This is a genomic window from Polaribacter marinivivus (assembly GCF_042651285.1).
Classification (GTDB): domain Bacteria; phylum Bacteroidota; class Bacteroidia; order Flavobacteriales; family Flavobacteriaceae; genus Polaribacter; species Polaribacter marinivivus.
In genome coordinates this window covers 57,672-173,014 of sequence record NZ_JBHSCY010000003.1, presented here as the reverse complement: position 1 = coordinate 173,014, position 115,343 = coordinate 57,672, and the positions used below count along the sequence as shown (strand labels likewise).

Here is a 115,343-nt window from a genome sequence, read left to right as displayed (position 1 = left end):
ATATCTATTTCTTCTAGGTTTGCAGTTGTATCACCTTCTATAGTAAGTCTATCAACAAACTCTATAACATCTGGAGTTGTTACTAAAGAAGCCATATGATCACCACCTAATTTATCTGGCATAATTACATTATCTGCACCTGCAATTTTTAACTTACTGTAAGAAGATTCATTAGAGGCTCTACTAATTATTTTAAAATTTCTATTGAGTTGTCTTGCTGTTAAAACAACAAATAAGTTATCTGCATCTTTAGGTAAGGCTGTAATTAAGTTTGATGCTTCTAAAATACCAGCACTCATTAAAGTTTCATCTAAAGTAGCATCCCCATTTATACATAAATATTCTTCAGACTCTAATTTTTGAACTACTTCTTTATTTCTCTCTACTATTACAAACTGCTTATTGTAATTTTTTAATTTTACAATAGCCTGTCTCCCATTTCTACCATAACCACAAACTATGGTATGACCTTTTAGTTTTGCTATTTTTTTTTCCACTCTTTTATGTTTAAAATAATCAAATAACCTACCACTAACTAAGTATTCAGAAAATGTAGATACAGCATACCCAAATAAAACAATACTCGTTAAAATTAAAAAAATTGTAAAAATTTTCTCTTCTGGTGTAAAAGGTTTTACTTCACCAAATCCAACAGTTGTAACAGTAATTACAGTCATGTAAATGGCGTCTACAAAAGAATATCCAGAAATTACCATATACCCTAAAGTACCAGTAGTAAGGGTAGATATTACTAGAATAACAATTTTATTAATCTTAGAGTCTAAAAAATTCATAACTATAAATCAAAAACTGAACTTCTTTTGGTATACACTAAATCTTTTAACTTCATTAAAAAGGCAAAAGTTAAGTAAAAACCAAAAGACAAACCTACTGTAAAAAAAGTAACATAAATAAAATAAATACGTACACTTTTAGCACGCATACCTAATCTATCTGCTAATCTTTGAAAAAAACCAAAACCATGTCTTTCAAAAAAATGTCTAGTAGTATGTATAAATTTCTTATTTATCATTCTTATTGCAATATAACACAATCTCTTTATTTGTTATTCACTTTTCAATTAAAAATGCTTAGGATTGATTAACTTTGCATTTTTGCAAAAATCACCTTTTTTGGACACTCAAGAATACATAGAAGTTTACGGAGCCAGAGCTCATAATTTAAAAAATATTGACGTTAAAATTCCTCGTGAAAAACTTGTTGTTATTACAGGTTTAAGCGGAAGTGGAAAGTCTTCTTTGGCTTTTGATACGATTTATGCTGAAGGACAAAGACGTTATATAGAAACATTTTCTGCGTATGCACGTCAATTTTTAGGAGGATTAGAAAGACCAGATGTTGATAAAATTGATGGACTTTCTCCTGTAATTTCTATAGAACAAAAAACCACTAATAAAAGTCCAAGATCTACTGTAGGTACAATTACAGAAATTTATGACTTTTTAAGACTTCTTTTTGCAAGAGCTGCAGATGCTTATTCTTACAATACAGGTGAGCAAATGGTAAGCTATTCTGATGAGCAAATTAAAGAGTTAATTTTAACTGATTTTGCAGATAAAAGAGTTGCTATTTTAGCACCATTAATCAAATCTAGAAAAGGACATTATAGAGAATTGTTTGAGCAAATTTCTAAACAAGGTTTTGTAAGAGTTCGAGTTGATGGAGAAATTAGAGAGATCGAAAAAGGTATGCGTTTAGATCGTTATAAAACACATGATATTGAGGTTGTTATTGACAGGTTAGTCATCAATAAAAAATCTGAAAAGCGATTAGAAGAAACTATTAAAACAGCCTTATATTCTGGTAATAACATCATGATGATAATTGATGTTGAAGACAACAATCCTCGTTATTTTAGTCGTGAATTAATGTGTCCTACAACAGGAATAGCATACCCAAATCCAGAACCAAACACTTTTTCTTTTAACTCACCAAAAGGAGCTTGCCAAACTTGTAATGGTTTAGGTATTACTCAAGAAATCAACTTAAATAAAGTAATTCCTGATGATACTATTTCAATAAAAAACGGAGGAATCATCCCTTTAGGAGAACAAAAAAATAGTTGGATTTTTAAACAAATTCAAAACATTGCAGAACGTTATAAATTTAAATTAACAGATGCCATAAAAGACATTCCAAAAGAGGCTTTAGAAATGATTTTGAATGGTGGAAATGAGTCTTTTGAAATTACTTCTAAAACTGTAGGAGTTACTAGAAATTATAAAATTGATTTTGAAGGTATTGTTGCTTTTATTACCAATCAATATAAAAATGCAGAAAGCACTTCTATAAAAAGATGGGCTAAAGGTTTTATGGATGAAATTTCTTGTAAAACTTGTGAAGGAAAACGTCTAAAAAAAGAAGCTCTTCATTTTAAAATTACTGATAAAAACATTAGTGATTTAGCTCAAATGGATATTACTGAATTAGCTTCTTTGTTTTCTACAATCGAAGAAAAACTTTCTGAAAAACAAATTACAATTGCATCAGAAATATTAAAAGAAATAAGAACTAGAATTCAGTTTTTATTAGATGTTGGTTTAGATTATTTAACTTTAGATAGAACTTCAAAATCACTTTCTGGTGGGGAAGCACAAAGAATTAGACTTGCTACACAAATTGGATCTCAATTGGTTGGTGTTTTATATATATTAGACGAACCTAGTATTGGTCTACATCAAAGAGATAATCAAAAATTAATAGATTCTTTAATCAAATTAAGAGATGTTGGTAATTCTGTTTTAGTGGTAGAACATGATGAAGACATGATTAAAAATGCTGATTATGTTTTAGATATTGGCCCAGGTGCAGGAAGACATGGAGGAGAAATTGTAAGCAAAGGATCTTTTGATGAAATTAAAAAAGACAAAACACTAACAGCTGATTACATTACAAAAAGAAAAGAAATTGCTGTTCCAAAAAAACGTCGTGAAGGAAATGGAAAAACAATAAAACTAAAAGGAGCTACAGGCAACAATTTAAAAAATGTTTCTGTTGAATTTCCTTTAGGAAAAATGATTTGTGTAACAGGTGTTTCTGGAAGTGGAAAATCAACTTTAATCAATGAAACCCTCTACCCTATTTTAAATGCACACATATACAGAGGCGTAAAAAAACCTATGCCTTACAAAAAAATAGAAGGTTTAGAACATGTAGATAAAGTAATTGATATAGACCAATCTCCTATAGGAAGAACACCAAGATCTAACCCAGCAACCTACACCAAAACATTTGATGAAATCAGAAGCTTATTTGCAAAAACCCCAGAAGCTTCTATTCGTGGTTATAAACCTGGGCGTTTTTCTTTTAATGTTAAAGGTGGGCGTTGTGAAACTTGTCAAGGTGGAGGAGTAAGAGTTATTGAAATGAATTTTTTACCTGATGTTCATGTAGAATGTGAAACTTGTCAAGGTAAGCGATTTAATAGAGAAACTTTAGAGATTCGTTACAAAGGAAAATCGATATCAGATATTTTAGAAATGACTATAGAAGAGGCTACAAACTTCTTTGAGAATATTCCTAAAATCTATAGAAAATTAAAAACGATTAAAGATGTTGGTTTGGGTTATATTACACTAGGTCAACAATCTACAACGCTTTCAGGTGGTGAAGCTCAACGTATAAAATTAGCCTCAGAATTATCTAAAAGAGATACAGGAAATACCTTCTATATTCTTGATGAACCTACAACTGGTTTACATTTTGAAGACATTAGAGTTTTAATGGAAGTATTAAACAAGCTTACCAATAAAGGAAATACTGTTTTAATTATTGAGCATAATTTAGATGTGATTAAATTAGCAGATTATATTATTGATGTAGGTATGGAAGGAGGAAAAAAAGGTGGTCAAATCATTACTAAAGGAACTCCAGAAGAAGTAGCTAAACATAAAAAAAGCTACACAGCTAAATTTCTAAAAAAAGAACTAAATTAGCATCCTTTTTGCTTTAAAAATAAGATAGATATGACAAATGATGATAGAAAAATAAGAGAAAAACTTCAACAGAAAACTTGGAACGAAATAAAAACAAACGATTCTTGGGCCATTTTTAAAATTATGGCTGAGTTTGTTGAAGGTTATGAACGTTTAAGTAAAATAGGCCCTTGTGTTTCTATTTTTGGAAGTGCACGTACTAAACCAGATCACGAATATTATAAACTAGCAGAAGAAGTTGCTTTTAAATTAACACAAGCAGGTTTTGGTGTAATTACAGGTGGTGGACCAGGAATTATGGAAGCTGGTAATAAAGGTGCTAATAGAGGAAAAGGAATTTCTGTTGGCTTAAACATAGAATTACCTTTCGAACAACATGATAATCCTTGGATAGATCAAGGTAAAAGCTTAGACTTCGATTATTTTTTTGTTAGAAAAGTAATGTTTGTAAAATATTCTCAAGGTTTTGTAGTAATGCCTGGTGGTTTTGGAACTTTAGATGAACTTTTTGAAGCAATTACGTTAATACAAACAAAAAAAATTGGACGTTTTCCAATTGTTTTAGTAGGTACAAAGTTTTGGGGCGGAATTATAGATTGGATTAAAAACACACTTTTAGAAGAAGGCAATATTAGTCCACAAGATTTAGATTTATTTAGGTTAGTAGATACTGCAGATGAAGCAGTAGAGCATTTTAATAAATTTTACGCTAAATATAAACTGAAACCAAACTTTTAAGAATGTTTCAAAAAAGAAATGTTCTATTTATTCTGCTATTTGTTGTTTCTCTTTTACAAGGGCAAACTAGAATTAAAACAATGTTTTATAACACATTAAACTATAATTCTAATGCAGAAAGTGTAGCTAGAACACCACATTTAAAAACAATATTAGACGAAGTTAAACCAGATTTATTTATGGTTTGCGAGCTCAAAAATGAAACTGCTTCTAATTATCTTTTTAATAATGCCATTGTAACCTCTAACCCAAGTTTTAAAAAAGCAGATTTTAATACGAGTAGATCTCCTGCAACAGATTTATTACAAATGGTTTATTATAATGCTGATAAACTTACTTTAGAATTTAATGAAGTAATTCCCACAGGTGTTAGAGATATTAACCATTATACACTAAAATTAAAGACAGCATCTGAAACTAGAATAGAAGTTTTTGTTACGCACTTAAAAGCCTCTAGAGGAATAGATAACAGACAAAAAAGAGAAGAATCTATAGAAATTTTTACAAGGCAATTAGATCGATTACCACAAGATGCTTATGTAATTTTTGCTGGTGATTTTAATTTTTACACTAGTAATGAAGAAGGTTTTTTAAAATTAATAGACGAAAATAATCCTATACAAATTATAGACCCAATAAATCGATTGTGCCCAAGTTTTCCTGATGATGGAAAAGATTATTATGATGTAGATTATGATAATACTTATTTTTGGAATAATAGCTCTTTTTCAGATGTGCACTCACAATCTACAAGAAGTTCTCAATTAAATGGAGATGGTGCTGGAGGGGGAATGGATGATCGTTTTGACTTTATTATGCTTTCTAAAAACCTTACAGAAAGTACAGAAATGAAATTTGTAAACAACAGCTACAAAACCATTGGTAACAATGGAAACTGCTATAATTCTTTTGTTAGTAATACTAGTTGTACAGGAGAATTTTCCCAGAATTTAAGAAATGCATTGTTTAATTTTAGCGACCATTTACCAATTGTATTAGAGTTAGAAAATCAACAAAATATTTTATCTAATTATACATATGTAAAAAAATTAAATTTTAGCATTAAGCATCAAGAATTAAAGTTAAAAATTGATAAGAATATAAAAGAAATAAAAATTTATAATACATTAGGCAAAGTTGTTTTTACATCTAAAAATATAAACTCAAATGAAACCGTTATTCATTTAAATATTCTAAACAATGGATTGTATTTTTTAAAAGTAGACGATTATAAAGTAGCGAAATTCTTAAAAATTTAATTTGAAAAAACATCTTTACATACTCCTTATATGTTGTTTTTCTTGTCAATTATTTTCTCAGAAAAATAAGATTGATATTAAAGCAATTTTACAGCCTAGTAAAGACGTTTTAAAGCTTCAGCAAAAAATTATATTTTTTAATAATTCAGATAGTATCTTAAATACAATTTACCTACATAATTGGCCAAACAGTTTTAAGAATAGAAAAACGCCTTTATCCAAAAGATTTGTAAAAGATTTTAAAAAGGAATTATACTTTGCAGAAGAATCTGAAAAAGGGGAATCTAATATTAAAAACTTAACAGTAAATAATGAGTCAGTTTCTTTTAATGAAGTAAAAGACCAAATAGATATATTAAAATTAAGTCTTAACAACTCTTTAAAACCTAATGATAGTTTAAAAATTGAGGTTACTTATGATATTAAAATTCCAGATGCAAAATTTACCAATTACGGAAAAACAACTGATGGTTATTCTTTAAGATATTGGTATTTAACCCCTGCAGTTTATGATAATGGTTGGCAATTAATGAGCAACCTAAATTTAGACGATTTATTAGAATCTTATACAAATTTTGTTATTGATATTGATGTGCCTAATAAGTTTGTTTTAGAGAGTAATTTAACTCAATTAGAAATTAATCAAGAAGACAAAACAAAATACATACTTACTAGTAAACATAATAAAGATGTAATACTATCTATCAGCAAAAAAAAGGAATTTAAAATATATAATGTAGATGGCATAAACATAAAAACCAATGTAGTAAGTGAAAATTTATCAGACTCTTTAGTTAAATCTTATTTTTCAAGAGAATTAAATTTTTTGCAAAAGTTTTTGGGTAAATTCCCTCAAAAAGAATTATTTCTTGATCAAGTAACAAGAAGTAAAAATCCAGTAATTGGTTTATCTAAGCTACCTAAAATCGTTCGTCCTTTTCAAGAAAATATGATTTGGGATATAGAGACCTTTAAAACAATTTCATTAAAATATTTATTAAATACAACTAATATAAATTTAAGAACAGATTATTGGTTTATAGATGGTTTACAAAATTATTTATTAATAGAATATATTAATACTTACTACCCTAATGAGAAACTGTTGGGCAAGTTTTCAAAATATTGGCCAATTAGAAGTTTTAATTTAGCAAAACTAAATATAAACGATAAATACCCTTTAGTTTATCAATATACTTCTAGAAGATTTTTAGACCAAGCACTAACCACTTCTGCAGATTCACTTTCTAATTTTAATAGAAAAATTGTAAACAAATACAAAGCTGGTTTAGGTTTTAGATATTTAAAAGGATATTTAGGAGAAAGTACTTTAAATGATGCCATTAAAGAATTTTATAAAAAAGAAAAAAACAAATTAACATCAAGTAAAAAATTTGAAGAAATATTAACCAGTACTACTTCTCAAGATGTTTCATGGTTTTTTAATGATTTTTTAAAAACTAGTAAAAAAATAGATTACACTATTAGTAATGTTGAAAAAGAAAAAGATAGCTTAAAAGTCACCATAAAAAATAACAGAAATATTACAACTCCAGTTTCTTTATATGGTGTAAAAAACAAACAAATAAAATTTAAAAAATGGGTTACTGGAATAGATAGCACAAAGACTATTAAAATTTTTAAAGGAGATTTTAATAAACTAGCTTTAAATTATGAGAATCTTTACCCAGAACATAACACTCTAGATAATTGGAAATCATTAGAGAAGAAAATATTTAATAAGCCTTTAAAGTTTTCTCTAATTAAAGATGTACAAGACCCTTACTATAATCAGTTATTCTATATGCCTAATGTCAGTTATAATTTTTATAACGGATTAATTTTAGGTGTTACAGTGCATAACAAACCATTAATTAAAAGAAATTTAGAATTTTCTTTGGCTCCTTCTTATGGTACAAAAAGTGGAACTTTAGCAGGGCGATTTTCAGTATTATATAATCAGTTTTACGAAAAAACAAGAATTTACAGAATTGGTTATGGTTTAGCAGGAGTTAATTTAGACTATGCTCCAGGTCTTTCTTACAGCTCTTTAACTCCCTATATAAATGTAGTCTTTAAAAGAAAGTCTTTAAGAGATACAGGTTTAGAGGCAATAAGAGCAAGATTAATTCATATTAATAAAGAAGTTGCTCCCAATCAAATACAAACAGACGAAGACAAATACAGCGTTTTTAGTTTACAATATGTAAACAATAAGTTAGATATGATTAACGAATTTGGCTATAGTTTTGGTACAGAGTTTTCAAAAGATTTCTCTAAAGGATTTGTAGATGTTAGATTTAGAGCATTAACAAGTAAAAACCGTCAATTAGATTTTAGGATTTATGCAGGTGCTTTTTTTAACAATAATACTACTAGTGATTACTTTAGTTTTGGTCTAGATAGAGCTAATGATTACCTTTTTCAACTAAACTATTTTGGTAGATCTGAAGATTCAGGTATTTTTAGTCAACAATTTATTATTGCAGAAGGTGGTTTTAAATCGGTATTACCTACAAGATTTGCAAATCAATGGATGCTTTCTTTTAATTCTAGTATTGGTTTATGGAGATGGGTTGAATTTTATAATGACGTTGCATTCTTAAAAAACAGAAATCAAAGTCTGTATTTTGCTTATAATAATGGTATACGTTTTAACTTTGTACATAGAATTTTAGAAGTATATTTTCCTTTATACTCAAATAATGGTTGGGAAATAGGACAACCAAATTATAACGAAAAAATTAGATTCACACTTACAGGTGATTTAAGGGCAATTTTTAATTTTGTGAGAAGAGGATTTCTATAAATTAAAACATTTGTGCTTTTTTTGTATAATTATCAACAAAAACACAATTTAACCACTTTTTTTTAACATATTCTTAACCAAATCAAATATTTTTAAATATCAATTAAAAAAACTATATTTGCAAACAAGCAAAATACTATAAATATGACTTTAAAAACTGCTACATCTTCATCACAAGAAATATCTTTTAATGAATTTAAAAAAGAAGTTTTAAACGATTATAAAATTGCAAAAATAAGCAGAGAATGTAGTCTTTTAGGAAGACGTGAAGTGCTTACTGGAAAAGCAAAGTTTGGTATTTTTGGTGATGGTAAAGAAGTGCCACAATTAGCTATGGCAAAGGCTTTCAAAAAAGGAGATTTTAGATCTGGTTACTACAGAGATCAAACTTTTATGATGGCAATTGGAGAATTATCTGCGCAACAATTTTTTGCTGGTTTGTATGCACATACAGATATAAAAGAAGATCCAATGTCTGCAGGTAGACAAATGGGTGGTCATTTTGCGACTCACAGTTTACATGAAGATGGTAGTTGGAAAAACTTAACAGAACAATACAATTCAAGTTCAGACATCTCTCCTACAGCTGGTCAAATGCCTCGTTTATTAGGTTTAGCGCAAGCTTCAAAAATTTACAGAAACGAAAAAAGCGTACAAAACAAAACCAATTTCTCTATAAATGGTAATGAAGTGGCTTGGGGTACAATAGGTAATGCAAGTACAAGTGAAGGTTTGTTTTTTGAAACCATAAATGCTGCTGGTGTTTTACAAGTACCAATGGTAATGAGTGTTTGGGATGATGAATATGGAATTTCTGTTCATGCTAAACACCAAACCACAAAAGAAAGTATCTCAGAAATTTTAAAAGGATTTCAAAGAGATGAAAAAAATAAAGGTTACGAAATTTTTGTAGTAAATGGTTGGGATTATGTTCAATTAATGAGCACCTATCAAGAAGCTGCAAAAATTGCAAGAGAAGAACATGTACCTGTTTTAATTCATGTTAAAGAATTAACACAACCACAAGGTCATTCTACTTCTGGTTCTCATGAAAGATATAAAACAAAAGATCGTCTTCAGTGGGAAAGAGATCACGATTGTATAGCTAAAATGCGTGAGTGGATTTTGGAATTCGAATTAGAAACAGAATCTGGTGATACTTTACGTTTTATTGATAGCGAAGAAGAATTAATTATTCTTGAAAAAGAAGCTAAAAAAGAAGTAACCAATGCAAAAAGAAATGCTTGGAATGCTTACTTAAACGAAATAAAAGCAGAAGGCACATTAGTTTCTCAGATTTTAGAAAGAGTTGCTAAAAAAAGTGCTAACGGAGCTTTTATTACAAAATATAAAAATGATTTAGTATCTAACTCAGAACCTACTAGAAAAGATGTTTTATCTGCTGCTAGAAAATGTTTATGGCATTTAAAAGATGAGTCTTTTCCTGAGAAAATTGAGCTTCAAAACTTTATTAAATCATCTTTAAAAAATGCTTACAGTAAATACTCTACTCATTTATTAAATGAATCTGAATCTAATGTGTTAGCAGTTGCAGAACAACTACCTACTTATGCTCAAGAAAAAAATTTAGTAGATGCAAGAGTTGTGATGAGAGATAATTTTGATGCCATATTAGAAAAGCATAATGATGTTGTTATTTTCGGAGAAGATGCTGGTTTTATTGGAGATGTTAATCAAGGTCTAGAAGGTCTGCAAGAAAAATTTGGAGAGATAAGAATTTCTGACACTGGTATTAGAGAAGCTACCATTATTGGACAAGGAATAGGCTTAGCAATGAGAGGTTTAAGACCTATTGCAGAAGTACAATATTTAGATTATTTATTGTATGCTTTACAAATAATGAGCGATGATTTAGCTACTTTACGTTACAGAAGTTTTGGTAAGCAAAAAGCTCCATTAATTATAAGAACTAGAGGTCATAGATTAGAAGGAATTTGGCATGCAGGTTCACCTATGGGTGGCATTATAAATAATGTAAGAGGTATGCATGTTTTAGTGCCAAGAAATATGACTAAAGCTGCTGGTTTTTATAATACTTTATTAGAAGGTGATGATCCTGCACTAGTTGTAGAATGTTTAAATGGATATCGTTTAAAAGAAAATTTACCAACTAATTTAGGAGAGTTTAAAACCAAAATTGGTGTTGTAGAAACTATTAAAGAAGGTAAAGACATGACTGTTGTTTCTTACGGGTCTACTTTACGTTTAGTAGAAGAAGCTGCAAAAGACTTACTACAAGTTGGTATTGATATAGAAATTATAGATGCACAATCTTTATTACCTTTTGATTTACATCATGATTGTGTAAAGAGTTTAGCTAAAACGAATAAATTGTTAGTTGTTGATGAAGATGTACCTGGAGGTGCTTCTGCTTATTTTTTACAAGAAATTTTAGAAAATCAAAATGGATATGAATATTTAGATAGTAAACCATCTACATTAACCTCAAAGCCACATAGACCTGCTTATGGTACAGATGGAGATTATTTTTCTAAACCATCTACAGAAGATATTTTCGAGAAAATTTATGCAATGATGCATGAATATAATCCGCAAAAATTTAAAAGTTTATACTAGAATAAAAAAATCCCAATCAAATTTGATTGGGATTTTTTTCTATATGTTTTAGAAAAAAAGAATTTAGTTTCTTTAATTGATATTAGTTTTTAAATATATTTTTTAATCGACTTTTTTATCAAACTTAACATTAAATAATTTAACATGATTTTTCTCAAGTAATTCTCTTAATTCATCTGTTATTTCTATAAATCCTATTGGTGTTTCTAATTGTTTATTATATTTCGATAGAGCAGATAAATAATTTAAATAACTTTCATATTTCAGATTATTATCAATAGTTAGAAATATAAAATCAATATTTTTAAACATCTTGTATTTTTTATCTAAATCACTTAATTTTAAATTAAAACCATTAATTTCTAGTGAATCTTTATTTTTCAAGTTAAAATGTAAAAATCTATTTTTATCCATAATAATTTTAGCTTCTTCAAATGCCAAGAAATAGAGCAAGTCAATCATTTTATAAATCTGACCTTTACTTATTTTTATTTCTTTATTGAATTCATTCAGAGCTCTTTCTTTTTCTAAGTTTCTTTCACTATTTATATTTTGTTTATTTAATCTACAAAATAATCCACTTTTAATATTATTGATATGTCCTGTCCTATAGTTAATTAAAAGTGAATTGGCTTTTGAGAATTGACTTTTCACTCTCTGAATAATACTATAGTCTAGTCTTTTATCTGCTAGTAAATGTGTTTGTAAAAAAACAACTTCTGTTTCTTTAATTTTATTTCTATATTTTAAAATTGTATCTGATAAAAATTCAATTGGTGTCCTTATATTTTCAAAATAAACCTCTTTATCTTTAGTAACATAAACACTAAAGAATCTGCTTATACTTTTATTACTGTATTTAACACTATCTCCTGTATTAGGAGGCAAAAGAACTTCCTTATTTTGAGCAATAATTAAATTCTGTGAAAGCAAAATGAATAATAATATCTTTTTCATTAACTATCTAATTTTTAAAAAAAACAAAGAAAATAATTTTATCGTTTACTTTAACACTAAATGACAACTAAGATGAATTTTCATTTTAACAATCTAGTTTTTTTATAAACCTATACTTTTCTTACTTTAGAGGCTCAAATAATTCAAATCAAACTTTTTATGAAAAAACTACTACTCTTTTCATTGATTTTAGCATTTTCAATTCCTCAACAAGCTAATGCTCAAAAGAAAAAATCTAAAAAAGATAAAAAGACTGCACAAGTTGCACCAAAACCAAAAAAAAGCAAACCATCTTACAAAACCTATGTAAATTCTAAAACAAAATCAGATGATGGTTTATTTCATGTACATAATAACAATGGTAAATTCATGTATGAAATTCCAAAATCACATTTTGAAAAAGAAATGTTATTAGTAACTAGAATTAAAGACATCCCTGCTGGTTTAGGTGGTGGTTATGTAAATGCTGGTTCAAAAATTAACACACAAGTTGTAGTTTGGGAGGAGTTTCAAAATAAAATTTTACTAAAAGTAAAATCATATAACGCAGTTGCAAATGATTCTCTACCCATTTATAAATCAGTAAAAGCAAACAACTTAGAACCTATTATTTATGCTTTTGATATAAAATCTCAAAACCCAGATTCTACAGCTGTTTTAGTTGATGTTACAAAATTCTTCTCTTCAGACATAAAAGCTATTTCTGCTTTACCTTCTTTTTACAGAGCTCGTTATAAAGTAAGAAGATTAGACCCAACTCGTAGTTTTATCAATAGCATAAAAAGTTACCCAAAAAATATAGAGGTTGTTCAAGACTTTACTTATGATGCAGCAGCTCCACCAAGTAATAGTAACACAAATACAATTACAATTAGAGTAAATCAATCTATGATATTACTTCCAGAAGATAAAATGATGCCAAGAATTTATGACAAAAGAGTGGGTTATTTTTCTATTGGAAATGTAGACTATAGTTCTGAAGCTTTAAAAGCAGATGCTAAAAGATATATAAGAAGATGGCGTTTAGAACCTAAAGATGTTAGCGCTTATAATAGAGGTGAATTAGTAGAACCTATTAAACCTATTGTGTATTATTTAGACCCTGCAACTCCAGAAAAATTAAGAAAATACATTAAGCAAGGTGTAGACGATTGGGCAAAAGTTTTTGAAACAGCAGGATTTAAAAATGCAATTATGGCAAAATATCCTCCTACAAAAGAAGAAGACCCAGAGTTTAGTATGGAAGATGTACGTTATTCTTCTATAAGATATGTAGCAAGCACTACAAGAAATGCAACAGGACCAAGTGTTTCTGACCCAAGAACTGGAGAAATTTTAGAGAGTGATATTATTTGGTATCACAACCACTTACGTTCTTACAGAAACAGATATTTATTAGAAACTGGTGCAGCAAACCCCTCTGCAAGAACATTAGATACTCCTGCAGAAGAAATAGGTGAAATGATGCGTATGGTAATTTCTCATGAGGTTGGTCATGCATTGGGTTTACCTCATAATATGGCTGCAAGTTTTGCATATCCTGTAGATTCTTTACGTTCTGGAAAGTTTACTCAAAAAATGGGAATTGCAGCAACCATAATGGATTATGCACGTTACAATTATATAGCGCAACCAGGTGATAAAAACATTCGTTTTATACGTCAATTAGGACCTTATGATCATTATGCAATTAACTGGGGATATCGCAAACTTTCTTGGGCAAAAACTCCTAAACAAGAAGTGGAAACTTTAGATAAATGGATTGAAGATAAAGCTGATAATCCTATTTATAGATTTGGAGGTCAACGTTTTGATCCATCAGCTCAGACAGAAGGTATTGGAAACGATCAAGTAAAAGCATCTACATATGGTGTAAAAAACTTAAAAATTGTAGCTAAAAACTTACCTGATTGGACGTCTAATCAAACCAATAATTACGAAGATTTATCTGAATTATATGGAGAATTATTAGGTGTTTGGAGCAGATATGTAGGTCATGTTTCTGGTAATATTGGTGGTGTTTACGAATACAATAAAAAACCAAGTCAAGATGGTTTTGTTTATCAACCAGTTTCAAAAGAAAAGCAAAAAGAGTCTATGTCTTGGTTACAAGAAAATGCCTTTAAAACACAAGATTGGTTGTTAGATAATAGCATTTTAGCAAATATAGATGAGAGTGGTTATACTAACAGAATGTTACGTTTACAAAACAGACAATTAGCTACTTTATTAAGTACATCTCGTTTAGAAAGAATGATAGATGCGTCTGTAATTGAACCAAATTCTTATGAGGTTATAGATATGGTTCGTGATTTAAGAAATGGTATATTTTCTGAAGCTAATTATACTAGAAATGTAGATGTATTTAGACGTAACTTACAAAAAGCTTTTATAGATAGAATGGCTTCTATTATGAATTCTAAAAGCCCTAAACATTCAGATATTAATTCTTTTGTTAGAGGTGAATTAGAGTCTTTAAATTTTCAATTAACTATTGCAAAAAATAGACGAGTTAATAGAATGACAAAATATCATTATAGAGATTGCTTGGCTAAAATCAAACAAATATTAGATCCAAAATAAGTAACTTATTTTCTAACTAAATAATTACCTATTGCACATTGTAAACAACGTTTCTTTGTGCAATAGTTGTTTTTAAGCTCTAATAAAGCTTGACTTTCCATAGCATTATTAGCTTCCAATTTTAAATCTTTAAATTTAGTAATGATGCTGTTTTTTTCTGATGAAACTTGCTGAATTAATTTTAAAATTTCTTCATTAAAATTTTCTCCTTTGTATTTTAAATACACAAATTTTAAAGGAATTATAGTATTTATTAAAACCAAGTCTACAAAAGCTTTAGAAATATTTTTAGAACTTGATTTTGATGCTTTATCAAAAGTGAAATGGTTTTTCCAAAAATCATCAATCTTAATTTTAAATAAGTCATAAAAATGGTCTTTTTTATTTATTTCCATAATAGATGAAAACAGATTTTGATACTTATAATATAAAGCACTCAATTGCGCAATTCGTATTGTAGGAAAATTATTAGGCCTCATTCTAAAAAACTGAAAAGTGTGTTTTGAAATTGGTCTTAATTTATATTTATAGGACAAATACTCGTATTCTTTTTGAAACTCATTATAATAGGGTTCTTCTATTGAATCTACTAAAAATCCTGCTTGCCCAAATAAAAGTGCGTTTAGTTGTTTTTTATCAAAACGAACTTTTCTTATTATTGAAAAATCTATTGAATTTGCCAATTGTAAAAAAGCATCTCCGTTTATTTTTAACCCAAAATTTTTAGCAAGTAATAGAAATAAAACCGCTTCAAAATCAAAGTTATTTTTCTTTAATAATTCAGTAATAAATTCTGATTTACTTTCTAATCTTTCAAAATACAAACGCTCTAACCAATTTAGAATTAAGAAATCATCTAAATCTGAAATTTGATTTTCACAAGGAATCCAGCTTTTATAATTTTTAGATATTTCTTGATAAGCTTTAAATACTTTTTTATCAACAATCTCTTTTAATTCTAAAGTAGGTAAAGGCTTATTATTCTTCATAAAAACGTCTGTGTCATGCTCCCAAACCACATGTAAAATAACAGCATCATAATTAACATCTGTTTCGTGTTTATGCAAATACCAATCAGAAGATTTTATATGCATTTCTACATTACCTGCCCAATGTTGATTATCTAAAAACAATTGAGCATTTAAGAAATCTGGACCGCTATTAACATTACGTTTTCCAACATCTTTAATAACTAAAGAATCTTGTTTTGAGGTTTTTAAAGCAGTTTTAGAAAATAATTTGTATTGCCATACATAATACAAAAAGTCTTCTTTCATAGTTTTTTGTTTTCAAGGTACAAAAAATTTATACTCATATAAATTTTACTAATCAGTTTTAAAAAAAAGTGCAATAGCATTCATTTATTTTTGTGTAAAATTTATAAAAACATGAATGTAATTGAAAGTTTAGAATGGAGATATGCTGTAAAGAAATTTGATGCTGATAAATCTCTAACTGAAAACCAGATAACAACTTTAAAAAAAGCGTTTAATTTAACAGCTACTTCATATGGTTTACAACCTTTAAAACTAGTAGTCATAAAAAATAAAGACATACAAAAAGAGCTAGTGGCACATTCTTGGAACCAGCCTCAAGTATTAGAAGCTTCTCACCTTTTAGTAATTTGCATACCAAAAACTTACGATAAAGAAGAAGTAACCAAATATTTTAATTTGGTTCAAAAAATTAGAAACACACCAGATGCCATTATAAATCCTTTTAAAAAGTTTTTAACTCAAGAAATTGAAAAGAAAACTCAAGAAGAATTATTAGCATGGAATAAAAATCAAGCTTATTTAGCTTTAGGAAACCTTTTAACTGTTTGTGCTTCTCTACAAATAGATGCTTGTCCTATGGAAGGTTTTATTCCAGAAAAATATGACGAAGTATTAGAACTAGATAAACTTAATCTCACATCTACTTTAGTTTTACCTATTGGATATAGAGCAAATGATGATTACATGAAAGATCTTAAAAAAGTGAGAAAAAATTTAGAAGAAGTTGTTTTAGAAATTAACTAATTATCTAATAAAAATAAATAGGCCTTCATTTTTTTGAAGGCTTTTTTTATGGATTTAAAAACCGTAATTTTACCTTAAAATTATAATAAAATATGAGTACTGATATCAGAAATATAGAGCCTAAAACTGTTTGGAATCATTTTGCAGATTTAAATGCTGTACCTCGTCCATCAAAAAAAGAAGATAGGGTAATAAAATTTATGGTTGATTTTGGCAAAAGCTTAAATTTAGAAACTTCAGTAGATAAAGTGGGTAATGTTATTATTAAGAAGCCAGCAACTTCTAGTATGGAAAAGAGAAAAAAAATTGTGTTGCAAGGCCATATAGATATGGTACATCAAAAAAATGCAGATACAGTTTTTGATTTTGACTCACAAGGAATTCAAATGTTTGTAGATGGTGATTGGGTAAAAGCAAAAGGCACAACTTTAGGTGCAGATAATGGTCTAGGTGTTGCTGCAATTATGGCTGTTTTATCTTCTACTGACATTCCTCACCCAGCTATAGAAGGTTTATTTACCATAGATGAAGAAACTGGCATGACAGGTGCAATGGGTTTAGAAGGCAATGTTTTAGAAGGTGAAATTTTGCTAAACTTAGACACAGAAGAAGATGATGAAATTGGTATTGGTTGTGCAGGTGGTGTAGATATTACTGCAACTGGTTCTTACAAAGAGGAAATAACTAGAGAAGATGATATTGCTTATCAAGTTTCTGTAAAAGGATTAAATGGAGGGCATTCTGGAATGGATATTATTAAAGGTTTAGGTAATGCCAATAAAATAATGAATAGACTACTTTATAGTGTTATTAATGCAATTGAAATTGCTGAAATTAATGGTGGTAGTTTACGTAATGCAATTCCAAGAGAGAGTTTTGCTACTATAGTTACAGATAGAAATAATGACAGATTTGTTGAGCTTAGACTTTTAGAAGAAATCAAAAAAATTAAAGCAGAATTTAAAACTTTAGAACCTAATTTAGAGATTGAATTCTCTACAACATCTACTCCAAAACAAAAGATGAATAAAGAGAATTCTGCCATTTTAATTAAAGCCATTTATGCAACTTTAAATGGAGTTTATAGAATGAGTTCTGATGTTGATGGTTTAGTTGAAACTTCAAATAATGTAGCAAGAGTAATTGTAAAAGAAGGGCAAATAAAAATTGGTTGTTTAACAAGGTCATCATCTGAAAGTAATAAATGGGATTTAGCAAATGCTATCAAATCTGCTTTTGAATTAGCAAATTATTCTGTCGAATTTTCTGGAGAATATCCTGGATGGTTACCAAATATGAATTCTTCAATTTTAAAAACAGTTGAATCTACTTATATTAAATTATTTAATGAACAACCTAATGTAGCTGCTTGTCATGCAGGATTAGAATGTGGAATTTTAGGGCAAAATTACCCAGATATGGAAATGATTTCTTTTGGTCCAAATATAAAAGGAGCGCATTCACCTGATGAAAAAGCTCAAATTTCATCAACTCAAAAATTTTGGAAGTTACTTAAAGAAGTATTAAAGAACATCCCAGAAAAATAAATAAGTAATTATAGAATATCATTTTAATTAAAGAGTTTAGTTAGCGCTTTTATTGTTTAAAAAAATCAAATTTTTAGTTGTAAATAATTATTTTTCAATTATTTACAATTTTATCTATTTGTTAACATCTTTAACTATTAAAAACCATAAAAAAATGTAATTTTACTTTTTAGTAAGCTAAATTTTTTATGGGAAAAATAATTGCAATTGCAAACCAAAAAGGTGGTGTTGGTAAGACTACAACTAGTGTAAATCTGGCTGCTTCTTTAGGTGTTTTAGAAAAAAAAGTTTTATTGATTGATGCTGACCCTCAAGCAAATGCGTCTTCTGGATTGGGAATTGATGTAGAAAATGTTGAGTATGGAACGTATCAAGTTTTAGAACATACTATTTCTGCTAAAGATGCCGTTGTTGAAACTACATCTCCTAACGTAAGCATAATTCCTGCTCATATTGATTTAGTAGCTATTGAAATAGAACTGGTAGACAAACCAGAAAGAGAATATATGTTAAGAAAATCGTTATCAGAAATTAAAAATGATTACGATTACATTTTAATTGATTGTGCTCCTTCTTTAGGATTAATCACCTTAAATTCTTTAGTGGCTGCAGATTCTGTAATGATACCTATTCAATGTGAATATTTTGCTTTAGAAGGATTAGGCAAACTTTTAAACACTATAAAAAGTGTACAAAAAATTCATAACTCAGAATTAGATATAGAAGGGTTATTATTAACAATGTTCGACTCAAGATTAAGGTTATCTAACCAAGTAGTAGATGAAGTAAGAAAGCACTTCTCTACTATGGTTTTTGACACAATTATTAGAAGAAATACTCGTTTAGGAGAAGCACCAAGTTATGGTGAAAGCATTATTGCTTATGATGCTACTAGTAAAGGCGCTGTAAATTACTTAAATTTGGCGCAAGAATTATTAAAGAAGAATTCGTAAAATGGCAAAAGCAACCAAGAAACAAGCTTTAGGTAGAGGATTATCTGCATTGTTAAAAGAAACCCCCAACATTAACTCTGCAACAGATAAAAATGCAGATAAATTGGTAGGCAACATCATTGAAATAGAATTAGATTTAATTGAAGTAAACCCTTATCAACCAAGAACATATTTTGATGAAGAAGCTTTAAGAGAGCTAGCAAGTTCTATTAAAGAGTTAGGAGTAATACAACCTATTACTGTTCGTAAATTAGAAGGCAATACATTTCAATTAGTTTCAGGTGAACGAAGATTTAGAGCCTCAAAATTAATAGGCAATAAAACAGTACCTGCATATATTAGAATTGCAAACGACCAAGAAATGCTAGAAATGGCATTGGTTGAAAACATACAACGTAAAAACTTAGATCCAATAGAGGTTGCGCTTTCTTATCAACGTTTAATTGATGAAATCAATTTAACTCAAGAAGAGTTAAGCACAAGAGTTGGTAAAAAAAGATCTACAGTTACTAATTATTTACGATTATTAAAATTAGATCCAATCTTACAAACAGGAATGCGTGATGGTTTTATTTCTATGGGCCATGGACGAGCAATGATTAATGTAGAAAATACAGAAGATCAACTCGCTATTTATGAGAAGATTTTACGAGAAAAACTATCTGTAAGACAAACAGAAGATTTAGTTAAAACCTTTAAAAATGGTTCAATAGCCAAACCAAAAAAGAAAGCACAACCTAGCTTTGTAAAAAATAACATTAAAGATTTTAGTAACTTCTTTGGACATAAAATAGAAATTACTTCTAATGCAAAAGGAAAAGGAAAAATTACAATTCCTTTTCATTCTGAAGAAGATTTTAATAGAATTAAAAACTTATTAAAATAAGTGTTTTTAAAAAACTTCATATTTGTTTTTTTTCTTGCATTATTTTCTGCAAGTATTTCTGCTCAAAACGATTCTATTATAAAACCAATAGAACTCTCTAAAAAAGAATTACGAAAACAAAAAAAGTTAAAAAAGCAAAGTATACAAGGTACTTACAGCCCTTTATCTCCCTCTAAAGCAGCGTTTTATTCTGCAATTTTTCCTGGAGCAGGGCAAATTTATAACAAGAAATACTGGAAAGCTCCTGTTGTTTGGGGGGCTTTAGCTATACCTGCTTATTACTATCAGATTAATAATAGTGATTATAAACGTTTTAGAAATGCTTATAGACTACGTAAAAATGGTTTGGTAGACGAGTTTACAGTAAATGGTGTTGAAGTAGTTTCTACAGAGACCTTAGAAACAGCACAAGAACAGTTAAGAGAAAACAGAGATTTTTCGCTGCTTTCTGGTATTATTCTATATATTTTACAAATTGTTGAAGCCAGTGTAAATGCGCATTTAATGCAGTTTAACACAGACGATAGTTTAACTATAAAACCTACAATTATTCAAGATCCAATTCGTGTAGATGCACCAGTTGTAGGCCTAAATTTTAAAATTAGATTTTAGATGAAAATAGCATTGTTAGGTTATGGAAGAATGGGGCAAGAAATTGAAAAAATTGCAACATCTAGAGGACATGAAATAGTAATAAGAAAAGATGCAGGAGATTCTATAGACATTACAAAAGCAGATGTTGCTATAGATTTTAGTATACCTACTTCAGCTTTTGAAAATATAAGTAATTGTATAGAAAAGAATGTTCCTGTAATTTCAGGAACAACTGGTTGGTTAGAAAAGTATACTGAAGCTGTTAACCTTTGTAAAGAAAAAAAGGGGGCTTTTATTTATGCATCAAACTTTAGTGTTGGCGTAAACATTTTTTTTGAACTAAATAAACAATTGGCTAAAATGATGAGTAATTTAAAAGATTACAATATTTCTATGGAAGAAATTCATCATACAAAAAAATTAGATGCACCAAGTGGAACAGCAATTACTTTAGCAGAAGGTATTATAGAAAATACCTCAAAAGAAAACTGGAAACTTGGAACAGAAATAAGTGAAACAAATATTCCGATTGAAGCCAAAAGAATTCCAGATGTTCCTGGCACTCATACTGTTTGGTACTCATCTGAAGTAGATACAATTGAAATTAAACACACAGCACACAATAGAAAAGGTTTTGCATTAGGTGCAGTAATTGCTGCAGAATGGATTATTGGAAAAACTGGAGTATTTACGATGAAAGATGTGTTAAACATCTCTTAAAAACTGTAACTTTTTTGCTATTTTGCGCCTTATAAAACATTACAATTCTGCTCTTTACTAAGAGTTTAAAAAATATATTATGACGTTTACACAATGGTTCATTTTCTTTTTAGTGGTTCAAATCATACACTTTTTAGGAACATGGAAATTATATGTTAAAGCAGGAAGAAAACCTTGGGAAGCTGCTGTACCAATTTATAATGGAGTAGTTTTAATGCAAATCATTAATCGTCCAAAATGGTGGATTATTCTGTTATTTATACCTGTAGTAAACTTATTGATGTTTCCTGTAATATGGATAGAAACCATAAGAACTTTTGGCTTTTACAAAAAGTTAGATTCGTTGTTAGTCATCATCACTTTAGGATTGTATATTTTTTATATTAATTATGCTACTGATGCACAATACAATAATGAACGAAGTTTAAAACCACGTTCTGAATTAGGTGAATGGGTAAGTTCTATAACCTTTGCAATTATTGCAGCAACGTTAGTGCATACTTATTTTATGCAACCATTTACAATACCAACATCATCTTTAGAGAAATCTTTGTTAGTAGGTGATTATCTTTTTGTAAGCAAATTTCATTATGGAGCTAGAGTGCCAAGTACAGTAGTTGCAGCACCAATGGTACATGATACAATTCCTGCAATTCCTGTGCCTTTTATGGGCTTTAATATTACACCATCATTTGTTTCTTATACTAAAAAACCTCAATTGCCTTATATGCGATTACCAGGTTTACAAAAGATTAAGAATAATGATATTGTTTGTTTTAATTGGCCTGCAGATTCTTTAGCTACAATGTGGGGTGATAATTCTGGGAAATTCACATACAAACCTGTTGATAAAAAGACCAACTATGTAAAACGTTGTGTTGGTATTGCTGGAGATACGTTAGAAATGAAAGATGGTTATTTTTACATTAATGGTAAAAAGAACGAATTACCTTACAGAGCTAAACTTCAGTTTTTTTATACCTATGAATCTAAAAAGCCTATAGATAGAAATACATTTCCTAAGTTTTTGTTAGAAAAAGAAAGGACTTATGTATATAAAATTCTTTCAGAATACTGGAATAACCCTAAAGTACAAGATGCTATTAAAAAGAATGGTAGTTTAACAAAAATAGGACAAGATTCTTTATATACTGAAGTTGCTGGAGGAATAAACCCTGATTTTGCTGCAAGATTAAAAATGGTTAATGTAGACAATAAAGTAAATATTAATTTAACTGATGAAGAAGTAGCAAGATTAAAAGAAAGTTCATTAACAGTGTCTGTGAAAAAGATAAATCATGATGCAGATGTTGCTATTTTTCCTCATGTAAAAGAGTTAGGTTGGAGCCAAGATAACTTTGGCCCAATTTATATACCTAAAGCTGGTACAACAGTAGATTTGAATGCTGAAACCATTCCTTTTTATGAGCAAATCATAAAAAATTATGAAAACAACGATTTGGTTATTAATGGTGATGACATCTTTATAAATGGCCAAAAAGCAAATTCTTATACTTTTAAACAAGATTATTTTTGGTTAGTTGGAGACAACAGACACAACTCTTTAGATGCTAGATATTGGGGCTATGTACCTTTTGACCATGTTTTAGGTAAACCTGTGATGATTTGGTTTAGTTGGGATGCAAATGCAACAGGTTTTGCTAATAAAATAAAATCTATTAGATGGGATAGAATGTTTACAACAGTTGGTGGAGATGGAGAACCTGTATCTTACAGATATTTTGTTTTTGCTTTAATAGCATTATATATTGGTTGGAGTTTCTTTAAAAAGAAAAAAGCTACAAAAAAATAAAAAGTGAGTTTATTTATTCCTACATATTTTTCACCAATTTCTCAATATTCAGAGATTTATAAAGCTGATAAAATAGTTTTTGAAACACAAGATAATTATCAAAAACAAAGCTATAGAAATAGATGCTACATTTATAATGGCAGTGGAAAACAGTTATTGAGTGTCCCTGTAAAACATAAAGTTACTACAGGTAGAAAAAAGACAATAGACACCTTAATAGAAAACGATTTTCCTTGGCAAGACCAGCATTTTAAATCACTACAAACTGCTTACAGAGTATCACCCTATTTTGAATTTTTTGAAGATGATATAGCTCCTATTTTTCATAAGAAATATAAATTTTTATTAGATTTAAATATTGATACTTTTCTTTTTGTTGCAGATGCATTACAGGTTTCTACAGAATTCTTAAAAACTGAAGAATATCATATAAATTCTACAGAAAAAGATTGTAGATTGTTGGCAGAAAGAAAACATCAACCAGAAAAATTAGTAGAAACCTACGTACAAATGTTTGATGAAAAACATGGATTTATTCCTAACCTATCTATTTTAGATTTACTTTTTATGGAAGGCCCTAATGCAATTAGCTATTTTTAATTTAAAAAAGCTGTATCTTTAAAAAAGTAAAACTATTTGACTTTTAATATTGAATATCCTCCAAAATTTTATTAAAAACATTGCTGATATAGATGATGTTTCTTCACAAAAACTTGTTGATCTAGCTACTATTGTCAATTTTAAAAAAAATGATGTTGTTGTTAGAGCTGGAGACTTACAAAGTAATTTTTACATACTTAGAAGTGGAATTATGAAATCTTATTATTTTGATAAAAATGGTAAAAGTCATATAAGAAATTTCTTTACAGCTATGTCAACAACTGGTGATATAGGAGCTCTGTTAACAAATAAACCAGCGAAATTATTTTACGATTGTTTTACAGATTGTGAACTTTATGCAATTAATTATAAGGAGTTTTTGGATATGGTTGATAAAGATCATGAATTCTGTAAAATGTTTTCTAAAGTGCTATCTAAAATTGTACTTATTTTTGAATCTAAGATTTATGATTTATCAGTTTTAAATGCAACTGAACGTTACTTAAAACTTAGGCAAGAACTACCAGATTTAGAAAAACTAGTTCCACAATATCATATCGCTTCTTATTTAAATATTACTCCAACACAACTTAGTAGAATACGTAAGGATATTGTTTTAAAGAATATATCATAAATTAAAATATTCTTAATTTTTCTATTTATTTACATATGTAAATGGACTTTACTTGAAATTATATTAATTTTAAAGTAAATAATGATATATTCCCCCAATTTCATTTATTCAAAAAAAGACTTATTTTTACGATAAGTCTTTTTTTATGCTCAAATTTAGTATACATTATTCCTTACATTTTATTTTTCCATTATTAATTTCTTTAGTTTTTTTGAATTCTAAATGGAAAAAAGTTTACTTAATTTTTTTATTATCAATGTTAGTAGATTTAGATCATTTATTGGCTAATCCTATTTTTCAAGAAAATAGATGTAGCATCAATTTTCATCCATTTCATTCTTATATAGCTATTGGTATTTACTTTGTAGGATTATTTTTTAGTAAAACTAGAATATTAGCTATAGCCTTACTTTTTCATATGCTTACAGACTTAATTGACTGTTATTTATAAAAACGTTGTGTAAGATTTTTTATTTCTGGTGATATATTAAGTTTTATTACCAAGAATAAATAAATAGGTATAATTAACAAACTCTTTAATGCTATATTAATAGCAGGGTGTATTGGAATTTTAAAAAAGTATACATCTGTAATTGGAAAATCCCAAAAATTAAATCCTAAATACAAACCCATAATGATGAGAAACATTTTTAATGTTTTATCTGTAAAAGGTGTTATTAAGAATTTTTTCTTCACAAAATATAATTTAAAAGTATTTGCAAAAAAGATAACTATTAGGGTTGCTAATGCAAGACCATCTGTTCCTAAATCTAATTCATAATAAAATAGTTTATTTAAAAAATAAACAGAAAAAGCCATAGTTAAACTTATAGGCAATGTTATTTTATAAAATCTAGAGTTATTAATTATAGCTCCATTATTTCCTAAAAAACCATTATACATTTTTAGAAAAGAAATCATAAAAACCACAAGCTCTCCACCTGCATAACTTTCTGGCAATAAATTAAATAATTGATGAACATTTGCATTTATCAAGACAAAAAAGAAACCACTAATCAATAATAAATTAATAGAACTTTTCTTATAAAGAGACCCAACTTCATGCAAGTTATCTTCATTTAAAGTCTTAGATGTTAAAGGTTGTAAAATGTTTAGCATAGCTCTACTTGGAGCTTCAATAAAAGAACCTATAAAGACAGCAACAGAATAATAAGCTGCTTTACTTATTTCTTCTTTACCAGGTATCATAAATTTATCTATATCTAAAATAATAGCACCTGCACTACCTGCTAAAATGATATAAAAAGAATATCTAATAATCTCATTAAAATTTTCTGGTAAAGAGAAGGTAAGCTTTGGAAAATACAAACGAAAAGCATAAATCATCATTACAAACATTCTTAAAAAATAGAATCCTGTTAGGTAATAAATAAATTCTGGTTTTGTAATCCATCCAAAATAAACTGCAAAAAGTAGTAACATAACTACTACTCTATTCCATAATTCTTTTAAAATATTACCAAAAACCGAGTGCAACTGTACTTTAGCCCAAGCATAAAAAACCTCAAAATAGGCACAAGTAAAAGCTACTAAATAGATAACAAATGTGTATTCTTTTATAATTGGGTTTTCTACAGACAAATAATTACTTAATTGTTCGTAAAATTCAACTCCTAAAAAACCTAATGGTATAGCAATTAATAGTGGCAAAAAAAGCACTGAAGACAAAAACTTATCTTGTTCTTTCTTTGTAAAATAGCTCGAAAAAAATTTAATAATTGTATGGTTTATGCCAAATGCTATTAAAGGCATTAATAAATTAGAGGTGGCTAATAAAAAAGTAACTAGACCATAATAGGTGTCTTCTAAAAATCGAGTATATAAAAACAATGTATTGATACCACCAACCAAAAAACCTAAATAGATAAATATGGTATTTTTAAAAGACTGCTTTAATACAATTCCCATATTACGAATTTAGACTTTTTAATAATTCTGATAACTGTTTCGTTAAATTTTTTCGATGATATTGATCTATGTTTTTAGCATCAACTTTTAAATTTCCTTTTTTATAATTGTTATATAAACGTAAAACTTCATTTGATAATAATAGTTCATCTGTATAACTAAAAACCTTACCTGTATTTGTATTATTTAAAATTTCTGATAAATCTCCTTTTGATGAACTCATTGCTAAAATGGGTCTATTGGCTGTTAAGTATTCAAATAATTTTCCTGTTAAAATACCTTCAGATTTTTCAATATTCGGAATTAACAATAGAAGTACTTGTGCTTTTTTCTGATATTCAATGGCTTTTTGATGAGACACATATCCTTCAAAAATCGTATTACTTTCTAAAGAAATAGATTTAATTTCTTTTTTTACTTCATCAGAAATATCACCAATAAATTTTAATTGTAAGTCATTTTTAAAGTCAGCATTTTTATTGCACAAATTTTTTAGTACTCTAAAAAACAAATTGGGATTACTTTGTTTTGGCAATAAGCCAATATAAGAAATCGTAAATTTTTTATCTAAAGTAATTTCTTCATTCTCTATTACTTCATTATCAAATCCGTTTGTTATGACTTCTACTCTACTTGCTTTTTTTTGAAATTCTTTTTGTAAAAATTTACTTACAGTTAAAATACAATCAGCATTTTTAAAAACAGTATTTTCTAATTTTAGATTCTTCTTTTTAGCAAAAGATAACTGTTTAAATTCTTTTTGATAATACAAATCTGACCATGGATCTCTAAAATCTGCAATCCATTTTATATTATATTTTATTTTAAGTTTTAGTGCAATTAAATGCATACTATGAGGAGGACCAGTACTAATAATTGCATCTATATTATTCTTTTTTAAATAGTTACTTAAGTAAGTGACAGAGTTTTTTACCCAAAAAATTTTTGGATCAGGAATAAAAAAATTACCTCTTATAAATGATAAAAAACCACTATTTGTACTATTAGAAATATCTTTTTTTTGTTTTGATTTACCTTTCCAAAACAGCAAATCAGTAGGCTCCCAAATAGGTTGTTTTAATACTTTTGTTCCTTCAGGAATTTCACTTAATAATGTTTTGTCTGTTTTTGGATAATTTGCATTATCAACAGTATAAACAATTGGTTCTATATTAAATTCTTGTAAATATTTTACAAATTTTAACCAACGTTGAACACCAGAACCACCTGCAGGAGGCCAATAATATGTTATAATTAATACTTTCAATCTAAAATTGTATCGTATAAATGTAACAGATTTTTAGAAGTCTGCTCCCAACAAAATGTATTTCTTACAAATTGTTTTCCATTTTCACCAAGTTGTTCTCTTAGATCTTCATCATGATATAATTTAAGAAGCTTTTCAGAAAAATCAATTACATTTCTATCTTCATGCACTAAACCTGAATTATTCTCTTCTATAAGCTCTTTCTGTGCAGTAGCATTGCTTACTAATAATGGCTTACCAAAACTCATGTACTGAAAAATTTTGTTTGCATAAGCAACATCATGTTGTAAATTTCTATGTAAAGGTGAAATACAAATATGACTAGCTAAAATATACGATTGAAATAAAGATACATCTTGCCAACCTTCGAAATCTACATAATGTTCAAGTGCTAAATCTTTAACTTGTTGTTTTAAAATAACGTCAGTAGTGTTTTTACCAACAATAACTAATTTAATATTAGATATTTCTTTTTTTAAATTATTGATACTTTCAATAGCAGTTTGTAAACCTCTTCTAATATGTGTATCACCTAAATATAAAATCACAAAATGATTAGCGTATTTGTTAATGATACTTTCATCTACTTTATAATCTTCAAAAAAAGATTTCCTTATGGTGTTAGGCACCAAAACAAAGTTTTCTTTTTGTTCAGGAATTCGATTTTGTAAATCTTTTATAAAATGAGGTGATACAGATATTATTTTATTTGACTTTAAAATAAATTCTTTTTCTTTCTCTTTCCATTTATTTGGAGAGATAATGTATTTCCCAGGAAATTTTTGAAGGTGAGGATACAACTTCATTACTTCTGGATAATTATCATGTAAATCTAAAACAATAGGTAAATTAAATTTTTTATTTGCTTTAAAAACAGCTTCAGCAATTTTAATATCATGAATATGAATAGCTTCTGGCTGTACTTTATTAAAAAAATGATGAATCTTTTGCTTCATCAAAATGGTATAAAAAGGTACAGTATAAGCTAAAGCTGATAGTTTATATTCTAGTTGATTAGATGGATATCTAACAATATGAATACCATTAATTATTTCTTCTTGTTTTTCTTTGGTATACGTTAAACTGAATAAGAAAACTTGATGACCAGCATTTACTAAAGTAACAGCTTCATTTTCTACTCTGGGATCAGGTGGAAATTTCGCATCAAGAATCATAGCAATTTTCATAATAAATAACAATGGTAGATTTATTGAATAACAAATTTAGAAAGAATTCTAGTAAGTATTACTATTAAATAAAGAAAGAGGCTTAAAGCCTCTTTCTCTTCTTTTATCACTACAATTATTTATATGGGGGGAAGTGCGTGACAATTTTTTCTAGAACTAAGGTAATTCTAATATTTCTTAGTTACTAAAAATTATACTTACTTTTTATAAAAAGCACGAACATATTTTAAAAATTAAAAAAGCTTTGTAATAAGTAATATAGTTTATAAATTGCTATCTATTATATTTATAATCCTTAAACAAAACATATATTGATACTATTAAATAAAAGGTTAATTTTTACAATAAGTGAAAAATATAAACTTAATAGGTACCCAATATTCTTAAATTATAAAGTAATCTTTTTAATTGTTTTACTTTTTTTCAGCAATTTTGATTTAATTGCACAAGAAAAAGAAAGTTTTTATTTAAAAAAAATTCAACAATTTACTAGTTCTAACAACGATAGTCTTCTTTATTATTCTAACAAACTTAAACGTTCAACAGATATTTGCAATAGAATTAAAGCCTTAAATTTTGAAGCTAAGGCTTATTACCAAATGAGTAATGTTAATAAAGCAGAATCTATTTTAAAAAATGTTTTAAAAGAGATAAATGATAATAATAGTGACTTAGTTTGTTTAAAAATGAATCATTTAAATACATTAAATAAACTTTTTTGGATTTATAAAAATAAGCGTTCTTACCAAAAAGCTTATGATGTAGCTATAGAAAGAAAAAAAATATCTGAATCTATAGAAAACAAAAACTATTATAATGCAATAAATAATTCTATAAATAACAATATTGCAATAATTAAAGATTTAATGGGTTTTCATGAAGAAGCTAGAAATATTTTGAAAAACAATTATAAAAGTCTTCCTGATATTTATAATAAACTAATTGAACAAAACTATTTTAAAGATGATATAAAAAAAGCTGGATATTATTTAACTTTAAACCAAACATCTACATTAAATTTAATTGGAGAAAGCTTTTTACAATCAAGTGATAATTATAAAAGTATATACTTAGATTCAGCAAGTTATTATTTTAAAGAATCTTTTAAAATTGCTAAAAATTTTGCCCCCCCACATAAAGATACTGAAACAGTATATCAATTAAGAGAAGCTGAAGTTTTAATAGCAAAACATCAATATAAAAAATCATTAGAATTAATAAATCAATATTCTAAAAATTCTAAAGAGTACAATACATATCAAAAAATTAATTCTTTAAAAGCTATTTGCTTTCAAAATCTAGAAGAAAAAGATTCAGCTGTAAAATACAGTAGAAAATTTTTAAATAATTTTAAAAAACAAAGAAATAATAAAGAAAGACTAATTGCTATTTATAATATTTTATCAAATTATTATTTTCAAACAGAACAAATAGATAGCGCACGTAAATATTCTGAATTAACAATCTCAGAATTAAATTTATTTAATAAAAATAAAACCTATGTAAATAAGGCTCATTATTTATATAATTACAATGATATTAATAAATTAAATGAAAAAATTCTAACAAATAAAAGAAATAAAAATTTATGGTTTTTAACTTTAGCTGTTTTTCTAATAGTGATTTTAAGTTATTTATTCTTTAACTATAAGAAAAAAATAAAAGAATCTTCTCTTAATAAAATTGAACAAGATATAATAAATGAAAAGAAAGATTATAACATAGATAAAATAACAGAAGACACTATTTTACAAGGTATTATTGAGTTTAAAAATTCAAAAGGATTTCTAGATAAAAACTTTACAATAAATGTGTTAGCTAAAAAACTAGGAACAAACACATCATATTTATCTTATATTTTTAATCAGAATTATAATCAATCTTTTAAACAGTTTATTACAAAATTAAGAATAGACTATTTAATTATAATTCTAAATGAAGACACTAAATACAAAAACTATACAATAAAAGCACTTGCAGAAGAAATAGGGTACACTAATGCTTCAGCATTTTCAAGAGCTTTTAAAAAATATATGGGAATAAATCCTTCAGATTATATTAAATCTTTAAACTAATTTTTTCTTCTTTTTTTCATCATACAATAACCAACCTGCAGAAACTAGAATAAGAATAATGTATGATATTAATGATATTAAACCTCCTTGTTGAATCACTTTTGGTTCAAACTTAAAAATTATGGTATGCTTTCCTTCAGGCACAATCATTCCTCTAAGTACATAATTTACTCTGTAATGAGGTACTAATTGTCCATCTATATAAGCATTCCAGCCATCTTTGTAAAATATTTCTGAAAATACAGCAAATTGCTTTTTAGTTGTTTTTGATTCGTAAGTAAGTTCTGTTACATCATATTTTTTTAGAGCTATAGTTGCTGTAGAATCTTTATCGAAAGTTAAATTTATTTTTTGATCTAACTGTCTATTATCTAAAACTGCTTCAAATTTTGTTTGTAAAGAATCTAAAGCCATCATTTCTTTATTTGCAGAATCTACCAATTTAATTTTACGAACAAACCAAGCATTACCATTTGCATATGGATTTAACTGTGCTTGTTTCTCGCCTTTATTATCAGCAACAATAAAGTATTTGGTATTTAGCATGTTTAAAACTTGCATGTTGTTTTTAGCAATTTGATACTCAAATAACTCACTATAACGTCCCATTTTTGCTGCATGATATCCTCCTATTGATTGGTGAAAGTAAGAAGTAGTACCATCTTGCATAGGGTTACCTACAAAATTACCAACTCTAAAATGAGTAGTATCTTGTAAAATTTGCTTGTCTACATTAGAAGCTACAAAAGGTTTATCTACTCTTCTAGAATTTGTAAAATCTTCTTGATTTACATATCTTTTATCTACAGAAATCAAATCGAATAAAACCAAAACCCCTAAACCTACTATTACTAGATTCTTTTTTAGTTTATCTTTTAGAAATAACCATAAAATTCCTCCAGTTAAAATTACAAGTACTAATGACCTAATTGTATCAGATAATAACATTGCTTTTCTATCAGCAATAACAGCATCAATTAAACCTACCAAATCTTTATAATTATTATCTCTTATACCTTCGAAAGTTGAAAAAACATGAGCAAGTACAAAACCTAAAACTATAACACCTCCAAAAGTAAACACAGCTTTTTCTAATGCTTTTCTTTTTTGAACATTATTTATTTCTTTAGAAAATAAATCTCTTAAAGCTAAAATTGCTAAAATTGGCACACAAAGTTCTGCGATAACTTGAATTGAAGATACTGCTCTAAACTTATTGTATAGAGGTATATAATCTATAAAAAAGTTAGTAATAACATCAAAATTTCTACCCCAACTTAATAAGATTGAAAATACTGTTGCAGCAACTAACCATTGCTTTAATTTTCCTTTTACTAAAAAAATACCAAGAAAAAAAAGAAAGAATATAACTGCACCTATATAAGCTGGTGCTTCAATTATGGTTTGATCTCCCCAATACGTAAGTACTTGTTTAGAATAATCATCTGCAACTTTTTTACCAGCTCTTTTTTCTATCAGTTTATAAAAATTAGAATCTTCACTCAACTCTTCAAAAGTTCCTCCTCCCATATATCTTGGGATAAAGAGATTAAACGTCTCTAATTTAGCATAGCTGTATTCTGTAATATAACTCTTATCTAAACCTGTAGTTTGTTTTTTTTCAGTTCTATCTGCGTTAATTGTTAATTCTGATTTACCTCTTGTACTAAAATCTGCATACTCTTTCATGGCCATTATTCTAGAAGAATTGGCTCCAATACCAAGAACAACAGCAGAAATTATGACTGCTGCTTTTTTTATAAATACAGTTAATTCATCATTTTTAATAGCATGTATAAGTTCAACTATACCTAATATTAATAAACAGAAACCTAAATAGTAAGTCATTTGAATATGGTTTACATAGATTTCTAAAGCCATTGCAAATCCTGTAACAATAAAGCCTAATACATATTTTTTTCTAAAAACCCATAAGACACCTGCTAAAACCAATGGCATATATGCTATAGCATGCGCTTTTGCATTGTGGCCTGGGATAAAAATGATAATCAAATACGTAGAAAAACCAAAAGCTAAAGAACCTAAAGTGGCTAACCTCCAATCTACTTTTAATGCCATCATTAAGACAAAAAAGCTTAAAAAATATAAAAAAGTATAATCTGCTGGTCTAGGTAAAAAGCGTAATGTTTTATCTATAACTCTTACAAAATCATTTGGGTAATATGCACTAATCTGATAAGCTGGCATTCCACTAAAAGAAGCGCCTGTCCAATATGGCTCTGCATTTTTATCTGCTCTATAATCATTAATTTCTTTAGCCATACCCTGAAATTGAGTAATATCTGACTGTGAAATTTTTTTACCTTTTAAAACTGGATGAAAGTATAAAAGCGATGCAAAAACAAATAGTACAGCAACCCCTAAGTATTTAAAAATATTTTCTTTTTTCATTATTTAATCAATTTCTTCATAATCTACATATTCACCAACAGAATTATTTGAGTTATTCTTATTTTTTGGTGCTTTATCTATTATAGTTTCTCCTTCTCTAACAGTGTGCTCTTGTTGGTAATTTCCAAACTGTTGCTCTGCTTTCTTTTTCATTGTATCTGCAACTTTATTAACTACATAAGGAGCGATTAATTTGGCAAGGAATTTAAAACCGTAATAAAAAAGTAATATAAAAAAGAGTGTTTTTAATAAACCCATGAAATAGTGTGTTAAAAAAATCAAGTAAAAGTAACAATTTGGCAACAATTGTAGCGTTAAGATTATATAAAACTTCAAAAGCTTTAAAAAAGTATAAGAAGCTTTTTAAAACAGCATTTTTATTATATGTTTGTTTATATATTTAAAAAACTAAATGCTTCTTTGGCAATGAAAAACATAATAGTTAAGCTTTTATTTTCTTTTTTTCTTTTAAGTTTTTCATCTGTTTTTTCTCAATATACAGAGGTTATAAATTCAAATAAACCAGGTTTTTCTGAAAGTCCTTATAGTGTAGGCTCTGGAGTTTATCAATTTGAAAGTAATTTATTTTTTAGAAATACTTCTATAGAACCTACATTTTCTAGACCTCAATCTTTTGGTTTAGATTTTTTATTTAGAACTAGTTTTTTATCTGAAAAACTAGAGCTAAATGCTCAATTGGCCTATCAAAGAGATAAAGTAGCTTTTAAAAATATTTTTACAAGTCATTATTTTAGCACTGGGCTAAGCAGATTTACAATTGGCGCTAAATACTTAATTTTTCAACAAGAATATGAAGATAAAAGTAAAGAAGTTAGAAGTTGGAAAAGAAGAATGGCATTTGATAAAAAAAGATTAATTCCTTCTGTTGCTATCTATGCTGGTTTAAACACAGATTTTTTAAGTGACATTCACAAAAAAGGAAGTATTTCTCCTAAAGTTGGTGTTTTATTACAAAACAATTTAAGCAACAATTTTAATATTATTACAAATGTTTATTATGACAATATTGGAACTGATTTTTCTGAATATTCTTTTATTGTAACTAGTACCTATAATTACAATGTAAGATGGTCATCATTTGTAGAAAATCAAACTATATTTCAACAAAACAAAACTATATCAAATTTTGGTGGAGGCTTAGCTTATTTATACAATAGAAATTTACAAATAAATTCTTCTTTACGTTTCTTATTAGAAGGGCAAGCACAAGGTTATTATTTATCTTTAGGAGTTTCTTACAGAATAGACAAACATATAGATAAGTTTACATTATTAGACGATAATGGTAATGAAATTAGAGACACACCTATCAATAAATTTAATAAAAAACAAAAAGGATTCTTTAATAGACTTTTTAGTATTTTTACGAAAAAAGGAAGCCAAAATAAATCTCGTAAAAGAGTAAAACGAAAAAGGAAAAATTAAATTCCGACAGAAGATGATAAACATTAAAGAAGCTAAAACAAAGAAAGAAATAAAAAAATTTGTTTTATTTCCTTTTTCACTTTATAAGAATAATAAATATTGGGTTCCTCCAATAATAAAAGACGAAATCAACAATTTTGATGCTAATAAAAACCCTGTCTTTAAACATTCTCAAGCTTGGTTTTTACTTGCATATAAAAATGATAAAATTGTAGGTAGAGTTTTGGCTATCATCAATTGGCATGAAGTTAATGAGCAAAAGATCAAAAAAATGCGTTTTGGTTGGTTTGATATGATTGACGATGTAGAAGTTTCTAAAGCACTTTTAGCAAAAGTAAACGAAATAGGCAAGCAACATAATTTAGAATACTTAGAAGGGCCAGTTGGTTTTAATAATTTAGATAAAACAGGAGTACTAATAGATGGTTTTGATCACCTTGGAACTATGATTACTTGGTACAACCACCCATATTATAAAGATCATTTAGAACAATTAGGCTTTGTTAAAGAAAAAGAATATTTAGAGAATAAGTTTAAGTTTAAAAATGTAGATACTGTATATTATTCAAGAGTATCTAATATTATAAAAAAACGTTTAAAGTTAAAGGCTTTAGATTTTAAAAAAACAAAAGACATCATGCCTTACGTAGATGATATGTTTACTGTTTTTGATAAATCGTATTCTACTCTTGCTACTTATGTACCCATTTCAGAAGAGCAAAAAGAGTATTTTAAAAAGAAGTATATCTCATTCATAAATCCTGAATATATTAAGTTTGTTATGAATGATGAAAACCAACTTATTGCATTTGCAATTGTAATGCCTTCTTTTTCTAATGCTTTGCAAAAAGCAAAAGGTAAACTATTTCCAACAGGAATTTTTTATCTTTTAAATGCTAAAAAACATGCAAAAGATGTTACTTTTTATTTAATTGGAATTGATCCAAAATATCAAAATAAGGGAGTTACAGCTATAATTTTTGATCAATATTCAAAAACATTTGCTAAAAAAGGTATTATAAATTGTATTAGAACACCAGAATTAGAAGAAAATGAAGCCATTAGAAAAATTTGGCAAGATTTTAATCCTGTAACACATAAAAGAAGAAGAACATACAGAAAAGCCATTCAATAACCTTCAAATAAATTAATATATAATACTTTCATATAGTGCAGCTTTTTTACAACAACTTACTTGATAAAAATTCAAAAGAAATTCTTTTTGATAAAATAGAAAGTAAACATATTGTTCGTGTATTACGTAAAAAAGAGAATGATATTTTAGACATTACAAATGGAAATGGCTTATTATTTAAAGCCAAAATTACGCTAGCAAATGACAAAAGATGTATTGCAGAAATTATACAGGTAGAAGAAAAAGATAAACTTTGGGATTATTACTTACACATTGCTATAGCACCCACAAAAAATAATGATAGATTAGAGTGGTTTTTAGAAAAAGCTACAGAAATTGGCATAGATGAAATTACCCCAATTATTTGTCAAAACTCAGAACGAAAGATTGTTAAACAAGAAAGGTTAGAAAAAATCATTCAATCTGCCATGAAACAATCTTTAAAATTTACATTACCAAAACTTAATGAGCCCATTAAATTTAATGATTTTATAGATCAAGATTTTAATGGTAAAACATGTATTGCTCATTGTGAAGATGATAATAAAACATTATTAAAAACAATTGTAAATACTAAAGAAAAAATTACAATTTTAATAGGCCCTGAAGGCGATTTTTCTACTCAAGAAATTAAAAAAGCTTTATCAAAAAAATTCACACCCATCTCTTTAGGAGAAAGTAGATTAAGAACAGAAACTGCAGGATTAGTTGCTGTGCAAACTGTTGCCATCATCAATCAATAATTTAGTATATTGCTATAAATTCTTATAGTGAAATATTTAAAAATTTGTTTTTTATTCGTTTTTATTTTTTTAAGCAAATTTTATGCTCAAGATGTAGCTATTTTAAAATATAATGGTGGTGGAGATTGGTATGCAAACCCAACAGCAGTACCTAATTTAATAAAATTTACAAACGATAAGATTAAAACTAATATTTCTAAAAATCCACAAAGTGTAGCTGCAAATAGTACCGATATTTTTAATTTCCCTATATTATTTATGACTGGCCATGGAAATGTGTATTTTACAGATGATGAAGCTAATAACATAAGAAATTATTTAATTTCTGGTGGCTTTTTACATATTTCTGACAATTATGGTTTAGATAAATTTATTAGAAAAGAAATTAAAAAAGTCTTCCCAAATTTAGAGTTTACAGAAATACCTAGCAATCACCCTATTTATAATCAGACTTTTAAATTCCCTAATGGAATTCCAAAAATTCATGAACATGATAAAAAAAATGCTCAAGGATTTGGACTTTTCTACGAAGGAAGGTTAATTGTTTTTTATGATTACGAAACAGATTTAAGTGATGGCTGGGAAGACCAAATAATACATAATAATCCAAAAGAAGTTAGAGAAAAAGCATTAAAAATGGGAGCTAATATAATTGAGTATGCTTTTAAAAATTAGTCAAGGAATTAATATTGATGATATTAAAATAAACTTCGATACTAGTGGTTTATGGGTACTTAATATAGCCATTGCTATTATAATGTTTGGGGTAGCTTTAGGTATTACTATTGATGATTTTAAAAGACTTTTTAAAAACCCAAAAATTGTGTTTGTAGGTGTTTTTTCGCAATTTATTTTATTACCAGCTGCCACTTTTTTGGCAATTATACTTATAGAGCCTCATCCTAGTTTTGCTTTAGGTATGATGATGATTGCAGCTTGTCCTGGAGGGAATGTCTCTAATTTTTTTAGTAAAATGGCTGGTGGAAACGCTGCTTTATCTGTAAGTTTAACTGCATTTGCTACATTGATTTGTATTTTTATGACTCCTTTTAATCTACAGTTTTGGGGTAGTCTTTATGAACCAACTAATATTATTTTAGAACAAGTTTCTTTAGATTGGAAAGATTTACTAAAATTAGTTTCATTAATATTAGGTATACCTTTATTCTTTGGGATGCTCATTAAACATTATCATTCTGAAATGGCTACAAAAATTGAAAAGGTTTTAAAACCATTGTCAATGTTAGTTTTTGTGGCTTTAATTTTTGTAGCATTTTCTCAAAACTTAGATGTATTTGTAAACTATATTCATCATGTAATATTCCTTGTTATTTTTCATAATATTTTTGCTTTTATTATTGGATTTTATACTGCTAAATCTTTTGGCTTAAATAAACAAGACACCAAAACTATTTCTATGGAAACTGGTATTCAGAATGGTGGTTTGGGTTTACTTTTAATATTTGGTTTTTTTGACGGTCTTGGAGGCATGGCTTTATTAGCTGCTTTTTGGGGTATATGGGATGTTTTTTCTGGTATGGCTTTAGCTACTTTTTGGGGCAGAAAAAAAGTAAAAACAACAATGTGATGTTAAAAAAAATTTGGTACAATAGTGTAAAGCTTTTTTTAAAAGTCTCTTTAAATTTTTATGCCAAAGAAATTAAAATTTCTGGGAGAGAAAATATTCCAAAAAAAGGTGCTGTTTTATTTGCCATAAACCATCCTAATGCACTAATGGATCCTTTATTTGTAACATCTTTTAATCCTAGAGAAAATCATTTTTTGGTAAGAGCAGATGTTTTTAAAAAACCCTTAATAAAAAAAGCTTTAGCTACATTAAACTTAATGCCAATTTACAGGATAAGAGATGGAAGAAAACAACTCTCTAATAATGAAGAAATTTTTAAAAAATGCTTTTCTATACTTAAAAAACAACAAACGCTAATTATTTTTCCACAAGGAGGCCATTGTAGAGACAGAACAATTCAACCTCTTAGTAAAGGGTTTACAAGAATAGTATTTGGTGCTTTAGAAGAAAATCCTGGTTTAGAAATTACAGTAATTCCTGTTGGTATTACTTATCAAAATTCTGGCAAATATCCTTGTAAAGTAGCAGTAAAATTTGGTTTCCCTATTATTTCTTCAGAGATATTAAATAATAATCCAAAACCAAAAGCTATACTTATATTGAAAGACAAAGTTAGCTCACAACTAAAAAAATTAACGGTTCATATACCTAATGATGAAAATTATAAAACAACTTTAGAACAACTAAATAAGGCAAACATAGATTTTACAGAAGTTGATACAATAAATAAAATGATTATTGAAAATGAACTTCCAAAAACTAATATTGCTAAGAAAAATAATCTAAATCTAATATTTTATTTAATAATTATAAATAGCTGTATTCCTTATTTATTTTGGAAAAGACAGAAGCAAAAAATAAAAGAAAAAGAGTTTATAGATACCATGCGTTTTGGTGTAAATACCATTTTATTTCCACTCTTTTATTTGTTACAAGCTATTATTATAAGTTGGTTTTTTAATTTCAAAATTGGAGTTTTATATTACTTTCTTTCAATAAGCATCGTATTTATATACACTAAACTTTCTCCAATACATACTGAAGATTAAAAGCTATTCTATAATTGCATCTTGAATAGTTTGTTGAATTTTAGTACGCATATTACTTCTTATCAACCCTCTATTTTCCATATTTGGATAGACTCTATTAGATAAGAAAACATAGACTATTTCACTTTTTGGATCTGCCCAAGTATAAGTCCCAGTAAAACCAGAATGACCAAAACTTTCTTCAGAAACACAACCACAAGTAGCTTTTACATTTGGATTTAGTTGTGGTTTATCAAAACCTAAACCTCTTCTAACTTTTTTATTTTCGTAATAACGAGTGTTAAATTTATCTACAGTTTCTGCATTCAAATACCTTCTACCTCCATAGAAACCTTTTTGTAAATACATCTGCATAATTTTTGCTACATCATTAGCATTTGCAAACAATCCTGCATGTCCTGCTACACCTCCCAGCATTGCTGCACCCATATCATGCACATAACCATGTATTAACTGGTTTCTATAATAATCATCTTTTTCTGTAGGCACTATTACTGATTTATGAAATTTTTGGAGTGGTAAATAAGTCATTCTATTTGCACCAAGTGGTTTATAAAAAGAATTTTCAGCTAATATATTTAATGGTTTATCATATTTTTCTTCTAGAACTTCTTTAAATAAATAATAACCTAAATCACTATACTTATAACCTTCTCTTTCTCTTTGATCTACTTCTCTAATATATTTGTAAATACTGTCTTTGTAAGATTTTTTTATGTATAAATTTTCAGCAACTTTTACATTAAATCTTCCAGTTCTTTTTCGTCTATAAAATTGCGAAGAATTTTGCCCTGTTAAACTATCTTTTGTTTTTGTGTAAAAAGGTATCCATGCTTTTAAACGTGCATAATGAGACAATATATCTACAACAGAAGCAGATGCTTTATTTGTATTTTTAAAACTTGGTAAAATATCTTTTAACTCTGCAGATAAAGGAATTTTCTCCTCTTCTTCTGCTTTCATTATTAAAGGCAAAGAAGCTAATATTTTTGTTAATGAAGCTAAATCGTAAATATCAGAATTTTTAACTAACAATTCTTTTTTATCTGTATGATAGCCATAACTTTTTTGAAAAACTACTTTCCCTTTTCTAGCAACTAAAACCTGAAAACCAGGTGCCATTTTTTCCTTAATAATAGTATCTGCAAATTGATCTATTTCTGCCAGTTTTTTTGAGGATAATTTTACATCTTCTGGTATTGAATATTCTAATCTGCTTAAACTATATGTTTTTAATCCTGTACCTTCTTTAAACTCTTCACCTATAGAAACAGGTAACTTTCCTGAAGTTGCAAATGCACCAAAAATTGCTTGTGCAGATAATTCTTGAGCTAATTTACTATTTTGGTATGAAACCATAATAGACTCTATATTGCTAAAAGATTTTAAGTCTAATAAACTATAAGGGCTAGTAAATACATCTAAAATTACAGTATGTTTTCTTGCTATTTCTTGCAACCAAACTAATTCTTCGTCTTTAAATTTATAACTTTTCCAAGGGTGATTATTCGATTTATGAAAACCTACTATTACCAAATTATAGTTTTTTAATTTTTTAAGTAAACCATCTAATTTAGTGTCAGAAACCTCATCAACTTTTGTATAGTTTTTAAGCATTTTTAAAAAGTCATCTCCATTATCATCTCCTAATTTTACATAAGCTATTTCTTTAAAATCTAAATTGGATAATGGAATATTCTGCTTTTCATCTTTAATTACTGTAAGAGAGTTCTTAACTAAATCTCTGTGTAAAAGCTCGTCCTCTACTGTATTTAAATCTTCTTGTAAATTTTCTAAAGCAACAGGTTTATAGTTGTTTAAACCCATCCAATACTTTGCTTTTAAAATTTTTCTAACAGAAAAATCTAACCTTTCTTCAGAAAGTGTTTTTAAAGTTAAAGCTTGTTTTAATAATCGAACACTTGCTGGAACATCTTGAGGAATTAACAACAAATCATTACCTGCTTTAATAGCTGAAAGATCTACTTCTGCAGATGTTGCGTAATCTGTAGCACCTCTCATATTTAAGCCATCTGTTATAATTAAACCATTAAAACCTAATTCTTTTTGCAACAAATCTGTTACCACATTTTTAGACAATGAGGTTGGTAAATTTGCATTAGACTCTAAACTTGGGATATTTAAATGTGCTGTCATTACACTTCCTACACCAGCATCAAAAAGTCGTTTATAAGGATATAGCTCTATGGAGTCTAATCTTGCTTTATCAAAATCTAAAAAAGGTAAAGTATGATGTGAGTCTGCTGCAGTGTCTCCATGACCAGGAAAGTGTTTTGCATTTGCCATTACTCCATATTTCTGCATTCCTTTTGTAAAAGCAATGGCTTTCTGAGTTACGTTTTCTTTACTTTCTCCAAAAGATCTATTACCAATTATTGGGTTTAAAGGATTGATATTTATATCTACAACTGGAGCAAAATTAACATGAATACCTAATCTTTTGCAATGTTTACCTAAATGCTCTCCAAACTTTCTTACTAAAGAATCGTTTTGAATTGCACCAAGTGTCATATTCCAAGGAAACTTATAAGTGTTTTTCAATCGCATATCTAAACCCCATTCCCCATCAAAACCAATCATTAATGGTAGTTTAGAAAGTGCCTGATATTTGTTATTTAAAACAGCCTGTTTTTCAGGTGTACCTTGCATAAAGATTAAACTTCCTACATGATATTTTGTAATCATTTCAGTTATAAAAGCTTCATGTTTTTCGTCTAAATTAGAATAAGCTTGCACCATAAAAAGCTGACCAATTTTTTCATCAATAGTCATAGTACTCATAATACTATCTACCCAAATCTCTTGTTTTTCTGCATCTACAGTTCTAAGAGGGTCAATAGTTTGTGAGAAAAATTTAGAGACACTCACTAGTAAAAAAAGTAGCAATATTCTTTTTTTCATATACCTTTTCTTGTTCAATTTTTATATCAAAAAACGTTTGTGCCAACTATCTTTTGCTGGTACTTCCCAACTATTTTCAAAGTCTTCTTTGGTTGCTACCATATTATTAAAGACAATTGTTTCTTGTGTAATTTTATGCTCTTTTGCAAATTTTTGAAAATCTGAAAGCCTCACCAAATTAATATGATTCCCATTTTTAAAAGTTACATTCAATTTATCCATAAGATTTAATTGTAACTCTTTTTCTAGAGCTTGTATAAAATGTACAGATGCATCTATAGAGCAACCAGAAACATTATTAAAACTCTCATCAACAGCCAATACTAAAAACTGATTATATTTTATTGTAAAAGAGCCTTTTAGATCGTCTCCATGTCTTGTCCAAGAATTAATAAACTCTTCTGCTTTTGTTGAAATGAACGCTATTTCTTTTTCTGTAAATTCTCTGTTTGACTGATAAATCCAAACTCGAGAATTATTAGGTAAATTTTTATATGGAGTATACATTTATATTATCTTAAATTAAATTTTTGTTGTAAAGCTTGCAACTTTTCTTCATCTGACATGGTTTCTTTTGGAGATGCCATTCGTTCTTTAATTTCTCTTAAAACCTTCTTAGTATACAATGGAAAATCAGCATTTTGTATCCAATTATTGTAACCTGGGTTTTCTTTCAACACTTCTTCAACTGTTCTTCCTTTATATTTCCCAAAAGAAAAGATTTCTTGCCCATCATCATTAATTAAAATAAAACCAGCAAAATCACCTCTTTTACCATGTGTAGAAAATTCACTTAAACTTTTTACATCATTTTCTAAATCATCATATTTTTCTATTTGAGCTAACAAAATTTCATAAGTAGCATTTGTATCTGCTTCAGCACCATGTGCGCCTTCTAACTCTTTACCACAATAAAATTGGTATCCAGCACTTAAAGTTCTTTGTTCTTTTTTATGAAAAATAGTTTGTACATCAACAGCTTTTCTATCATTCATATCAAAATCTATACCTGCTCTCATTAATTCTTCTGCTAATAAAGGAATATCGAATCTATTTGAATTAAAACCAGCTAAATCACACCCTTCTATCATTTTATTAACTTCTGGTGCTAGCTCTTTAAATGTAGGTTCTGTAACCACTTTTTCGTTAGTAATACCGTGTATTTCTGCTGCTTCTTTTGGTATTTCTACTTCTGGATTCACTAACCAAGTTTTACTTTCTTTATTACCATTAGGAAACACTTTTAATATTGATATTTCTACAATTCTATCTGTTGCAATATTAACTCCAGTGGTTTCTAAATCGAAAAATACAATTGGTTTTTCTAGTTTTAAATTCATCTATTGTTCGTTGTTTAATTGTGCTTTAAAATCGTCTAAATGAGCTAATAATTCTGGAGACAATTTAGGTTCTTTAAAATCGTATTTTTCTAATTCTTCTAATAAAATTTCTGCCAAACGAAGTCTTGCTGTTGGCTTATCATCTGCAGGGATAACAAACCAAGGTGCATTTTCTTTTGAAGTTCTATTGATTGCATCTTCATAACAAAACTGATATTCATCCCATAACTTGCGTTCTTTTAAATCTGCTGGTGAAAATTTCCAATTCTTTTCTTGAAGATTTAACCTTCTTAAAAGTCTGCTTTTCTGTTCTGATTTAGATAAGTTTAAAAAGAACTTTAGAACTATAGTTCCGTTTTTCACTAAGTGATTTTCAAATTGATTTATTCTCTCCATTCTATCATGATAGAAAGCATCATCTAAATCTTCGACTTTAGAAATATTTGGAATGTTTTCGTTTAAAATATAATTTGGATGAACTCTTGTTACCAAAACATTTTCGTAATGAGTTCTGTTAAAAATACCCATCTTTCCTTTTTCTGGAAGTACAATATAATGTCTCCATAAAAAATCATGATTTAACTCTAATTCTGTAGGTACTTTAAAACTGTGTACTTCTACACCTCTAGGATTTACGTCTTTAAAAACCTCTCTTACCAAACTATCTTTGCCAGAAGTATCCATTCCTTGCAAACAAATAAGTACAGCAAATTTACCTTCTGCATACATTGCATTTTGTAAATCACTTAATTTTTTTCGTAATTTTTTTAATTTCTTTTTAGCATCTTCTTCTACTTCTTTTGTAGATATTTTTTTTAGTGATATTGGTTTTGTAACTCTATATTTTTCTAAAGACATTCTTTTATTTAATTAAAGCTTAAAGATAAAAAAATATGTGGTTTTAGCATTGAATTTTGGTACTCAATTAGTAATAATAATGATAATTTTTTCATAAAAAATTCTTTACAAAACAGAATTTACTTAATAGCGTATTTCATTTGTTTCTGAATATAATTTCCAATAAATTAGCTAATTAGGTTTTCATCTTTACTAAAGAGAAGAAATTTATTTTTATGTCGAAAAAAGGAAAAGCAAAGAATACTTTAAATAAAGCAAAACATACTAAGTTGATGAATCAAAAAATTAACAAAGTAAAATTGCAAAAACAACAAAATAAAGAACGTTTAAAAGCCATTATTAAAAAAGCTAACGATCAAAAAAACCAAGAAATTTGAGTTTAAAATACTATTTAGGTGTCATAGTCTCTACTCCTCTATTACCAATTATGTTTTTTCAAGGTAAAAAAATTAGAGCTACTGTACCTAATTTACCTGAAGCTAAAAACCCTAAAGGATATATAAAAAAAGAAAGTGATAAAACTTTAAAAATTATATGTATTGGTGAGAGTACAATTGCTGGAGTTGGAGTAGATTTTCATAAAAATGGTTTTCCTGGAGCTTTAGCCAATGAAATTGCAACTAGTAACAATATTTCTGTATTATGGAATGTGTATGCTAAAAGTGGTTACACTGCAAAAATGGTTCGTAAAAAATTAGTTCCAATAATAGAAGAATCTAATGCAGATGCTATTATTATTGGTTTAGGAGGTAATGATGCTTTTACTTTAAATTCACCAGAAGTTTGGATGTTTCAAATTAATCAACTTATAAAAAAACTAAAAAGGAAATATCCAAAAACAACTATTTACTTTACAAATATGCCTCCTATTAAAGAATTTCCTGCCTTTACCAAAACTATAAAATTTGTAATTGGAAATTTAGTTGAAATTTTTGGTAAAAGATTACACAGAAGAGTCAGTAGAAAAAGGGATGTATATTACAATAGTGAAATTATTACACTAGAAAACTGGCAAAATAAATACAATATTCAAGGTGATGTTTCAATTTTTTTTAGTGATGGAGTTCATCCTTCTAAATTAACGTATCAAACTTGGGGAAAAGATATGGCAAATTTTATGATGAGTACAGAAAGTTTTAAAACATGGATGCAAAAGAAATAATAGTTTTTTTTGGTTTAAAATCTCATCCTGAAGGAGGGTATTTTAAAGAAATTTACAGAAGTAGTGGAATAATACCTAATGATCATTTACCTGAATTTATTAAAGGAGACAGAAATTATTGTACTAGTATTCATTTTTTATTGACTTCAGATAAGTTTTCTGCTTTTCACAAAATTAATCAAGATGAAACTTGGCATTTTTATAGTGGCACAACTTTAAAAATTCATATGATTTCGCCTAAAGGAGAATATTCTTTTGTTTTCATTGGAACCAATTATTCTGAAGGTGAGATACCTCAATTTACTGTACCTGCCCATTATTTTTTTGCTGCTGAAGTAATAGAAAAAGACTCGTTTTCTTTTGTAGGATGTACTGTTTCACCTGGTTTTGATTTTAGAGATTTCACTTTACCTTCTTGTAAAGAACTATCAAAAGAATTTCCAGAACATAAATCTAAAATTGAACGATTAACGCACCATTAAAAATCAAAAATCCCAAGTCTGCAAACTTGGGATTTTCTTTAATTCAAATTTATTAAATAACAATAGATTTTATTGGTCTATTGCACCTAATACACGTTTCATAAAAGCATTTAATGCTTCTTTTTTAGGAGTGCCTTCTTTGATCATTTTATGAACCTCTAGAGCACCATACATATTAGAAATTAACTCTCCTATTACATCTAATTCATCATCTTTTAAAGAAGGTACTTCAGTTAAAGACTCTAAAGTCTCTAAAGTCTCAATTAAATAATCTTCATCATTTTCTTCAATAAAAGAAGTTAAGTGTTTAATTATAGGTAACTTCATTATTATGCAATTTCTGTAACTAGCTCTTTTAAAACATCAAATTTATTAGTCTGAGCTTGGTTTTTCTTCTCTCCATTTATAAAAGTCGCAAAAGTAGGTAAGTTACTTACATCTGCTAATTGTCTACTATTTGGATTTTTCTCAGCATCAACCATTACAAACTTAACGTCTCCTAACTCAGAAGCTAACTTCTTAAATTTTGGTTTCATTATTCTACAGTTACCACACCAAGTTGCAGAGTATTGTACAACAACTTTATCATTTTCGCTTACAATAGATTGTAAATTATCTTCTGTTAATTCTTGAACCATAATTTTTGTTTTAAAATTAATTTTTAGTTTACTGCTAAATATTCTGCAGTTGCTTTTGCATTTGCTTGCATAGCTTGCTTACCTTCTTCCCAGTTTGCAGGACAAACTTCTCCGTTTTTTTGAACATGAGCATATGCATCTATTAAACGTAACATTTCATTTACATTTCTACCAACAGGCATATGGTTTATACCTTCATGAAAAACTGTACCTTCTTCATCAATTAAATAAGAAGCTCTATAAGTAACATTATCTCCTTCTACTTGTACTGTACCAGTTTCTTCGTCATAAACTTCGTTTGTAATATCTAAAATACCTAATACCGAAGATAAGTTTCTATTGCTATCAGCTAAAATTGGGTAAGTTACACCTTCTATACCTCCATTATCTTTTGAAGTATTTAACCATGCAAAATGAACTTCTGGTGTATCACATGAAGCACCAATTACTATTGTATTTCTTTTTTCGAACTCATCCATTGCATTTTGAAATGCATGTAACTCAGTTGGACAAACAAATGTAAAATCTTTTGGATACCAGAATAACAATACTTTTTTATTGTTTTTTACTGCTTCTTCTAATACATTTAATTTAAATGTATCTCCCATTTCATTCATTGCATCCACATTTAAATTTGGAAATTTTCTACCTACTAATGTTGCCATTATTTGTTTTCTTTTTTTAAGTTATTAATAATTATTATGGTACAAAATTAAGTCCACAAAAACTCATAAATAAGAAATAAAATAAGATAAATTTTATACTAGAATAACTTTTATCAATACCATAAAAATTAAAAAATAAATATTTTTATAAACAACATTAATATAAGATTAAATAGGTGCACAATAACCATAAACTATATTGATATAAGAATTATAGATAAAAATTATTTAAAAAAATATTGTAGCTTTGGGAAGCAACTAAATAAAATAATAAATCATGGACAAAAATCATTCAGACTCAAATTTTAAAGCATGGGATGTAAATAAATCAGAAGCAGTAGATAAATGCCCATTTATGAGTGGCTCAATTAAAAAAACTGCTGGTGGAGGAACTAGTAATAGAGACTGGTGGCCTAACGAATTAAAATTAAATATTCTTAGACAAAATGCCCCGAAATCAAATCCTATGGGAGAAGATTTTGATTACGCATCTGCATTTAATAGCATTGATTATAGTGAATTAAAAAAAGATGTAATTAATTTGATGACAGACTCTCAAGATTGGTGGCCTGCAGATTATGGTCATTATGGAGGTTTTATGATACGTATGGCTTGGCATAGTGCTGGAACTTATAGAGTTGGTGATGGACGTGGAGGAGCTGGTTCTGGAACTCACAGATTTGCACCTTTAAACAGTTGGCCTGATAATGGAAATTTAGACAAAGCTCGTTTATTACTTTGGCCAATTAAAAAGAAATATGGAAATAAAATTTCTTGGGCAGATTTAATGATTTTAGCAGGAAATTGTGCTTTAGAATCTATGGGATTCCCAACTTTTGGTTTTGCAGGTGGTAGAGAAGATGTTTGGGAACCAGAGCAAGATATCTATTGGGGTAGTGAAACAGGATGGTTAGATAATGATGAAAGATATGATACAAGTGATGGTGATTTAGAAGGCCATTTAGGTGCTGTACATATGGGGTTAATCTATGTAAACCCAGAAGGTCCTAATGGAGATCCAGATCCTTTAAAATCTGCACATGACATAAGAATTACTTTTGGTAGAATGGCTATGAATGATGAAGAAACTGTTGCTTTAGTTGCTGGCGGACATACTTTTGGTAAAGCTCATGGTGCTGCAGATCCAGATAAATATGTTGGTGTAGAACCTCATGGAGCTTCAATTGAAGAAATGAGTACTGGTTGGAAAAACACATTTCAATCTGGTGTTTTAGATGATACAATTACCAGTGGTTTAGAGGGTGCTTGGACACCATCTCCAACACAATGGAATGACGAATATTTTGATGTATTATTAAATTATGATTGGGAATTAACAAAAAGCCCTGCTGGTGCTCATCAATGGACACCAACTGCTGCTTCAAATGCAAAAAGAGCACCAAAAGCTGGAGGAAATGGAACACAAGCATTAATGATGTCTACTGCAGATATGGCTTTAAAAATAGATCCTGAATATAGAAAAATATCTGAGCGTTTCCATAAAGATCATAAAGCATTTGAAGATGCTTTTGCAAGAGCTTGGTATAAATTAACACATAGAGATATGGGACCAATAACACGTTATTTAGGTCCTGAAGTACCAAGTGAAGAATTAATTTGGCAAGATCCAATTCCAAAAGTAGATTATACTTTAAGTGATGCTGATATTAATACTTTAAAGAAAATGGTTTTAACTTCTGATTTATCTATTTCAGAATTAGTAAAAACTGCTTGGGCTTCTGCTTCAACATTTAGAGGTTCAGATAAAAGAGGTGGAGCAAATGGAGGAAGAATTCGTTTAGAACCGCAAAGAAGTTGGGAAGTAAATAATCCTAAAGAATTAAGTAAAGTACTTTCTGTTCTTGAAGGAATTCAGAAAGAATTTAATGGAACTATTTCTATGGCAGATTTAATTGTTTTAGCAGGAAATGCTGCTGTTGAAGAAGCTGCTAAAAAAGGTGGATATACTATTTCTGTTGACTTTACTCAAGGAAGAGGTGATGCTACACAAGAGCAAACAGATTTAGAATCTTTTGGTTATTTAGAGCCAATTGCTGATGGTTTTAGAAACTATATGAATCCTAAATTAGATGTTGCTGCTGAAGATTTATTAGTAGATAGAGCAAACTTATTAACTTTATCTATACCAGAAATGACTGCGTTAGTTGGAGGATTACGTGTTTTAGGAGCTAATTTTGACAATTCTAAACATGGTGTTTTTACTGACAAAGTTGGCACATTAAGTAATGATTTCTTTACAAATATATTAGACCTTTCTGTTACTTGGAAAGTTGCTAATGCAGACGAAAAAGAATTTATTGGTAGAGATAGAGTAACAGGAGCAATGAAATTCTCTGGTACAAGAGCCGATTTAATTTTTGGATCTAATACAGAATTAAGAGCTGTTTGTGAAGTTTATGGAGCAAATGATGGTGAAGAAAGATTTGTTAACGACTTTTCAAAAGCTTGGGCTAAAGTGATGAATTTAGATCGATTTGATTTATAATAATCTTATCAATTCAAATAAAAAAGAGCTACAAATAGTAGCTCTTTTTTTATTCTTAAAATTAAAGTTATTTACTGGCAAAAAGTTTTACATCATTTTCAGAAATTTGTTTTTCACCTAATATTATTAAACGTTCTACAACATTTCTTAACTCTCTAATATTACCTGTCCAGTCGTATTTTTGGAGTAACTGAACAGCTTCATCAGAAAATGTTTTTTTAGGATTACCTTGCTCTTCAGATATTTTTTTAGAAAAGAAATCTATTAATAATGGGATATCTTCTCTTCTATCATTTAAAGCAGGTACTTTAATAAGAATAACAGCTAGTCTATGATACAAATCTTCTCTAAACCTACCCTCTTCAATTTCTTTATTTAAATCTTTATTAGTTGCAGCTACAACTCTTACATTAACTTTAATGTCTTTATCTGAACCTACTCTAGAAATTTTATTTTCTTGTAAAGCACGTAAAACTTTAGCTTGAGCAGAAAGACTCATGTCTCCAATCTCATCAAGAAAAATAGTACCTCCATTTGCTGCTTCAAATTTACCAGCTCTATCTTTATTTGTGCCAGTAAATGATCCTTTTACATGACCAAATAATTCACTCTCAATTAATTCTGATGGTATTGCAGCACAATTTACTTCTATCATTTGTGCTTTGGATCTTTCTGATTTTTCATGAAGCCAATGTGCAACCAACTCTTTACCTGTTCCATTAGGTCCTGTAATTAAAACCCTTGCATCTGTAGCAGAAACTTTTTCTATGATATCTTTAATGTGAGAAATACTTTCGCTCTCACCAATCATTTCGTAATTTTTACTTACTTTCTTCTTTAATCGTTTGTTTTCTACAACTAAAACTTTTCTGTCTAAAGCATTTCTAACTGTGTTTAACAACCTATTTAAATCAGGTGGTTTTGATATATAGTCAAAAGCTCCTAAACGCATAGTATTTACTGCTGTATCTAAATCTCCATGACCAGAAATCATCACAATTGGTGTTTCTGGTTTTATCTTTTTTGCTTTTTCTAACACCTCAACACCATCCATCTTAGGCATTTTTATATCACACAAAACTAAATCGTAATCGTTGTTTTTTATAAGCTCAATGCCTTCTAATCCATCTTCTGCTTCTTCTACTTGATAAGTATCATTTTCTTCTGAAATTATTTTTTTTAAGACTCTTCTTATGGCAGCCTCATCTTCAACAATTAAAATTTTTGACATGTTTTTGTTTTATATATTTTTAATCAACTTTAAATAAGTTGTAAATCTTTTTATTTCTCTGGAAAAAGATGAACATCTCTTTGAGGAAAAGGGATAGTTACTTTCTTCTCTCTAAATACTCTATCTATTTCAAATCTTAAATCACTTTGAACAAACCTAGCTTCAAAACTATTATTTAACGAAAAAACAACTCGAAAATTGAGTGAACTATCTGCAAAATCTGTAAATAATACTCTAGGTTCTGGCACTTTTAAAATTTTCTTATGAGATTTTGCAACATTTAAAAGTATTTCTTTTACTAAATCAACATCACTACCATAAGCCACTCCAACATCTACAGACTCTCTAGTTTCTACTCCATTTTCTGTCCAATTAAACAATATGTTTGTTAGATATAAATGATTAGGAATTACTAATACTTTATTATCTATAGTTACTGCTCTAGTTGTTCGTAAACGAATATCTAAAACTCGACCAACTTTTCCTTCTAACTCTATAATATCTCCTACATGAACAGATTTATCTACTAAAATAAATATTCCAGAGATAATATCTTGAAACAAGGTTTGTAATGCTAAACCAACACCAATTAAAAGTGCTGCAGAAGCAGCAAATACTGCTGTTACATTTACACCTGCAGTATGCATACCCACCAAAAAGATAATTAAAAAAACAAACCATCTTATGTAACTAAAAAGTGTTATAAATTTTCGTTCATCTTGGTTAGATAGTTTTCTAGTGATAATTCTACGAACAAAATTTAGAATCAAAGAAGTTATAATTAATGCTATTGCAATAAAAATTAACCCTTTTACAGTAATGCTAATTTCTTCAGAAAAAACAAATTTATAATCTAAAATTGAATTTGCTTCTTCAACAATTGTTTCTTTAACTTGATCAATAGTATCTTGCATCTATCCTTTATATTTTAACCATTTATATAAATCTTTATAAGTAGGTTTTTTACCATACATTAAAATACCAACTCTATATATTTTTGCTGCTAACCATACCATAAACATAAAAGTTACTAATAATAAACTCATAGAAATGGCTAATTCTGTCCATGTAACTCCAAAAGGAACTCTCATTAACATTACAATTGGACTAGTTAAAGGTATGTGTGAAAAAGCTACTGAAATAGGCCCATGAGGATCATTAATTACTGTAGCAAAACCAACATAAACCCCTAATATTAAAGGCAACATAATTGGCAACATAAATTGTTGCGTGTCTGTTTCATTATCTACAGCTGCACCAACAGCAGCAAATAACGAACTATACAACATATATCCTCCTAAAAAGTAAAATATAAAAAGTACAAATAGTTTTAAAAGTGGTAATCGTAAAACTTCTTGTATTAATACTTGCATTTTATCTCCACCAGCTACATTTTTTGCAGCCTCTAATTGTTCTGCAGATAAATTAGCTGTTTGCATTTCTGCCATATTAATGCCTAAAAGAGATGTTGTAAGAGTACCTAAGATAAAAATAAGAATACCCCAAATAAAAAATTGTAATAATCCTGCTGAAGCATTTCCAATAATTTTACCTAACATTAACTGAAATGGTTTTACAGAAGATACAATAACCTCTATAATTCTACTTGTTTTTTCTTCGATAACACTTCTCATTACAGAAGTACCATAAATCATAACAAACATCATTAAAAAATAACCAGCTATTGCTCCTACTCCAATCTTTAATCCATTAATTAATTTTGATGATTCTTCTCCAGAAAAATTATACATTTTAATATCTGACTGAATTCTAGAAGCATTTATTTTATTTATATCAATCCCAAAATCATTTAGTTTTTGGTTTCTTATTTTAGTTTCAATTTTATTTTCTAAAGCATTCATTACAGACATCCCTGGAGAATCTTTAGAATAAAATTCAATAGATTTTGCTAATAACTCTAGGCTATCTTGTTTTGGAATTATAAGTGCACCATAATAATTACCTTGCTCTACTTTCTGTTTTGTATCTTCAATACCTTTTGATGTAAAATCTAAATAATGAACAGTTTTAGAATCTTTAAAGTCTTCTTTTGAAAACAAACCTGAATTGTCTATGTAAACAATTTCTTTGACCTTTTCGTTATTTTTTTTCATTAAAAAATAAACTAAAAAACCCATACCAACCATTATTAGAGGACTCAAAAAAGTCATCACTATAAACGATTTATTACGAACCTTTGCAATAAACTCTCTTTCTATAATTAGTTTTAACTTACTCATCTCTAATTGTTTTTATTAACAGCTTGTATAAAAATATCGTTTGCACTTGGAATTAATTCAACAAAATGTTGCACTTCTCCTCTATTCGTTAAAAAAGCCAATAAATCGTTTGCAGAATCTTGCCTACCTAACTTAACATTTAAAGTTAATTCGTTACCTAACAATTTAAAATCTGGAGGAAAAACTTCAAATTTTTCTTTTAATTGAGATTCTACTTCTTTTGCATTAGAAGTATGTAAACCTACCTGAAAAGTATTTGTTCTAAATTCTCTTTTAATGTCATCTAACTTACCATCTAAAATTTTGTTAGATTTATTAATCAAAGCTATTTCATCACACATTTCTTCTACAGACTCCATTCTATGTGTAGAAAAAATAATAGTAGCACCTTCATCTCTTAGTTTCAAGATTTCTTGAGCTATTAATTGTGCATTGATAGGATCAAAACCAGAAAAAGGCTCATCAAAAATTAATAGTTTTGGTTGATGCAATACAGTTACTATAAACTGAACCTTTTGAGCCATTCCTTTAGAAAGCTCTTCAATTTTTTTATTCCACCAAGCAGAAATATCAAATTTTTCAAACCAATATTTCAATCTTTTTTTTGCTTCAGACTTAGACAATCCTTTTAATTGAGCTAAATACAAGGCTTGTTCACCTACTTTCATAGATTTATATAAACCTCTTTCTTCAGGCAAGTAACCAATATCAGCTGTATGCTTAGGTGACAAAGGTTCACCATCTAAAAAAATGGTTCCTTTATCTGGCATTGTAATTTGATTAATAATTCTAATTAAAGAAGTTTTACCAGCACCATTTGGACCTAAAAGTCCATAAACACTCCCTTTTGGGATATGTATAGATACATTATTTAATGCTCTAAAATCACCATAATTTTTTACAACATTATTTATTTCTAATAAATTACTCATGTATTTTTTGGTTAGAAGTTTTTTCTGAAAATCGTATTCTCACAAATTTAGTTAATTATAACTATTTGTAGCTCAAAAATTAAAATGGTTACAAAAAATAAAATGTTAAAATTTATTATGCATGCATAACTTTTTTTTAATTTACTATGCATGCATAGTAAATTTTTATATCTTTGGTGCAATGGATAAAAATATTTCAATAGACCATCAGTTAAGAGCCACTTGGCAAGCAGTTGCTAAGATGTATAATGAGCAAGCTGCAAAGCATGATAGTACTATGGCTACTGCTTTTGTACTTTTAACTATTGATAAAGTAAAAGGAACACCATCTACCTCATTAGGCCCTTTAATGGGAATGGAACCTACAAGTCTTTCTAGAATTTTAAAATCTATGGAAGAAAAAGGTGCCATTTCAAGAGAAAAAAATCCAGATGATGGAAGAAGTGTTATCATTAAATTGACAGATTATGGAAAAGAAATGCGTAAAGTTTCTAAAGGTCATGTCTATCAATTTAACAATATTGTTCGTGAATATGTAACAGAAAAAGAACTAGATTCTTTTTTTAAAGTTATGAACGTAATTAACAATTTAATTGCAGAAAAGAAAATTTTTGAAGAAATAAACCAAGATAAATAAAACATAAACTAACAAATAATGACAAGAAGAATAAAAAAAGTTGCAATAATTGGCTCAGGTATAATGGGTTCAGGTATTGCATGTCACTTTGCTAATATTGGTGTAGAAGTTCTTTTGTTGGATATTGTTCCAAGAGAATTAACAGATAAAGAAAAAGCACAAGGTCTTACATTAGAAGATAAAGTAGTTCGTAATCGTTTAGTAAATGATGCCTTATCTAATTCTTTAAAATCTAAACCTTCACCTATTTATAATAAAAAATTTGCAAGTAGAATTACTACAGGTAACCTAGATGATGATTTACATTTAATTAAAGATGTAGACTGGGTAATGGAGGTTGTTGTAGAGCGTTTAGATATTAAAAAATCTGTTTTCGAAAAAGTAGAAAAATATAGAAAGCCAGGTACTTTAATCACATCTAATACATCTGGTATTCCTATTAAATTTATGAATGAAGGCAGAAGTGAAGATTTTCAGCAACATTTTGCTGTAACACACTTTTTTAACCCTCCTCGTTATTTAAAATTATTTGAAGTAGTACCAGGGCCAAATTGTAAACAAGAAGTAACAGACTTCTTAATGATGTATGGTGATAAGTTTTTAGGTAAAACTTCTGTATTAGCTAAAGATACTCCTGCATTTATTGGAAACAGAATAGGAATCTTTGGTATTATGAGTTTATTTCATGTTGTAAAAGAAATGGACTTAACCATAGAAGAAGTAGATAAACTAACAGGCCCAGTTATTGGACGTCCTAAATCTGCAACTTTTAGAACCATAGATGTAGTTGGTTTAGATACTTTAGTACATACTGCAAATGGAGTTAAAGATAATTGCCCAAATGATGAAGCTAGAGATCAGTTTGTAATTCCTGATTTTGTAAACCATATGATGGAAAACAAAATGTTAGGTAGCAAAACCAAACAAGGTTTTTACAAAATGACTAAAGATGCAAATGGTAAAAGAAATATATTATCATTAGATTTAAACACATTAGAATATAGAGAAAAGAAACGTGCAAAATTTGCAACTTTAGAACTTACGAAAACGATTGACAATGTAACAGATAGATTTAAAGTTTTAGTTGCTGGTAAAGACAAAGCAGGAGAATTCTATAGAAAATCATTTGCAGCAATGTTCGCATATGTACAAAATAGAATTCCAGAAATTTCTGATGAATTATATAGAATAGATGATGGTTTAAGAGCTGGTTTTGGTTGGGAACATGGACCTTTCCAAATTTGGGATGCTATTGGTGTAGCAAAAGGTGTAGAATTAATGAAAGCTGAAGGTCATAAACCTGCTACTTGGATAACAGAAATGTTAGAAAAAGGAGAAACCTCTTTTTACACTGTAAAAGAAGGCGCAACATATTATTATGATATACCTTCAAAAGCTCAAGTTAAAAAACCAGGTCAAGATGCATTTATCATTTTAGACAACATTAGAAAATCTAACGAAGTTTGGAAAAACTCTGGAGCTGTAATAGAAGATTTAGGTGATGGAATTTTAAACTTAGAGTTTCAATCTAAAATGAATACCATTGGTGGTGATGTTCTTACTGCTATCAATAAAGCTATTGATTTAGCTGAGAAAAATTATCAAGGATTAGTGGTTGGTAATCAAGCTGCAAACTTCTCTGTAGGCGCAAATATTGGTATGATATTTATGATGGCAGCAGAGCAAGAATATGATGAGTTAAATATGGCCATCAAGTATTTTCAAGATACAATGATGCGTATGAGATACTCAGCAATACCAACTGTAGCTGCTCCTCATGGAATGACTTTAGGTGGTGGATGTGAATTATCTATGCACGCAGATAAAGTTGTTGCAGCTGCAGAAACTTATATTGGTTTAGTAGAGTTTGGAGTTGGTGTAATTCCTGGTGGTGGTGGTTCTAAAGAAATGGCTTTAAGAGCACAAGATTTATTTCACCAAGGAGATGTACAATTAAATGTATTACAAGAACACTTCCTAGCTATTGGTATGGCTAAAGTAGCAACATCAGCTTATGAAGCCTTTGATATGAATGTACTTCAAAAAGGAAAAGATGTTGTTGTTGTTAATAAAGACAGACAAATTGCAGAAGCTAAAAAGCATGCCTTATTAATGGCAGAAGCTGGCTACACTCAAAAACCAATGAGAGACGATATTTTGGTATTAGGTAAACAAGCTTTAGGTACGTTTATGGTTGGTACAGATTCTATGCAAGCTTCTAGATATATTTCTGAACACGATCAAAAAATAGCAAACAAATTAGCATATGTAATGGCTGGTGGAGATTTATCTGAACCTACAAGAGTATCAGAACAATATTTATTAGACATAGAGCGTGAAGCATTCTTAAGTTTAACAACAGAACGTAAAACTTTAGAACGAATTCAACACATGTTAAAAACAGGTAAACCTTTAAGAAACTAAGAAAATGAAAACAGCATATATAGTAAAAGGATATAGAACAGCAGTCGCTAAATCAAAAAGAGGTGGCTTCAGATTTAAAAGAGCTGATGAACTTGCTGCAGAAACCATTCAATACATGATGGGTAAAATGCCAAGCTTCGATGTGAATAGAATAGATGATGTAATCGTAGGTAATGCAATGCCAGAAGGATCTCAAGGTCTTAACATGGCACGTATTATTTCTTTAATAGGATTAAATACAGTTGATGTACCAGGAGTTACTGTAAATCGTTTTTGTTCTTCGGGTTTAGAAACAATTGGTATGGCTGTGGCTAAAATTCAATCAGGAATGGCTGATTGTATTATAGCTGGTGGTACAGAAAGTATGACTTCAGTTCCTATGACAGGTTTTAAACCAGAACTAAACTACAACATTGTAAACCAAGGTAATGAAGATTACTATTGGGGAATGGGTAATACAGCTGAAGCTGTTGCAGAAAAATATAATGTATCTAGAGAAGACCAAGATGAGTTTGCATATAACTCTCATATGAAAGCGTTAAAAGCATTAGCTGAAGATCGTTTTCAAGACCAAATAGTACCTATAGAAGTAGAAGAAACTTATTTAGATGCTAATGGTAAAAAAGCAACAAAAAAATACACTGTTAATAAAGATGAAGGCCCTAGAAAAGGAACTAGTAAAGAAGCATTAGCCAAATTACGCCCAGTATTTGCAGCAAATGGTTCTGTAACTGCAGGTAATTCATCACAAACTAGTGATGGTGCTGCTTTTGTTTTAGTAATGAGTGAAGAAATGGTAAAAGAACTAAATCTTGAACCTATTGCAAGAATGGTAAGCTATGCAGCTGCTGGTGTACCACCAAGAATAATGGGAATTGGTCCTGTTGCAGCTATTCCAAAAGCATTAAAGCAAGGTGGATTAAAACAAAGTGACATTGAATTAATCGAATTAAACGAAGCTTTTGCTTCTCAATCTTTGGCAGTTATGAGAGAGTTAAACCTTAATCAAGATATTGTTAATGTAAATGGTGGAGCTATTGCTTTAGGGCATCCTTTAGGTTGTACAGGTGCTAAATTATCTGTGCAATTATTTGACGAAATGCGTAAACGCGAAATGAATAATAAATATGGTATGGTGACTATGTGCGTAGGTACAGGTCAAGGTGCTGCAGGAATATTCGAATTTTTAAAATAAAACATAAGTAAAAATATAAATCATGGAAACAGTAGAAAAAGATATTTTAAGAGGAGGACAATTCCTTGTAAAAGAATCAAAGTGTGAAGACATATTTACTCCAGAAGATTTTTCTGAAGAGCAAATAATGATGAAAGAAGCTGTAAAAGAATTTACAGATAGAGAAATTGTAGCTCATAGAGATAGGTTTGAAGCAAAAGACTATGCATTAACTGAAGAAGTTATGAAAAAAGCTGGTGAACTTGGCTTTTTAGGTGTTGCAGTTCCTGAAGAATATGGAGGAATGGGTATGGGATTTGTATCTACAATGATTACTTGTGAATATATTTCTAGTGGAAATGGTTCTTTAAGTACAGCATTTGGTGCTCATACAGGTATTGGAACAATGCCAATAACTTTATATGGTACAGAAGAGCAAAAGCAAAAATATGTTCCAAAATTAGCTTCTGGTGAATGGATGGGTGCTTACTGTTTAACAGAGCCAGGTGCAGGTTCTGATGCTAATTCAGGCAAAACAACTGCTGAATTAACAGAAGATGGAAAATCTTACAAGATTAATGGTCAAAAAATGTGGATTTCTAATGCTGGATTCTGTAATTTAATGATTGTTTTTGCAAGAATTGAAGATGATAAAAACATCACTGGCTTTATTGTTGAATATGATGCTGCAAATCCAAATGGAATTACTTTAGGTGAAGAAGAGCATAAATTAGGAATTCGTGCAAGTTCTACAAGACAAGTATTTTTTAATGATACAGTTGTTCCTGCAGAAAACATGTTATCTGTAAGAGGTGGTGGATTTAAAATTGCTGTAAACGCACTAAATGTTGGTCGTATTAAATTAGCGGCTGCATGTATAGATTCTCAAAGAAGAGTTTTAACAACGGCTTTACAATATGCAAACGAAAGAAAACAATTTAAAACACCTATTGCTGACTTTGGAGCTATTAAAGCTAAGTTAGCAGAAATGGCTACAAACACCTATGCAGGTGAATCTGCAAGTTATAGAGCTGCAAAAGATATTGAAGATAGAATTGCAATGAGAATGGCTGCTGGTAACTCTCATCAAGAAGCAGAATTAAAAGGTGTAGAAGAATATGCAATTGAATGTTCTATCTTAAAAGTTACTGTTTCTGAAGATGTACAAGCTTGTGCTGATGAAGGTATCCAAATTTTTGGAGGAATGGGATTCTCTGAAGAAACACCAATGGAAGCTGCTTGGAGAGATGCAAGAATTGCAAGAATTTACGAAGGGACAAACGAAATTAACAGAATGCTTTCAGTTGGGATGTTAATTAAAAAAGCAATGAAAGGTCACGTAGATTTATTAGGTCCTGCAACAGCAGTTGCTGATGAATTAATGGGCATTCCTTCTTTTGATACACCAGATTATTCAGAACTTTTTGCTGAAGAAAAGGAAATGATTGCAAAAATGAAAAAAGTATTTTTAATGGTAGCAGGTTCTGCTATTCAAAAATATGGTCCAGATTTAGAAAAACATCAGCAATTATTATTAGCAGCTGCTAATATTTTAAATGAAATATACATGGCTGAATCTACTTTATTAAGAGCAGAGAAAAATGCAAAACGTTTTGGAGAGGATGCACAAGAAGGACAAATAGCTATGGCTAAATTATACTTATATAATGCTGTAGAAATTGTTGCTAAAAATGGTAGAGAAGGTATAATTTCTTTTGCTGAAGGAGATGAACAACGTATGTTATTAATGGGATTAAAGCGTTTTACTAAATACGCTAACTATCCTAACGTTGTTGCCTTACGTAATACAATAGCAGAAAAATTAAAAGCAGAAAACAAATACTGTTTTTAACAATATTGAAAAATTTTTAAAACCTTAAAAAGTTTTAGAATTTAGTTGTTTGTTTAAAAAGACCATCGATTTTGATGGTCTTTTTTGTAAATTAAAGATTTAAATAAATTTTATCATGAAATTAAATATATTACTATTCTTTTTTATTAGTATTTTTTATTCTTGTTCAGAAAATAATCATAAACCTACTGATAAAGTAGTTAAAGAGAAATCTAAAATTTATGAAGTTAAAAAACATGAAAACTTTAACCAATATTGGTATGATGGAAATGCAGAAATAACCTCATATAAACTATCACAAGTTAGATATGGAGAAATTCATGAAGGAAGAGCAGTTACTATTTTTGTAACTGAAGATTTTCTTCCAGAAAAACAAGTTAAAGCAGATTATCAAAATGAAAAAAATATTCCTGTTTTAAAGTTAAATAGTACAAAAAAGTTTTTAACTGGTGTTTATCCTTATTCTTTAATGACAAGTACATTTTCACCAGTTGATAATGATATTCATCCTTTAAAAATTACTTTTTCTTCTCAAGAATGGTGTGGAAATACATTTATGCAACTTAACAATAGAAAAAATTTTGAAATTGATTTTTATTCTTACTTCGAGTCTAATTCTGACAAAAAATTATCTTTAGAAAAAAACATCTTGGAAAATAGTTTTTGGAATTTGGCTAGAATAAACCCTTATCAAATAAAAAAAGGTCGTTATAAAATAATTCCTTCTTTTGAATTCCTTGCATTAAATCATAAAAAAATTAAACCTTATAATGCTGAAGTAAATCTTTTAAAACAAGATAATTTATTAAATCTAACCATTTATTATCCAGAATTAAAAAGAAAGTTAATTCTAAATTTAACAGAAGACTTTCCTTTTACTATAGAGAGTTGGGAAGAACACATTGTAAGAGGTGAAAAGAAATTAGTAACAAAAGCTGAAAAAATTGAAAAAATAAAGATAAAATATTGGAATAAAAACAGTAATAAAGACAAGATAATTCGCGAAAAATTAAGAATTTAACATTTACTTTTTAAATCTAATAAAATTCTTTATTTTTTATATATTTGCACGACCCTCAGCTCACAAAAAAAAATCAACGTTAACATGAAAAACATTTTGTTTTTAATGCTTTGCTTCTTTGTTGTATTTGTTAGTTGCAAGGAACCTAAAGTAATCGAAATAAATAGCGAAGAATTATTACAAAACCTAAAAGAATTATCTGATGATTCTTATAGAGGTAGGCTATTTAGTAGTCCTGAAGGTGTCAAAGCAAGAAAATTTATAGTAGAAAAATTTAAAGATGCTGGTTTGCAACCTATAAATGGTGAATATGAACACGAATTTTCTGCGACTTTAAAAAAGAAACAAAGACAAGACCTTTTTCCTATTAAGAAAAAACCATTAGATGATTATTCTAATGTACCAGACACTACTATTGTTGGAGGTAATGCATTTGGAATTTTAAATGGTGAAACAAATAAAACGATTGTAATAACTGCACATTATGACCATTTAGGAGTTATTAATGAAAAAATATACAATGGTGCTGATGATAATGCTTCTGGTATTTCAGCACTTTTTACTATTGCTAAATATTTTAAAAATAAACCAACAAAACATAATTTAGTTTTTGCAGCAGTTGATGCTGAAGAAGTAGGTTCATTAGGTGCAGATTATTTCTTAAAAAACTTTAACAACAGAGAAAATATTGTTCTAAATGTTAATTTAGATATGATTGCTCATAGTGATTATGATCCAGAGTTATTTGGTTCTGGCTTATATCATTATCCTGATTTAAGAGATCCACTAGAAGATGTCCATACAGAAAAAATAATGTTTCTTTTTGGTCATGATGATCCAAATAATAGAGAACAAGCAGATTGGACGTTTTCTTCTGACCATAAAGTATTTTATAGAGCAAATATACCTCATATGTATTTTGGTGTACCAGATCATAAAGATTATCATAGATATACAGATACTTATGCAACAATCAATGAAGCATTTTTTATTGAGGCTGTAAAAGTTATTATACAATCTATAGAGAATTTAGATCAGCATTTATACGAAGAAGCTAATTAAAAAAAAGAGATTACAAATTGTAATCTCTTTTTTTTTGATTTTAATCGAATATGTTGAATTTAATTGGCTCTTATAATAACATCTCCATTAAAATTCTTAAATAAGACTTCTGATCCTCCACCATTTATAGATCCCATAATCCATTTTTCTACTTTTACTCTAAACGCATTTCCTTTACTATTTTCGCCTTTTGTTACTGTTGAAGAGTTAGGTTTTGTTTTTAAATCGAAATCTGTAAAAATTTCTCCTCTATCAGACTTCATCTTTAAATCTGCTTTAAAATTTTTAGGAAAAGTAATATCTATATCTCCATTCATACTACTAAAAGCCATTGGTGCATTTGGTGTAACTTTTATAAAATTAACAACAATGTCTTTATTTAATGCATCTGCACTTACAGAACCACTTATATCTTTTAGTGTTATTTTACCATTTATATTACTTACATCCATAGTACCATTTACATTTTCTACATAAATATCACCCTTGTTAATGGTAGAAATTTTTAAAGAAAAATTCTTAGGTACTTCTATTTCAAAGTCTGTAGTTCCATGTGGTGTGCTTCTTACATAAACTTCGTTATTATATTCTTCTGCACTAAATTCCAAAGAATTATTAGATATTCTTTTTAATCCACTTACATCATTTTTACTTGTTTTTCTTCCACTATAATAGCTTTTAGCTTTTTCAACCTTTGTGCCTTTTACGATTACTTCTTTAGTGTTTGATCCTTTAATAGTAATAGAGCCGTTGATTATTCCCATCTTTAAAAAACCTTCTTTATCTGGATTAGTTAATGGAATAGTTACTGTTTCTTGGGCTGAAAGTTTTATAACAAATAATAGTAATAAGCTTACTAAAGTTACTTTAATTTTTAAATTTTTCATGTCTATATCTTTTTTATAATGGCATCTCCATTTAGTTGATTAAAATGTAAATGGACTTTTCCACTACCTATTTTAAATTGTTTGTTAGAATTTATTTTAAATTTTGTTCCTTTCTTACTGTATTCTTTTGTTGACTTGAACTGTGGAGTAGTTTTACTCACATCAAAATTTGTATAAAACCCACCATTCATGGTTTTATAACTTATACTAGCATCTAAATTATCTTGAAATTTTACAGTAATATCACCATTTAAAGAATTATAAAAACTTTCTTCTTTTGGGTTTTCTGAATAGGTAATATTAATATCTTTATTAAGTGCATTTACATCAGTTGTTCCAGAAACATTTTTCATATCAATAGCGCCATTGATATTTCTTACGATTAATAATTTACCATGAACATCATTAATAGTAATATTTCCATTGTTTACAGCTTTAATATCTATACTAGTGTTTTTAGGAATTTTAATTTTAAAATCTAAGGTATATTTATACATTCTTTTAGTTCTATGTTTATAGCTTCTTCTATAATTATAACTAAATTCTCTATGATCAAATTCTCCAGTTGATAAATCAAAATGTGAATAGGGTGAATCTAAATACACATAAATTGCATCTTCTTTTTGGGCAGATTTTATGCCAATTTCTTCTTTACCCTTTTGTAAATCTTCTTTATTATCTGCAGAAATGATTTTGGTAACCTCTACTTTAATCGTGTTTCCTGAATAACCTTCAACATCAATAGAGCCATAGACATTATCTACAACTAAAATATTATCTAATGATGCTTTATTAAAAGTTAGTTCCTTTTTTATAATCTCTGTTTCTTTTAGTTTTTTGTCTTTTTGATATCGCTGAGCTTTTACATTTCCTGTTAAGCAAACAGCACTAATTAATAAAATTGTTTTTAAAATTTTCATTGTTTATAATTTTGATGAATGACTAATTTATCTTTCTGTAAAAAGCTTGCCTAGGATTTGCCAGTTACATCAAAATGGTATTTATTATTAAATAATACTTTGTATACTTTCTTTCATTTTTTCTTTTACGTTCGCGTTTACATCTTCTTCTTGAATTATTTTTTCAAAAGATTTTACAGCTTTCTTTTCTTGTAAAACCACCATTAAATCTGCTAACTCCATTTGTACTAGAGGCGAATTTTGATTTATAATAGATTTTATTAAACCTTCTCTAACTTCTGGAATGTCTGTATACTTTTTTAAAGCATCAACTGCAGATAAACGAACATTAACATTTTCGTCATTATTAAGTGTAGAAAATAATGCTTTTATAATAGTTTTTGTAACTTTATTCAACTTACCAACCTCATTTACAGCTTGTAACCTTTTATTAGCTGAAGGTTGGTCTAATAATGTAAGCACTAATTGAGATCGAACACTTTCTGTTTCTTTTTGTGCTATTTCTATTTTTTCTGCAGATGAATTAGAAATAGAACTAAAACCATTTCCTATTATGAAACCAACAATTAAAATAGCTAAAGTGTAAGAGAATTGTTGAACTATTTTCCTTGAAAAAAGATTTTTTAGCTTATCTAAAAATGAAACTTTATTTAATTTTTCTTCTTCATTTTTTAACATGCTATAAAAATTCATATCCATAGCAGTAGAAGGACTTATGTTATCTTCATCTATTTGATTCCAAAAGGTTTTTGAAAATTCAAATTCTTCTTGATAAACTTTATTTTCTTCTAAAAAAGTTTCAAATTCTATTCTTTTTTCTTCTGATAGATTGTCTGATAAATAATCTGTAATTGTTTCTTTAAATTCTGTATAATCCATCTCTATTCCTTTTCAATTGTTAAATAAATCTGCTTTAAACTATGTAAAGCTCTATGTACTTTAGTTCTTGCTGCACCTTCTGTACAACCAATAATTTCACCTACTTCTTTATATTTTAATTCTTTTAATTTGCTTAAAATAATAAGTTCTTTATTTGCTGGTGATAATTTATCAATTGCTTTTTTTAAAGTCTTTTTATCTTCTTCAATTTTAATTTCTGACTCAATATTTTTATCTGAATTTAAACGATAAGAAACTGTTTCTATATCCTCATAAAAGTCTTTTTTTTGTTTTTTAAAATCATCATACATTTCGTTTCTAGCAATTTGAAAAATCCATGTGATAAATTTACTTTCATCATGAAATGTGTGTTTGTATTTTAAAACTCTTATAAAAACATTTTGTACTAAATCTTCACTAACACTAACATTTTTATTCATTTGATAAAAAAATCCGAATAAACGTTTTTTGTATCGCTCATACAATAAGCCAAGTGTATGGATTTCTCCATTTTTAACTCTTAACATTAATGCATTATCTGATAATGTATTCAACTTCTTTTAGTTTGGTTGGTTTGTTTGAACAGATATACTGTTCTTTTTTAAAAGTGTTACAAAATAGTTTTAAAAATATATAAAATAAAAAAGACCTCATTACTGAGGTCTTTTAAATATCTTAAAATAAAAATATATTACTCTAATGATCCTAAATAACGTTCTGCATCTAATGCAGCCATACAACCTGTTCCTGCAGCAGTAACTGCTTGTCTATAATCTTTATCTTGAATATCACCAGCAGCAAAAACACCTGGTATATTTGTATGAGTTGTTTTTCCTTTGGTAATTAAATAACCTGTTTCATCCATATCTAAAACACCTTTAAATAAATCTGAATTTGGTGTATGTCCAATAGCAATAAATACTCCTGTTACAGGTATTTCAAAAGATTCTTTAGTTTGATTATTAACTGCTTTTACTCCAGTAACCACATTATCTCCAAGAACTTCCTCTATTTCTGTGTTATATAAAACCTCAATATTTTTAGTTTTATCAACTCTATGTTGCATCGCTTTAGAAGCTCTCATATAATCTTTACGAACAAGTAAACTTACTTTAGAACATATGTTAGCTAAATAAGTAGCTTCTTCTGCAGCTGTATCACCACCTCCAACTACAACAACATCCTGACCTTTATAGAAAAAACCATCACAAGTAGCACAAGCAGAAACACCTCCACCAATTAATCGTTGCTCGCTTTCTAAACCTAAATATTTTGCAGTAGCTCCTGTTGAGATAATAATCGTTTCAGTTTCTATCTCTTTAGACTCGTCAACAATAACTTTATGAATACCACCTACTTCTTTAGACAAATCTACTTTTGTAACTAATCCAAAACGAACATCTGTACCAAAACGTTCTGCTTGGTTTTTTAAGTCGTTCATCATAGCTGTACCATCTGTTCCATTAGGATATCCAGGAAAATTATCAACCTCTGTAGTTGTGGTTAATTGACCACCCATTTGCATTCCTGTATACATTACTGGTTTCATATCAGCTCTTGCAGCATAAATTGCTGCTGTATATCCTGCTGGTCCAGAACCAATTATTAAGCATTTTATCTTTTCAATATTTTCTGACATAATATTATTCTCTATTTTGGGTGGTAAAAATAACTGTTTTTACAACTTATAAAAACGATTGTTTATAAGTTTTAATAATGAAAAAATAGACGAAAAGAATTGATTTATTGTAAGATAATAATTTTATTGAGGAAGTAGTTTTATAATTCCTAAATTTTCTACACCAACATAAATATATCCATCTAAACCTTGTTCTACAGAGCGAACTCTTCCTAAACCTTCTAACATTTTTATTTCTTTAAAAACGTTATTTCCTTTTAGAATACATCTATTTAAATATTGAAATTTTAAAGAGCCAACCAATAAATTCCCTTTCCAATTCCCATATTTATCGCTATTGATAAAAGCCATTCCACTTGGGGCAATAGAAGGTGTCCAATAATGTATAGGTCTTTCCATTCCAGGTGCAGATGTTTTGTTAGTAAATTTTGTTCCATTATAATTAATCCCATAACTCACAACTGGCCAACCATAATTTTTACCTTTTTTTATGATATTGATTTCATCACCTCCTTGTGGACCATGCTCATGAGACCAAATTTCATTGGTAAAAGGATTGATCTCCATCCCTTGAGGATTTCTATGTCCATAACTATATATTGCTTTTTTAGCACCATTTTTACTTGTAAACGGATTGTCTTTTGGTATGGAACCATCATCATTTAATCTATAAATTTTCCCTCCATCTTTAGTAATATCTTGTGGGTTTACATCTCTATTCCCTCTATCTCCAATTGAAAAATAAACATGATTCTCTTTGTCAAATGCAATTCTAGATCCAAAATGTTGACCTCTTCTTGTATTTGGAGTTGCTTTATATAAAACTTGTTTATTTACTAATTGATTATTTTGCAATTTTGCTCGCATTAAAGACGTATTTCCACCTGTTCCATTTCCTTTGGCTGAGGCATAAGTAAAATAAATCCAACCATTCTCTTTATAATTTGGATGCAACTCAATATCCATAAAACCACCTTGCCCACGAACATAAATTTCTGGTAAGTTGTTAATTTCTGTCTTTCTATCATTTTTAAAATGAATTAACTTCCCTTCTTTTTCAGTAATTAACATTGAATTATCAGATAAAAAAGTAAATCCCCATGGATTAGTTAAATCACTAACAACAACTTCATATTCTTTGTTTTGCGAAACTGATTTTATAACAAAAAAAACTATTGTAACTACTAAAAATTGATATCTCATAGTTTAAAATTATTTTTAAAAATGCTAATACAATATATAAATATTATTCTATATTTGCAGTCCAAAATTGATAACCATTTTCGGGGTGTAGCGTAGCCCGGTTATCGCGCCGCGTTTGGGACGCGGAGGTCGCAGGTTCGAATCCTGCCACCCCGACTTTTAACCTTCAGGATTCTTCTGAAGGTTTTTTTATTTAACAAGATTAAACTTTAACGTAAATTTTTGTTTAACACAAATTAAAGTAGGTTAAACAATTTGTATCTTTGTTTAAACCTATTTTAATAAATGATGCATTTTTTTAACAATCAAGACATAAATCAACTTGATAAAATCTTTAGAATAAATTTAATTAATAGTTGTTCTGGTTTTAAATCAGCAAATTTATTAGGTACAATTTCTGAAAAAGGTATTACAAATGTTGCTGTATTTAGTTCTGTGACTCATTTAGGTTCAAATCCACCAACTTTAGGTTTTATTTTAAGACCAACAACTGTCCCTAGAAATACTCATAAAAACTTAAAAGATTTAGGATATTTTACCATTAACCATATTTGGGAGGCTATTTTTGAAGATGCACATCATACCTCTGCAAAATATCCAGATGATATTTCTGAATTTGATATGACCAACTTAGAACCAGAATTTAAAGGTAATTATAAAGCTCCTTTTGTAAAAAATGCTCCAGTACAAATGGCTATGAAGTTTGTAGAAGAAATATATGTTCCTTCTAATGATGTAATGTTAGTAGTTGCACAAATTGAAGAGTTATATGTAAAAGATGAATTATTACAAAAAGACGGTTTAATTAATTTATCTAAAGGAAATGTATTAACCATCAATGGGTTAGATACATATGCTGTACCCAAATTTAAAAAACAACTTTCTTATCAAAGACCAAAAGAAAATAAATAAATGAAAATTCTTGTTACAGGTGCAACTGGTTACATAGGTAAAAGACTTATTCCTTTATTATTAAATGATGGACATACTGTTGTTTGTCCTGTAAGAGATAAAAAAAGAGCAGAAGATTATTATAAAGACAAAAAAAATATTGAATTAATAGAAGCTGATTTTTTACATAGACACAGTTTAAACGCAATTCCAAAAGACGTAGAAGCAGCTTACTATTTAATTCATTCAATGTCAAATTCAGCTAAAGAGTTTCATATTCTTGAAGAAAAATGTGCAAATAATTTTAAACATTTTGCAGAGAAAACATCTTTAAAACAAGTTATTTATTTAAGCGGAATTACAAACGATACTAACTTATCAAAACACTTATTATCAAGAAAAAATGTAGAAAATACTTTAGATTCTGGAAACTATGCCTTAACAACTTTTAAAGCAGGAATTATTGTTGGATCTGGAAGTTCTTCATTTGAAATTATTAGAGATTTAGTAGAGAAATTACCTGTAATGGTTGCTCCTAAATGGCTAAATACTAAAACTCAACCATTAGCAATTAGAGATGTTTTGTCTTTTTTACATAAAGCTTTAGGTAAAAAAGAATTATATAATACTTCATATGACATTTTTGGTCCTGAAATCTTGACCTACAAAACCATGTTATTACAATTTGCAGAGGTTCGAAAATTAAAACGTTGGATCTTAACTGTGCCAGTAATGACTCCAAAATTATCCTCTTATTGGTTATATTTTGTTACCTCAACTTCTTACAAACTCGCAAGTTCTTTAGTAAACTCTATGGGAGTAGAAGTTATTGGTAATAAAAGTAACATCAATCAAATTTTAGATGTAAAACCAATGACTTATAAAGAAGCTGTGAAACTAGCTTTTAAGAAAATAGAACAAAATAGTATTATTTCTAGCTGGAAAGATTCTTACGTAAGTAGTGGTAAATTAAAGAATTATGTACATGAATTCATCAATGTACCAGAATATGGTTGTTTTAAAGACATTAAAAAAAGAAAAGTAAAAAATAAAGATAGTGCTCTAAATAAAATTTGGGCAATAGGTGGTGAAACTGGTTGGTATTATGGAACATTTTTATGGAAAATTAGAGGATTTATAGATCAGTTTTTTGGAGGTGCAGGATTACGAAGAGGAAGAAGACATCCACTAGAATTAAATGCAGGAGATGCCTTAGATTTTTGGAGAGTTATATATGCTGATAAAGAAAAAGGGAAACTTCTACTCTATGCAGAAATGATTTTACCAGGTGAAGCTTGGCTTGAATTTAAAATTAAAGACGACTCTCTATATCAAACAGCAACTTTTAGACCTCATGGTTTAGCTGGCAGATTATATTGGTATGCTGTTGTTCCTTTCCATTGGTTTATTTTTAATGGAATGATCAATAAAATTGTTAAAGTTTAATAGGTTGAAAAAACAACATCTTCCACAAAAATTTTGTCCTGTTTGTAATAGACCTTTTACTTGGCGTAAAAAATGGGAAAAGAATTGGGAAAACGTAAAATATTGTAGTAAAAAATGCAGCAGCAACAAGAAAATACTGGTTTAGTTTGGTTCAGAAATAACTTAAGAATTCAAGATAATGATTCTTTAAAAAAAGCGATTGATAACCATAACAAAGTAATTGCTGTTTATTTCTTTGATCCAAAATATTTTTCTGTTGATAAATTTGGCTTCAAAAAAACAGCAAAATTTAGAGCTCAATTTTTAATTGAAACTATACAAAATTTACAAGAAAGTTTAGATGAATTAAATATTACATTCCTCACCTATTTTGATGCTCCTGAAAATAAAATACATCAATTGTGTGATGCTTTTAATGTAGATACTATTTATACACAAAAAGAATGGACTCAAGAGGAACTTGACACGAATGGTAACATTAAAAAATCAATAGGAGATATTAATTTTATTGAAGATTATGATCAATTTTTATATCATCCAGATACAGTATCTAAGAACTTTAGCAATATCCCAAATGTATTTACAGCGTTTAGAAAAAAGTTAGAAAAGTACGTTGATATTTTACCAGAAGTTAGCGTTCAAAAATTAGGTACAGAGAATAAAATAGAAAACACAACTACAATACCAAGCTTAAAAGATTTAGGCTTTGATGATTTTAAAACACCTCACAAAACAGCTTTTCCTTTTAAAGGAGGAGAAACTGAAGCTTTAAAAAGATTAAACTATTACTTATTTGAAAGCAAAAAAGTTGGGTTTTATAAAAAAACAAGAAATGGTTTAGTTGGTAAAGATTACTCAACTAAATTTTCTCCTTGGTTAGCAAATGGAAGTTTATCTGCCAAAACAATTTATTACCAAGTAAAAAAATATGAACAAGTATTTGGCAAAAATCAATCTACCTATTGGGTAATTTTCGAATTGATTTGGAGAGACTACTTTAAATACATTTCATTAAAATATGGAAATGATATTTTTAAAATTGGAGGAATTTTACATAGAGATCACCAATGGAAATCCGATGAAGAAACCATCAAAAAATGGATAAATGGAGAAACCAAAGACGATTTTGTAAATGCTAATATGATAGAACTCAAAGAAACAGGTTGGATGAGTAACAGAGGAAGACAAAATGTAGCTTCCTATTTTGCTAAAGAATTGTTATTGGATTGGAGGATTGGTGCTGCGTATTTTGAATCTTTGTTGTTAGATTATGATGTGCATAGTAATTATGGAAATTGGATGTACGTTGCAGGTGTTGGTAATGACCCAAGAGATCGAAAATTCAATACACAACTGCAAGCAGAACGTTATGATAGCAATCATAAATTCAGAAATCTTTGGTTAGAAAAAACACTTTTTTAAATGGCTACTAAAGAAATACATATCATTTTTCCTCATCAATTATTTAAAACAACAACCATTTTAGATAAAGTTGATACAATTTATTTGGTAGAAGAATACCTATTTTTTAATCAATATAAATTTCATCAACAAAAAATTGCTTTTCATAGAGCAAGTATGAAGGCCTATGAAGATTTTTTAATCCAAAAAGATAAAAAGGTAAGGTATATAGAAGCTATAAACGAATCTAGTGATATAAGAAAGCTACTTCCAAAATTAGAAAAAAAGGGTATTTCTAAAATTCATTTGATAGACCCAACAGACAATTGGTTAACAAAACACATAAAAGAAAGTAAGGAAGATTTAGAAATTGTTTGGCATAACAACCCTCTATTTATTAATAACAAAGAAGATTTAAGTTCATTTTTTAAACCAACCAAAAAGAAATTTTTTCAGACATCATTCTACAAAAGTGAACGTAAAGAAAGAGATATTTTAATGGATGGTAAAAATCCTGCTGGAGGCAGCTGGACATATGATGGAGATAACCGAATGAAATATCCAAAAGGAAAAACACCACCTAATATTCAATTCCCAGAAACATCAAAATACCATAAAGAAGCAAAAGAATATGTATCAAAACATTTTTCAAATAATTATGGAAAGTTAAACGATTTTGTAGTTTATCCTATTGATTTTAAATCTGCTGAAGAATGGCTAAAACAGTTTTTTGAAATCCGTTTTCACGAGTTTGGTGCTTATGAAGATGCTATTGTTAGAGAAGAACATTTTCTGAATCACAGTTTATTATCACCTTTAATAAATGTAGGTTTATTAAACCCTTTAGAGGTCATAGAAAAAGCTATAGATTATGCAAACGAAAATGATATCCCAATAAATTCTACTGAAGGTTTTGTGCGTCAAATTTTAGGTTGGCGCGAATTTATTAGAGGCGTTTATGAAGCAGTTGGCACAAAAGAACGCACCAAAAACTTTTGGAAATTCAAGAGGAAAATTCCAAAATCATTTTACGATGGCACAACTGGTATTCAACCTATAGACGATGTTATCCATAAAGTCAACAAAACTGCATATGCACATCACATAGAACGTTTAATGATTTTAGGAAACTTTATGGTATTGTGCGAATTTGATCCTGATGAAGTGTACAAATGGTTTATGGAATTATTTATTGATGCTTATGATTGGGTTATGGTGCCAAATGTATATGGTATGAGCTTATTTGCTGATGGTGGAATGATGAGTACAAAACCGTACATAAGCAGCAGCAATTATATCATGAAAATGAGTAATTACAAAAAAGGAAAATGGCAAGAAACTTGGGATGGATTATTCTGGGCGTTTATGGATAAACATAGAGATTTCTTTTTAAGTAATCCAAGACTAGGAATGCTCATCAGAACTTTTGATAAAATGAATCAAGAGAAAAAAGAAATACATTTTAATAATGCACAACAATTTTTGAATCAATTAGATAATGACTGATAGAGAAGAAATAAATGTAGTTTGGTTTAAACGTGATTTACGTTTGCAAGATAATGAAGCAATATACAATGCTTTAGCATCTAATAAACCCACTCTTCTTCTTTATGTTTTTGAAAAATCTTTAATTGATGATCCTCATTATGATGAGCGCCATTGGAATTTTATAAAGCAATCTTTAGTCGACTTAAATCAGCAGTTAGAAAATTACAATACTAAAATATTAGCAGTTACTTCAGAAGTAATTACTGTATTTAATCAGCTACAAAATTATTATAAAATTGATACTGTTTATTCTCATCAAGAAACAGGATTATTAATTACCTATAATAGAGATAAAGAATTTGCAAGATATTGTAGAAATAACTCTATTAATTGGGTTGAAAATAATAATAATGGTGTTTTAAGAGGATTGTTAAATAGAGAAGATTGGTTTGATAAATGGGAGAATTATATGAACGATTCTCAATTCGAAATTAATTATACGAATAGTAAATTACTTTCTATTGAAAATATCAAAAATTTAGAAAAGTATTTTATTAAAACTGATTTAGAAACTCCTAATCATAAATATTTTCAAAAAGGAGGAGTTACCACAGCTTGGAAATATGCTACAAGCTTTTTCGAAGAAAGACATAAGGGTTATATGTATAATATTTCTAAACCAAACTTATCTAGAAAAAGTTGCAGTAGGTTATCTCCATATATTGCTTGGGGAAATTTATCAATTAGACAGGTATATCAAACAGCATTAGCATATAAAAACGAAGAAAATAAAAAACAATTAGGTGCTTTTGTTTCTAGATTACGTTGGCAAGCCCATTTTATTCAAAAATTTGAGATGGAGCATACTATGGAAACAGCCAGCATAAATAAAGGTTATCATAAATTAAAGAAAAGTATTTCTTTAGAATACCAACAAGCGTGGCAAAAAGGTAAAACAGGCTTTCCTTTAATAGATGCTTCTATGCGTTGTTTAATAGAAACAGGGTATTTAAATTTTAGAATGCGTTCTATGTTAGTTTCTTTTTTCACACATATTTTATGGCAACCTTGGCAGGCATCTTCTGAATATTTATCTCGTTTATTTTTAGATTTTGAACCTGGTATACATTTTCCGCAATTAAATATGCAAGCAGGAGAAACAGGTATCAATGACTTAAGGGTTTATAATCCCATAAAAAATAGTTTAGAACACGATGCTGATGCAACTTTTATAAAAAAATGGATTCCAGAATTAGCAAAACTTCCAAAAGCTTTTATACATGAACCTTATTTAATGACTCCTCTAGACCAGCAGTTTAATAATTTTGAATTAGGTATAGATTACCCAAAACCAATAGTTAATATCAAAACCAATAGAAAGAGAGCTTTAGATATTTTATGGAACATGAAAAATGATGAAGATGTTGTTAATGAAAGTAGAAGAATTCTTATAAAACATACACTTTCTGACAGAAGTAGAATGTTAAAAACTAACACTTAGCATAATATAATGTTTTGTTAAATTTTGTTTAACATTTAAATTCAATAGTTAAACATAATCATATTTTAACTATATTTGAAATGTGATATTTGAAACTACATACAAAAATAAAGATGCTACTGCTACAATAAATGACCTTGTAGGTAAGCCTTATAGTTTTATTGAATCTATAAAACTAAAAGGAACTGGTTCTAAAAGAATGATTGTAGATGATGTTAGTTTAGGTTTTAAATCTATTTTAAATACAGTATCAGATATTAATTATGGTAATATCGAGATTAGAAAGAAAGGGATTTTAATTCATATCACTAAAGGTTTAAAAAACTTTACATGGGCAATCCCATTTTATCAATTACACATTTACAATACTAAGACATTTAGCATCCATGCACAAGGAAACTATGTAAGGTTTGTTAAAAATAAAACGTATAAAGAAAATAAAAAATTTATAGACAAATTGTTAGACTTTAAAATAGAGAACGACAAAAAGTATGACGTCTATGAAATGATAAGTTAAATCTATTGATGAAAGAACTAAGTGGTATAGAAATTGACAGAATTATAGAGATGGCTTGGGAAGATAGAACCACATTTGAAGCAATTGAATTTCAATTTGGTTTAAAAGAACAAGAAGTCATCAATTTGATGAGAAGAGAAATGAAAGCGAGTAGCTTTAGAATGTGGAGAGAGAGGGTACAAGGAAGAAAAACAAAACATGAAAAATTAAGAACTTTTGAAAAGGGACGTTTTAAATGTTCAAGACAAAAGTCAATATCAAATAACTCTATAGCAAAAAGATAACTAACCGTGCTTTGCTTTTAAGATTAGAGTACTTAAAGACAGCACATTAAAAAGACTAAAGATGATTACAGAAGTAATACTAAAAGAAAAGCAACAAGAACAAAAACTAAATGGTTTTTCGTTCGAAGAGATTGGAGATGACCACCTTTTTACAGGTTTAGAGACACCAATGAAACCAGATGCTTTTAAGATCTCTGACAAAGAAAAGAAAGAAAAAATTTCTATTTTATTTGAAGAAATAATGAATGTAATGGGCTTAGACCTTACAGACGATTCATTAAAAGGAACTCCAAAAAGAGTTGCAAAAATGTATATTGATGAAATTTTCTCTGGATTAAATCCTGCTAATAAACCAAAAGTTGCATTATTTGATAATAAGTACCAATACAATCAAATGTTGGTAGAAAAAAACATTACTTTTTATTCAAATTGTGAACACCATTTTGTACCTATCATTGGTAAAGCTCACGTAGCCTATATTTCTTCTGGTAAGGTAATTGGTTTATCTAAATTAAATAGAATAGTACAATATTATGCAAAAAGACCTCAAGTTCAAGAAAGACTTACTAATCAAATAGCAGAAGAACTTAAAGGTATTTTAGAAACAGATGATGTTGCAGTAATCATAGATGCAAAACACTTATGTGTATCATCTAGAGGAGTTAAAGATGATACCTCATCAACTGTAACCTCTTACTTTGGTGGTAAGTTTAATACACAAGAAAAAATAGCTGAATTACAAAATACTTTAAATTACTAATTATGGAATTAATTAAAAAAGCAATTGAGTTCGAAAATAGAAAAATGAGATTTCCAACCACTAGTGATAGAATTCTAGCATCTAGAGAAGCAAAATCTTTAATCTTAAGTTTAAACGAAGTTTATAAACAAACTAAAGACAAAGAATTAATGGATTTAATGAAGCGTTTAACTGCAATTAAGCAGAGAATTGAAAAACGTTTAAAGGGTAAACCATTAACAGCTGCTTAATTCTTTTGATTTTTGGTTGATTATCTAACTAATATGTTTATATTCGTCAGTTAGAAAAATTACCAAAAACATCATGGAATTATTAGAAAGAGCCACTGAGTTTGAGAATAGAAAGTTCTCATTTAAAACTACTAGTGACCGAATTTTAGCTTCTAGAGAAGTAAAAGCACTTATTTTAGAATTAAACGAAGTTTACAAATTAGAAAAAGATCCTCAAATAATGGATCATATGAAGCGTTTAACAGTTGTAAAACAAAAAATTGAAAAACGCTTGAAAGGAAGACCTTAAAAAAGCAAATTATGAGAAATATTTTAGTAATTGGAGGAAGTAAAGGAATAGGAAAAGCAATAATTACTAATTTAGTTGAAGAAAATCATGTTTACAACGTAAGCAGAACATCCCCTGATTTTTCTCATAATAATTTAACTCATTTCTCTCTTGACATCTTAACAGATGAATTACCTGAAATAGATAAAATAGATACATTAATCTATTGTCCAGGTAGTATTAACTTAAAGCCTATTTCTAGATTAAAATTAGAAGAATTTAGAGACGATTTTGAAATTAATGTTATTGGAGCTGTAAAAACAATTCAAAAATATTTACCAAAATTAAAAGAAGGCAATTCTCCAAATATTCTTTTGTTTAGTACTGTTGCTTCCAAATTAGGAATGCCTTTTCATGCAAGTGTTGCTGCTGCAAAATCTGCTGTAGAAGGATTAACAAAATCTTTAGGTGCAGAATTAGCACCAACTATTAGAGTAAATGCAATTGCACCAACTGTTACAGATACAGACTTAGCATCTAAATTATTACGTAATGACAGAATGATAGAAAATATCACAGAACGTCATCCTCTAAAAAAATATTTACAACCAAAAGAAGTAGCAGATTTAGCAACTTTTTTAACTTCTGATAAAGCTAAATCAATATCTGGTCAAATTTTTGAATTAGACTGTGGTATTGTTAGTTTTAAAATTTAAATAATAAATCTTATGACATCAATATATGATATCAAAATCAATAGTTTACAAGGAAAACCAATAAACTTAAAAGATTTTGAAGGAAAACATATTTTATTTGTGAATGTAGCTTCTAAGTGTGGTTTTACTCCACAATACAAAGGATTAGAAGAACTACATCAAAAATACAAAGATAAATTAGTAGTTATTGGGGTACCTTGTAATCAGTTTGGTAGTCAAGAACCTGGTTCTTCAGAAGAAATACAAGAATTCTGTGAAGTTAATTATGGTGTTTCTTTTTTAATTACTGAAAAGATAGATGTTAAAGGCCAGAACCAACACCCTTTATATTCTTGGTTAACAAATAAAGATTTTAATTCTAAAAAAAGCTCTTCTATAAAGTGGAACTTTCAAAAATACCTAGTTGATAATAATGGTAAATTAATAGATTATTATTTTTCTATTACAAAACCAACTAGTTCAAAAATCACAAAACACATAAAATAGCTATGTTTGGTTTATTCAAAAAAAAATCTGAATTAGAAAAGCTTCAAGAAAAATATAAAAAATTAATGGAAGAAGGCTTTAAGCTTCAATCTATTAATAGAAGTGATAGTGATCAAAAGTATTTAGAAGCAGATGCTATTTTAAAACAAATAGAAGGATTGCAGAAATAATGAAGAATCAGCTAAAATTTACTATTTTATTTTTAATTATAAATTTTGGTGATTTAGCAATTGGTAATTGGTTTATGATTAATGGACCAATATCAGTATGGTATCTAAATCTTAATAAAGCTCCTTGGACACCTCCAGGTTGGGTATTTGGTGTAGCTTGGACAATTATTATGATTTGTTTTTCAGTGTATTTAGGTAAACTTTTTTTAGAGCAAGACAATTCAAAAAATAGAATTGTTTTTTTTATTCAGTTTCTTCTAAATGTTAGTTGGAATTACATTTTCTTCAACCAACAATGGGTATTATTTGGTTTACTTAATATCACATTGTTAACATCTTTAATCTTTATTTACTTCTTTAAACTAAGTGATAAAGTTAAAAATTACAAATATTTATTATTACCCTATATGATTTGGTTGTGTATCGCAACTTCATTAAACCTATATATTTTAATACATAACTAATTTAAAATTTATTAAAGTGACAAACATACAATATATTGAAAATGAGATTTTTGATTTAAGATATAAATTAAAAAATCATCCTCTTTTTAAAAATTTAAATTCTTTAGAGGACATTAAAGTATTTATGCAAAACCATGTCTTTGCTGTTTGGGATTTTATGTCACTCTTAAAAAGCTTACAAAATCATTTAACCAATGTTCAAGTTCCTTGGACACCTCCAAAACATCCTAAACTATCAAGATTTATTAATGAAATTGTTCATGGAGAAGAAAGTGATGTAAACGAAGCTGGCGAACCAAAAAGTCATTTTGAAATGTATTTAGATGCTATGAATCAATTAGGCGCAAATACAAATCAGATCAATCTTTTTATAACACTAATAAAAAAAGGAAACACTGTTGAGTTTGCTTTAAAAGAAATTGAGTTAAATAAAGATGTTGCAGAATTTGTTAGGTTTACATTTAGATTAATTGCTAGTAATCAACCTCATTTAATAGCCTCTGCTTTTACCTTCGGAAGAGAAGATATTATTCCTGATATGTTTTTAGAAATCCTAAAATATTCAGATTCTAATAATCAATTTTATTACAAATTAAAATATTATTTAGAAAGACATATAGAATTAGATGGTGATGAACATGGCCCTTTATCATTAAAAATGGTTTCAGAACTTTGTGGTGATGACGAAGAAAAGTGGCAAGAAACATTAACTATTGCGAAACAATCTTTAGAATATAGAATAAAACTATGGGATGCAGTAAACAATTTGATTCAAAGTCATAAATTAGTTTATTCTTAGAAATTCATTTTTAATGAAAATATATACACTACACAAAAAACAAAAACTTCCAATATCATTAGAAGAAGCTTGGAATTTTTTATCTAATCCAAAAAACTTAAAAATAATCACGCCAGATTATATGAGTTTTGATATGATTACAAAGACTGACAGACCCTTATATACAGGTCAAATATTACAGTATATCGTAACTCCACTTTTAGGAATAAAAACCAAATGGGTTTCAGAAATTACACATATAGAGGATAAAAAATATTTTGTAGACGAACAACTTTATGGCCCCTACTCTCTTTGGCACCATAAACACTTTATAAAAGAAATTGATGGTGGTGTAGAAATGGAAGATATAATAGATTACAAAATTCCTTTAGGCATACTTGGTCAGTTAGTTCATCCTTTTCTGGTAAAACCAAAACTTGAAGAGATATTTAGTTACAGACAAAAAAAATTAATTGAACTTTTTGGAGAATATAAATAATTATGAGTAAAAAAGTAAATATATTTTGGTTTCGTAGAGATTTAAGATTAGATGATAATGTTGGTTTTTATAATGCTTTGCAATCAAAAAATCCTGTTTTACCAATTTTTATTTTTGATTCAGAAATATTAAAAAAACTACCAAAAGATGATGCTAGAGTAAGTTTTATTTTTGAAACACTTCAAAAAATGAGAAGTGAATTACAAGATAATTTTGAAAGTTCAATAGCTATTTACCATGGAAAACCAAAAACTATATTCGAAGAAATTTTAAATGATTTTGAGGTTGAAGAAGTTTATACAAATCATGATTACGAACCTTATGCAAGAGAAAGAGATGAAGAAATTAAAGAATTTCTTTCAGATAAAAATGTTGCCTTTAATACTTTTAAAGATCAAGTAATTTTTGAAAAAAATGAAGTTGTAAAAAAAGACGGAGATCCTTATGTGGTTTATACTCCATATATGAGAACTTGGAAAGAAAAATTCAAAGAACATAACTTAACCATTTATTACACTAACAGCTATTTATCAAACTTAATAGAACACACAAGATTACCAAATTTAACTCTTTCTGATATTGGTTTTAAAAAATCAACTCAAGAAATTACACCATATACAGTGACTCCAACACTTATTCAAGAATACGAAGAAACGAGAAATTTTCCTGCTAAAGATGCAACTTCACGCTTAGGACCACATTTACGTTTTGGTACTGTTAGCGTTCGAAAAATGACAAAAAAAGCAATTGCCCAAAAGAATGAAATTTTTTGGCAAGAACTTATTTGGAGAGAATTTTTTATGCAAATACTTTGGCATTTTCCTGAAACTAAAGACAAAGCATTTAAAAGCAAATATGACAAAATAGAATGGAGAAATAATGAAAAAGAATTTGATGCTTGGTGTAAAGGAAAAACTGGTTACCCTTTAGTAGATGCTGGTATGAGACAATTAAATGAAACTGGTTTTATGCATAATAGAATAAGAATGTTAGTAGGTAGTTTTCTTTGCAAACATTTACTTATAGATTGGAGATGGGGTGAAGCTTATTTTGCAGAAAAATTGCATGATTACGAAATGGCAAGTAATGTTGGTAATTGGCAATGGGTTGCTGGTTCTGGTGTTGATGCATCTCCTTATTTTAGGATTTTTAATCCTACTACACAGATAAAAAAGTTTGATAAAGATTTAAAATACATCAAAAAGTGGGTGCCAAATTATCAAGAACTAACTTATCCTAAGGAAATTGTAGATCATAAAGAGGCAAGAGAGCGTTGTTTAAAAGTTTACAAAGAAGCTGTTAGCTAAAAAAAATAAAAAATTTATTGCTTCATTTTAATATTTGGTTTTTATTTGTGTTCTCAATTCAAAAAAGCCAATATAGCTCAGCTGGCTAGAGCAGCTGATTTGTAATCAGCAGGTCGTGGGTTCGAGTCCCTCTATTGGCTCATTTTCTCTTATTTTTTCGGGATGTAGCTTAGTCCGGTTAAAGTGCTGGTCTGGGGGACCAGAGATCGGAGGTTCGAATCCTCTCATCCCGACATTCAAATTAAATATTTTCTACAATTCTTTGTTAGATTTCAACTTTATAATCTGCTAAAAAATATTTATCTTGCAGAGATGGTGTTTAATTATCTAATGTAATTGAAACCAAAATAAAAATTGAAATTATGGGCAATTCTATGTTCAAAAATATATTACAGGATTCTTTAGATATTTCTGCAGAAAAAATATCTGGACAAGATGCAACTTTTCTTTATGCAGAATCGTCATCTAGTCCAATGCAAATTGCTACTTTAACGATTGTTGAAGGCTCTTTAGAGTTTGATGATTTTAAAGCTATAGTTGCATCAAAACTACATTTAATTCCTAAATTTAGAAAGAAACTTTTAAATGTTCCTTTTAATTTAGATTATCCATATTGGGTAGATGACCCAAATTTTGATATTGATTTGCATATCAATAGAGTAAAATTACCAGAACCTTCTAATTGGAGTACTTTAAGAGAAATGACAAGCTCAATTTTTAGTAGACCTTTAGACTTGAGAAGACCTTTATGGTCTATAAGTTTTATAGAAGGATTAGATGAAGTTTCTCAAGTTCCAAAAGGCTCTGTAGCCATTGTAGCTAAAGTACATCATGTAATGATAGATGGGAGTTCTGGTGTCGGAATTATGGGTATTTTATTTGATAAAAGTAAAGAAGATAAAAATAAAAAAATTCCAAAACCTAGACCTTTTGAACCAGAACCTCTTCCTGCTGAAATAGATTTACTTTTAAAAAGTTCTGCAGATTTCTTTAAAGACCCGCTTAAAATACCAAAGTTAATAAGCGAAACTGCCATTACTATGACTAAAGGTCAAATCAAAAATAAATTTAAAATAAAACCTACATTATTCAAAAATAAATACCCAACACCAAAAACAATTTTTAATAACTCTATCTCTGCAAAAAGAACATGGGGTACTGCAATTTTATCTTTCGATAGAATTAATGCTTTAAGAAAAATTATGGAAGTAAGTGTTAATGATTTAATTATTGCTATTTGCGCTGGTGGAATTAGAAAATACTTATCAGAAAAAGAAAAATTACCTGTACAACCTTTAGTAGCTAATGTACCTATTTCAATCCGAGTTAAAGGTGAAAAGCAAAAAATGAATAATCAGATATCAAATATGTTAGTTAGAATCGCTACTCATATTGCAGATCCTATTGAAAGAGTTGAATATATTCGTGAACAAACAAATCAAGGAAAATCTAGACATAAAGCTGTTGGCGCAAAAGCATTATCTAAAATGGCTGATGCTGTTCCTTTTGGCCTAGCTAATTTAGCTGCTGGTTTATACAGTAAATATAATATTAAAGAATTTCATAGACCTCCTTTTAATGTTACAATTACAAATGTACCTGGACCACAAAGTCCTTTATATTTAAGAGGACACGAAATTTTATCAATATTTGGCCTTACTCCTGTTTTAGATGGTTTTGGATTAATTATTGCTGCTTTTAGCTATAATGGTCTTGTATCTATAACTACAACTTCTGATGCTAAGACTATGCCAGATGCAGATCAGTTTTCTAGATATATAAGAGAATCTGCTAACGAACTAGAAGAGGTAATTTTAAATAGAAAAACAGATAATGAAAAAACTAAAGAAGAAAAGTTTTTAAGTAAACCTGTATTCTCTAACTTAAGAAAATATTTAAACGATCATAAATCGTTAAAAAAAACACATCAAGGTGTCTATGATTTTGAGTTGAATTTAGCCAAAACAAAAGTTGATTATTCTTTAACTATTAAAGATGGTAAAGTTTCTATAAGAAAAACAAAAACCACAAAACCAAATGTTAAAATAGAAATAGATGATGCAATCTTACATGCATTATATAAGAAGAAATTATTACTTGATGAAGTCATAATTCAAGGCAGACTTAAACTAACAGGGACAAAAAAGAATCAAGATAAATTTCTTAAACTAATGTCTAAATTTTTAGATGCTTAAAATGCCTGCAATTACAGATACATATAAAACAAAAGATGGTGAAACCATTTTTTATTATAAATGGAAAGCTAAAGAAGATATACCATATAAAGGTGTAGTTCAAATTGCTCATGGAGTTGGTGAACATGCAGGAAGGTATAAATCAATAGCAAAAGTGCTACGTAAATCTGGTTATGATGTTTATGCAAATGATCACAGAATTCATGGTAAATCAGCTAAAAATCAAGATTATTTAGGTTTTTATGATGGTCAAGATTATTTTTCTGATGCTGTAAATGATATGAGAGCATTTACTGAAATTATCAAAAAAGAACACCCAAATGAAAAAATAATTTTATTGGGTCATAGCATGGGCTCTTTACTTAGCAGAGAGTATGTTACTATATATGGAGAGGATTTAGAGGCACTAATTTTATCAGGCACAGCAAATTTTATGAAAGGCTTAGGTAATTTTGGATTATTTAGCGCTAAAGTAATGAGTAAATTAAATGGAAAACACAGAAGTAATGAGTTATTAAAAAACTTATTCTTTACTCATTTTAATAAAAAATTTAAACCTAACAGAACTAAAGTTGATTGGATTAGTAGTGATAAAAAACAGGTAGATTTATTTGAAGCTGACCCATTACGTATAGAAGACTTTTCTTTAAGTGTTTACTTAGATATTTTAAAGGGAAGTAAAAAAATTAATGACATTACTACTTTTGAAAAAACCCCAAAACATTTACCTATTTTAATTTTTTCAGGAGATAAAGATCCTGTAGGAGAAATGGGAAAAGGGGTTAAAAAAGTGGCAAGAAAATATAAGAAAGCAGGTTTACAAGATGTAACTTTAAAATTATATAAAGGTGGTAGACACGAAATGCTTAACGAAGTTAATAAAAAAGAAGTACAACAAGACGTATTAAATTGGCTAAATGAAAGAATTCAAGCCTCTAACTAACATATGGAAAACAATAAAATAGTATATCAATCATTTGTAAAATTAGCAGTTGCTATAGCTGTCTCTCAAGGAACAACAGAAGCTTCAGCGAAAAAAATTATTACAAAAAACTTTGAACAGCATCCTTTTCATAAACAACTTTCTAAGTTGATAAAAAAAGTTTCTCTTAAAAAAGAAAATCTAAATATTTTAGCAAACGAATGCATTTCTATATGTGAAGATTTTGGACCAGATAGAGATTATGTTACTTTAGTTTTACTTCTAGAAACCATCTATAAAAACGAAGAGTTTAAAGAGATAGAAAAAGATACTATTCTTAATATTATTCAAAGATTTAAATCAGAAATTGAAAGAATTAATGCTAAAATACCAGCACCACCATTATATAATGTAATTTTAGAAACTAGAGCTATTGCTGAGTGGTCATCTATGTTTTGGCTATATCCATTTATTCCAAAACATAAAACAAACACAACAAAACCAGTATTGTTAATGCCTCCATATTTAGGTAATGATAATTCTACAAGATTTGTAAGAAAATATTTAAAATCTGTTGGATTTAAAACCTATAAATGGGATTTAGGTGTTAATATGATTAATTCTAAATCGATACCCAAACTTGTTGAAAAACTAGATGAAATTTTTGAAAAACATCAAGAAAAAGTAAGTCTTGTTGGCTGGAGTGGAGGTGGAATTTTTGCAAAAATTATTGCAAATAGACATCCAGAAAAAGTAGAGCAATTAATTACTATTGGCTCACCTGTTTGGGGATTAAAAAACATGAAAGCTCCTGTTATTAAATCTTTAGAGTTTTTAAGAGGTCAAAAACTTCGTGAGAGAAACGAAAAATTCATTAAAGAATTAGAGGAGATACCTAATGTTCCCATAACTTGTGTATATACAAAAACAGATGGTTTAATTCCTTGGAAAAACTGCATGGAAGCAGAAACTTATAGAAAAGACATAAAAAACATAGAAGTATTTGGTAGTCATTGTGGAATGGGTGCAAACGCAACAATTCTACTTACAGTTGCAAATGCCCTAAGTGCAAATTTAGAAACCAAAAAAGATGAAACTATTATTGAAAAAGTAGAACAACTTTTTTATCCAAAATTTTGGCAACAAAAAGGACTTTCAAAATTTACAAACTTATTTTTTAGCTAATCATGGAAAATAAATTAGAGAATATTATAAAGCATCCTCAGTTTCAAGAGAAGCTTCAAGAAATAGCTATTTCAGAAAAAAAGGGAATTGCTGAAATTAAAAAAGAGGCAGAAAACTGTATCAAAGAATTGTATTCTCAACAACATCCTGTAGCTAATATTTTATCTATCAAAGGATTTCAATTCATGATGTCTAAAGCTTACAGCAATAAGATAGACATTAATCGTGAAGAAATAAAAAACTTAATGAACCTAATGAAGCAACATTCTGTTGCTTTTATTTTAACTCATAAAACTTATTTAGATACTGTAGTTTTAGTAAATACTTTAGCAAGATATGGTATGCCTATCCCTTACACATTTGGTGGCATAAATTTAGCATTCCCTGGCTTTAAACAATTAGGAAAAAACTCAGGTTTAATTTTTATTAGAAGAAGCTTTAAAGACAATCCAGTATATAAAGCTTCATTAAGACATTACATTTCTTGCTTAATAGAAAATGGTGATCATTTAACTTGGAATATAGAGGGTACTCGTTCTAGAACAGGCAAAATAGTGTACCCACAAATGGGGATATTAAAATACATCATGGAAGGTGAAAAAGACAGCTCTAGAAGTATTAAATACGTGCCTGTTTCTATTGTATATGACTTGATACCTGATGTTAAAACAATGACAGAAGAAGGCAAAGGAAAAGAAAAAAAATCTGAAAATGTTGCTGAGTTTGTCAAATACTTTAAAAGTCTTGGAAATCAATATGGAAAAGCAGCAATTAGATTTGGAAACCCTGTAGACGCAAGTGAACACCAAAATGCGATTATACCAGATATTGAAGAAGATAGTTATTCAGATAAAAACACCTTACCACGTTTTGCTTTTGAGTTAATTCATAAAGCAAATATGATTACTCCTGTAACCACAGTTTCTTTAGTTTGTAATGTTCTGCTAAATAACTTTGCACTTACTAAAAAAGAGCTTGAGTTTAATGTATTAAAGTTGATGAATTATATTGGTCAGCGAAAAGAGGATGTATTAATTGAGCGTGGCAAAAAAATTGGAGCTTCTGTTCAAAAAGCATTGAACCTTTTACAAGGTGCAGGTATAGTTCAAAAAAATAAAGCAGGTTATAAAACTCAATATAATTTAGCAGCTTCAGAATTTTTATCTGCAACATATTATGCAAACATGGCCTCTGCTCATTTATATCACAGAGCATTTATAGAAATGGCTTTAGTTAAAATTAAAGACGAGAAATCTAATAATAGAATTTTATTGTTTTGGGATGAAATAATGCGTTTAAGGAACTTATTTAAGTTTGAGTTTTTCTACACAAATAAACCTCAATTTAGTAGTGAAATAGAAGATGAATTGCAGCTTTTTGATACAAATTGGAGAAACATTATAAATGATCCTGAAGGAGATATAGAAAAACTACTTTCTAAACAAGAGTTGTTTGTCTCAAAAGCTTTATTACTAATTCATTTAGAAGCAAATAAAGTTGTTTGTAGCACATTATTCGATTGGGATTTAGAGGATGAATTTTCTGATAATGAGTTCATAGAAATGTGCTTATTTAAGGGTAAAGAATTGCATTGGCAAAATAGAATTATTAGACTAGACAGTGTCTCTAAACCTTTCTTAATAAGTGCTTTAAGATTAGCCAAAAACAGTAAACTAACTCCAATAGATAGAAAAGTTGATTATAAAAAACTTGAAAATTGGATGAGTTTATTAGATGACATGATGGGTCGTCTAGAATTCTTACAAAAACTAGAAATACAACAAATTAAAAAGAGCCCAAAAACTTCAAATGAAGAAGAAAAGATAGTTGTTCCTGGGTCACAATTAGAAAATATCTCTGATGATATAATTGAAGAAGAAGAAGGTCCTCATATTGCTGCATTTTTTGATTTAGATAGAACAATCATTAACGATTTTTCTGCCAAAAAATTTATACAATCAAGATTACTAAGTGGTAAATCTACTTCTAAAGAATTATTAGCACAATTTGCAACCATTCTTTTTTATGCAGCTGGTAATAGAGATTTTGAAATTTTAACAAGAATCTCTGCTTTTGGAATTAAAGGAATTAAAGAAAAATTATTTACTGAATTAGGTGAAGAAGTTTTTCATGACTATCTAGAATCAACCATATATCCAGAAGCTGTAGAGTTAATTAAATCTCATGTAGAAAAAGGACATAAAGTAGTAATTATATCTGCTGCAACACGTTATCAAATAAAACCTATTGCAGATAAATTAGGCATCTCTGATATTTTTGCTACAGAAATGGAAGTAAAAAAAGGGAAGTTTACAGGTATGATTTCAGAAATGTGCTGGGCAGAGGGTAAAGCAAGAGCTGGTCGTAAATTTGCAAAAGCCAATAATATCGATCTTTCTAAAAGTTTCTTTTATACAGATAGTTTTGATGATTTTCCTTTATTAGAAATTGTTGGTAAACCTATAGCTACTAATCCAGATAATAGATTATCTCAAGCTGCTTTTGAAAACGATTGGAAAATTCTTCGTTTTAAAGAAACTAAAAAAACTCCTATTGTAAATGGCTTAAGAACAGGTTTAGCTGCTGCAAGCTTATACCCATCAGCTTTAAAAGGTTTAGCAACAGGTTTATTAACCATGTCTCATCAAGAAGGTATAAATACTACCATTTCTAGTATTGGAGATTTAGGTACTAAATTAGCAGGATTAGACATCAATATTAAAGGCAAACAAAATTTAAAAGATTTTAGACCTGCTGTTTTTTGTTTTAATCACCAATCTTCTGCAGACTTTTTTATCATCGCTAAACTTTTGCGAAAAAATGTAACTGGTGTTGCAAAAAAAGAGTTAGAACTTACTCCATTTGGACCATTATTTAAAGCTATGGGTGCAATTTTTATTGATAGATCTAACAAGAAAAAAGCGTTAGAATCTATGAAAAATGCATCAAAAGTTCTAAAAAATGGTACTTCAGTAGCTATTGCTCCTGAAGGCACAAGAAGTGGAAGTAAAAAGTTAGGCACTTTTAAAAAGGGAGCTTTTCATTTAGCGATGTCTGCAGGTGTTCCTATAATTCCAATAGTTATTAAAAATGCATATTTAGCCATGCCAAAAGGAAGCAATATTTTTAAACCTACACATATAGAAGTTGTTGTTTTAGACCCTATTGATACTTCTGAATGGAAACCTAAATACATTGACAATTATATAGAACAAGTTAGAAATTTGTATATTAAAGAATTAGAACATTAAACTTAATATTATGAAACTAAAAGTTGGATTATTAGGTGGTGGTTCTTGGGGAACTACTGTAGCTTCATTAACAGCTAAAAATGCAGAAACAATAATTTGGGCTAGAGATGCAGAAACAGTAGAGGAAATTAATCAAAAACACACCAATGAAAAGTATTTGCCAAATGCTAAACTTACTCCTTCTTTAGTAGCTTCTAACTCAATTGAAGAAACTGTAAAAAACGCAGATGTTATTGTATTAGGTATACCATCACAAAGTATGCGTAAAGTTTTAGAAGAAGCAAAACCTCATATTAGACCATGGGTACCCATTATTAATCTTGCAAAAGGCTTAGAAATTTCTACAAAAAAGAGAATGACTCAAATAATTGAAGAAATTATGCCTGGTCATCCAGCAGGAGTATTAACAGGTCCTAATTTGGCTAAAGAAATTCATTTTGGCAATGCAGCTGCAGCTGTTATTGCTATGGTTGATAAAACTATAGCAGAAAAACTACAATCTATTTTTAGTTCTGGTTTATTTAGAGTGTACACAAATTCAGATGTTATTGGTTGTGAATTAGGTGGTGCGCTTAAAAATATAATTGCAATTGCTTCTGGTATGGGTGATGGAGCAAATGCAGGAGATAATACTAGAGCAGCAATAATAACTAGAGGTCTAGCAGAATTAACAAGACTTGGTGTAGCTATGGGTGGTAAAAAAGCTACCTTTTCTGGTTTAGCTGGTATGGGTGATTTAGTAGCTACTTGCTCAAGTTCCAAAAGTAGAAATCATCATGTAGGTTTTCAATTAGGTAGAGGCAAAAGTTTAGAACAAATTATTAATGAAATGAATGAAGTTGCAGAAGGTGTTAAAACTGCAAAAGTAGTTATGGAGTTAGCTAAAGAGTATAACGTAGACATGCCAATTTCTAAAGAAATATATAAAGTATTATATGAAGGAAACAGTGTTAATGATGCTTTTAAAGGTCTATTAAAACACGAAGTTGGTTCTGAAAAAGAACCAGGATAAAATGATGAATTATGAATAAAAAACAAGAACAAAATGCCTCTTTTATGGTGCGTTTTAATCAACAAATATTTGAAGAAAACGAAGAAGCTAAAATACAATGGAGAGGAAAAATTACACATGTTCAAGATGGAGAGGAAAAACGTTTTTCTGATTTTAATGACGCACTTGTTTTTATGCAAAATAAACTAGCAAGTTTAACAGAAGAAGCAACAAAACATGAATCTTCAGAAAAGCAAGAAAGTATTTTAGATAAAAGTCTTTCTATGTGGAAAACCATAAAAGATGTTGGCCCAAAAGTAATAAGAGATACCCTAAAAGATCCTAAAAAACAATTATCGCATTTACAAGACGAAATTCAAGATAAAATTACCATTATTGGTGACGAAATTTCTGAAAAAGTTCAAATAAATGAATGGAGAAACGCCTCTAGATCAGATTTCAATAAAATTCAAAATCAGATAGAAAGCCTTTCAACAGAAATTAAAAAACTTTCTAAAAAAATGGACACTTTAAATAAAAAATAGTTGTTCAATGTCTAACTTTCTTCAACAATTACAAGACTTAAATACCTTTTATGAAAATGCAACAATTCGCATAGAAACATTAGGAAATTTTGTAGTGTGGAGAAATCAACAAAAAATAGAACCCAAAGAATGGGGTCGTGATAAAACCATTCAATTACTACAATTTTTAGTTTCAAACAGACAAAGAAATGCCCTGCATAAAGAAAAAATTATGGATAATCTTTGGGATGATTGGAACGATCGTGATTTTAAAGTAGCTTTACATGGTATTAATAAAGTATTAGAACCAAACAGACCTACAAGAACAGAGCCTATATATATTGAAAGACAAGGAGTAAGTTATCAAATTAACTTAGACAAAGTTTGGATAGATGTAGAAGCTTTAGAACAATATATTATTATTGGTAATACGTGTTTAAGCACAGAACTACAAATCGCAAAACAAGCTTACCAAAAAGCTATAGCACTTTACAAAGGCACTTTTTTACCTAATAGAATTTATGAAGATTGGACTTCTGAAGAACGAGAAAAAACACAACTTTTAATTTTGGGCACCTATATTACTTTAGCTGAAATTTTATTAGATGAAAATCCTTTAGAAAGCATTCGTCTAGCTCAAAATGCATTAGCAATAGATGCAACTTGGGAAGATGCCTATAGGATTCAAATGAAAGGTTACATTAAAAAAGGAAACAGACCTCAAGCCATTAAAACTTACATGAAATGTGAGGTAATTTTAGAAGAAGAATATGGTATCTCTCCTCTTCCACAAACTAAAAACCTTTTAAAAGAAATAGAATCAATAGCTTAGTATTCGTATCATTAGCTATTTTGTAACTCATTTGCAACTCACACTTTATATGTTTGCATCAAAATTAGAAATTAAAACTATAATAAGATGAAAACTATATCTATTAATAAAATAAAAGAACAAGCATTACATTTAAATGATAAAGCTTTAAAGACTACTGAAAAAACAGTTTTAAACTCTTTTGAGAAAATTGAAAAAGCTCAAAACAAAACAGATGAGTTTATTAAAAAAGGATTTAAATTTTCAGAAAAACAACAAGACAAACTATTTAACAATCTAGAAAATGGTAAAGAAATGGTTTGGAAAAATTTAAACAAAGCATTAGATTTTTTTAGTAGAAACTAATCTGTAACTCATCTGTAACTCAGAGGATTTATATTTGTACTATTAAATTTAAAAAACAAAAAAAACATATATTATGGCAACAAAGAAAACAAAAAAAGACGATAAGTTAGGTAAAGCAAAAGCAATCGTAAAAAAAATAAATAGCGATTTAATAGATGCTTCTTTCAATGCTATCGAAACAACTGTAAAAACAGGAGAAAAGTGGCAAAAATTAACAGCTAAGTTAGTTAAAAAGGCAGAGCCTTTAACAAAACAACAAATTAACATGGTTGTAGAAACTGCAGAATCTATTAAAGGTCAATTAGAAACTAGTACAGAGCGTTTAAAAAATTTAGTTGGGTATGATGCTCAAGTTTTAGAAAATGCAAAAAAGAAAGTAGCTGAACATCCTTTAGTTGAAAAAGCTGAGGAGATGAAAGATAAGTTCGAAAAAGAAGTAGCTAATAACAAATATGTAAAGAAAGCTGAAAAGATGTCTGAGACATTAAAGAAAAATCTTTCTGAAACTATCGAAGATGTTAAAGGTAAAATCGAAACTTATACAGAAGAAGCTCTAAATACAGTTAATGAAAAACTAGACGATATTAAACCTGCTACTACTAAAAAGACAACTAAGAAGAAAGTAGTTAAAAAAGAAGTAGCTGTTGAAGAAAAAATAGTTGTTGAAAAAGTTGATCAAAAAGACGATTTAAAAGTTATAAAAGGTATAGGACCAGTATTAGAAAAGTCTTTAAATGAGTTAAATGTTACTGCATATAGCCAAATTGCTAAAATGACAATTAAAAACATGACTAAGTTATTAAATGATGCAGGTATTAATGCAAAAATTTATGATTTATCTGGTTGGAAAGCTCAAGCAAAATTAGCTTTAAAAGGCGATATGGAAGCTGTAAAAAACTGGGAAAGAAAATAAAATTTAAACCATTAAAATTTTAATTATGGCAACTAATAAAATAAACACTGCAAATTTTACTAAAAAAGTAGAAAATGCAATTAAAACTGTAAAATCTAAGGCAAATAAAGCTAATTATTACGCTTTAAATGCAACAGAAGAAGTAGTAACTGAAACAATTTCTATAGCTACTCAATGGCAACAGGTTACAGATAAAGCACTTAAAGGCGGAGTTAAATTATTAGATAATCAACAAAATTTAATTTTTGATACTTTAGAAAGCTATAAAAAACATTTTGTAAAAGGGTCTAAAAGATTACGTAAAGTATTTGCTTAATTTACCCCCTACTTTCATATTAAAACCAAGTTAAAATTTAACTTGGTTTTTTGTTTTTATAGCAATACATTTTCTTTTAACGGTAAAACGTTTCGTATTTTTGTAGTATAAAAGTTTTGTATGGGTAAAAAGAAAAATATTTCTAAACTAGATATACTAACATTATACATGGATTGGGTTTCAGAAAACCAAATAAAACCAAGTGATGTTGATTATTTTTGTGAAGAAGTTGCTATTGAGGTAGAAGATTTTTACAATCATTTTAAATCTTTAAAAAAGGTTGAAAAGACAATTTTTAATGAGCTTTTTAAAAATTCATTAGAAGTTTTAAATGAAAGTGAAGAATTTTTAACCTTCGATAACAAAAACAAATTACTAAGTTTATATTTTACATTTTTTGAGAATCTTAATCTAAATAGAACCTATGTAGAAGTAGCTCTAAAAGGATGTAAAAATCAACTTAAATCATACAAAACACTTTCTTCTTTACAAAAAAGCTTTATGGCTTTTGTAAATAGTTTATCATTAACAGAAAGTATATTACCTATTGATGGTTTAGAGAAACTACAATCTAATATCATCAATCATTCTGCTTGGATTCAGTTATTAATTACCATTAAATTTTGGTTAGAAGACACTTCTGAATCTTTTGAAAAAACAGATATTTTTATCGAGAAATCAATCAATACTAGCTTCGAACTTATAGAAAACAAGTTTCTTAAAAACGCATTCGATTTAGGAAAATTTGTGTATAAAGAAAAATTCCAAAAAAACACGGATTAAATGAAAAAAGCCAGTAAAATTCCGATTTCTAAAATTCAAAGAGCTTCTAAACTTGTAAAAACAGGTGCAAAAGTTGGCGTGAATTATTTAAAATATTATGGTAATAAGATCACAGACTCTGAAGAAAATGCTAGAGAACAGCTTAATAAAGACAATGCAGAAGATATTTACGACAGTTTAAAAGACTTAAAAGGGAGTCCTTTAAAAGTAGCTCAAATGTTAAGTATGGAAAAGAGTATTTTACCAAGAGCTTACGTAGAAAAATTCTCATTAGCTCAATTTTCTGTTCCACCATTATCTGAAGCCTTAGTTTTAAAGACTTTTAAAAAGAGTTTTGGTAAATTTCCATCAGAAATATTTGATAAATTTGATGTTAAAGCCTATAATGCTGCAAGTATTGGGCAAGTTCATAAAGCTGAAAAAGATGGTAAAAAACTGGCAGTTAAAATTCAATATCCAGGAGTTGCAGATAGTATAAAATCAGACTTAGCACTTTTAAAACCTTTTGTTATTAGAATGTTTAATATGAAAGGTAAAACTTCTGATGAGTATTTCTTTGAAGTACAAGATAAATTGTTAGAAGAAACAGATTACGAATTAGAAGTTAAACAAAGTAAAGAAATTGTAAATGCTTGTAAAAATATTAATCATCTTGCTTTCCCTAATTATTATTCGGATTTATCGTCAAAACAAATCATAACTATGGATTGGATGAATGGTATTCATCTATCTGAGTTTACAGATGCAAATACCAATCAAGAATTGGCAAATCAAATTGGTCAAGCATTATGGGATTTTTACATGTTTCAAATCCATAATTTAAAAAAGGTACATGCAGATCCACATCCAGGAAACTTTTTGGTTTCTAAAAAAGGAGAGTTAATTGCCTTAGATTTTGGGTGTATGAAAACTATTCCATTATCATTTTACAATCCTTATTTTGTTTTAGCTAAAAAAGGAACTTTAGAAGACGACACTCTTTTTGTAGAAAAAATGATGGAGTTAGATATTTTAAGAGAAGAAGATAGCAAAGAAGAATTTGCCTTTTTTAAAGCTATGTTTCATGAAATGTTATCTATTTTCACCCAACCTTTTCATGTAGAAGAATTCGATTTTTCTGATGAAGTGTTCTTTGGTAAAATTTCTGAATTTGGTGAACGCTATTCAAAAAATGTAGAATTACGTTCTTACAATGCTAGTAGAGGATCTAAGCATTTTATCTATATGAACAGAACGTTCTTTGGATTATATAATTTAATGTTCGATTTAAAAGCAAAAGATATTAAGATTAACAATTTTATAAATCTATAAAATCTTAGTACTTTTAAACTCTAAATAAAGCTGTTTTATATTAAGTTAAAAAACGGCTAAAATCAACTAAAAACCTATGTTAATACTTGGTATTGCTGGCGGAACTGGTAGTGGAAAAACTACTGTTGTAAATCAAATTGTAAAACAATTACCTACAGATGAAGTTTGTGTAATTTCTCAAGATTCATACTATAAAGCTACAGATAGTTTATCTTACGAAGAACGAACAAAAATAAATTTCGATCATCCAAGAGCTATAGATTTCGATTTATTAATAAAGCATTTAAAAGAGCTTAAAAAAGGAAAAACTATAAATCAACCTGTATACTCTTTTGTAACTCATAATAGAACTAAAGATGTTGTAAAAACGCATCCTAGAAAAGTAGTTATTGTAGAAGGTATTTTAATTTTTAACAATCAAGAATTAAGAGATTTATTTGATATCAAAATATTTGTTCATGCAGATACAGACGAACGTTTAATTAGAAGAGTTCGTAGAGATATTTCTGAAAGAGGAAGAGATATAGATGAAGTTTTAGATCGTTATCAAAATACCTTAAAACCAATGCATCAACAGTTTATAGAACCCACAAAAAACTTTGCTGATATGATTATACCAAATGACAGGTATAATACTGTAGCTATAGATATTATAAGAAGTGTGATAAACGAAAGACTATAAATGGGATTTTTTCAAAACTTAAAAAAGAATTTTTTCTTTAAAATTATCACTAATACTTTTGTGATGATTTTAGTTCCTTTTATCATATGGATGCTTTTTTTTGATGAAAACTCTTATTTAGTGCATCGTAAGTTTAACAAAGAAATAAACGATTTAGAAAGCACGATTTCTTTTTACAAAGAGAAAATAAAAAAAGATAAAGAAACCATAAAAAAACTTCAAGATTCTTTAGAGTTAGAACGATTTGCAAGAGAAAAATACTTAATGAAGAAAGAAAACGAAGACATTTATATAATTGAATTTGATACCATAAAAGACTAATGAGTACATTTTTATTTGACGATTTTGATCCTGTTTCAGCTACTGCTTGGAAACAAAAAATTCAAGTAGATTTAAAAGGAGCTGATTATAATGAAACTTTACTTTGGCATACAGATGAAGGCATTACAGTAAAACCTTTTTATACTAAAGAAGACAAGACCAATGCTCAAATAAATTTACCTAAAAAAGGCTTTAACATTTGTCAAACTATTTTTATAGATGACGAAAAAATAGCAAATAGTATAGCTGTAGATGCCCTAAAAAGAGGTGCAAATACAATTCAATTTAAAGCAGATAAAATTTTTGACCCTAAAACTTTATTGAGAGGTTTTCCAGGCCAAACTCCTTTATATTTTAAACTTAGTTTTCTAGATCTTGAGTTTCAAACTAAGCTTGCAGATTTTTGTGATGCAGATAACACTTTTATACAAACAGATATTATTGGAAACTTAGCAGAAACAGGTAATTGGTTTTATAATTTAAAAAAAGACCACGAAATTTTTGATAAAATAGTTTCTGTAACAAATAATAATATTTCAGTTTCTGGAGATTTATATCAAAATGCAGGTGCTAATATTACACAACAATTAGCCTACACTCTAGCTCATGCTAATGAGTATCTAAATCATTTTGGAGGCAAAGTTGCAAATCATATCACTTTTAATTTTGCTGTTGGAGGAAATTACTTCTTTGAAATTGCAAAGTTAAGAGCATTTAGAATATTGTGGGAATCACTATTAAGTCAATATGATATTAATAATATAGAGGCTCATATTTTTACAAAACCTAGTTTACGAAACAAAACCATTTTCGATTACAATACAAATATGTTACGTACAACTTCTGAATGCATGAGTGCTGTTTTAGGAGGTTCTAATACTGTTTGTAATGTGTCTTATGATAGCATTTATCATAAATCTAATGAATTTGGAGAACGTATTTCAAGAAATCAATTATTGATTTTACAGGAAGAAAGTTATTTATCTGAAGCACAGAATTTTGCTGATGGTGCTTATTATATAGAATCTTTAACACTTCAATTAGCAGAAAAAGCATTAGAAATTTTTAAACAAATAGAAAAAGGTGGTGGTTTTTTAAAACAACTTAAAGAAGGTATTATTCAAAAGAAAATTGCTGAAAGCGCAAGCAAAGAAGAAGAAAAGTTTAATACTCAAGAAATTGTGTTATTAGGTACAAATTTACAATCAAATGCTGCAGATAAAATGAAACATGATTTAGAATTGTATCCTTTTGTAAAACAAAGAAATATAAAAACATTAATCACTCCAATTGTTAGAAAACGACTTTCTGAAAACATTGAAAAAAACCGTTTAGAAAATGAGTAGAAAAGATGTTTCCAATATAAAATTAGCTAAAAGCAATCAGCCAAAAGCTAAAGCTTTTTCTCATGAAGATTTTGTTGCAGGTATTGCTCCAAATTTAAGAGGTCCATATTCAACCATGTATGTTCGTAGACCTTGGACAATTAGACAATATGCAGGTTTTTCAACTGCTGAAGAAAGTAATGCATTTTACAGAAGAAATTTAGCTGCTGGTCAAAAAGGATTATCTGTTGCTTTTGATTTAGCCACTCATAGAGGTTACGATTCAGATCATGAACGTGTACAAGGTGATGTTGGAAAAGCAGGAGTTGCCATAGATTCTGTTGAAGACATGAAGGTTTTATTTGACCAAATTCCTTTAGATAAAATGTCGGTCTCTATGACCATGAATGGTGCAGTTTTACCTATTTTGGCTTTCTACATTGTAGCTGCAGAAGAACAAGGAGTATCACCTGAATTATTATCTGGCACAATACAGAATGATATTTTAAAGGAGTTTATGGTTCGAAATACATATATCTACCCTCCTTCTCCATCTATGAAAATTATTGCTGATATTTTTGAATACACAAGCCATAAGATGCCAAAATTTAACTCAATTTCTATCTCTGGTTATCATATGCAAGAAGCAGGTGCAACTGCAGAAATTGAATTAGCTTATACATTAGCAGATGGTTTAGAATATATTAAAAAGGGTTTAGAAGCTGGTATGGATATAGATGCTTTTGCTCCTAGACTTTCTTTCTTTTGGGCAATTGGTATGGATCATTTTAGAGAAATTGCCAAAATGCGTGCTGCAAGAATGTTATGGGCTAAAATTGTGAAGCAATTCAATCCAAAAAACCCAAAATCGTTAGCATTAAGAACTCATTGCCAAACCAGTGGATGGTCTTTAACGGAACAAGATCCTTTTAATAATGTAGCCAGAACAACTATAGAAGCTATGGCTGCTGCTTTTGGTGGTACACAGAGTTTACATACCAATGCTTTAGATGAAGCCATTGCTTTACCTACAGATTTTTCTGCTAGAATTGCAAGAAATACTCAAATTTATTTACAGCAAGAAACCCATATTACAAAAACTGTAGACCCTTGGGCAGGTAGTTATCATGTTGAAAAATTAACTGAACAAATTGCCAACAAAGCTTGGGAGCTAATTCAAGAAGTAGAAGATTTAGGAGGAATGACCAAAGCCATAGAAAAAGGAATTCCTAAATTAAGAATTGAAGAAGCAGCTGCTAAAAAACAGGCTAAAATTGACAGTGGACAAGATGTAATTGTAGGTGTTAATAAATATCAATTAAAAGAAGAAGATCCATTACATATTTTAGAAGTAGATAATGAAGCCGTTAGAAATTCTCAGATAGAAAGATTAACACAACTTAAAGCAAACAGAAATACTAAAGAAGTTGAAAAATCTTTAGTAGCTTTGACTAATGCTGCAAAATCTGGAAAAGAAAATTTATTAGATTTAGCAGTAAAAGCAGCTAGAAATAGAGCAACTTTAGGTGAAATATCTGATGCTTTAGAAGCTGTTTTTGGTAGACATAAAGCTGTAACTAAAACCATATCTGGTGTGTATAGTAAAGAAATAAAAGACGATAAACTCTTTAAACAAGCTAGAAAATTAGCAGATAAATTTGCTGAATTAGAAGGCAGACGTCCACGAATTATGATTGCCAAATTAGGTCAAGATGGTCATGATAGAGGTGCAAAGGTTGTGGCTACAGGTTATGCTGATTTAGGCTTTGATGTAGATATTGGGCCTCTTTTTCAAACACCACAAGAAGCAACCAAACAAGCAGTAGAAAATGATGTACATATTTTAGGTATTTCTTCATTAGCTGCAGGTCATAAAACCTTAGTTCCACAAGTAATTTCAGCATTACAAAAATATGGACGTGAAGATATTATGGTCATTGTTGGTGGTGTAATACCAGCACAAGATTATCAATTCTTATTTGATGCTGGGGCTGTAGGAGTTTTTGGCCCAGGAACAAAAATAGCACAAGCTGCCATAGATTTACTTACTATATTAATTGACAGTGTTTCTGATGAATAATTAGATAAAAGAAAATAAAATCATGAATTCTTTTTCTTTAAACCATATTGCATTATCTGTTAAAGATGTAAATGAGTCAATTTTATTCTATCAAAAAGTCTTTAAATGTAAAGAAATACAAAACACAGCTTCTAATTCTAAAACAAGATGGTTAAGTTTTAGTGATAATAGACAATTACATCTTATTCCTCGTCCAAATTTTGAAATTAAAGTAAATAAAGCAGTGCACTTTGCTCTATCAACTAAAGATTTTGACGAATTCATAACACATTTAATCAATTTAAAAATCAATTTTTCTGATTGGAAAGACGAATCAAACAAAGTTTTTATTCGTCAAGATGGTATAAAACAAGTTTATTTTCAAGATCCAAATGGATATTGGATTGAAGTCAATAATGACGTTTAAAAAATCATAAAACAAATTCTTTTTATATTTAGTATCTTGTTTATCTAAATCACTAACTAAATATGAAAAGACTATTTACATCTTTAGTATTGCTTTTATTTATTAGCACTACTTTAATAGCACAATCCAAAAAACTTTCTAAAAATAAGAAAGCACTTGTAGCATCTGTTGAAAAACACAAACAGGCATTAATTAAAATTAGTGATGCTATTTGGGCTGCAGCAGAAACTGCTTTTGAAGAAAATAAATCATCAGAAATTTTAGCTTCATATGCAGAGCAACAAGGTTTTACTGTTGAAAGAGGAGTCGCAGATATTCCTACTGCTTTTGTGGCTACTTATGGTTCTGGAAAACCAGTAATTAGTGTTCTAGGTGAATTTGATGCATTGCCAGGAATTTCTCAAAAAGCAAAACCAACAAAAGATCCATTAGTACCAAATGGAAATGGTCATGGCTGTGGACACAATTTGTTTGGAGCAGGTAGTTTAGGTGCTGCAATTGCTATAAAAGAGTTAATTGAACAAGGAAAAATTAAAGGAACAGTTAAGTTTTTTGGCACACCAAGTGAAGAAAAATTCTTTGGTAAAATATGGATGGTTAAAGCTGGTCTTTGGAATGACGTAGATGTAAATATTAGTTGGCATCCTGCACCTGTAACAGAATCTGATGTACAAAGTTCTTTGGCTTTGGTCGATTTTAAAGTAGAGTTTTTTGGACAAGCAGCTCATGCAGCAGCAGACCCTTGGAATGGGCGTTCTGCATCAGATGCTCTTGAGTTATATGCTGCTGGTATTAACAGCTATAGAGAGCATGTTAAACCCAATGTAAGAATGCATTATCACATTCAAGATGGAGGTCAAGTAGTAAACGTAGTTCCAGATTATTCTAGAATTTGGGTAAGAGTTAGAGATACAAAACGAGAAGGAATGATGCCTGTTTACAAACGTGTTATGAAAATGGCTGAAGGTGCAGCTATTATGGCTGATGTAGATTATAAAGTTTCTTTAATATCTGGTATCTACGAAATTTTAGTAAATAGAGCTGGAGGAGAAATCATGCAAGAAAACTTAGAACTTTTAGGCCCAATTTCATATACAGATGATGAAATTACATTTGGCAAAAAAATACAAGAAGCCACTAAAAAACCACAAATTGGTATGGATAGTAAAATTAATCCTTTAAGAGTTACAGAAAAAAATCCTGGTGGAGGAAGTACAGATGTGGGTGATGTAAGTTGGAATGTACCTAACATAAACTTACGAGTTACTGTAGCTCCAAAAGATACTCCTTGGCATTCATGGGCTGTAGTAGCTTGTGGTGGTATGAGTATTGGACATAAAGGAATGATTTATTCTAGTAAAGCCATGTCAATGACTATGTTAGATTTATTTGAAAATCCAGATTTGGTAAATAAAGTAAAAGCAGAATACAAAGAACGTAAAGGCGATGTAGTTTATAAACCTATTATCCCTGAAGGACCACCACCAATTCCTAATAAAAAGTAAAGCTTAAGATGAAAAAAATAACCTATTATTTTTTAATGACTTTAGGTATACTTAGTGTACTTGTAGGTCTATTTTCTTTATTTAAAGGAGGAGATTTTAACGCTTACTTTTATGCTATTTTTATAGGTATTACTTTAATTGGCACTACCTACTATAATCAAAAACAGAAAAACAAAAAACTGTAACTTTAAAATCAAACGCGTTAAACAAAATATTTTATGCGTTAAAAAAAACTGTGTTTGCCATCGATCTTTGTAAGAAAATCAACATATGGCAATTTTAGGAAATATTATAAAAGGAGTAATTGGTATCACAGACACACTTAGTGCAGAACCCAATCATAAAGTAAATCAAGAAAAAGTACTTAAAAAATTATTAGAAACGGCTCAGCAAACTCAGTTTGGTGAACATTATAATTTTAATAGTATTTTAAAAAGTGATAACCTTAGCAAGTCTTTTGCAGAAAAGGTTCCTTATTTTGATTATCATCAAATGAATGAAAAATGGTGGCACAAACTTCATAAAGGTGAAACTGATGTTACTTGGCCAAACATTCCTTCTTATTTTGCACTTAGTTCTGGTACTACAGGAAAAAAAAGTAAAAGAATTCCTGTTACCAATGAAATGATAGAAGCTATTAGAAGCTCTGGAATTAAACAAGTTTTATCATTAAATAACTTTGATTTACCTGCAGATTTTTTTGAAAAAGAAATAATGATGTTAGGTAGTTCTACAGACTTACAAGAAAAAAACAATCATTTAGAAGGCGAAATTAGCGGAATTAGCGCTAGTAATATCCCTTTTTGGTTTAAAGGTTATTATAAACCTGGTGAAGAAATTGCGCAAATTGACGATTGGGATGAAAGAGTTGAGCATATAGCTAAAAATGCAAAAAACTGGGATATTGGTGCTTTAAGTGGTATACCAGCTTGGATAGAATTAATGATGCAAAAAGTAATTGAATATCACAACTTAAATAATATTCATGAAATATGGCCAAATCTTCAAGTATATACTTCTGGTGGTGTGGCTTTTGGTCCTTATGAAAAAAGTTTTAAAGCACTTTTAGGAAAACCTGTAACTGTAATAGATACGTATCTAGCCTCAGAAGGATACATTGCAACACAAACAAGACCAGAAACAGAAGCTATGCAACTAAACACTGAAAATGGTATTTACTTTGAATTTGTTCCTATGCATCCAGATTACATTAAAGAAGATGGTTCTCTTAAAAATAATGCACCTTCATTAACATTAAAAGAAGTAGAATTAGATAAAGACTATATTTTAGTTATTAGTACAGTTTCTGGTGCTTGGCGTTATTTAATTGGAGATACTATAAAATTTACTAATATTGAAAAAGCAGAAATAAAAATTACAGGGAGAACTAAGTTCTTTTTAAATACTGTAGGTTCTCAGCTTTCTGTTAATAAAATGGATGATGCTATAAAACATCTAGAAGAAAAATTTTCTACTCAAATTACAGAATATACCATTTGTGCAAAACGTTTTGAAGATGATGAATTTTACCATTCTTGGTATTTAGGAACTAAATTAAATGCTGATGAAAAAGAAATTGCAAATGCTTTAGATAAGTTTTTAAAAGATGCGAATAAAAACTATAAAGTTGCAAGAAATAAAGCTTTACATGGAGTTAAGGTTAAAATTATTCCTGTCGAAAAATTTCACGAATGGAATGATAAAAACAAGAAAAAAGGTGGTCAAGTTAAGATGGCTAGAGTTATGAAAGAAGATAAATTTGCTAAATGGGAAGAATTTGTAAATTAATATTTACAAACTTTTTTTATACTACATTCTCACTTATTAATTTATCTCTTTTTTCTATTAATTGCATAATTTCTTCTGGAGATAAGTAATATCTCTTGATTCTTTCTTTGTATTTTTTTGTAATATCTGCATGATTTAAAATAAAGTTTTTAGTCTTTAAAATATACTTTTCCATGTTATGCTCAACTGCAAATCTATCTGCAGCTCTTTCTGCTTCAACAATATGATTATCAGAAAATAAGTACTTTAATCCAAACCAAATTAAATTAAGTCTATTTCTGTGCTGATAATCCATAATATGTCCTAATTCATGACCTATCCAACCAATAAAAATATCATCAGGTATATCTAATGTAGAAAAATCTTTACCTGCAATTTTAAAATTCTTACTGATTAAAATTAAAAACTTTCTCTTTTTTTTAGATTTAAAAAAACTATCAAATGTAGGTCTAGCTTGCATTGTAGACTTCTTAATATTTTTCTTTAATTTAAACTCAATATTAATATTATCTAATTGCGGATAATAACTTAATGCTGTTTTTACTCTTTTTTCTATACTAGTGGGTATCTTGTGATGCTTACTCATTTCTTTACATGTTTTTTAACAATTAAATATAGCTTTAAGTCAAAGGTTTTCTGTGCTTTTATGCTTAAATTTGTAACTCTTTTAAAAAGCCTAAATTTTAGATGAAAAATTTTTTTAATTTCCTCTACTCTACACGTTTGATGGCAGTTTTATTTATCTTATTTGCGACAGCAATGGGAGTTGCCACTTTTATAGAAAATGATTTTGGAACACAAACTGCAAAAGCCTTAGTTTATAGTTCTTGGTGGTTTGAAGCTATCATGATCTTCTTTGTGATTAATTTTTTCGGTAATATTTTTAGATATCGATTATACAAAAAAGAAAAATGGGCAGTTTTAATGTTTCATTTGGCTTTTTTATTCATCATAATTGGAGCTGGAGTTACTAGATATATTGGTTATGAAGGCATAATGTTAATAGACGAAGGTGAAACTACAAACACATTTTTATCAGAAACCACCTACATAAATGCTATTGTTGATAATGGCAGCATGCAAAAACCTGATATTAATAAACCTATTTTACTTTCTGCTTGGGGTGATAATTCTTGGTCTTATCAAGATAGGTTTAACACTAAAGAAGAGCAAAAGGATTTTAAATTTACACTCGTAGATTATATTCCTTGGGCAGAAGAAAAGTTTGTAGAAGATGAAAATGGAGATGAATATTTATTTTTAGTAGAATCTTCTAGTGGAAATAGACATGAGCATTACATTAAGTCAGGAGAAATTCAAAATATTCATAATGTCTTAGTAGGCTATAATGCTAATGAAGAAAATGCAACTATTAATATTTTTAAAAGAAATGATAGCTTAAAAATAGCTGCAAAATTTGATGGTAATTATCAAGTTATGGCAACTATGAATAAAGGAACTGTTACTAAAGACAGTGTTCAAGCATTTAATTTAAGAGCCTTATACAATGTAGCTGATTTGCCATTTGTTGTTCCTCAATATCCTCAAAAAGGAAAAATGACAAAAACAAGTGGACCAAAAGATGATAAAAAATTAGATATCGTTGTTTTAGATGTTACATCTGGTGATGAAACAAAAAGAGTTGAATTATTAGGTGGTAAATTTAGTAATGACAATTTAGAAGAGTTTTCTGTAAACGGATTAAACTTTAGAATGTGGTATGGAGCAAAAATTTTAAAAACTCCTTTTTCTATTAAGTTAAATGATTTTCAATTAGAGAAATATCCAGGATCAGAAAGTGCTGCTTCTTATGCTAGTGAAGTAACTGTGATTGCACCAGAAGAAACTTTTGATTTCAGAATTTTTATGAATAATATTCTAAATTATAAAGGCTACAAATTCTTTCAGGCAAGTTATGATTTATCTGGAGGTAAAGAACAAACACACTTATCTGTAAACCACGATTGGTGGGGTACTTTTATAACCTATTTAGGTTATTCGTTATTATATACAGGTATGATTTGCATCTTCTTTGCAAAGAACACACGTTTTGATTCTTTAAAAAATTCACTTAGAAAAATTAGAAAAAAGAAAGCAACACTTTCTATAATTGGCGCTTTATTTTTATCGAGTTTTACATTTAGTCAACATACCAATCATGTAGTGTCTAATCAACAAATAGATTCTATTTTAAAAGCAAATTTAGTTTCTTTAGAACATGCAGAAGAGTTTAATAAATTAGTAATACAAGATGCTGGAGGTAGAATGAAACCAGCACACACTTTTGCATCAGAATTGGTAAGAAAAGTAAGTCAGACTGAGACTTTACACAATATGAAACCAAGTCAGGTTTTATTATCAATTATAGAAAACTCAAGATTATGGTATGAAGTACCTGCAGTTTATTTAGAGAAACAAAACTTAAAAATAAGAGAGCAATTAGGTTTAGCTGATACTGTTAAATATGCTAGATTATCTGATTTTTTTACAAACAGAGGTGAATATAAAATTAGAGAACAAGTTACTGAAGCTCAAAAGAAAAAGATTCAAAATAAATTTGAACAAGATTTAATAAAAATAGATAGAAGAGTTGGTTTGTTATATAGTGCTATTGGAGGTGGAATTTTAAAAATATTTCCAATACCTAATGATGAAAATAACAAATGGGTTTCTCAACCAGAAACATTTAGCACTAAAGGATTTAAAGCATCAGACACTGTTTTTGTTCGTAAATCACTACCTCTTTATGTTCAATTATTGCAAACAGCAAAAAAGACGAATGATTACTCTAAGGCTAACCAAGTTTTAGAGGGTATTAAAAAATACCAAAAAACATATGGTGCAGAAATATATCCATCAGATAATAAGATAGAATTAGAAATTGCTTACAATAGATACAACATCTTTAAAAAACTAATTCGTTATTATGGCTTAGCAAGTTTACTGTTAATCGTTTTTGTAATTGCACAAATCTTTAGTACTAAAAAATGGATTAGATATGTAGTAAAAGCATTAATTGGTTTTGTAATTCTGTTATTTTTAATGCATACTGCAGGGTTAATTGCTAGATGGTATATAAGTGGTAATGCACCTTGGAGTAATGCTTACGAATCTATAATTTATGTAGCATTTACAACCATGTTATTTGGTTTTTATCTTGGAAGAAAATCAGCATTAACTATTGCTGCAACTACATTTGTAACTTCAATAATTTTGTTTGTAGCTGGTATGAATTGGTTAGATCCAGAGATTGCCAACTTACAACCAGTATTAAATTCTTGGTGGTTATTAGTTCATGTTTCAATTATTGTAGCAAGTTATGGACCATTAACATTAGGTATGATTTTAGGAATATTTGCACTCTTTTTAATGTTGTTTACTACCAAAAACAATAAAAAGAAGATGGATGTAAATATCAAAGAAATTACCATTATTAATGAAATGGCTGTAACTGTTGGTGTTGTAATGCTTACTATTGGAAACTTTTTAGGAGGTATGTGGGCTAACGAAAGTTGGGGTCGTTATTGGGGTTGGGATCCAAAAGAAACTTGGGCCTTAATTTCTATTATGATTTATGCTTTTGTTTTGCATATGCGTTTAATACCAGGATTAAGAGGAAGATATACATTTAACCTATGGACAGTAATTGCTTACGCATCAATAATGATGACTTATTTTGGCGTTAATTTCTATTTATCTGGGTTACATTCTTATGCAAGTGGAGATAGAGTAATTACACCAACTTTTATATACTATTCTGTTGGTTTTGTTATCGTTTTAGGAATTTTATCTTGGTTTAAATACAAAAAACATTATAGCAAGTAGACTTCTCTATTTAAGAGAAAAATGTATTTTTGCTCACTTAAAAATCAAACAAAATGTTTAATAAAAATATAAAATTAATTATAGCAGGTTTAATTACAGTTTGGGCTGTATACGAATTTAGCCAAGTCAATATTATGAATGGTATTACTATTCTTTTATTAGCAGGTTTATTTGTATTGCTTTATTTTAAAAACGAATTTATTTTACTAGCCTTTTTACAATTAAGAAAGCAAAACTTTGATGGGGCTAGAAAATGGTTAGGTTATATAAAAAATCCTGAAGCTGCTTTAACCACAAAACAACAAGGATATTATAACTATTTGCATGGTATTATGTTAAGCCAAACTAATATTACACAAGCTGAAAAGTATTTAAGAAAAGCTGTAAAATTAGGTTTAGCTATGGACCATGATTTAGCGATGGCAAAATTACAATTAGCAGGAATTGCCATGACTAAAAGACGTAAACGTGAAGCAACTAATTTAATGGCAGAAGCTAAAAAGTTAGATAAGCATGGTATGCTTAAAGAGCAAATGCAAATGATGAAACAACAGATGAAAAAGATATAATCTTTTCAATGACAATAAAGAAAAATCCGCTTATTAGCGGATTTTTTTATTTATAAATTTTTAATAATAGAAATTATGCCTACAACAAATAAAATTAGAACCCCTAAATATAATTTTAACTTCCCAAAAGATTCACTTTCTACAACAACATCTTCCAAATCTGTTTTATAAATAAAATAGAAAGCAATAAGAGATAATAATATCAAAACTAACCCTGTTATCAATATTATTTAAGCCTTGTTAAAGTCAAATCTTGATTGTATTGTATGATAAACACCCCTTTGTTTTCTGGAACTCTATCACTATCTCTATAATCAAATTTTGTTTCTACTCTTTTAGAAAATCCTTCAGAAAAAGTATCTTCTAGTTTTTTGCCAGAAGCTAATCGCATTAAAATATCATAAGTAATATCAAAACCTTTTGTTGCATAATAAGAAGGTAAAGCTTTGTTCTTTTTAAGATATTGACCATTAAAACTAATAGCTTCAAAAGAAGAAGTATCAGAAAATTCATCACTTACATAAGTAAAGCCAATTTTTGCTAATTTGTTATTATCTATCTTTTCAAAGACGTTACTTTTATCAGTGGCAAAAACCTTTACAGTTGTTTCTTCAGGTAAACTTATTAAACTGTTTATAGCATCTGAAACTAACAATTGATCATTAGAAGTTAATATTACCCAGTTTTTAGTGTTAGATTGTAATAAATTAATAATTCTACTTTTCTCAATATAACCATCTTGAGGTGTAATGATATTAATTAATGCATTAGTACTAAATTGTAATGATGCTTGCATTGTGTTGCTGGCTTGTAAATTTTCGAAACTATTATCACTAACAATAACAATGTTTCCATCAACCATATTATCTTTAATATAACTTGTTAAGACATCTCTAAACATCTTTTTATCTGGAGATGTTTTAATAATATTTCGATTAGCAAAAGAAGATTGATTTTTAGAATATACAGGAAAAACAACTGGTATATTAACACTTGAGGCTATTGTTTGAGCTTCATCTGAATAAAAAGGACCAATGACAACATCATTATCATTAAGGTTTTTATCATATATGATGTCTCCCAAATTATTTGCCCCTCTTTCTCCAGTATCAAAAACACTTAAATCTATATTTACTCCTTTATTTCTTAAAGAGTCTACTGCTAATTCAGCTCCTAAATAGAAATCTGTAGCAATATTTAACAATGCTGCATCTTTAGCAAAAATTTGTTTTAATGTAAGTGTATCTACTTGATATTTATATGTCTTTAATGGTAATAATAAGGCTACTTTTAAATCTTTATTAAAATCAATATAATCTTCATATTCATCTTCATCAATGATCTCTGGAATTATCTCTTTAATTTTTAAAACCATGCCTAGCTTTAAACCTTCTTTTAACTCAGGATTTAAAACAAGTAATTCTTGTCTATTTACTCCAAATCTTTTTTCAATATTGTAAAAAGTATCTCCCTTTTTAATCTCATAAACCTCGAAGTTTTTAAATACATTTTCTATAACTGTACTATCTTTATCTATAATTACTTTATTAGAAATTGTATCTAATTTTTCTTCAATAACTTCTTTCTTTGTTGGCTTTTTTAAATTATTTAGTTTTTGTTCTGGGACAACTAGAAAAGTATTTGGTTTTGGTTCACCAACAACATCAGGATTTAAACGAAGCAATTTTTCTGTTTTCATATTTAACTTCTGAGCAATTTGGCTCATAGTTTCTCCTTTTTTAACTTTATACTGTATGTATCTTTTTTGCTGTCCGCAAGAAACTGTGAAAGTTAAAATACACAGAAAAATAAAAAACTTTAAATGCTTCATATATTTTATTCCCATTCTATAGTTGCAGGTGGTTTAGAGCTAATATCATATACTACTCTATTTACACCTTTTACTTGATTTATTATTTTGTTAGACGTTTTTTGTAAAAACTTATAAGGTAAATCTACCCAATCTGCAGTCATACCATCTGTACTTTCTACAGCTCTTAAAGCTACTACTTTTTCATAGGTTCTTTCATCACCCATCACTCCAACAGAGTTTACAGGCAACAACATAGCTCCTGCTTGCCAAACGCTATCATACAATCCATCTTCTTTTAATCCGTTTATAAAGATAGCATCTACTTCTTGTAAAATACGCACTTTTTCAGCGGTAATATCTCCAAGAATTCTGATTCCTAATCCAGGACCAGGAAATGGATGACGACCTAAAAGTGCAGCATCTATACCTAATGAAGCTCCTACTCTTCTTACCTCATCTTTAAATATCATTCGTAAAGGCTCTACAATTTTAAGTTTCATAAAATCTGGTAAGCCTCCTACATTATGATGACTTTTAATGGTTGCTGATGGACCTCCATTTACAGACACAGACTCAATAACATCAGGATAAATAGTACCTTGAGCTAACCATTTCACATCTTTTATTTTATGCGCTTCATCGTCAAAAACATCTATAAAGGTATTTCCAATTGCCTTACGTTTTCCTTCAGGATCTGTTATTCCTTCTAATTTTTTTAAGAATCGTTCTGATGCATCTACTCCTTTAACGTTTAAACCCATACCTTCGTATTGATTTAATACATTTTTGAACTCATTTTTTCTTAACAAACCATTATTTACAAAAATACAATACAGGTTTTTACCTATTGCTTTGTGTAATAAAACAGCTGCCACAGTTGAATCTACTCCTCCAGAAAGCCCTAAAACAACTTTATCATTACCTACTTTTTCTTTAATAGCATCAACTGTACTTTCTACAAATGAATCTGGTGTCCAAGTTTGTGCTACTTCTGCAATATCTACCAAAAAGTTTGCCAATAATTGTTTACCATCTTTAGAATGGTATACTTCTGGGTGAAACTGAATTCCGAAAGTTTGTTCTCCTTCAATTTTATAAGCTGCGTTTTCAACATCAGCAGTACTAGCTAATAAAATTCCGTTTTCTGGCAATTGCTTAATTGTATCTGAATGACTCATCCAAACTTGACTACCTTCAGAAATATTTTTAAAGAATTCTTCACCTGTTTTAATAAAAGACAAGTTAGCTCTACCATATTCTCTAGTGTTCGATTCTGCTACTTTTCCTCCAGAAAAGTGTGCTAAATACTGAGCACCATAACAAACTGCTAAAACAGGTTTTTTACCTCTAATTTTAGATAAATCTGGATGTAAAACTTGCTCACCTCTTACAGAGTTTGGGCTACCAGATAAAATAACAGCCTTAAAGCTATCTAAATTGTCTGGTATATGGTTAAAAGGATGAATTTCGCAGTAAATATTTAGTTCTCTTACTCTTCTTGCAATTAATTGCGTGTATTGAGAACCAAAGTCTAATATAAGTACATTGTGTTGTTGCATGCGCAAAAATAATATTTTGATATGATTTTTACGATATAAGGTTAGGAATTTTTAGAACAAATTAGAATTCGTGAAAAATCTTGAGAATTTAGCTTTAATAGATCAGTAAGTGTTTTCTAATATTTATATACAATAGCATTTATATTCATACCTGCACCCACTGAAGCTAAAATAATTACATCTCCTATATGTACTTCTTGATCTTTTATTTTACCTTTTAAAACTAAGTCTAACAAAGTAGGCACTGTTGCTACAGAACTATTACCTAATTTATGAATACTCATAGGCATTACTCCTTCAGGTATTGGTTTTTTATACAATCTATAAAAACGTTTAATGATGGCTTCATCCATCTTTTCATTGGCTTGATGAATAAATACTTTTTTTACATCATCTATATTTACGCCACTTTTATCTAAAGCTATTTTCATTGCTTTTGGCACATTTGTGATGGCAAACTCATAAATTTTTCGACCAAACATTTTTATATAACGAATGTTTTGATCTTCGCTTTTATTGTATGAACCTCCATAATGTAAAAAAAAGGCTTCATCTTTTGCAAAAGTCTGAGAAGCATGACTTAAAATACCAGAATCTTGGTCTTCAGTTTTTTCAATAATACAAGCACCTGCTCCATCACTATAAATCATAGAATCTCTATCGAACTTATCTACCACTCTAGATAATGTCTCTGCACCAATTACCAAACATTTTTTTGCAATACCAGCTTTAATAAAAGCTTGTGCTTGTATAACACCTTCTACCCAACCAGGACAACCAAATAAAACATCATAAGCCACACAGTTTGGATTTTCTATACCCAATTTATACTTAACTCTTGTAGCTAAACTTGGCAAAGTATCTCCTTGTATAGCTCCTTGCTTTAGGTCTCCAAAATTATGAGCAAAAATGATGTAGTCTAATTCTTCTTTATTAACTTTTGCATCTTCAATGGCTTTTTCTGAAGCAAAAAAGGCTAAGTCTGAAGTTTTGTATTTATCAACAGCATAACGTCTTTCTTCAATACCTGTTATGGCTTTAAACTTTTCTATAATTTCTTCATTAGGTGAAGCAAAATCTGAACCATCATTATTTAAAAAACGATCTTCTAAAAAATCTGTGTTTTCTTTTTTTAGTGAAGGAATAAAAGTACCTGTACCTGTTATTTTAGATGAAATCATTGAAGCAAAAGTTTAGACCTCAAAGTTATACATCGTTAACCTTTTTTTGAGTGATTATAAAAAAAGCACCCGAAACTCAATCTAACGAAATCGATTTCATTAAAATATGAAAAATCTCCTGAAGACTATATATACTTAAGCCTACTAAAACTTAACTAAACATATTATGTGTAAAAAAATACGATACCCAACCAAAAAACGAAGCTACTTAAAGACTGGAGCCATCAAAAGAAAAAGGCAACAAATCCACTAAAGAGTTTGTTTTAACAATCTCGCCTACTTCCCCCATAAAAAGAATTGGGAATGATTGATTTTGTTTCACTTCATATTCAAGTAAAGATTGTCTACAAGCTCCACAAGGCCCTACAGGTTTGTCTACTTTTTTTAGTTTTGAACTTGCTGTTATAGCTATTTTTTTAATTTTAATATCAGGATACTCACTTCCTGCTTTCCAAATAGCTACTCTTTCTGCACACATGCCTGAAGGATAAGCTGCATTTTCTTGATTACTCCCTAAAATAACTTTATTATTTTCTAATAAAATAGCTGCACCTACTGTAAATTTTGAATAAGGTGCATAAGATGAATTTTTAGCTTTTATAGCTGCATCCATCAACATTTTATCTTCAGAAGCAAGCTCTGAAATATCATCAAATAAGGTTATTGTAGTTGAAATGTTTACGTTTCTCATAACTAAAGGTGTCAAAAAAAGCAGTCTTTTATGACTGCTTTTTGATAGTATAAAGTTAATTAAATTTTTTACATTTTAATAATTGTCATAAATCTCTCCTAAATCAAAAGAAAGTGAAAAACGTAAAGAGTTTTCTAATGGATTATTAACATCTGATGAATTTATTAAATACGATAAATCTATATTTAAAGCATTAGTTTTAAAACCTCCACCAAGTGTAAAATATTGTCTATTCCCTTTATCTTGACTTTCATGAAAATAACCTAATCTAACTGCAAAAGCATTGTTGTATAAATATTCTGCACCTAAAGCATAAGTAAATTCTTGTAATTCTTCAGAAAAACCACCTGGAGCATCCCCAAATGATTGAAAAATACCTTGAACCCAACCTACATTATCATCTTTACCTTCTACAACATCACCATTTGAGTCTCTAACAGGTGGAGTTGGTACCAATAATTTAGTGAATTCAACATTTGTTGAGATAATATTATAATCATCAAGTATAAAATCGAAACCACCTCCAAACTTTAAGTTTGTGGGTATAAAGTCTTCTTGACCTGGCGTATATGAAACTTTTGGACCAATATTGGTAATATTAAAACCAAGTCTGTAGCGTCCATTAAAGCTTCCATAATTTTCTTCAAAAGATTGGAAATATCCAGAAACATCTACTGCAAAAGAATTTACAGGTTGTAATGTATTACCTGCAGTTCCATTAAAAGCTAAATTAGATCTTAAGTATTTTAATCCAACACCCATAGAAAAAGTTTCGCTTAATTTTAAAGCATAAGAACCTGTTACTACAAATTCATTTGGGTTTATACTTCCATTTGGGTTACCAGAATTATCTGTTAAATCAATCTGGCCAAGAGAAAAATACCTAAACTCAGCACCCCAAGCCGCATTTTCACTAAATCTATTTATATAAGAACCACTTCCTATAAAAATATCATCAGTTAAATTACGTAACCAAGGTGAATATGTAATTCCTGTTTTTATTTGACGGTCATTAAATGTCATTTTAGCTGGGTTATGAAAAATAGACCAAGCATCTGCAGATGTTGCTACACCCATATCACCCATACCACCTGCTCTAGCATCTGGCACAATTAATAAAAAAGGAGTTGCAGTTGTAATTCCCCCAGTTTGTGTTGTATTTGTTTGAGCGTTTACTTTTAAACTAACTAATGCACAAATTGCTATACAAATTCCAATTTTTTTCATTTTCTATTTTTAACGTTGGTTATTAATTTGATTATTGAAGAATTACTAATTTCTCGTATTTCTCTGAAACCAAATTACTAGTTGTTGATTTTACTTTTAATTTATAGACGTAAACGCCTTTTCCTATTTTGTTACCAAAATCGTCTAAACCATTCCAAACTATTTCTCTTGACAAATTACCTGTGGTTTGAATATTTTGATTGATTGTTTTTACCAATTTACCTGAAACTGTAAAAATCTGTACTTGAACTTCTAGGGGCTCATTAGGTTTATTGTGATTAAACCAAAATTCTGTGTAATTTACAAAAGGATTTGGATAATTCAACACATTTTCTAAATTTAAAATAGTGTCACTAACAACCACAAAGTTCAACGTAGTTTCTGATGAATTATTGTATGTGTCCCAAGCTTTAAGCGTTAATGTATGTGGCCCCACTTCTAAATCTTGAAATTTATAGACTACTTTACCTTTCGTAAAGTCATTTAATTCTGTTTGATAAAAATCATTTAAAACAATAGGATTTGAGGTATCTCCATCTAAAATTGCAATGATATCATGATCTACAGCTGTAATAGAAGTATTAATTCCGCTTGCATCTGAAAACGTAGCAATTAAATTAGGAGAAGCGTTTGTATTGCCACCATCAATAAAAGATTCATCATTCATAAACAAACCAATTTCTGGACCAATATTGTCTTCTGGTGCATTTTGGTTGATTCCACCTACAGTTATATCAAAATTGGCACCTGCTTTGTCAATTTCTCCATTTTCAGCATAGAAACTAATTTTACCTTTTCCATAAGCAATTTTGATATCTTTTGGTACAATAAAATCAAAACTAAAAGCTCCATTTTCTATAGTAGACTTTCCTCTAAACAGTTTGCTGTCTTGGGTATCAAAAGTCATGACAACACCAAAACCATCATTATCTAGCGTTTGTTTATCAATCGTTTTATCAAAAATAGTGGTAGATAATGTACCATTAAAATTAGGCAATATGTTATTTGAATTATCTGTAACAACACCTTCAAACTTAATTTTTGATAGTGCTTTTATCGTATCTAAAGATTGAGTAATATCTTTATCATTCATTTTTGTGATACGTACATTAGGTTCAGGTATTGCTAATTTCATAGCTGGATCTCCAAAATAATAAATAAAGAATTTTTGTGAGCTTGAAAATTGATTTTTAGCTACAGCTAAAGCTTCTGCAATGGTATAGTCTTCGTTATTGAACCCAAATAAAACTCGAATTAACTGCTCATTAAAACGCTGACCTGTAGATATAAAAACTTCTCTTGTAGTAGTTATCATGCTTGCAGAGCCTCCATTTTTGTTTTTAAAATTTAGTTCGCCAGCAGTGATTCTATTTGGATTATCAAACCTAGAGAAATCACAAGTTACTGTAATTAAAAGCGGTAAT

General features: G+C 28.7%; 106 protein-coding genes and 3 tRNA genes (2 of these 109 cut by a window edge). 76 read left to right on the top strand and 33 right to left on the bottom strand.

What is annotated here, in order from left to right; genetic code table 11:
• Both ACFOWD_RS13135 and ACFOWD_RS13130 read right to left on the bottom strand, forming a co-directional pair.
• On the bottom strand, positions 1-794 hold the 5' portion of the coding sequence (locus tag ACFOWD_RS13135) for a potassium channel family protein (protein WP_298994002.1). The gene continues 205 nt to the left of window position 1, outside the view; 794 of the gene's 999 nt are visible here — the first part of the coding sequence; its start codon is at positions 792-794; its stop codon lies beyond the left edge, outside the window.
• A 2-nt stretch (positions 795-796) separates the two neighbouring features.
• Positions 797-1,033 carry a PspC domain-containing protein gene (locus ACFOWD_RS13130; protein WP_298994004.1) on the bottom strand — a complete coding sequence of 79 codons (237 nt, stop codon included), beginning with the start codon at positions 1,031-1,033 and terminating at the stop codon, positions 797-799.
• Positions 1,034-1,133: 100 nt separating this feature from the next.
• Between ACFOWD_RS13130 and uvrA the strand changes: the two genes are divergently transcribed.
• The 5 genes from uvrA to ACFOWD_RS13105 all read left to right on the top strand — a co-directional run bounded on the left by uvrA (position 1,134) and on the right by ACFOWD_RS13105 (position 11,360).
• Positions 1,134-3,956: an excinuclease ABC subunit UvrA gene (gene uvrA, locus ACFOWD_RS13125; RefSeq protein ID WP_377411332.1), complete on the top strand. Its 2,823-nt coding sequence runs from the start codon at positions 1,134-1,136 to the stop codon at positions 3,954-3,956.
• A gap of 30 nt (positions 3,957-3,986) precedes the next feature.
• On the top strand, positions 3,987-4,694 hold the full coding sequence (locus ACFOWD_RS13120) for an LOG family protein (protein WP_377411329.1): 708 nt from the start codon (positions 3,987-3,989) through the stop codon (positions 4,692-4,694).
• A gap of 2 nt (positions 4,695-4,696) precedes the next feature.
• Entirely contained in the window at positions 4,697-5,953 is a 1,257-nt protein-coding gene (locus ACFOWD_RS13115; protein ID WP_377411326.1) for a T9SS type A sorting domain-containing protein, read from the top strand.
• 1 nt (position 5,954) lies between these two features.
• A complete protein-coding gene (locus tag ACFOWD_RS13110) occupies positions 5,955-8,762 on the top strand; it encodes an aminopeptidase (protein WP_377411323.1) in 2,808 nt (935 codons plus the stop codon).
• A gap of 144 nt (positions 8,763-8,906) precedes the next feature.
• A complete protein-coding gene (locus ACFOWD_RS13105) occupies positions 8,907-11,360 on the top strand; it encodes an alpha-ketoacid dehydrogenase subunit alpha/beta (protein ID WP_377411320.1) in 2,454 nt (817 codons plus the stop codon).
• Positions 11,361-11,462: 102 nt separating this feature from the next.
• Here the strand turns inward: ACFOWD_RS13105 and ACFOWD_RS13100 are convergent, their stop codons facing one another.
• Entirely contained in the window at positions 11,463-12,317 is an 855-nt protein-coding gene (locus tag ACFOWD_RS13100) for an ExbD/TolR family protein (protein WP_377411318.1), read from the bottom strand.
• Positions 12,318-12,476: 159 nt separating this feature from the next.
• Here ACFOWD_RS13100 and ACFOWD_RS13095 point away from each other — a divergent pair, with 159 nt between their 5' ends.
• Positions 12,477-14,900 (top strand): zinc-dependent metalloprotease, encoded by a 2,424-nt coding sequence (locus ACFOWD_RS13095; RefSeq protein WP_377411315.1) that lies wholly within the window; start codon positions 12,477-12,479, stop codon positions 14,898-14,900.
• Between the two features lie 5 nt (positions 14,901-14,905).
• Here the strand turns inward: ACFOWD_RS13095 and ACFOWD_RS13090 are convergent, their stop codons facing one another.
• Positions 14,906-16,177, bottom strand: coding sequence for a DUF2851 family protein (locus tag ACFOWD_RS13090; protein ID WP_377411312.1), 1,272 nt, complete (start codon positions 16,175-16,177; stop codon positions 14,906-14,908).
• Positions 16,178-16,288: 111 nt separating this feature from the next.
• Between ACFOWD_RS13090 and ACFOWD_RS13085 the strand changes: the two genes are divergently transcribed.
• The 10 genes from ACFOWD_RS13085 (at position 16,289) to ACFOWD_RS13040 (ending at position 25,119) form a co-directional block, all read left to right on the top strand.
• Entirely contained in the window at positions 16,289-16,921 is a 633-nt protein-coding gene (locus ACFOWD_RS13085) for an NAD(P)H-dependent oxidoreductase (protein ID WP_377411309.1), read from the top strand.
• A gap of 92 nt (positions 16,922-17,013) precedes the next feature.
• A complete protein-coding gene (locus tag ACFOWD_RS13080; RefSeq protein ID WP_377411306.1) occupies positions 17,014-18,468 on the top strand; it encodes an aminoacyl-histidine dipeptidase in 1,455 nt (484 codons plus the stop codon).
• A 188-nt stretch (positions 18,469-18,656) separates the two neighbouring features.
• The gene (locus tag ACFOWD_RS13075; RefSeq protein ID WP_298994023.1) at positions 18,657-19,421 is read left to right on the top strand and encodes a ParA family protein; all 765 of its coding nucleotides are present in this window, start codon (positions 18,657-18,659) and stop codon (positions 19,419-19,421) included.
• A 1-nt stretch (position 19,422) separates the two neighbouring features.
• The gene (locus ACFOWD_RS13070; RefSeq protein WP_377411302.1) at positions 19,423-20,307 is read left to right on the top strand and encodes a ParB/RepB/Spo0J family partition protein; all 885 of its coding nucleotides are present in this window, start codon (positions 19,423-19,425) and stop codon (positions 20,305-20,307) included.
• On the top strand, positions 20,308-20,919 hold the full coding sequence (locus tag ACFOWD_RS13065; RefSeq protein ID WP_377411299.1) for a DUF5683 domain-containing protein: 612 nt from the start codon (positions 20,308-20,310) through the stop codon (positions 20,917-20,919).
• On the top strand, positions 20,920-21,621 hold the full coding sequence (gene dapB / locus ACFOWD_RS13060) for a 4-hydroxy-tetrahydrodipicolinate reductase (protein ID WP_377411295.1): 702 nt from the start codon (positions 20,920-20,922) through the stop codon (positions 21,619-21,621).
• Between the two features lie 79 nt (positions 21,622-21,700).
• Positions 21,701-23,434: a signal peptidase I gene (gene lepB, locus ACFOWD_RS13055; protein WP_377411292.1), complete on the top strand. Its 1,734-nt coding sequence runs from the start codon at positions 21,701-21,703 to the stop codon at positions 23,432-23,434.
• 3 nt (positions 23,435-23,437) lie between these two features.
• On the top strand, positions 23,438-24,034 hold the full coding sequence (locus ACFOWD_RS13050) for a WbqC family protein (RefSeq protein ID WP_377411289.1): 597 nt from the start codon (positions 23,438-23,440) through the stop codon (positions 24,032-24,034).
• A 49-nt stretch (positions 24,035-24,083) separates the two neighbouring features.
• Positions 24,084-24,668, top strand: a complete 585-nt coding sequence (locus ACFOWD_RS13045; protein ID WP_377411286.1) for a Crp/Fnr family transcriptional regulator — start codon at positions 24,084-24,086, stop codon at positions 24,666-24,668.
• Between the two features lie 145 nt (positions 24,669-24,813).
• On the top strand, positions 24,814-25,119 hold the full coding sequence (locus tag ACFOWD_RS13040; RefSeq protein ID WP_377411283.1) for a DUF6122 family protein: 306 nt from the start codon (positions 24,814-24,816) through the stop codon (positions 25,117-25,119).
• On the opposite strand, the gene ACFOWD_RS13035 is transcribed toward ACFOWD_RS13040, so the two are convergent.
• From ACFOWD_RS13035 to ACFOWD_RS13025, 3 genes are read right to left on the bottom strand one after another with little or no spacing between them, the layout of a single operon-like run.
• Positions 25,110-26,597 carry a lipopolysaccharide biosynthesis protein gene (locus ACFOWD_RS13035; protein ID WP_377411280.1) on the bottom strand — a complete coding sequence of 496 codons (1,488 nt, stop codon included), beginning with the start codon at positions 26,595-26,597 and terminating at the stop codon, positions 25,110-25,112. The two genes, ACFOWD_RS13040 and ACFOWD_RS13035, sit on opposite strands and share 10 nt — an antisense overlap.
• 1 nt (position 26,598) lies before the next feature.
• Positions 26,599-27,864, bottom strand: coding sequence for a glycosyltransferase family 4 protein (locus ACFOWD_RS13030; protein WP_377411277.1), 1,266 nt, complete (start codon positions 27,862-27,864; stop codon positions 26,599-26,601).
• On the bottom strand, positions 27,861-29,051 hold the full coding sequence (locus ACFOWD_RS13025; protein WP_377411275.1) for a glycosyltransferase family 4 protein: 1,191 nt from the start codon (positions 29,049-29,051) through the stop codon (positions 27,861-27,863). Before ACFOWD_RS13025 ends, ACFOWD_RS13030 begins: the two co-directional genes overlap by 4 nt.
• A gap of 311 nt (positions 29,052-29,362) precedes the next feature.
• On the opposite strand from ACFOWD_RS13025, the gene ACFOWD_RS13020 reads away from it, so the two are divergent.
• Entirely contained in the window at positions 29,363-31,126 is a 1,764-nt protein-coding gene (locus ACFOWD_RS13020) for a helix-turn-helix domain-containing protein (RefSeq protein WP_377411272.1), read from the top strand.
• Here ACFOWD_RS13020 and ACFOWD_RS13015 read toward each other — a convergent pair.
• On the bottom strand, positions 31,118-33,538 hold the full coding sequence (locus tag ACFOWD_RS13015) for a YfhO family protein (RefSeq protein WP_377411270.1): 2,421 nt from the start codon (positions 33,536-33,538) through the stop codon (positions 31,118-31,120). The two genes, ACFOWD_RS13020 and ACFOWD_RS13015, sit on opposite strands and share 9 nt — an antisense overlap.
• A gap of 3 nt (positions 33,539-33,541) precedes the next feature.
• Positions 33,542-33,796: a DUF4834 family protein gene (locus tag ACFOWD_RS13010; RefSeq protein ID WP_298994047.1), complete on the bottom strand. Its 255-nt coding sequence runs from the start codon at positions 33,794-33,796 to the stop codon at positions 33,542-33,544.
• Positions 33,797-33,964: 168 nt separating this feature from the next.
• On the opposite strand from ACFOWD_RS13010, the gene ACFOWD_RS13005 reads away from it, so the two are divergent.
• From ACFOWD_RS13005 to ACFOWD_RS12980, 6 genes are read left to right on the top strand one after another with little or no spacing between them, the layout of a single operon-like run.
• Positions 33,965-34,984, top strand: a complete 1,020-nt coding sequence (locus ACFOWD_RS13005; RefSeq protein ID WP_298994049.1) for a transporter — start codon at positions 33,965-33,967, stop codon at positions 34,982-34,984.
• A gap of 13 nt (positions 34,985-34,997) precedes the next feature.
• The gene (locus ACFOWD_RS13000; RefSeq protein ID WP_377411267.1) at positions 34,998-36,119 is read left to right on the top strand and encodes a GTP cyclohydrolase; all 1,122 of its coding nucleotides are present in this window, start codon (positions 34,998-35,000) and stop codon (positions 36,117-36,119) included.
• A gap of 35 nt (positions 36,120-36,154) precedes the next feature.
• Entirely contained in the window at positions 36,155-36,862 is a 708-nt protein-coding gene (locus tag ACFOWD_RS12995; protein WP_377411264.1) for a 16S rRNA (uracil(1498)-N(3))-methyltransferase, read from the top strand.
• Positions 36,863-36,889: 27 nt separating this feature from the next.
• The gene (locus ACFOWD_RS12990; protein ID WP_377411261.1) at positions 36,890-37,537 is read left to right on the top strand and encodes a DUF4159 domain-containing protein; all 648 of its coding nucleotides are present in this window, start codon (positions 36,890-36,892) and stop codon (positions 37,535-37,537) included.
• Complete coding sequence (locus tag ACFOWD_RS12985; protein ID WP_377411259.1) at positions 37,521-38,450, top strand: bile acid:sodium symporter family protein; 930 nt, start codon at positions 37,521-37,523, stop codon at positions 38,448-38,450. Before ACFOWD_RS12990 ends, ACFOWD_RS12985 begins: the two co-directional genes overlap by 17 nt.
• Complete coding sequence (locus tag ACFOWD_RS12980) at positions 38,450-39,499, top strand: lysophospholipid acyltransferase family protein (protein WP_377411256.1); 1,050 nt, start codon at positions 38,450-38,452, stop codon at positions 39,497-39,499. The genes ACFOWD_RS12985 and ACFOWD_RS12980 overlap by 1 nt, the downstream gene beginning before the upstream one ends.
• A gap of 3 nt (positions 39,500-39,502) precedes the next feature.
• Here the strand turns inward: ACFOWD_RS12980 and ACFOWD_RS12975 are convergent, their stop codons facing one another.
• From ACFOWD_RS12975 to ACFOWD_RS12960, 4 genes are read right to left on the bottom strand one after another with little or no spacing between them, the layout of a single operon-like run.
• Positions 39,503-42,421, bottom strand: a complete 2,919-nt coding sequence (locus tag ACFOWD_RS12975; RefSeq protein ID WP_377411253.1) for a glycoside hydrolase family 3 N-terminal domain-containing protein — start codon at positions 42,419-42,421, stop codon at positions 39,503-39,505.
• Positions 42,422-42,442: 21 nt separating this feature from the next.
• Complete coding sequence (locus ACFOWD_RS12970; protein ID WP_377411250.1) at positions 42,443-42,928, bottom strand: ABC transporter ATPase; 486 nt, start codon at positions 42,926-42,928, stop codon at positions 42,443-42,445.
• A gap of 5 nt (positions 42,929-42,933) precedes the next feature.
• Positions 42,934-43,761, bottom strand: coding sequence for an exonuclease domain-containing protein (locus ACFOWD_RS12965; RefSeq protein ID WP_377411247.1), 828 nt, complete (start codon positions 43,759-43,761; stop codon positions 42,934-42,936).
• Positions 43,762-44,619: a PPK2 family polyphosphate kinase gene (locus ACFOWD_RS12960; RefSeq protein ID WP_298994067.1), complete on the bottom strand. Its 858-nt coding sequence runs from the start codon at positions 44,617-44,619 to the stop codon at positions 43,762-43,764. It abuts the gene before it with no gap.
• A gap of 215 nt (positions 44,620-44,834) precedes the next feature.
• Here ACFOWD_RS12960 and ACFOWD_RS12955 point away from each other — a divergent pair, with 215 nt between their 5' ends.
• Genes ACFOWD_RS12955 through ACFOWD_RS12945 form a run of 3 tightly spaced genes read left to right on the top strand, consistent with a single transcriptional unit; the run spans position 44,835 to position 46,263 of the window.
• On the top strand, positions 44,835-44,996 hold the full coding sequence (locus tag ACFOWD_RS12955; protein WP_298994069.1) for a hypothetical protein: 162 nt from the start codon (positions 44,835-44,837) through the stop codon (positions 44,994-44,996).
• Positions 44,993-45,781, top strand: a complete 789-nt coding sequence (locus tag ACFOWD_RS12950) for an SGNH/GDSL hydrolase family protein (protein WP_377411242.1) — start codon at positions 44,993-44,995, stop codon at positions 45,779-45,781. Before ACFOWD_RS12955 ends, ACFOWD_RS12950 begins: the two co-directional genes overlap by 4 nt.
• Positions 45,763-46,263: a cupin domain-containing protein gene (locus ACFOWD_RS12945; protein WP_377411239.1), complete on the top strand. Its 501-nt coding sequence runs from the start codon at positions 45,763-45,765 to the stop codon at positions 46,261-46,263. The genes ACFOWD_RS12950 and ACFOWD_RS12945 overlap by 19 nt, the downstream gene beginning before the upstream one ends.
• A gap of 69 nt (positions 46,264-46,332) precedes the next feature.
• On the opposite strand, the gene ACFOWD_RS12940 is transcribed toward ACFOWD_RS12945, so the two are convergent.
• From ACFOWD_RS12940 to ACFOWD_RS12930, 3 genes are read right to left on the bottom strand one after another with little or no spacing between them, the layout of a single operon-like run.
• Entirely contained in the window at positions 46,333-46,590 is a 258-nt protein-coding gene (locus ACFOWD_RS12940; protein ID WP_298994075.1) for a DUF6952 family protein, read from the bottom strand.
• Positions 46,591-46,592: 2 nt separating this feature from the next.
• On the bottom strand, positions 46,593-46,901 hold the full coding sequence (locus ACFOWD_RS12935; protein ID WP_377411236.1) for a thioredoxin family protein: 309 nt from the start codon (positions 46,899-46,901) through the stop codon (positions 46,593-46,595).
• Between the two features lie 23 nt (positions 46,902-46,924).
• A complete protein-coding gene (locus tag ACFOWD_RS12930; protein WP_298994079.1) occupies positions 46,925-47,566 on the bottom strand; it encodes a peroxiredoxin in 642 nt (213 codons plus the stop codon).
• A gap of 277 nt (positions 47,567-47,843) precedes the next feature.
• Here ACFOWD_RS12930 and katG point away from each other — a divergent pair, with 277 nt between their 5' ends.
• Complete coding sequence (katG, locus tag ACFOWD_RS12925) at positions 47,844-50,072, top strand: catalase/peroxidase HPI (RefSeq protein ID WP_377411232.1); 2,229 nt, start codon at positions 47,844-47,846, stop codon at positions 50,070-50,072.
• Between the two features lie 67 nt (positions 50,073-50,139).
• Here katG and ACFOWD_RS12920 read toward each other — a convergent pair whose 3' ends face one another.
• Genes ACFOWD_RS12920 through ACFOWD_RS12905 form a run of 4 tightly spaced genes read right to left on the bottom strand, consistent with a single transcriptional unit; the run spans position 50,140 to position 54,475 of the window.
• Entirely contained in the window at positions 50,140-51,303 is a 1,164-nt protein-coding gene (locus ACFOWD_RS12920) for a sigma-54-dependent transcriptional regulator (RefSeq protein ID WP_377411229.1), read from the bottom strand.
• Between the two features lie 50 nt (positions 51,304-51,353).
• Entirely contained in the window at positions 51,354-52,217 is an 864-nt protein-coding gene (locus ACFOWD_RS12915) for a mechanosensitive ion channel family protein (protein WP_377411226.1), read from the bottom strand.
• Positions 52,218-53,543: an ABC transporter permease gene (locus ACFOWD_RS12910; RefSeq protein WP_377411223.1), complete on the bottom strand. Its 1,326-nt coding sequence runs from the start codon at positions 53,541-53,543 to the stop codon at positions 52,218-52,220.
• Positions 53,544-53,545: 2 nt separating this feature from the next.
• On the bottom strand, positions 53,546-54,475 hold the full coding sequence (locus tag ACFOWD_RS12905) for an ABC transporter ATP-binding protein (protein ID WP_377411220.1): 930 nt from the start codon (positions 54,473-54,475) through the stop codon (positions 53,546-53,548).
• 181 nt (positions 54,476-54,656) lie between these two features.
• Between ACFOWD_RS12905 and ACFOWD_RS12900 the strand changes: the two genes are divergently transcribed.
• The 6 genes from ACFOWD_RS12900 (at position 54,657) to ACFOWD_RS12875 (ending at position 62,645) form a co-directional block, all read left to right on the top strand.
• Positions 54,657-55,112 carry a MarR family winged helix-turn-helix transcriptional regulator gene (locus ACFOWD_RS12900; RefSeq protein WP_298994091.1) on the top strand — a complete coding sequence of 152 codons (456 nt, stop codon included), beginning with the start codon at positions 54,657-54,659 and terminating at the stop codon, positions 55,110-55,112.
• 18 nt (positions 55,113-55,130) lie between these two features.
• On the top strand, positions 55,131-57,536 hold the full coding sequence (locus tag ACFOWD_RS12895) for a 3-hydroxyacyl-CoA dehydrogenase/enoyl-CoA hydratase family protein (RefSeq protein ID WP_377411217.1): 2,406 nt from the start codon (positions 55,131-55,133) through the stop codon (positions 57,534-57,536).
• Between the two features lie 4 nt (positions 57,537-57,540).
• Positions 57,541-58,731, top strand: coding sequence for an acetyl-CoA C-acyltransferase (locus tag ACFOWD_RS12890; protein WP_298994096.1), 1,191 nt, complete (start codon positions 57,541-57,543; stop codon positions 58,729-58,731).
• A gap of 22 nt (positions 58,732-58,753) precedes the next feature.
• A complete protein-coding gene (locus tag ACFOWD_RS12885; RefSeq protein ID WP_377411214.1) occupies positions 58,754-60,562 on the top strand; it encodes an acyl-CoA dehydrogenase family protein in 1,809 nt (602 codons plus the stop codon).
• A gap of 115 nt (positions 60,563-60,677) precedes the next feature.
• Positions 60,678-61,583 (top strand): septum formation inhibitor Maf, encoded by a 906-nt coding sequence (locus ACFOWD_RS12880; RefSeq protein WP_377411211.1) that lies wholly within the window; start codon positions 60,678-60,680, stop codon positions 61,581-61,583.
• A gap of 84 nt (positions 61,584-61,667) precedes the next feature.
• Positions 61,668-62,645 (top strand): M28 family peptidase, encoded by a 978-nt coding sequence (locus ACFOWD_RS12875; RefSeq protein ID WP_377411208.1) that lies wholly within the window; start codon positions 61,668-61,670, stop codon positions 62,643-62,645.
• A gap of 59 nt (positions 62,646-62,704) precedes the next feature.
• Here the strand turns inward: ACFOWD_RS12875 and ACFOWD_RS12870 are convergent, their stop codons facing one another.
• From ACFOWD_RS12870 to ACFOWD_RS12845, 6 genes are all read right to left on the bottom strand, one after another.
• Positions 62,705-63,532 (bottom strand): DUF4097 family beta strand repeat-containing protein, encoded by an 828-nt coding sequence (locus ACFOWD_RS12870; protein WP_377411205.1) that lies wholly within the window; start codon positions 63,530-63,532, stop codon positions 62,705-62,707.
• A gap of 2 nt (positions 63,533-63,534) precedes the next feature.
• The gene (locus ACFOWD_RS12865) at positions 63,535-64,452 is read right to left on the bottom strand and encodes a hypothetical protein (RefSeq protein WP_377411202.1); all 918 of its coding nucleotides are present in this window, start codon (positions 64,450-64,452) and stop codon (positions 63,535-63,537) included.
• A gap of 87 nt (positions 64,453-64,539) precedes the next feature.
• Positions 64,540-65,331: a HEAT repeat domain-containing protein gene (locus ACFOWD_RS12860; RefSeq protein ID WP_377411199.1), complete on the bottom strand. Its 792-nt coding sequence runs from the start codon at positions 65,329-65,331 to the stop codon at positions 64,540-64,542.
• A gap of 2 nt (positions 65,332-65,333) precedes the next feature.
• The gene (locus ACFOWD_RS12855) at positions 65,334-65,885 is read right to left on the bottom strand and encodes an RNA polymerase sigma factor (protein WP_377411196.1); all 552 of its coding nucleotides are present in this window, start codon (positions 65,883-65,885) and stop codon (positions 65,334-65,336) included.
• Between the two features lie 137 nt (positions 65,886-66,022).
• Positions 66,023-66,970, bottom strand: a complete 948-nt coding sequence (trxB, locus tag ACFOWD_RS12850; RefSeq protein WP_377411193.1) for a thioredoxin-disulfide reductase — start codon at positions 66,968-66,970, stop codon at positions 66,023-66,025.
• Positions 66,971-67,093: 123 nt separating this feature from the next.
• A complete protein-coding gene (locus ACFOWD_RS12845; protein ID WP_377411190.1) occupies positions 67,094-68,173 on the bottom strand; it encodes a PQQ-dependent sugar dehydrogenase in 1,080 nt (359 codons plus the stop codon).
• An 81-nt stretch (positions 68,174-68,254) separates the two neighbouring features.
• On the opposite strand from ACFOWD_RS12845, the gene ACFOWD_RS12840 reads away from it, so the two are divergent.
• The 41 genes from ACFOWD_RS12840 to ACFOWD_RS12640 all read left to right on the top strand — a co-directional run bounded on the left by ACFOWD_RS12840 (position 68,255) and on the right by ACFOWD_RS12640 (position 103,054).
• Positions 68,255-68,329 (top strand) — tRNA-Pro (locus ACFOWD_RS12840).
• A gap of 132 nt (positions 68,330-68,461) precedes the next feature.
• Positions 68,462-69,085 (top strand): flavin reductase family protein, encoded by a 624-nt coding sequence (locus ACFOWD_RS12835; protein ID WP_377411348.1) that lies wholly within the window; start codon positions 68,462-68,464, stop codon positions 69,083-69,085.
• On the top strand, positions 69,086-70,510 hold the full coding sequence (locus tag ACFOWD_RS12830; RefSeq protein WP_377411187.1) for an SDR family oxidoreductase: 1,425 nt from the start codon (positions 69,086-69,088) through the stop codon (positions 70,508-70,510).
• 4 nt (positions 70,511-70,514) lie between these two features.
• On the top strand, positions 70,515-70,655 hold the full coding sequence (locus ACFOWD_RS12825) for a DUF2256 domain-containing protein (RefSeq protein WP_377411184.1): 141 nt from the start codon (positions 70,515-70,517) through the stop codon (positions 70,653-70,655).
• Positions 70,625-71,932 carry a DASH family cryptochrome gene (locus ACFOWD_RS12820; RefSeq protein ID WP_377411181.1) on the top strand — a complete coding sequence of 436 codons (1,308 nt, stop codon included), beginning with the start codon at positions 70,625-70,627 and terminating at the stop codon, positions 71,930-71,932. Before ACFOWD_RS12825 ends, ACFOWD_RS12820 begins: the two co-directional genes overlap by 31 nt.
• A complete protein-coding gene (locus ACFOWD_RS12815; protein ID WP_377411178.1) occupies positions 71,933-73,417 on the top strand; it encodes a cryptochrome/photolyase family protein in 1,485 nt (494 codons plus the stop codon). It begins immediately after the preceding gene.
• Positions 73,410-74,900, top strand: coding sequence for a cryptochrome/deoxyribodipyrimidine photo-lyase family protein (locus ACFOWD_RS12810; protein ID WP_377411175.1), 1,491 nt, complete (start codon positions 73,410-73,412; stop codon positions 74,898-74,900). The genes ACFOWD_RS12815 and ACFOWD_RS12810 overlap by 8 nt, the downstream gene beginning before the upstream one ends.
• 82 nt (positions 74,901-74,982) lie before the next feature.
• Positions 74,983-75,417, top strand: coding sequence for a hypothetical protein (locus ACFOWD_RS12805; RefSeq protein ID WP_298994127.1), 435 nt, complete (start codon positions 74,983-74,985; stop codon positions 75,415-75,417).
• 8 nt (positions 75,418-75,425) lie between these two features.
• Positions 75,426-75,701, top strand: coding sequence for a TIGR03643 family protein (locus tag ACFOWD_RS12800; protein WP_298994128.1), 276 nt, complete (start codon positions 75,426-75,428; stop codon positions 75,699-75,701).
• Between the two features lie 61 nt (positions 75,702-75,762).
• Complete coding sequence (gene folE, locus ACFOWD_RS12795) at positions 75,763-76,461, top strand: GTP cyclohydrolase I FolE (RefSeq protein ID WP_377411170.1); 699 nt, start codon at positions 75,763-75,765, stop codon at positions 76,459-76,461.
• A gap of 2 nt (positions 76,462-76,463) precedes the next feature.
• Positions 76,464-76,691 (top strand): hypothetical protein, encoded by a 228-nt coding sequence (locus ACFOWD_RS12790; protein WP_298994132.1) that lies wholly within the window; start codon positions 76,464-76,466, stop codon positions 76,689-76,691.
• A 73-nt stretch (positions 76,692-76,764) separates the two neighbouring features.
• Positions 76,765-76,980, top strand: coding sequence for a hypothetical protein (locus ACFOWD_RS12785; RefSeq protein WP_298994133.1), 216 nt, complete (start codon positions 76,765-76,767; stop codon positions 76,978-76,980).
• 11 nt (positions 76,981-76,991) lie between these two features.
• Positions 76,992-77,675 (top strand): SDR family NAD(P)-dependent oxidoreductase, encoded by a 684-nt coding sequence (locus ACFOWD_RS12780; RefSeq protein ID WP_377411166.1) that lies wholly within the window; start codon positions 76,992-76,994, stop codon positions 77,673-77,675.
• Between the two features lie 12 nt (positions 77,676-77,687).
• Positions 77,688-78,161 (top strand): glutathione peroxidase, encoded by a 474-nt coding sequence (locus tag ACFOWD_RS12775; RefSeq protein WP_377411163.1) that lies wholly within the window; start codon positions 77,688-77,690, stop codon positions 78,159-78,161.
• A gap of 2 nt (positions 78,162-78,163) precedes the next feature.
• Positions 78,164-78,331, top strand: a complete 168-nt coding sequence (locus ACFOWD_RS12770; RefSeq protein ID WP_377411160.1) for a Lacal_2735 family protein — start codon at positions 78,164-78,166, stop codon at positions 78,329-78,331.
• Positions 78,331-78,795 (top strand): TspO/MBR family protein, encoded by a 465-nt coding sequence (locus ACFOWD_RS12765; protein WP_377411157.1) that lies wholly within the window; start codon positions 78,331-78,333, stop codon positions 78,793-78,795. The genes ACFOWD_RS12770 and ACFOWD_RS12765 overlap by 1 nt, the downstream gene beginning before the upstream one ends.
• A gap of 16 nt (positions 78,796-78,811) precedes the next feature.
• Entirely contained in the window at positions 78,812-79,594 is a 783-nt protein-coding gene (locus tag ACFOWD_RS12760) for a DUF3050 domain-containing protein (RefSeq protein ID WP_377411154.1), read from the top strand.
• Between the two features lie 13 nt (positions 79,595-79,607).
• Positions 79,608-80,072: an SRPBCC family protein gene (locus tag ACFOWD_RS12755; RefSeq protein WP_377411151.1), complete on the top strand. Its 465-nt coding sequence runs from the start codon at positions 79,608-79,610 to the stop codon at positions 80,070-80,072.
• A gap of 2 nt (positions 80,073-80,074) precedes the next feature.
• Complete coding sequence (locus ACFOWD_RS12750; RefSeq protein ID WP_377411148.1) at positions 80,075-81,379, top strand: cryptochrome/photolyase family protein; 1,305 nt, start codon at positions 80,075-80,077, stop codon at positions 81,377-81,379.
• Between the two features lie 66 nt (positions 81,380-81,445).
• Positions 81,446-81,519, top strand: a tRNA-Thr gene (locus ACFOWD_RS12745).
• Positions 81,520-81,537: 18 nt separating this feature from the next.
• Positions 81,538-81,612: transfer RNA gene (locus tag ACFOWD_RS12740), tRNA-Pro, on the top strand.
• 141 nt (positions 81,613-81,753) lie between these two features.
• Positions 81,754-83,574 (top strand): wax ester/triacylglycerol synthase family O-acyltransferase, encoded by a 1,821-nt coding sequence (locus tag ACFOWD_RS12735; protein WP_377411145.1) that lies wholly within the window; start codon positions 81,754-81,756, stop codon positions 83,572-83,574.
• A 1-nt stretch (position 83,575) separates the two neighbouring features.
• A complete protein-coding gene (locus ACFOWD_RS12730; RefSeq protein WP_377411142.1) occupies positions 83,576-84,517 on the top strand; it encodes an alpha/beta hydrolase in 942 nt (313 codons plus the stop codon).
• A 3-nt stretch (positions 84,518-84,520) separates the two neighbouring features.
• On the top strand, positions 84,521-85,681 hold the full coding sequence (locus tag ACFOWD_RS12725) for an alpha/beta hydrolase (protein WP_377411139.1): 1,161 nt from the start codon (positions 84,521-84,523) through the stop codon (positions 85,679-85,681).
• Positions 85,682-85,683: 2 nt separating this feature from the next.
• Complete coding sequence (locus tag ACFOWD_RS12720) at positions 85,684-88,932, top strand: HAD-IB family hydrolase (RefSeq protein ID WP_377411136.1); 3,249 nt, start codon at positions 85,684-85,686, stop codon at positions 88,930-88,932.
• 10 nt (positions 88,933-88,942) lie between these two features.
• Complete coding sequence (locus ACFOWD_RS12715) at positions 88,943-89,944, top strand: NAD(P)H-dependent glycerol-3-phosphate dehydrogenase (protein ID WP_377411133.1); 1,002 nt, start codon at positions 88,943-88,945, stop codon at positions 89,942-89,944.
• A gap of 11 nt (positions 89,945-89,955) precedes the next feature.
• Positions 89,956-90,468, top strand: a complete 513-nt coding sequence (locus ACFOWD_RS12710; RefSeq protein WP_377411130.1) for a hypothetical protein — start codon at positions 89,956-89,958, stop codon at positions 90,466-90,468.
• Between the two features lie 7 nt (positions 90,469-90,475).
• Complete coding sequence (locus tag ACFOWD_RS12705) at positions 90,476-91,279, top strand: AfsR/SARP family transcriptional regulator (protein WP_377411128.1); 804 nt, start codon at positions 90,476-90,478, stop codon at positions 91,277-91,279.
• Between the two features lie 87 nt (positions 91,280-91,366).
• Positions 91,367-91,624: a hypothetical protein gene (locus ACFOWD_RS12700; RefSeq protein ID WP_298994163.1), complete on the top strand. Its 258-nt coding sequence runs from the start codon at positions 91,367-91,369 to the stop codon at positions 91,622-91,624.
• A gap of 73 nt (positions 91,625-91,697) precedes the next feature.
• Positions 91,698-92,537: a hypothetical protein gene (locus tag ACFOWD_RS12695; RefSeq protein WP_298994165.1), complete on the top strand. Its 840-nt coding sequence runs from the start codon at positions 91,698-91,700 to the stop codon at positions 92,535-92,537.
• 25 nt (positions 92,538-92,562) lie between these two features.
• Complete coding sequence (locus ACFOWD_RS12690; protein WP_377411126.1) at positions 92,563-92,853, top strand: hypothetical protein; 291 nt, start codon at positions 92,563-92,565, stop codon at positions 92,851-92,853.
• Between the two features lie 120 nt (positions 92,854-92,973).
• On the top strand, positions 92,974-93,636 hold the full coding sequence (locus tag ACFOWD_RS12685) for a TetR family transcriptional regulator C-terminal domain-containing protein (RefSeq protein ID WP_298994169.1): 663 nt from the start codon (positions 92,974-92,976) through the stop codon (positions 93,634-93,636).
• On the top strand, positions 93,637-94,947 hold the full coding sequence (locus ACFOWD_RS12680; protein ID WP_377411124.1) for an ABC1 kinase family protein: 1,311 nt from the start codon (positions 93,637-93,639) through the stop codon (positions 94,945-94,947). It begins immediately after the preceding gene.
• Positions 94,948-95,023: 76 nt separating this feature from the next.
• The gene (udk, locus tag ACFOWD_RS12675) at positions 95,024-95,629 is read left to right on the top strand and encodes a uridine kinase (protein ID WP_298994173.1); all 606 of its coding nucleotides are present in this window, start codon (positions 95,024-95,026) and stop codon (positions 95,627-95,629) included.
• Complete coding sequence (locus ACFOWD_RS12670; protein WP_298994175.1) at positions 95,630-95,950, top strand: FtsB family cell division protein; 321 nt, start codon at positions 95,630-95,632, stop codon at positions 95,948-95,950.
• A complete protein-coding gene (locus ACFOWD_RS12665) occupies positions 95,950-97,296 on the top strand; it encodes a methylmalonyl-CoA mutase subunit beta (protein WP_377411122.1) in 1,347 nt (448 codons plus the stop codon). Before ACFOWD_RS12670 ends, ACFOWD_RS12665 begins: the two co-directional genes overlap by 1 nt.
• On the top strand, positions 97,289-99,355 hold the full coding sequence (gene scpA, locus ACFOWD_RS12660; RefSeq protein ID WP_377411119.1) for a methylmalonyl-CoA mutase: 2,067 nt from the start codon (positions 97,289-97,291) through the stop codon (positions 99,353-99,355). The genes ACFOWD_RS12665 and scpA overlap by 8 nt, the downstream gene beginning before the upstream one ends.
• Positions 99,356-99,377: 22 nt before the next feature.
• A complete protein-coding gene (locus ACFOWD_RS12655; protein ID WP_377411117.1) occupies positions 99,378-99,761 on the top strand; it encodes a VOC family protein in 384 nt (127 codons plus the stop codon).
• Positions 99,762-99,823: 62 nt separating this feature from the next.
• A complete protein-coding gene (locus ACFOWD_RS12650; RefSeq protein ID WP_377411115.1) occupies positions 99,824-101,266 on the top strand; it encodes an amidohydrolase in 1,443 nt (480 codons plus the stop codon).
• A gap of 8 nt (positions 101,267-101,274) precedes the next feature.
• Positions 101,275-101,451 (top strand): hypothetical protein, encoded by a 177-nt coding sequence (locus ACFOWD_RS12645; protein WP_377411113.1) that lies wholly within the window; start codon positions 101,275-101,277, stop codon positions 101,449-101,451.
• Positions 101,452-101,536: 85 nt separating this feature from the next.
• Positions 101,537-103,054, top strand: a complete 1,518-nt coding sequence (locus ACFOWD_RS12640; protein WP_377411111.1) for a GH3 family domain-containing protein — start codon at positions 101,537-101,539, stop codon at positions 103,052-103,054.
• A 16-nt stretch (positions 103,055-103,070) separates the two neighbouring features.
• Here the strand turns inward: ACFOWD_RS12640 and ACFOWD_RS12635 are convergent, their stop codons facing one another.
• On the bottom strand, positions 103,071-103,640 hold the full coding sequence (locus tag ACFOWD_RS12635; RefSeq protein ID WP_377411109.1) for a hypothetical protein: 570 nt from the start codon (positions 103,638-103,640) through the stop codon (positions 103,071-103,073).
• Between the two features lie 101 nt (positions 103,641-103,741).
• Between ACFOWD_RS12635 and ccsA the strand changes: the two genes are divergently transcribed.
• Complete coding sequence (gene ccsA / locus ACFOWD_RS12630; RefSeq protein WP_377411107.1) at positions 103,742-106,879, top strand: cytochrome c biogenesis protein CcsA; 3,138 nt, start codon at positions 103,742-103,744, stop codon at positions 106,877-106,879.
• Between the two features lie 53 nt (positions 106,880-106,932).
• Positions 106,933-107,448 carry a DUF2892 domain-containing protein gene (locus tag ACFOWD_RS12625; protein ID WP_377411105.1) on the top strand — a complete coding sequence of 172 codons (516 nt, stop codon included), beginning with the start codon at positions 106,933-106,935 and terminating at the stop codon, positions 107,446-107,448.
• Positions 107,449-107,674: 226 nt separating this feature from the next.
• Here ACFOWD_RS12625 and ACFOWD_RS12620 read toward each other — a convergent pair whose 3' ends face one another.
• From ACFOWD_RS12620 to porU, 6 genes are all read right to left on the bottom strand, one after another.
• Positions 107,675-109,147 carry a LysM peptidoglycan-binding domain-containing protein gene (locus ACFOWD_RS12620; RefSeq protein WP_449301193.1) on the bottom strand — a complete coding sequence of 491 codons (1,473 nt, stop codon included), beginning with the start codon at positions 109,145-109,147 and terminating at the stop codon, positions 107,675-107,677.
• Between the two features lie 137 nt (positions 109,148-109,284).
• A complete protein-coding gene (gene guaA, locus ACFOWD_RS12615; RefSeq protein ID WP_377411101.1) occupies positions 109,285-110,820 on the bottom strand; it encodes a glutamine-hydrolyzing GMP synthase in 1,536 nt (511 codons plus the stop codon).
• Positions 110,821-110,936: 116 nt separating this feature from the next.
• On the bottom strand, positions 110,937-112,001 hold the full coding sequence (locus ACFOWD_RS12610; protein WP_377411099.1) for a 3-oxoacyl-ACP synthase III family protein: 1,065 nt from the start codon (positions 111,999-112,001) through the stop codon (positions 110,937-110,939).
• A 208-nt stretch (positions 112,002-112,209) separates the two neighbouring features.
• The gene (gene cdd, locus ACFOWD_RS12605; protein ID WP_377411097.1) at positions 112,210-112,692 is read right to left on the bottom strand and encodes a cytidine deaminase; all 483 of its coding nucleotides are present in this window, start codon (positions 112,690-112,692) and stop codon (positions 112,210-112,212) included.
• Between the two features lie 75 nt (positions 112,693-112,767).
• On the bottom strand, positions 112,768-113,919 hold the full coding sequence (porV, locus tag ACFOWD_RS12600; protein WP_377411095.1) for a type IX secretion system outer membrane channel protein PorV: 1,152 nt from the start codon (positions 113,917-113,919) through the stop codon (positions 112,768-112,770).
• A 31-nt stretch (positions 113,920-113,950) separates the two neighbouring features.
• Positions 113,951-115,343 carry the final stretch of a type IX secretion system sortase PorU gene (gene porU / locus ACFOWD_RS12595; RefSeq protein WP_377411093.1) on the bottom strand. The gene runs 2,000 nt beyond the window's last position, so the window shows 1,393 of its 3,393 coding nt (coding positions 2,001-3,393); its start codon lies off the right edge, out of view; its stop codon occupies positions 113,951-113,953.

What these genes read in the sequence shown, in the direction of transcription:
- ACFOWD_RS12900 (WP_298994091.1), top strand. Translation starts at nt 54,657, where the DNA reads ATGGATAAAAATATTTCAATAGACCATCAGTTAAGAGCCACTTGGCAA.
- ACFOWD_RS12820 (WP_377411181.1), top strand. Translation starts at nt 70,625, where the DNA reads ATGCAGCAGCAACAAGAAAATACTGGTTTAGTTTGGTTCAGAAATAAC.
- ACFOWD_RS12895 (WP_377411217.1), top strand. Translation starts at nt 55,131, where the DNA reads ATGACAAGAAGAATAAAAAAAGTTGCAATAATTGGCTCAGGTATAATG.
- ACFOWD_RS12625 (WP_377411105.1), top strand. Translation starts at nt 106,933, where the DNA reads ATGTTTAATAAAAATATAAAATTAATTATAGCAGGTTTAATTACAGTT.
- ACFOWD_RS12865 (WP_377411202.1), bottom strand. Translation starts at nt 64,452, where the DNA reads ATGAAAATTTTAAAAACAATTTTATTAATTAGTGCTGTTTGCTTAACA.
- ACFOWD_RS12905 (WP_377411220.1), bottom strand. Translation starts at nt 54,475, where the DNA reads ATGAGTAATTTATTAGAAATAAATAATGTTGTAAAAAATTATGGTGAT.
- ACFOWD_RS12890 (WP_298994096.1), top strand. Translation starts at nt 57,541, where the DNA reads ATGAAAACAGCATATATAGTAAAAGGATATAGAACAGCAGTCGCTAAA.
- guaA (WP_377411101.1), bottom strand. Translation starts at nt 110,820, where the DNA reads ATGCAACAACACAATGTACTTATATTAGACTTTGGTTCTCAATACACG.
- katG (WP_377411232.1), top strand. Translation starts at nt 47,844, where the DNA reads ATGGACAAAAATCATTCAGACTCAAATTTTAAAGCATGGGATGTAAAT.
- ACFOWD_RS12945 (WP_377411239.1), top strand. Translation starts at nt 45,763, where the DNA reads ATGGATGCAAAAGAAATAATAGTTTTTTTTGGTTTAAAATCTCATCCT.
- ACFOWD_RS12845 (WP_377411190.1), bottom strand. Translation starts at nt 68,173, where the DNA reads ATGAGATATCAATTTTTAGTAGTTACAATAGTTTTTTTTGTTATAAAA.
- ACFOWD_RS13010 (WP_298994047.1), bottom strand. Translation starts at nt 33,796, where the DNA reads ATGGGTTTATTAAAAACACTCTTTTTTATATTACTTTTTTATTACGGT.
- ACFOWD_RS12650 (WP_377411115.1), top strand. Translation starts at nt 99,824, where the DNA reads ATGAAAAGACTATTTACATCTTTAGTATTGCTTTTATTTATTAGCACT.
- lepB (WP_377411292.1), top strand. Translation starts at nt 21,701, where the DNA reads ATGACGTTTACACAATGGTTCATTTTCTTTTTAGTGGTTCAAATCATA.
- ACFOWD_RS13105 (WP_377411320.1), top strand. Translation starts at nt 8,907, where the DNA reads ATGACTTTAAAAACTGCTACATCTTCATCACAAGAAATATCTTTTAAT.
- ACFOWD_RS12790 (WP_298994132.1), top strand. Translation starts at nt 76,464, where the DNA reads ATGGAATTAATTAAAAAAGCAATTGAGTTCGAAAATAGAAAAATGAGA.
- ACFOWD_RS12635 (WP_377411109.1), bottom strand. Translation starts at nt 103,640, where the DNA reads ATGAGTAAGCATCACAAGATACCCACTAGTATAGAAAAAAGAGTAAAA.
- ACFOWD_RS12830 (WP_377411187.1), top strand. Translation starts at nt 69,086, where the DNA reads ATGAAAATTCTTGTTACAGGTGCAACTGGTTACATAGGTAAAAGACTT.
- ACFOWD_RS12775 (WP_377411163.1), top strand. Translation starts at nt 77,688, where the DNA reads ATGACATCAATATATGATATCAAAATCAATAGTTTACAAGGAAAACCA.
- ACFOWD_RS12645 (WP_377411113.1), top strand. Translation starts at nt 101,275, where the DNA reads ATGAAAAAAATAACCTATTATTTTTTAATGACTTTAGGTATACTTAGT.
- ACFOWD_RS12730 (WP_377411142.1), top strand. Translation starts at nt 83,576, where the DNA reads ATGCCTGCAATTACAGATACATATAAAACAAAAGATGGTGAAACCATT.
- ACFOWD_RS12640 (WP_377411111.1), top strand. Translation starts at nt 101,537, where the DNA reads ATGGCAATTTTAGGAAATATTATAAAAGGAGTAATTGGTATCACAGAC.
- ACFOWD_RS13130 (WP_298994004.1), bottom strand. Translation starts at nt 1,033, where the DNA reads ATGATAAATAAGAAATTTATACATACTACTAGACATTTTTTTGAAAGA.
- ACFOWD_RS12705 (WP_377411128.1), top strand. Translation starts at nt 90,476, where the DNA reads ATGTCTAACTTTCTTCAACAATTACAAGACTTAAATACCTTTTATGAA.
- ACFOWD_RS12700 (WP_298994163.1), top strand. Translation starts at nt 91,367, where the DNA reads ATGAAAACTATATCTATTAATAAAATAAAAGAACAAGCATTACATTTA.
- ACFOWD_RS12930 (WP_298994079.1), bottom strand. Translation starts at nt 47,566, where the DNA reads ATGGCAACATTAGTAGGTAGAAAATTTCCAAATTTAAATGTGGATGCA.
- porV (WP_377411095.1), bottom strand. Translation starts at nt 113,919, where the DNA reads ATGAAAAAAATTGGAATTTGTATAGCAATTTGTGCATTAGTTAGTTTA.
- ACFOWD_RS12785 (WP_298994133.1), top strand. Translation starts at nt 76,765, where the DNA reads ATGGAATTATTAGAAAGAGCCACTGAGTTTGAGAATAGAAAGTTCTCA.
- ACFOWD_RS12860 (WP_377411199.1), bottom strand. Translation starts at nt 65,331, where the DNA reads ATGGATTATACAGAATTTAAAGAAACAATTACAGATTATTTATCAGAC.
- ACFOWD_RS13040 (WP_377411283.1), top strand. Translation starts at nt 24,814, where the DNA reads ATGCTCAAATTTAGTATACATTATTCCTTACATTTTATTTTTCCATTA.
- ACFOWD_RS12870 (WP_377411205.1), bottom strand. Translation starts at nt 63,532, where the DNA reads ATGAAAAATTTAAAAATTAAAGTAACTTTAGTAAGCTTATTACTATTA.
- udk (WP_298994173.1), top strand. Translation starts at nt 95,024, where the DNA reads ATGTTAATACTTGGTATTGCTGGCGGAACTGGTAGTGGAAAAACTACT.
- ACFOWD_RS12735 (WP_377411145.1), top strand. Translation starts at nt 81,754, where the DNA reads ATGTTCAAAAATATATTACAGGATTCTTTAGATATTTCTGCAGAAAAA.
- ACFOWD_RS13080 (WP_377411306.1), top strand. Translation starts at nt 17,014, where the DNA reads ATGAGTACTGATATCAGAAATATAGAGCCTAAAACTGTTTGGAATCAT.
- ACFOWD_RS12875 (WP_377411208.1), top strand. Translation starts at nt 61,668, where the DNA reads ATGAAAAACATTTTGTTTTTAATGCTTTGCTTCTTTGTTGTATTTGTT.
- ACFOWD_RS12940 (WP_298994075.1), bottom strand. Translation starts at nt 46,590, where the DNA reads ATGAAGTTACCTATAATTAAACACTTAACTTCTTTTATTGAAGAAAAT.
- ACFOWD_RS12885 (WP_377411214.1), top strand. Translation starts at nt 58,754, where the DNA reads ATGGAAACAGTAGAAAAAGATATTTTAAGAGGAGGACAATTCCTTGTA.
- trxB (WP_377411193.1), bottom strand. Translation starts at nt 66,970, where the DNA reads ATGTCAGAAAATATTGAAAAGATAAAATGCTTAATAATTGGTTCTGGA.
- ACFOWD_RS12980 (WP_377411256.1), top strand. Translation starts at nt 38,450, where the DNA reads ATGTTAAAAAAAATTTGGTACAATAGTGTAAAGCTTTTTTTAAAAGTC.
- ACFOWD_RS13015 (WP_377411270.1), bottom strand. Translation starts at nt 33,538, where the DNA reads ATGAAAAAAGAAAATATTTTTAAATACTTAGGGGTTGCTGTACTATTT.
- ACFOWD_RS12710 (WP_377411130.1), top strand. Translation starts at nt 89,956, where the DNA reads ATGAATAAAAAACAAGAACAAAATGCCTCTTTTATGGTGCGTTTTAAT.
- ACFOWD_RS13070 (WP_377411302.1), top strand. Translation starts at nt 19,423, where the DNA reads ATGGCAAAAGCAACCAAGAAACAAGCTTTAGGTAGAGGATTATCTGCA.
- ACFOWD_RS12765 (WP_377411157.1), top strand. Translation starts at nt 78,331, where the DNA reads ATGAAGAATCAGCTAAAATTTACTATTTTATTTTTAATTATAAATTTT.
- ACFOWD_RS12880 (WP_377411211.1), top strand. Translation starts at nt 60,678, where the DNA reads ATGAAATTAAATATATTACTATTCTTTTTTATTAGTATTTTTTATTCT.
- ACFOWD_RS12910 (WP_377411223.1), bottom strand. Translation starts at nt 53,543, where the DNA reads ATGAGTAAGTTAAAACTAATTATAGAAAGAGAGTTTATTGCAAAGGTT.
- ACFOWD_RS12970 (WP_377411250.1), bottom strand. Translation starts at nt 42,928, where the DNA reads ATGTATACTCCATATAAAAATTTACCTAATAATTCTCGAGTTTGGATT.
- ACFOWD_RS12815 (WP_377411178.1), top strand. Translation starts at nt 71,933, where the DNA reads ATGGCTACTAAAGAAATACATATCATTTTTCCTCATCAATTATTTAAA.
- ACFOWD_RS12920 (WP_377411229.1), bottom strand. Translation starts at nt 51,303, where the DNA reads ATGTCAAAAATTTTAATTGTTGAAGATGAGGCTGCCATAAGAAGAGTC.
- ACFOWD_RS13005 (WP_298994049.1), top strand. Translation starts at nt 33,965, where the DNA reads ATGAAAAACATAATAGTTAAGCTTTTATTTTCTTTTTTTCTTTTAAGT.
- ACFOWD_RS12835 (WP_377411348.1), top strand. Translation starts at nt 68,462, where the DNA reads ATGCATTTTTTTAACAATCAAGACATAAATCAACTTGATAAAATCTTT.
- ACFOWD_RS12935 (WP_377411236.1), bottom strand. Translation starts at nt 46,901, where the DNA reads ATGGTTCAAGAATTAACAGAAGATAATTTACAATCTATTGTAAGCGAA.
- ACFOWD_RS12665 (WP_377411122.1), top strand. Translation starts at nt 95,950, where the DNA reads ATGAGTACATTTTTATTTGACGATTTTGATCCTGTTTCAGCTACTGCT.
- ACFOWD_RS12810 (WP_377411175.1), top strand. Translation starts at nt 73,410, where the DNA reads ATGACTGATAGAGAAGAAATAAATGTAGTTTGGTTTAAACGTGATTTA.
- ACFOWD_RS12750 (WP_377411148.1), top strand. Translation starts at nt 80,075, where the DNA reads ATGAGTAAAAAAGTAAATATATTTTGGTTTCGTAGAGATTTAAGATTA.
- ACFOWD_RS13120 (WP_377411329.1), top strand. Translation starts at nt 3,987, where the DNA reads ATGACAAATGATGATAGAAAAATAAGAGAAAAACTTCAACAGAAAACT.
- ACFOWD_RS12960 (WP_298994067.1), bottom strand. Translation starts at nt 44,619, where the DNA reads ATGTCTTTAGAAAAATATAGAGTTACAAAACCAATATCACTAAAAAAA.
- ACFOWD_RS13075 (WP_298994023.1), top strand. Translation starts at nt 18,657, where the DNA reads ATGGGAAAAATAATTGCAATTGCAAACCAAAAAGGTGGTGTTGGTAAG.
- ACFOWD_RS13025 (WP_377411275.1), bottom strand. Translation starts at nt 29,051, where the DNA reads ATGAAAATTGCTATGATTCTTGATGCGAAATTTCCACCTGATCCCAGA.
- ACFOWD_RS12800 (WP_298994128.1), top strand. Translation starts at nt 75,426, where the DNA reads ATGAAAGAACTAAGTGGTATAGAAATTGACAGAATTATAGAGATGGCT.
- ACFOWD_RS13000 (WP_377411267.1), top strand. Translation starts at nt 34,998, where the DNA reads ATGATAAACATTAAAGAAGCTAAAACAAAGAAAGAAATAAAAAAATTT.
- ACFOWD_RS13115 (WP_377411326.1), top strand. Translation starts at nt 4,697, where the DNA reads ATGTTTCAAAAAAGAAATGTTCTATTTATTCTGCTATTTGTTGTTTCT.
- ACFOWD_RS12690 (WP_377411126.1), top strand. Translation starts at nt 92,563, where the DNA reads ATGGCAACTAATAAAATAAACACTGCAAATTTTACTAAAAAAGTAGAA.
- ACFOWD_RS12720 (WP_377411136.1), top strand. Translation starts at nt 85,684, where the DNA reads ATGGAAAATAAATTAGAGAATATTATAAAGCATCCTCAGTTTCAAGAG.
- scpA (WP_377411119.1), top strand. Translation starts at nt 97,289, where the DNA reads ATGAGTAGAAAAGATGTTTCCAATATAAAATTAGCTAAAAGCAATCAG.
- ACFOWD_RS12915 (WP_377411226.1), bottom strand. Translation starts at nt 52,217, where the DNA reads ATGCAAGATACTATTGATCAAGTTAAAGAAACAATTGTTGAAGAAGCA.
- ACFOWD_RS13100 (WP_377411318.1), bottom strand. Translation starts at nt 12,317, where the DNA reads ATGAAAAAGATATTATTATTCATTTTGCTTTCACAGAATTTAATTATT.
- ACFOWD_RS12780 (WP_377411166.1), top strand. Translation starts at nt 76,992, where the DNA reads ATGAGAAATATTTTAGTAATTGGAGGAAGTAAAGGAATAGGAAAAGCA.
- ACFOWD_RS12725 (WP_377411139.1), top strand. Translation starts at nt 84,521, where the DNA reads ATGGAAAACAATAAAATAGTATATCAATCATTTGTAAAATTAGCAGTT.
- ACFOWD_RS12965 (WP_377411247.1), bottom strand. Translation starts at nt 43,761, where the DNA reads ATGAATTTAAAACTAGAAAAACCAATTGTATTTTTCGATTTAGAAACC.
- ACFOWD_RS13035 (WP_377411280.1), bottom strand. Translation starts at nt 26,597, where the DNA reads ATGGGAATTGTATTAAAGCAGTCTTTTAAAAATACCATATTTATCTAT.
- dapB (WP_377411295.1), top strand. Translation starts at nt 20,920, where the DNA reads ATGAAAATAGCATTGTTAGGTTATGGAAGAATGGGGCAAGAAATTGAA.
- ACFOWD_RS13095 (WP_377411315.1), top strand. Translation starts at nt 12,477, where the DNA reads ATGAAAAAACTACTACTCTTTTCATTGATTTTAGCATTTTCAATTCCT.
- ACFOWD_RS12680 (WP_377411124.1), top strand. Translation starts at nt 93,637, where the DNA reads ATGAAAAAAGCCAGTAAAATTCCGATTTCTAAAATTCAAAGAGCTTCT.
- cdd (WP_377411097.1), bottom strand. Translation starts at nt 112,692, where the DNA reads ATGAGAAACGTAAACATTTCAACTACAATAACCTTATTTGATGATATT.
- ACFOWD_RS12670 (WP_298994175.1), top strand. Translation starts at nt 95,630, where the DNA reads ATGGGATTTTTTCAAAACTTAAAAAAGAATTTTTTCTTTAAAATTATC.
- ACFOWD_RS12655 (WP_377411117.1), top strand. Translation starts at nt 99,378, where the DNA reads ATGAATTCTTTTTCTTTAAACCATATTGCATTATCTGTTAAAGATGTA.
- ACFOWD_RS12975 (WP_377411253.1), bottom strand. Translation starts at nt 42,421, where the DNA reads ATGAAAAAAAGAATATTGCTACTTTTTTTACTAGTGAGTGTCTCTAAA.
- ccsA (WP_377411107.1), top strand. Translation starts at nt 103,742, where the DNA reads ATGAAAAATTTTTTTAATTTCCTCTACTCTACACGTTTGATGGCAGTT.
- ACFOWD_RS12695 (WP_298994165.1), top strand. Translation starts at nt 91,698, where the DNA reads ATGGCAACAAAGAAAACAAAAAAAGACGATAAGTTAGGTAAAGCAAAA.
- ACFOWD_RS13090 (WP_377411312.1), bottom strand. Translation starts at nt 16,177, where the DNA reads ATGAAAGAAGACTTTTTGTATTATGTATGGCAATACAAATTATTTTCT.
- ACFOWD_RS13085 (WP_377411309.1), top strand. Translation starts at nt 16,289, where the DNA reads ATGAATGTAATTGAAAGTTTAGAATGGAGATATGCTGTAAAGAAATTT.
- ACFOWD_RS12955 (WP_298994069.1), top strand. Translation starts at nt 44,835, where the DNA reads ATGTCGAAAAAAGGAAAAGCAAAGAATACTTTAAATAAAGCAAAACAT.
- ACFOWD_RS12715 (WP_377411133.1), top strand. Translation starts at nt 88,943, where the DNA reads ATGAAACTAAAAGTTGGATTATTAGGTGGTGGTTCTTGGGGAACTACT.
- ACFOWD_RS12685 (WP_298994169.1), top strand. Translation starts at nt 92,974, where the DNA reads ATGGGTAAAAAGAAAAATATTTCTAAACTAGATATACTAACATTATAC.
- ACFOWD_RS12985 (WP_377411259.1), top strand. Translation starts at nt 37,521, where the DNA reads ATGCTTTTAAAAATTAGTCAAGGAATTAATATTGATGATATTAAAATA.
- ACFOWD_RS12770 (WP_377411160.1), top strand. Translation starts at nt 78,164, where the DNA reads ATGTTTGGTTTATTCAAAAAAAAATCTGAATTAGAAAAGCTTCAAGAA.
- folE (WP_377411170.1), top strand. Translation starts at nt 75,763, where the DNA reads ATGATTACAGAAGTAATACTAAAAGAAAAGCAACAAGAACAAAAACTA.
- ACFOWD_RS12755 (WP_377411151.1), top strand. Translation starts at nt 79,608, where the DNA reads ATGAAAATATATACACTACACAAAAAACAAAAACTTCCAATATCATTA.
- ACFOWD_RS12610 (WP_377411099.1), bottom strand. Translation starts at nt 112,001, where the DNA reads ATGATTTCATCTAAAATAACAGGTACAGGTACTTTTATTCCTTCACTA.
- ACFOWD_RS12620 (WP_449301193.1), bottom strand. Translation starts at nt 109,147, where the DNA reads ATGAAAACAGAAAAATTGCTTCGTTTAAATCCTGATGTTGTTGGTGAA.